This is a genomic window from Tardiphaga sp. 862_B3_N4_1, from assembly GCF_051811085.1.
Classification (GTDB): Bacteria; Pseudomonadota; Alphaproteobacteria; order Rhizobiales; family Xanthobacteraceae; genus Tardiphaga; species Tardiphaga robiniae.
In genome coordinates this window covers 628,504-739,802 of record NZ_JBPWQB010000002.1, presented here as the reverse complement: position 1 = coordinate 739,802, position 111,299 = coordinate 628,504, and the positions used below count along the sequence as shown (strand labels likewise).

Genomic DNA, 111,299 nt, shown 5'->3' with positions numbered 1-111,299 from the left:
TGCAGCCGTCGTGGTCGGCTTCACGCGTATCCGCGGCGGCCTATCCCAGGTCAATATTCTGGCTACGACTATCATGTCCGGGATTTCCGGCTCGTCGGTCGCGGATACGTCGGCGATTGGCTCGGTGATGATCCCGCAGATGGCGGCGAAGGGGTATCCACGGGTGTTCGCCACCAATGTGACCATCTCCGCCTCGGTCCAGGCGATCCTGGTGCCGCCGAGCCACAATGCGGTGATCTATTCGCTGGCGACCGGCGGCGTGGTCTCGATCACCAGCCTGTTCCTGGCAGGTATCGTGCCCGGGCTATTGCTTGGCTTTGCGATCATGTTGTTGTGTCTCTACTTTGCCTATCGCGATGGTCATCCGAAGGGCGAACCGGTGCCAGTGAAGCAGGCGCTGAAGATGCTGGGGGATGCCACCTGGGGAATCGTCACGCTGGTAATTGTGCTCGGTGGCATTCTCACAGGCGTGTTCACGCCGATCGAGGCTGGCGCTGTGGCGTGCGTCTGGGCCTTCTTCGTCACGATGTTTATCTATCGCGACTACAAATGGTCCGAGCTGCCGATGCTGACCTACCGGACGCTCCAGACGGTGGCGATGGTGTTGACGCTGGTCGCGACCGCGTCATGCTTCGGCTATGTCGCTGCGATGATGCGGATGCCGGCGCATATGACCGAGTTCTTCGTCGCCATCTCGTCGAACAAATACGTGCTATTGATGTGGCTCAATATCATGCTGCTGATCCTCGGCACGGCGCTCGATCTCGCGCCACTGCTGCTGATCTGCACGCCGATCCTGCTGCCGGTGGTGAAGAGTTTCGGGATCGACCCCGTGCATTTCGGCATCGTGATGCTGCTCAATCTCGGCATCGGCCTGTTGACGCCTCCGGTCGGTACCACGCTGTTCGTGGGCTGCGCCATCGGCAAGGTCTCGGTGGACGAGGTGATGCGCGGGATCTGGCCGTTTTACTGGGTGATGTTCGCGGTCTTGATGCTGGTGACTTACGTACCGTGGTTCTCGATGGCGCTGCCGCACGCGTTCGGCTTCAGGTGAGCTACTGGACCGGATCGACTGACAACTGCTTGTAGCGTTCCTTGCCGTTCAGCAAATGCCGGCGCATCGCATCGCGAGCCTTGCGCGGCGAACGGGCGCTGATCGCATTGACGATGACTTGATGCTCCTTCTCGATACTCTCGAGATAGCGCTTCTGCAATTCGACTTTGCCATCGAAGGTGCGGATGCTCTGGCGCGGGATGATAAGACCGCCAAGGAATTCCAGAAAACCGACAAAGCGCGCATTCTGCGTGGCGACAGCAATGGCGAAGTGGAAGTCAAAGTCCTCCTTCACCGCACGGTCGCCATTGGCGATGGCGCGGCTGAAGGTAGCCGCGGCCTTGGCAATGGCTCGGATCTGGGCAGCGGTGGCGCGCTCGCTGGCTATAGCCGCGGCCTCCATCTCGACGGCCGTGCGCAGTTCAAGAATTTCGATCACGCTGCCAAGCGAGCCCAGGCCGTCGGGGTCGATGGCATAAGGCTGCTGATCGGGCTCGCTGTTGACGAAGGCACCGGCGCCTTGCCGGGTGGTTACAAGACCCCGGGCGCGGAGTGCCGCAATCGCCTCGCGAACGACCGTGCGGCTGACGCCCATGGCCGCCATCATGGCCTGCTCGGTCGGTAGGCGCGCGCCTGCGGGCAAGCGGCCTTCGATGATCTGGGCAGCGATGCGCTCGACGACTTCCTCAGTACGGCGGCGCACGGGATTGAGCGGTCGCAGCAAAGGCGTGCCTGCGGCCCCATTGGTTGTCTTGCGCTTGGTGCGTGGCTTAGCTTGTCCGGTCATCGTACAACCGGGCTATCATCGCCGATGTCGCTGCGCAAGCTTGCGGCACGCGTCATTGCGCTGCACGCTCTTACATTGTTTCGAGTTCGGGCAGCTTGAGATCGCATTCGACCCAGGCGCCGTTAATGGTGAAGCGCTGGAACGGCGAGTCGGGCACCGGAGCCTGCAATGGGGCGAGGAACTGCGCGTCGGCGGGGCTGCGGAGGTGAAACTGGATATGGCTGGCGGAAAGGGCGTTGCGCGACAGCCAGATCATGCCGGAAAACAGCTCGATCAGCAGTTGTCCGTATTTATCGAGACCGGCACTTCCGAAGTCGTAGGTTGGCGACACGGTCATGAAACGGCAACGCAGCACGGGGCCTTCGAATTTGGGCATCAGAAGTTTGCTGACCTGACAGAAAGCCTGCGGAACGGTGCCGTCGTAGAGACCGTACAACCCACCCTTGCCGCCCTGCATGACAGGGTCCAAAGCCGCGAAAATACCCTGGGTGTAAGTGGAGAAGTCTTCCTCGGCTGCCTCGGCAGCCTTCCGCCACTGCGACTTCAGTGAAGCCCAGCTTCTGTCGGCGTCGGTGATCGGCACGAGCCGCATCTCGAGGTCCCCCCGCCGATTTACACACGGCCGGATGCAACCCTAGCTATATACCCTCAAGATTTTGATAACGCGGGAACTTGGCGCCAGCGGCGTTTGCGCTCCAGCGGACGTCTACAGAGCGCGTTCAGGCGCCAGCGGACTGTAATCCGGCTGCAGCTGCGGCCACGATCGACGCCACCACCTGCTTCCAGGTCTTCGACGACTGCGGGCGATGAGACGAGGCTTTGAAGCGCATGGTCCTTGTCCGGTTGGGCCGCACATATTGCTGCGCAGCCGAGCGTCCTCAGGGACGACACCCGGAAAATCGTGCCTTGCGCGGGGGAAGTCGATCCCCCGGCAAAAATAGCAATACCCGCGCTGCTCTCGTGCCGGACGGCGGTTGGCTTGTTCTCTGCTGGCAATGAACGGCAGTGAATTATTCTCGCTGCCTCAACCCATCGCGGGAGCTTGCTCCTGCACTGCCGCCGGTTCCTGGCAAACATCGACCCAGCTGGCCCCGGTCAGTTCGGCCATCCGTGCCGGGGAAATCCGCACCGAACTGTTGACCGAGCCCGCCGCCGGCCACACCTCGGCGAATTCCCTCAGCGACACGTCGCAGTAGACTTGTAATGGCGTTGCCAGGCCGAACGGGCAGACGCCGCCGACCGGATGGCCGGTGAGGGCAACGACCTCATCGGCCCCCAGCATGCGGGGCTTGCCGCCAAGTGCATCGCGTGCCTTCTTGTTGTCGAGCCGCGCTGTACCCTTGGTCACCACCAGCACCACCCGGTCGCCGACCCGCACCGACAGCGTCTTGGCGATTTGGCCGGGCTCGACGCCCAACGCCTCGGCGGCGAGAAGGACCGTGGCCGAGCTTTTGTCAGTGACGGTGACGAATAATTCGGGGGCGTTGGCGGTGAGAAAGGCGCGGACGGACTCAAGGCTCATGATGCGGTCTCGGTGACATACCGCCACGCCCTCTCACATGTCGCCGACAAAGTGAAGTCACATCCGTGCATTGGGGAACTGGGGCGGCGCTGCCGCGCCATTCCCTCACGCCGGTTTTGACCTTATACGGGCTCTTGTCCGGCTGACCGTGCCGGGCGATGTTCTGGAGCCTACCCCTCGATGCTGCCGGCCTATGTGATCCATGCCAAGTCGTTGCCCGAGCGCACGGAGCATATCCAGCGTGAGCTCGACCGTGCGGGCATCAAGTTCGAGTGGGTGCTGGATTTCGATGCCGACGAGATCACCTCCGATGTCGATCGGGCTTATTTCGCCGAAGGCGCCGATCTCACGCTGCGGCAGAAATCCTGCGCGCTGAAACATGTCGTCGCCATGCAGCGCATCCGCGAGCGCGGCCAGGATCTGGCGCTGATCTTCGAGGATGACGCATTGCTGGTGCCGGATTTCTGCGACCAGTTGAAGCGCGTGCTTGATGAAGCCGAAAAGTGGCCGCGGCCGCGCATTCTGCATCTTGGCGCCGCGACCAATTTTTACACCCCGGCGTCGGAGTTGCGCCCGGGCCAGATCGTCTATCCCGGCAATCGCGTGCGCAATATGGAAGCCTATGTCCTGGGCGCGCCCGAGGCTTCGGCACGACTTGACTGGATCGCGCGGCATCCGATGCACGAGCCTATCGACATCGCCTTCAACACCGGCGATCCTGCCATGGGCATCCCGTTCCTGTGGCCGGAACCGCCGCTGGCCGAGCAAGGCTCGCTCAACGGCGTGTTCAAGAGCTCGCTTGATCGCAAGGGGCATGCGCAATTGCAGCTGCGCATACAGTTTGCCGTGCAGAAGTTCAGGCGGCGTTATTTGAAGCGGTGGCTGAAGCTGAAGTAATTGGCGGCTTCCGGCCGGTCATTCCGGATAGAGTATTGCGTACCAACGCGCCGAGCAATCCCACTGCCAGACAGTACAGCATCCCCTGCGTCACCGCCGAGATGTGGCTGTTGAATAAAGAGCCAATCACGTTCTGCAACACGACGGCCTGGCCGAGGATGCTTGCATAATCGCGCGCGAGAAAAAGCCGTGCATGCGCGATCCACATGGCCCACAGCAGCAGCCCGCCGATCAGGCCGACCTGCAGCACCGTATGAAGCGTTTGATTGTGCGGATCGGGCGTGGCTTGGCCATAGGGCGACGGCTTCGTCGCCTCCATGTTCTGATACAGCGGCTTGATGCTCCCGGTGCCGTGACCGACGATGGGCGAGGCCTTCACGAAGCCGACTGCCTTGCTCCAGAAATCCATCCGCGATGCAGTCGAGACTGTTTCGCCGCCAGCGGTCTGGCCGCTATTGGCGTTGATGTCCGAGTTGATCTCTGCGATCCGGCGCTGCGCTTGTGGCGAGGTCAGCAATGCGATGCCGATCACGATCATGGCTGCGACCGCGACCATGGCGGAGCGTCGCCAGCCGCCGGCGTGGATGACGAATAAACCGAGTAATGCGGCGGCCATGATTGCGCCCGTCTTCGACACATAGATCAGGAAAATGTCGGCAAAGAACAGAAGCGCGAGCACGATCATCGCGATGGCGCGGCGGGTGTCCTGGACCCAGATGCGCATCGCGCCGATCGCCAGAGCGAAGGCACAAAGTGCGAAGCAGCCGGATTGAACCGCGTTGTCCTTGAAGGGCACGCCGGGCGCCTTGAACCAGCCCCACGGTCCCGTGGGCCACAGGAACGCAGCCCATGACAGGGCGAGAAGACAAATACAGGCGGCAAGAAAGCCATAAGCGATTTGTAACGCTTGTTTCGGCGTAAATGCCGTTGCCATCACCAATGGAATCAACAGCAGCTTGGCGTAGGGACCAACCCATCTGATCGCGCCGCTGAGCGGCTGCATCGACCAGAGTACGCCGACCAGGATCAGCGCGAACAGCGCGACCGGCAGATAGGCCGCCGGCCTCCGCAACGTGGCGATGAAACGATCGCGGTCGAGTGTCAGCAGCGCGAGCACTGCAAAGATCGACACCGCGATAGCCTGACCGCTGGTTGAGAACGGCAGCGAGAAGCCGGTGGCAATGGCAGCGATCTGCCGGGCATCCGCAAGTTTGCGCGGCAGATCGTTGTTCGTCATATGCCCAGGAGTTTCCGTGCGTTGTTCTTCAGGACCTTCGGACGCACCTCGTCGCGAATGTCGAGCTTGGCGAAATCGGCCATCCAGCGATCCGGCATGATCACCGGCCAGTCGGAGCCGAACAGCATCTTATCCTGCAGGATCGAATTGATGTAGCGCACCAGGATCGGCGGGAAGTATTTCGGCGACCAGCCGGACAGGTCGATATACACGTTGGGCTTGTGGGTCGCGACCGACAGCGCCTCTTCCTGCCAGGGGAAGGAGGGATGCGCCAGAATGATCTTCATGTCGGGAAAGTCGACCGCAACGTCGTCCATATACATCGGGTTGGAATATTTCAGCCGCATCCCCATGCCGCCTGGCATGCCGGAGCCGACGCCTGTCTGGCCGGTGTGGAACAGCGCGATAGCGCCGCCTTCCTGGATCGCCTCATAGAGCGGATAGGCCATGCGGTCGTTGGCGTAAAAGCCCTGCATGGTCGGGTGGAACTTGAAACCCTTTACACCGTATTCGGAGATCAGCTTGCGTGCCTCGCGCACGCCAAGCTTGCCCTTGTGCGGATCGATCGACGCGAACGGGATCAGCACGTCGGCGTTTTCTTTGGCGATCTCCAGCATCTCGTAGTTGTTGTAGCGGCGGAAGCCGGTCTCGCGCTCGGCGTCGACCGGGAAGATCACCGCGGCAATCTTCTTGTCGCGGTAATAGGCGGCTGTTTCCTGCACTGTCGGCGGATGCTTATGCGGCGACTTGAAATACTCGGCCATGCGGGCCTGGAAATCATCATAGCCGTCGTCGGCGTGGCAGCCGCATGGCTCTTCCGCATGTGTGTGGATGTCGATGGCGACAAGGTCGTCCGGATTGAGCAATTTCATGTCCCGCGTCTCCCGCACTTTCATCATTATCGTTGGCGGTTGCTCTAGCAAACCGGCCTGCTGAATGAAAGGCGCGGAACGCTGCCGACCTAGCCGGTGGAGAAGGACTGTGTCCGGATATCCTGCGCGGTGCGGCGGAGCGGGATCAGGTATTTCTCCTTTGCCGTCGCCTCGTCCATTGTGCCCGAAATGGCATTCACGCTGATCGCCGCGACGACCCGGCCGCCGTGGTCGCGGACGGGGACGGCGATGCCGCAGATGGCTGGATCGAGTTCACCATCGACCCAGCCATAGCCTTTGGCCTCGACGCGTTCGAGCTCGCGTTCCAGCAGCACGGGATCGGTGATGGTGCGTGGGGTGATATGTTTGAATTCGGTGGTGGCGAGATAGTGCGCGCGCTGGTCCGGCGGCAGGGCTGCGAGCAGGACCCGGCCGAGCGACACCACGTGGGCGGGCAGGCGGCTTCCGACGGCGAGATTGGCCGAGAGAATGCGCTGCGCCGGCAATCGCAGCGCATAGACGATCTCGGTCTCGTCCAGCACGGCCAGCGAGCAGGATTCGCCGATTTCGTTGCGCAGGTCTTCCAAAGCGCGTTGCGCATAGCCCCAGTAAGGCAGTGCATTGAGGTAGGAAAGGCCAAGCCCCAGCGCCCGCGGGCGTAGGCTGAAATAGCGGCCATCGGCTTCGCAATATTTCATCACGATCAGCGTCGCCAGCATCCGGCGCGCCGTCGCGCGGCTGAGGCCCGCGATCGCGGCGACTTCCGAGAGCGTGTGCCGACCTGGTGGGCGACCCAGCGCTTCGACGGCCGCAAAACCACGGGCGATCGCCCGAACGAAACCGTCACTGTCTTTAGCCATGCACCATCCTGCCGGTTCGGACTTGTCAGTCTCGGGAAACCGCGCCTATAGTTGTTCGTAAGGCGGCCATAAAGTTCGCCTGGTGAACGTTAGTGGAGAAGGCGCTATGGCGCAAGCGGAAGTTTTTGAAACCGATTTCTGGAAGGACGCGAACCTGCGCAAGGTCTGGGACGAGATCGTCCCGGGTGAGCCACGCAAGACGCTGCCTTATGTCCTGACGAGGGAGGCGATCCAGCTTTATTGCCGCTCGGTTGGCGAGAACCACCCATTGTATTTCGACGAGGCTTACGCGAAGGCGTCGCCCTATGGCGGTCTGATCGCGCCGCCATCGATCCACATTCTGCTGATGTTCTCCTGCACGCCGGCCGACGACTGGATGCGCACACCTGGGACCGTCAACGCTGGCCAGTCCTGGAGCTACAACGTCCCGGCACGGCCCGGAGATACCATCACCCTGCAGGCCCGCGCGCTCGACAAGTTCATCAAGCGCGAGCGGCTGTTCGTGGTCCACGACAACGTGTTCTTCAACCAGCGTGGCGACGTCATCTGTTCTGGCCGCGGCCAGACCATCCGCCCGATGTGAGCGTGGCAAGGAGATCAACCATGACAACCAGCTTTGACAAACTCTCCACCGGCGACACCATCGACGGTCCGAGCTTCGCAGTGTCGCGCGAGTCGATCCGGCTCTTCTGCGACGGATCACTCGACTATAATCCGCTGCATCTCGACGACAACTATATGAAGAACTCGTTCGGCAAGACCAATTTCGGCGGCATCATCATGCATGGCATGAATAATTTCGGGCTGATCACCCGCATGCTGACCGACTGGGCCTATCCCGCAGGTGCAATCCATCGCCGTCTCGAAACGCGATGGGTCAAGCCGGTGAAGCCCGGCGACACGATCCAGCCGGTTGGCATCATCAAGGCCAAGCAGACCACCGAGAAATCGCGCTGGGTGCTGATCGACGTGCTGGTGAAGAACCAGAACGACGAGAAGGTCGCTGTTGGCGAGGCGATGGTTGAATTTCCGCTGACAGCCTAGTGGCTCAATGCAACGGCGTGCGGCATAGTCCGCACGCCGGATAAAAACAGGCAAGGGATCGAAATGAAGAAGCTCACGAGGCTCGCCCTGTCGTGTCTGGCGATGACTTTTGTCATGTTGTCAGGCGCGCTGGCGCAGAATTTTCCAGTCAGTCAGATCAAGATCATCGTGCCGTTCCCGGCAGGTGGCACGACGGACATCCTCGCGCGGTTCGTCGCGCAATATCTAGGCGAGAAGCTCGGCGTCGCCACCATCGTCGAGAACCGGCCCGGTGCATCGGGCACGATCGGTTCGGAAGTTGTCGTGAAGTCGCCCGCCGATGGCAGCGTGTTGTTGGTCACGGCCACGCACCACGTGATCAATCCGAGTCTACGCAAGAGTCTGCCTTACGAGACACAGAAGGACTTCTCGCCGATCGCCCTGATCGCGACGGCGCCAAATGCGCTTGTTGTGACCAGGGACTTTCCGGCGAAGTCGGTCGCCGAGTTGATCGAGTTGGCGAAGAAGCAGCCCGGCAAGCTGTCCTTCGGATCGGCCGGCGTCGGCGGCGCCAATCATCTGTCGGGCGAATTGTTCAAGCAGATGGCTGGAATCAATATCGAACACATCCCTTACAAGGGCGCCGCGCCGGCGATGAACGACCTGATCGGCGGCCATATTCCGATCATGTTCGATACGTTGCCGACTGTTCTGCCTGCTGCCGAGGCGGGCAACATCCGTGTGCTCGCGGTCACCAGCCTGACCCGAGCGGCCTCGCTCCCCAATGCCCCCACCCTCGATGAGGCCGGCGTAAAGGGGTTCGAGGCGACCGCCTGGTTCGGCATGTATATGCCGCAGGCCAATGGCAGCCCGGCCTATACGAAGCTGGTCGCGGCCATGAAGGAGATCCTGGCGGCACCCGCGACCCGCGAGAAATTCGCCACCCAGGGTGTCGAGCCGGGCAAGCTGGCGGGAGCTGAATTCACGGCTTTCGTCGATTCGGAGATCAAGAAGTGGGGCGCAGTGGTGATAACCGCGAATGTCCCGCAAGAGTGATCCGCACGTGTTTGAAGGGTCCGGTGGCTGTTCCCGGACCCTCAAGCCACCAAAATACCTGCAAATATCGATCCGATGGTCGTCAGATGCCCGGATCGGATTGACAGTCTGGCGCCCGATGGCTTAGAAACCGCGGGTCCCGGGCGACTTGGTCGCCAGCGGGTTCAAGCTCATTTTCGCTGATTTCGGCCTGCTGCGCACGGCCTTTGACGTCAGTATCGCAAGCTATCAGGATTGACCGATGAAAGTCCGTAACTCGTTGAAATCGCTGCGTGGTCGTCACCGCGACAACCGCCTGGTCCGCCGCAAGGGCCGCGTCTACGTGATCAACAAGACCCAGCGCCGTTTCAAGGCTCGCCAGGGTTGAGTTGCTGAGCGGCCGGCATTTTGCCGGCTGGCCTCACGACATCACAGGTGTTTGACGCGCTGCTGCTTTGCAGCGCGTTTTTTCGTGTCTAGACTTGCAGCATGGCATTGAGAATCCCGGCCGCAGGTTTTGGAATTCTGCTGAGCGCGTTTCTGGGCGCAGCACCCGTCTATGCGCAGGTGCGAGATCCGCAGGTCGTGACCCCGGATGCGCCGAAGAAGATTCCCGAGCCACCCGCCAAACTGCCGAAGGTCAATGCCGACAAGACGCGCGGCCTTGATTTTCTGTTTGGTGCGCTGAAAGCGGCGCCGGACGAAGCCAGTGCCAAACACGTCGAAGGCCGGATCTGGGCCCTGTGGTCGCAGACCACGAGCGACACGACGGCGCTGCTGATGACCCGCGCCAAGACGGCGCTGGACGCCAAGCAGGTCGATCTGTCGCTGCAGTTGTTGAGCGCGGTGGTGAAGCTGCGCCCGGATTACGTCGAGGGCTGGAATCGGCGCGCGACGCTGTATTACCTGCAGAACGATTACACCCGGTCGCTGCAGGATATCGAGCAAGTGCTGATACGCGAACCCCGGCATTTCGGTGCTCTGGCAGGGCTCGGCATGATCATGCAGGAGCTGGGCGACGACAAGCGTGCGCTTGATGCGTTCCGCAAGGCGCTTGCGGTCAATCCGCATCTCGAAAAGGTGCCGGAGCTGGTCAAGACCCTGACCGAAAAGGTCGAAGGCCGCGATATCTGAGATTCCCTGAAAGTTGGGGCGCTTGCGGGACATCGCGGGAACATCGCCCTGCTTTGATGCATCCCTGCTGCCCGCGATGGAAAAACAAGACATCGTCGCCGGGGAATCAAACTTCTGACACAGGAAACGGGCGAAAAGGGCGTTTTCCGAGCCACAGGAAGGGACACCTTTTGGCGCCGAAGTCATTTCCGCTATTCGCTTTGCTATGTGTGTTGATGGCCGCACCGATGGCTGCTGTGACCGGCCCTGCGCTGGCGCAGAAAGCCGATGCGCCGCCGGCGCCTGCAGCTTCGACGCTGTCCCCCGATCAGGCCAAGGCTGCGCTCGACACATTGCAAGACGACGTCAAGCGCAAGGAAATGATCGATACGCTGCGCGCGATCGCCACGGCGACACCTGCATCGCCGGAGAAGAAACCGGCCATTCCGCTCGACGCCGACAGTCTTGGCGCGCAATTGCTCGTGACTATTTCCGATCAGCTCGGCGATATTACACGCGAGGTCTCGACAGCCGTGCAATCGGTCACGCGCTTTCCGGCGCTATGGTACTGGCTACAGCGCAGCGCGAACGATCCCGCCACCTATCATCTCCTGTTCGACATCGCCTGGAAGCTTGTTGTCGTATTCGGCGGTGCGCTGGCGGCGGAATGGCTCATGGTTTGGCTGCTGCGCAAGCCGCAGGCCGCGCTCGAGGCGCGCATTCCTTTCGTCGCCCGTGCGCCGTCCTCGCTCATCGAACGTGCCGATCCACCGTCGTCCACGGCCGACTTCACCGAGACGCCTGATCTCAACAAACGGCGGCGCAGCCTGACCCGGGCGTGGCAATCGCTGCTGCGGCTTCCCTATGTGGTCGGGCGTCTTCTCCTCGAATTGTTTCCGATTTTCGTCTTTACCGGCACAGTATCGCTGCTGCTCGGCACCCAGATCGGCGATGCCGGGATCACGCGCCTCGCGATCCTTGCGATCGTAAACAGCTATGTGGTGGCGCGCGCCATCATCTGCGCGATGCGCGCGTTGTTCGGGCCGCTCGCTCTGTTCAGGGTGAAGGAGGAGACCGCAGCCTATCTCGAAATCTGGACGCGTCGCATCGTCGGCGTCGGCGCCACCGGCATCGCAATCGCCAATGTCGCCCTGATGATGGGCCTCTATCGTTCGGCACATTTTGCGTTGATCAAGCTCGTGATGCTGGTCGTGCATCTGTTTGTTGTCGTCATCGTCCTGCAGTGCCGGAAGCCCGTTGCCGATGCGCTCCGCGCGCCGATCGGCGCTACGGGCTTCCTGAGCGCGATGCGCAATCGCCTCGCCAGTCTCTGGCATGTGCTGGCGATCGTCGTCGTGATGGCGGCTTGGACCATCTGGGCGCTCAATATCCAGAACGGTTATTCATTGCTGCTGCGATACATCGTCGGCACGGTCATTGTCGCGCTGGTGGCCCGGCTCGTCTCGATGATTGCGCTGAGCCTCATTGATCGCGGTTTCCGCATCAAACCGGAAATCTTGCAGCGCTTTCCGGGTCTTGAGACGCGTGCCAATCGTTATCTGCCACTGTTGCGCAAGGTCGTCGCAACGATCATCGCGGTGATCGGCCTCGTTGCCTTGCTGGAAGTGTGGGGCGTCAATGCCATTGTCTGGTTCTATGGCGGCCAGATCGGCAGTCGGGTCGTCTCGGCCGTCATCACCGTCGGCATCGCTGCCATTGTCGCTGCGGTTGTGTGGGAAGGTAGCAATGCGCTGATGGAGCGTCAGCTCGCGGCGCTGACGCGCGATGCTCATTTCGCCCGCGCGGCCCGTCTGCGCACGTTCCAGCCGATGCTGCGTACGACATTGCTCGGCGTAATCATCGCGGTGGTTGCGCTCACCGCGCTGAGCGAGATCGGTGTCAATGTTGCGCCGCTGCTCGCTGGTGCCGGCATCCTCGGTATCGCTATCGGCTTCGGTTCGCAGAAGCTGGTGCAGGACGTGATTACCGGCCTGTTTCTGCTGCTGGAAAGCACCGTGCAGGTTGGTGACAACGTTACGGTGTCGGGCCTGTCGGGTGTCGTGGAGAACGTCTCGATCCGTACCATTCGACTGCGTGCCGGCGATGGTTCGGTTCACATCATTCCCTTCAGCGCGGTGACCACCATCACCAATGCCAGCCGCGGTGCAGGCAACGCGGCCGTCAGCGTCAGCGTCGCTTACAAGGAAGATACCGACCGCGCCGGCCAGTTGCTGAAGGACATCGTCGAGCAGATGCGCAATGAGGCAGCTTTCAAGCCGCTGATCCGCAGCGATCTCGAATTGTGGGGCGTCGATAAGGTCGATGGTTCGATGGCGACGATCGTCGGGCAGATCCGGTGTACCGATTCCGGCCGCTGGGCGGTGCAGCGCGAATTCAATCGCCGCATGAAAATCCGCTTCCAGGAAGAAGGTATCGAGATCGCGTCACCCGGACAGACCGTCCTGATGCAGTTGCCGCCGCCGACCACTGAAGCTGCAGAGGACAATGACGCAGATAACCAGCAGAGCAAGTCAGCGCAGCGCCGCGCGGGCTAGTGATTGTCGCGACTTTTCGAGGATGCGGCAGCTCCGGATTAGCCAAAGTTGCGGCTACGTGGGGCGCAATGGCAGCCATATTCGCCATCCCGCCACGGCCTCTCTGGCAGATGGACGAACCGGAAGACAAGGACAATCCAGAATAGGTGCGTCTGTCGATCTAGTGCAGGACGTTATTGCCGGGCCGGATAGCACCGAACTGGGGTGAAGCGGCATAGAGTTGCTGCAATTCCGCTTCCAGTTGCTCGTTGACCATCAGCAAAGCCTTGAGCGCGCCGCGCAAGTCGCCATTGCAGGTAGAAATGATTTCGTCGATCACAGCATCGGTTGGGCGGGCCGTCATGGAACTATCTCCAGTTCAGATCATGGCGTCAGTCCGCCGCCTGATCGTGGCGATAACCGGGCGGGAACGAATGCGTTCCTGTGGATAGCGTGGACAGTTCTTGCTGGCCATTCGTCGCGGCCGCCGTGGCAAAGCCGCCAAACGCCCCCCATATCCACAACATTACTTCCCTCCACGGGCCTTTCCTCGGTGAGAAAATTTGTGATTGTCCTGCTCGCGCTTCTCGTCGTTCCCATTGTTGTGTCGGCAGCCAGATATTGGATGGGTGATCGCTCGGTAGATTGGCAGAGCGCGGATCGTTCAAGCGCCGGCCTGTTGCCACCGCCCGCCACGCATCCCGAGGCACTTGTGCGCGTCTTCGCGGCGCGGACCGTGCGCTGGCGCGGTATCTTTGCGGTCCATAGCTGGATCGTGTTCAAGGAACAGGGCGCGTCGCGTTATACTCGCTACGATTATACGGCGTGGGGCGAGCCGATCCGCCTGAATGGATTTGCCGCAGACGGCCGCTGGTTCGGCGACGTGCCGACCGCTATCGCCTCCGCCGACGGCGATGCCGCCACCGCCATGATCCCGAAAATCCAGGCGGCCATCGCGAGTTACTCCTGGCGCTCTTATGGCGACTATCGGGCTTGGCCGGGGCCGAACTCCAACACCTTCGTCGCGGCAGTTTTGGCCGCCGTGCCCGAATTGCAGGTGGCATTGCCGCCCACCGCCATCGGGAAGGATTTCCCCTATGCCGGCAATGCCTTTGGCTGGACACCTTCCGGCACCGGCGTGCGCGCCACATTGGGCGGCTATCTCGGTGTTACCGCAGGCTGGGTCGAAGGGGTCGAGCTCAATCTGCTGGGTGCCGTATTCGGCCTCGACATCCGCCGGCCCGCGATCAAACTGCCGGGCATTGGTCGTCTTGGCGTCAGTGCGTAAATGACGCGCGGCGCGAAACCCTCAGGGTACCGTCGCGTAGCTGAACCGTGCACAAAATTCCTCGGATATCGGCGATGATATCGGTCACTGTGGTGGCCGTGCTATGCGTGCTGGCCGTGGCCACGCAGGTCGGCGTGCTGGTATTCGAGCGTAAATATCGGCCAACGGGTGAGCTTGTCGACGTCACGGGTGGCCGTCTGCATGTGGTGCAGATCGGACCACGCGACGCATCAGGCCCGCCGATTGTCCTCATCCACGGTGCCACGTCGAGCATGGAGACCATGCGGCTGCCGCTCGGCAATATGCTGGCAGAAAAACACCGCGTTATCCTGATCGACCGTCCCGGCTTTGGCTGGAGCACGCGTGACGATTTGTCGAACTCTTCTCCGGCGATGCAGGCGAGGATGATCGATGAAGCGCTTGAAAAACTCGGCGTCGATCAGGCGATCGTTGTGGTGCATTCGCTTGCCGGCGCACTCGGCGCGCTGATGGCGCTGGACTATCCGCAGCGTTTCGCAGGACTGGTCATGCTGGCGGGTGTCACTCATCCCTGGCCCGGTGGCGTTGGCATCTATAACGAGGTCGTCACCACTCCGGCCATAGGCAAGCTGCTGGCCTATACGATCACGCTGCCGCTCGGCTATTTCTTGACGGACATGGCCGGACGCGCAGTGTTTGCGCCGCAGCCGATGCCGGAAGGCTATATCGCGCAGACCGCGACGCAACTTGTACTGCGGCCGCGCAACTTCCTTGCCAATGCCTGGGATCTAGTAACGTTGAAATCTGCCGTCATGGCGCAGGCATCGCGCTATGCCGATATCAAAGCTCCGACCGTCGTGATCGCAGGCTCTGCCGACACCATCGTATCGCCGGAGATTCATTCGCGTCATTTCGCGAAAACCGTGCCGGGCGCCAAACTAATCGTGCTGCCGAACGTTGGTCATATGGTGCAAAACGCTGCACCTGATCTTATCATGAGGGAGATCGAGGGCATGATCTCGGCCGCTGACACAAAACCGAAGGCCGCCTTGCGCTAACCTCCCGTTCGATCGACTTCAACCCAAATTGAGGAGAATTGCATGACCACGACTTTCGGTTCGGCCAAATGGCAGGGCGGCATCAAGGACGGCAAGGGATCGATTTCCACCAAGAGCGGCGCGCTCAGTGACTATCCGTATGGTTTCGCCAGCCGCTTCGAAGGCAAGCCTGGCTCCAATCCTGAAGAGCTGATCGGTGCGGCCCATGCCGCCTGTTTTACCATGGCGCTGTCGCTGATCCTTGGCGAAGCAGGGTTCAAAGCCGACAATATGGAAACCAAGGCGGATGTGACGCTGGAGAAGCAGGGTGACGGCTTCGCGATTACCAAAGTGCACCTCACGCTGTCGGCCTCTATTCCCGGCGCCGACAAGGCGAAGTTCGACGAACTCACCGCCATGGCAAAGGCCGGCTGCCCGGTGTCGAAGGTGCTGAACGCAGAAATCACGCTCGACGCGACACTGGTGTAGTTCTCAGGGTCTTGGCACCTGCCGCGCACTCCCTCGCCCCGCTCTTGCGGGGAGAGGTGGGGTGAGGGGCTCTTCGATCCGTGAGTGAAGTGCGTATGGTGGGCTTTGTGCGATGCCTCTCACCCGCCGCTAGACGCGGCGACCTCTCCCCGCAAAGCGCGGGGAGAGGTTAAGCAAGTGAACTACATATCCGCGTCGTTTGGCCCGACATAAGCGATGCGGACCATGTTGGTCGCACCTGGTGTGCCGAGTGGCACGCCAGCGACAATGATGACCCGCTGGCCGGCTTTGGCGAAGCCGTCTCGGAAGGCGATGCGTCCGGCGCGATCGACCATGTCGTCGAGGTCCTTCGCATCCTCCGCCACCACGCAGTGTACACCCCACACGACCGAGAGCTTGCGACCGGCGGCGAGGTTCGGCGTGATCGCTACCACCGGCGGCTTCGGCCGTTCACGGGCGACGCGGACGGCGGTGGATCCTGAGCTGGTCCAGCAAATGATCGCAGACAGATCCAACGTCTCTGCGATTTGTCGTGCGGCGTCCGCAATGGCGTCACCGACGGTCGGCTCGGGTTCGGGGCGCTGGGCCATCAGTACGGTGCGATAGGTCGGATCGCGCTCTACTTCCTCGCCGATGCGGTTCATCGTTGAGACGGCTTCGACCGGGAATTTGCCGGCGGCGGATTCGGCCGACAGCATGACGGCGTCCGCGCCTTCATAGATGGCCGTTGCCACGTCGGAGACTTCGGCGCGCGTCGGCACCGGACTCTGGATCATTGACTCCAGCATCTGCGTAGCGACGACGACGGGTTTGCCGGCGCGGCGCGCCATGCGCGTCATGCGCTTTTGTAGACTTGGTACCCGTTCCAGCGGCAGTTCGACGCCGAGATCACCGCGCGCGACCATCAGCGCATCGGACGCTTCCAGAATGGAATCGAGACGGTCGATCGCCTGCGGCTTCTCGATCTTCGACATGATGGATGCGCGGCCGCGCACCAGCCGCTTGGCTTCATGAACGTCCTCGGCGCGCTGCACGAAGGACAGGGCTATCCAGTCGATGCCGGTCTCGAGTGCGGCTTCCAGATCCAGGCGGTCCTTCGGCGTCATGGCCGACACCGGCAGGTCTGTATCGGGCAGGCTGACGCCCTTGCGGTCGGAGATGCGGCCGCCGACCACCACGCGCGTCACCGCGCGGTCGTTCGATGTCTCCTCGGCAATCAGCCGCAGCTTGCCGTCGTCGATCAGCAGCGCATGGCCCGGGCGAAGTGCAGCGAGAATTTCCGGATGTGGCAGGTGCACGCGGGTGGCGTCGCCGGGCGCGGGATCGGAATCCAGCACGAAGCCTTCGCCATTCTTGAGCTGCACACCGCCTTCGGCAAAGGCGCCGACACGCAGCTTCGGGCCCTGCAGATCGACCAGAATGCCGATCGGGCGCCCGTAGCTGCTCTCGACATTGCGGATGGTCTTCACCAGCTCGCGCATCTTGTCATGCGGCGTGTGGCTCATATTGATGCGGAACACGTCGGCACCAGCCTCGAACAGCTTGCGGATCATCGCGCTGTCGGAGGAGGCAGGGCCGAGCGTGGCCAGAATCTTGATGCGGCGTTGACGTCTCATTGTTTGCCTCCCGGCGGTACTGATGGCGGCAGGGTCGTTGACCCGCCCGGGGGCGCGCCACCTGGCGTGTTGGGCAGACCGGGGAAGCCCGCGCCGGGTGCGCCCGGAGGCGGTCCGGTCGGCCCCGGAATGCCCGGCAGCTTCGGCGGTTGTTCGTTGGTTTCGGTCAGTTGCACCGTCCAGGCACGCTGTTCGCCGGTATCGACCTCAAAAAAGCCGGTCCGGTCAAAGCCGCGCGCGAGGCAGTTTTCGGTGCCCTTGATAGTGAATTCCTTGTCGCGGGAGCACATGAAGGCCTGACCCGACCACTCACCACCCCGGTCGTAATCGAGTGCGTAGATATAATAATACCGCGCAACCAGGGTTCCGCGCAGCAAGGTCTCGCAGGCTCGCGACGAGACATTCCACCAGCCCTCGGTGGTCCAGCCTTCGGCATCCTTGTAGCCCAGCGCGATCCCGACCCGGCTCGAGGTGTTGTTGCACAGCCGGAAATCAGCCGCCGCGGGGCTCGCCCACAGGCACGACAGGGCCAGCGCCAGCACCGGCAACAGGCCGGCGAGGGGGACGCGTCGAAAGGGGCGGGAATGGGAATCTCTTGCGGTCATGCGGCGAAGCTATCTCAATTCGTTGACGATTTCGCTTGACCCGGCGGGCCTGTCAACGGTCGCGGAACCAATTCTGCCCCGCCAGGCGGTTTGCGTTGTGATATGGCAAAATCTGTGACAGCGCCCATGTTACACGAAGACGACAGGCCGGTATCGGGTGCAACAGCGAGACCATTCATGGCGATTGACGACAAGATCCAGACCGAACTCGAGGCCGCCGCCTTTCGCCGGCTGGTAGACCATTTGCGCGGTCGCACCGATGTGCAGAATATCGACCTGATGAATCTGGCCGGCTTCTGTCGGAACTGCCTGTCAAACTGGCTGAAGGACGCTGCCGACGCCAAGGGCGTGGCGATGACCAAGGATGAGAGCCGCGAAGCGATTTACGGCATGCCTTACGAGACCTGGAAATCGCTGCATCAGGCCGAGGCCAAACCCGAACAAATTGAGGCCATGAAGAAAGTGCACAGCGGGCACTGACGATTTCTTGTCTTTTTGAGGCATGAAATCAAAGCTGTGGGGGCGCTGTGGATGACCGCGAAGGCGCCTTGACGCAAGGCGCCGTGGTCTTGAGTGTCATTTCCTTAAGATTAATGCGCGCATAACGCTGCGCACTAAACCCACCCGATATCCGCTTAAAGCAACATCAGTTCACCAGGAGTTTTCGATGGCCACCTCTGCTGCGTCCGTGCTGGACGATCAGGCGACACATTCTTTCGCCAAGGATCAGCTCAAGGCTATCGTCGAGCGTATCGAGCGCCTTGAAGAAGAAAAGAAGACGATCTCCGACGACATCAAGGACGTCTATGGCGAAGCCAAGGGCAACGGCTACGACGTGAAGGCGCTGCGCACCATCATCCGCATGCGCAAGCAGGACGCCAACGAGCGTGCCGAGCAGGAGACAATCCTCGAGACCTATCTGCAGGCCTTGGGAATGCTGTAAGGCGCTTAGCGCGCCAATACTCAGCCAAACACTCAGGTGTCATACGCGGGCAAAAGCGCGAAGCGCGTCTTCGCGCTAGACGACCCGCGTATCCATCTATCCACAAAAAATCGATGGATGGCCGGGTCAAGCCCGGCCATGACACCATTATAGTCTGAGAAATTCGCGCGCTTAACGCAGCGATGCCGTGCGCATCACAAATGCTGTCGTCGCAAGCGAGGCTGTTGCCGAGCCGGTGAAGCGGTCGCAGACCAGACCGAGCTGCGGATCATCCGAGAAAGTCATCGCCACCACCGCCTGCGGCTTGACGAAGTGTGCGCGCAGGATGGTCATGTCGCCGTCGCCCATTACTGAGGCCGACATCGACGTGGTGGCGCTCGGCGCGAGGATCATCGCGCGCATCCAGACATGGTTGTCGGGAATGGCTGCTGCGGTCAGGCGGGTCGCTACGGTGACGGTGCTGTTCTGGCCCTGAGCGCCCTTCGCGACGACGGTCGTGATGTTGTTCACCGCCATCGGGTTCTTGGCCACGGAGGCCGGACGCATGCTACGTGGGATCGGCGCGCTGGCGGCAACGACATTGGCGCGATCGACCGGGGAGTTGGCCGGCGGCGCATAGGCCATCGCCTTGGCGAAGCTGGACTCGGTGGCGGCCGGCTGCGGATCTACCACATTGGCCAAGGCCTGCCGTGCGGTGATCGCGGCGACCTGCTGCGGCGTGGCCTGTTTCGGCGCCGGCATATCATCCCAGAAGCCGCGGGCATTGATAATATCGGCCGGCGTCTGCGGCCGGTTGTCGGTCTTGGCTGCGGGCGCCGGAATCGGTGCCTTCGGGCGCGGTACCGGAACGGTCTCGGTGTCAGCCGATGCGAGCTGATAGGTTGCCGCTGCGGCCGGCTTGGAGCGCGGCATCGGAACGGGGTCCGAAGACTTCGCCTCAGCCAGCTTCGTTTCGGCCTGCTTCGTGTCGACCGGTTTCGCAGGCATCGCGGCGGCCATCATGCCGACAGGCGACGGCTTGGCGGGCGCGATCGCGGCCGCTGCGCTCTCGTCTTCGTCGTCATTCGACTTGCCACCACGGAACAGCGAGGCGAACAGGCCCGGCTTGCTCTTGGCAAAAGCTGCACTGTCGCCATCGCCGCGCTTCTCGATCTCAGCCATTGCCAGCTGATAACCAGCCAATGGACGGCCGTCGGTCGGCAAATGCACGGTGCGGCCGTCGGGGAAGACGCGCGCCAGCTGGTCATGCGTCATACGCGGCCAGTGACGGATGCTGCCAGTGTCGAGATGCACGAAAGGCGAGCCGGAGGTCGGATAGAAGCCGACGCCGCCGCGCTGCAGGCGTAAACCGGCAAAGCGGATCTTTTCCAGCGCCACGCCGGGAATGAAGAAGTCCATCGCGTGGCCGAGCATATGCTGGCTGGCGCGAGCGACGCCGGACGAGCGGCGGCGGAGCATGGCGTTGGTGGTGGGAGAGCGATAGGCGGAGATAATCTGGATCGGCGCCTTGCCGTCGACATCGCGGTAGACCTCCCAGAGGATGTCGAACAGGCGACGATCCATGTTGGTCTGGTCCTGGCTGCGCCAGTCGCGCAAGAAATAGTTGATCTTCTTCATCCCGTCGTCGTCGTAGCGGCCATTGCGCTTGAACGTGACGGTGAGATCTTCGCCTGAATGGGTGTGGTGGAACGAGAGGGTGCGGGTTTCGTCGAGAGCGGTGGCGTTATGGACGGAGCTGGCGCCTGCGATCAGCAGGACTGAAGCGAGGCCGGCATAAAAGCCAGCGCGCGATGTCCGCAATCTCGTTTTGCGTGCGAAACCGCTCAGCACGTATGAACCCACCCAAGTCGACAACTCTCTCGCTACCCCATGCGGCGACAGAGAGTGAACGTACTCTTAAAACGGGAGGGTTAACCGAGATTTACAACCCATCCCCCCAAGCGGGCTTTTCAGCCAGCCATTAAACTTAACCCATTGAGTATGGCGAAAAATAGCCCGCTGCCGGGTTCCAGATGGACGATGGTTAATCTGGATAAAGGGCGAAACGTAAAAAAGGCTCCACCGGAAGGTGAAGCCCTTGATAAGTCTTTCGAATTTTGAGGACTGGCGTCGCGCTTAGCGGGTCACCGTCCGGCGTGGTTTCTGACCGGGTGCAACTGGCTGTGGTGCCGGGGCACCGCCGCCGAACAGGCGCTCGAAGAAGGACAGGCCGCCATTGCTGGCCATGCGCGAGCCGTTGTCGTTGAAGGCTACGCCTTGCGGGATATCTGCGCGTGGGCGCGAATAGCTCGGCTGGGCCCGAGCGACGACCTGCTCCAGATCCTTGTTCTTGCCGCCGCGGAGCAACTGCATCATCTGCGCGTCGCGTCCGTAGATATCCTTGCGCAGCTGCAGCTTGCCAGCGTCATCGACGAAGGCTGTCTGGTAAGTGATGTTCACCGGGATCGGCGTCGGGAATTTCAGGTCGATCTCGCTGCGGCCATACATGCCGCGAACCTTTTCCGGTGTGTAGTGCTCGTTCGGCATCGTGATGTTCAGCAGCGTCGCGGCGTATTGATCCGGATTCTGCACGCGCATGCAGCCGTGGCTGAAGGCGCGCTCGTCGCGGCCGAACAGGTTCTTGTCCGGTGTATCGTGCTGATAGACGAGGAACTTGTTCGGGAAGTTGAAGCGGATGCGGCCCAGCGCGTTGGCTTCACCGGGGGGCTGCGCAATGTGGATGCTGCCGTCGGAATTGCGCGTCAGCTTCAGGCCCATGCGGTCAAGCACCGTCGGGTCCTGCTGCAGAGCGGGCAGGTATTCGTTGTAGATGATCGACGGCGGCACGTTCCAGGTCGGGTTGACCGTGATGTACTTCATCGTCTCGGTCATCAGCGGCGTGGCGTGATTGCCCGGCTTGCCGACGACGACGCGTGTGGTCCAGACCTGCGCGCCGTTCTGCATCACTTTCAGCGTATAGTCCGGGATGTTCAGCATCACATAGGCATTGCCGACTGCGGACGCGCCGAGCTGGCGTGGCAGCCAGCGCCAACGCTCCATGTTGACCAGCACCGTATCGATGTGGCGATCACGCTTCGGCGAATTCATCGCGCGCACGGTAGCCTCGTCCAGCACGCCGGTGGCCTTCAGGTCATTGCTGGCCTGATACTTGCGAACGGCTTCGGCGACGGCAGCGTCATATTTGGTCTCGGCCGGATTCTCGACATTGAGGCGCGCGCGCAGCAACGGCACGCGCGAGTCGTCCATCACGGTCGGGTTGGGATTTTTCTTCGTGGCCTTGGCGAAACGCAGAGCCGGGCCCTCGCCGATCGGCTGTACTGGCGTTGCGGTTTCGCCGCGCAGTTCAGCGAGCTTCTTCTTCAGCTCCTGATAGCCCTTGTGCGGCGGGTTGTAGGCGTCGAGGGCTGCCGAAGCGTTCTTCGCGGTCAAGATATTGGCGAGCACTTCCGCCGGATCTGTCGGATGCTCCGGATACATGATGTCGCCAGTCACCTGCGACCAGTGCATGCGGCCGCTCTGTGCCTGGCGGGCATAGTCGAGCATGCTGGCGGTGAGCTTCAGCTCCGCCTCGGCGAGCGCATCGGGCGTATTCGCCGCGGTGAAATCCGGCACCGGATAGTCGGCGGCGTCGAGGCCGTCAGAAGCGGCGTCCTTGAGGCGCGCAATGACACCCTTGGCGGCAGGGGTCGTTGCGCCGCCCTGGGTCCAGATCGGTGCGAAGTCACGTGCGGTGTAGAACTTCTCGACCGCGGCGCGCTCGCCCTTACGGTCGAAATAGCGCGTGGACTTGGCGCCGAACATGTCGCGCAGCTTCTCGGCGACGGGCTGATCGCTGGACGCAACAGTGGTCGCGGGCTTGGCGATGTCCTTGGCGACATCCTTCGGCGGCTCGGCTGCGGGCGCGGGAGGTGCGACGGCAGTCGCGGCCGGCGGTGTCGCAGCGGCGGGCACGGTTACAGCCTCGCTCGGCTTCACATCCGCAGGCGCTTGCGCGGCCTCGGTTGCCTTTGGCGTATCGGTCGAGGTCGAGCCGATGGTCTTCTCGGACGTCTTGGTTGCATCGGGCACGGACGCGGTGGTCTCGGCCTTCGGCGCCTCGGCCTTGAAGTCGGCAGCGGTCGGCGGGGCTACGTTGGCGGGTTCCGGGCGCGGCACCGCCGCATCGATGGCGAGTTCGGAGACACTGTCGCGGGGCGCTGCGCTCTGGGCAGCAGCAGCTGCGCCAGCGGAAACCGTCAGGAATGTCGCGGCCACGGCCATCAGCACGCGGTCGAATCCCGAGCGGCCCTTGGAATAGTCTCGCATTCTCGCACCTCGTTAGGTGAGCTGTTCCGGCATGGAACAGTTCTAGTCTGACGTCATCAGCTTCGGTTGAAGCAGTCGCGCTGTTTTGCCTGCCCGCTCCGATTCAGAGCGCTTCCTGTGCAGACGATACACGCGCCCGGCACAAGCGCTAGCGCTTGTCGGACAAGTCACAACAAACTGACCTCAACCTCCCCGGTTTGCAACGCATACCGAGGTTTCACCGATGCTTTTGACTTTGTGTGTCACCAGACCGCAACGGTTCAAGTTCCATAGCGATCGCAACAACATGTTCAATCGCGTGGGAGGCGAGAAGTTCAGTTCGACGGTGCGGAATCCGCAATCGATGAATCTTTCTCCGCTGCCTCATCGAGCTTGCGGTAGAGTGTCGACCGGCCGATTTTGAGGCGCCGCGCGACTTCCGACATCTGACCGCGATAGTGCGCAATGGCAAAGCGGATGATCTCGGATTCGAGCTCTTCCAGTGCCCTTACCTCGTTCTCCGCTGTCAGCATGGACAGGCTTCCGGCGGCGAGCGATATCGGGGCTGCGTCGATGCCCGGTACCATGGTCGGCGCCATCGTGTGGAAGACGGGGTCTACAATCAGCGGCGCGACCGCCGATGCCACGATCGATGGAACGTACGCGGTCGTTTGCGGGAAGTCGGCCAGTCCGAGTTGATCGCCTTCGCTCATCACCACGGCGCGGTAGACGGCATTTTCCAGCTGCCGGATATTGCCCGGCCAGTCGAGCTGCGTGAGCATCGTCATGGCGTCGCCGGCGATGCTGGTAATCGGCCTGTTCTCCTCGGCGCAGAAACGCGCCAGGAAATGCCGCAGCAGGTACGGAATGTCCTCGCGGCGCGCCCGGAGCGGCGGCACCGTGAGCGGCAGCACATGCAGGCGATAGAACAGATCTTCGCGGAATTGCCCGGCTTTGACGAGATCGAGCAGCTTGCGGTTGGTAGCCGAAATGATGCGGACGTCGACCTTGACCGGCTTGCGCCCGCCCACGGCCTCGACCGAACCTTCCTGAAGCGCGCGCAGCAGCTTCACTTGCGCCGATAGCGGCAGCTCGCCGACTTCGTCGAGAAACAGCGTGCCGCCGTGCGCCTCGACAAACTTGCCAAGATGCCGGTCGGTAGCGCCGGTAAAGGCGCCCTTCTCGTGGCCGAACAGGATCGACTCCACGAGGTTGTCGGGAATGGCGCCGCAATTCACAGCTACGAACGGCTTGCTGCTGCGTTCGCCCGAGCCGTGGATGGCGCGCGCGATCAATTCCTTGCCGACGCCGGACTCGCCTTCGATCAGCACGGGGATCGTGGAGGTCGCCGCCTTGCGTGCGGTGCGCAGCACGGCATCCATGCCGGCATTGCGGGTGACGATGTCGGCAAAAGTGAGCTTGCCTTCGCGGCTGTGCCTGATGCGCTGCAATTCGCCTTTCAACGCACTGGTATTGAGCGCATTGCGCAGGCTCACCTGCAGACGTTCGACGCCGACAGGTTTGACGACGAAATCATGTGCGCCGGCACGCATGGCGGACACAACATTCTCGATACCGCCATGGGCAGTCTGGACGATGACCGGGATACTGAGGCCGCTATCGCGAATCTTGTCGAGCACGCCCATGCCGTCGAGGCCGGGCATCATCAGGTCGAGGACCAGAGCATCGATGGCGGCCGCTTCGGGATCAATCAGCCGGGCCATGGCAGCGTCGCCGCTATCGACCGTGATGGCCTCATAGCCGCAGCGCTGCACCATGTTTTCGAGGAGGCGGCGCTGGACGGCGTCGTCATCTGCGATGAGGATTCGTTCGGCCATGGCAACTCCAGAGCGGGTATGTCCCGATTTGAGCCACCATGGCGATCAAAGCCTTAATGCTTTCATAACACCGGGGCGAGGTAAGCCGTCGCATAGGGCCAGACTTCGCGGGCACCGCGATAGATCATGTCACCCGCCACATAGAGAATGATGGCGAGGCCGACATAGGCGATCCAGCGGTGCTTCTGCAGCAGCTTGGCGATGAAGGAGGCGGCGAGACCCATCAGCGCGATCGACAGCACGAGGCCGAAGATCAGGATGCTCGGGTGTTCACGCGCGGCACCGGCGACCGCGAGCACGTTGTCCAGCGACATCGACACATCGGCGACGGTGATCTGCCAGATCGCCTGGCCCAGCGTCTTGCGCGGGCCGTTGGCCGTGCCATCGGCATTGAGCTGGTTCTCGAGCGCGTCGAGATCGTGCTCATGCCCGGCGCGCAATTCGCGCCACATCTTCCAGCACACCCACAGCAAGAGGATGCCGCCGGCCAGAAGCAGACCGATGATCTGCAGCAGTTGGACGGTGATGCTGGCGAAGCCGATGCGCAGGATGGTGGCGGCGATGATGCCGATCAGGATGGCTTTGCCGCGCTGTTCCTTGGGAAGGCCGGCGGCCGCAAGGCCGATCACGATGGCGTTGTCGCCGGCGAGGACCAGGTCGATCATCACGACCTGGAAAAGTGCAGTCATAGCTTCAGCGGTGAAGAAGTCTGTCATGTGGGCCACTCCGTATGAACGTCCAGTCCGACATCACAGTTCGGGTGAACTGCCAGAGGGGCCCGGGCCAGGACGTGCTTGTTAAAAGTCGTGCTTTGCAAACATGCGGGTTTGATCCCGCGGTTGATCCGATCCGTTACTCGGGTTGATCCGAGAGGGTGACAAGCCGAACCATCTGGTCGGGCTCGATGAGAATGGTGATGCCGACGCCGATGAAGGTCAGGACGCCGGCGACATCGAACCAGGTCGCGCGCCGCGCGAAGTTCCGCGGAATCAGCGCGCCGCCGGCCATCAATGCTGCAAGTGCGAATAGCAGGGTGGCGACCATCGGCGCCAGCGCATCGAGCGAGACAAATGCGCGCAAGGCCAGTGCCGCGGTTAGCGCCAGCAAAAGGGTTGCGGCAAACAGCTCCTTGACCCGGTGAGGGGCAGGAGGCGCATAATTGCGGCCAATGCTGTTGCGATCCGTAAAGGCCATCGTTGTCCTGTCGGGTATCGTTTCATCCCGTCCGCAACGTTCTTGCAGCTCGATAGTCGTGCTACAGGAAGTCGTCAGATCTTTAATTCATACTGGATAGTTTCGTAATCATGAAACGTGGCGAAAATCAAGAAGATTTCGCTGGAGTGCAGCGCGGCAAAGCCTTGCCGGAAGCGCGGCAGTTGCGAAAACAGGCTGGGGATTGGCTAAAAGCGCGACGCGCGGAAGCCGGGTTGTCGCAGGTCGATCTCGCCGCAAAACTTGGTCTCAAATATTACACGTTCATCTCGCAGGTTGAGAACGGCTTCAGTCGGGTGCCCACCGAAACGATGGAAGCATGGGCCATTCAGCTCGGTCTGGAGCCGGCCGCCTTCGCAAAACATTTGCTGGTCTATTACGAGCCGGAATTGCACCGGCTGCTGTTTGGAGCACCCAAATGAACGTCATCGCATTTCAGCGCAAACCGCTGCAGGGCGCGTGGAGCGAGACCGAGCTCGCCACGCTTGCCGACACGATCAATCTCGGGCATCGCGGCCGCGAATGGGAGACTGGCATCACTGAGAACGGCGATGCGCAGCTCTATCTGCTGGGACCGCAGCCGGAGCAGGCCTGCGAATTGTGCGTATCGCGCGTGGATGGCCAGTACATTCTCGAAGACGGCACCGGGCGCCTGTTGTTCGAGCATCGCAGCCTGCCGCTGGTGGCGGCGCATGCCCGCACTGCGCTGCGCGGGACGCGATGGTGGCTTGTCGCACGGATTGTCATGGTGTGGTGTACGATTCGCCATATGCTTCATGACGAGATCGAACCCTTGATGACCGAGGGCGAAGAACTGCTTGTCCATTTCGCTCCGCAGCTCGCTGCTTTCGTGTGACGGCTGCATCCAACCGAAAGTATTCATGACGAAATCTGCGACTGCTCGGACTGCCAAGCCTTCTCGAAAGACCGCTTCTCGCAAAACTGTTTCGCGCAAATCCGCTCCGGCCAAAAAAGCGGTGAGCAAGCTGGCGCCGAAATCATCGGCCAAATCGCCGGGGGGCAAGCTGCCGGAATGGAATCTTGCGGATCTCTACGCGGCGATCGACGCGCCGGAGATTGCCGGGGATCTCGACAAGATCGACGCCGAATGCGCGGCATTCGAAGCTGATTACAAGGGCAAGCTCGCGGAAGAGACGGCTAAGCCCGGCGGTGGTGTGTGGCTCGCGGGCGCTGTTCGCCGTTATGAGGCGATCGACGATCTGGCCGGCCGGCTCGGCTCCTATGCCGGTCTCGTCCATGCCGGCGACAGCGTCGATCCTGCGATTTCGAAATTCTACGGCGACGTTTCCGAGCGCATCACCGCGGCGTCGGTGCATCTCCTCTTCTTCGGCCTCGAACTCAATCGTGTCGACGATGCCGTGATCGAGCAGGCGATGCAGACGCCCGAGCTTGGCCACTACCGGCCGTGGATCGAAGACAGCCGCAAGGACAAGCCCTATCAGCTCGAAGACCGCGTCGAGCAGCTGTTTCACGAGAAGTCTCAGACCGGTTATGGCGCCTTCAACCGCCTGTTTGATCAGACAATCGCGGGGCTTCGCTTCAAGCTCGGCGGCAAGGAGTTGGCGATCGAGCCAACGTTGACCATGCTGCAGGACCGCGCGCCGGCCAAGCGCAAGGCGGCCGGGCAAGCGCTGGCGAAAACCTTCAAGGCCAATGAGCGCACCTTTGCGCTGATCACCAACACGCTGGCCAAGGACAAGGAAATCTCCGACCGCTGGCGCGGTTTCCAGGATATTGCGGATTCCCGCCATCTCAACAATCGCGTCGAGCGCGAAGTGGTGGACGCACTAGTATCATCGGTGCGCGCGGCCTATCCGCGGCTGTCGCATCGCTACTATCAGTTGAAGGCGCGCTGGTTCGGCAAGAAGAAGCTCGCCCATTGGGACCGCAACGCGCCGCTGCCGTTTGCGCCGACCGGCACGATTCCATGGTCGGACGCACAGGACATGGTGCTGACCGCCTATGGCGCGTTTTCACCAGACATGGCCAATATCGCCAAGCGCTTCTTCACCGATCGCTGGATCGATGCGCCGGTGCGCCCGGGCAAGGCGCCCGGAGCGTTCTCGCATCCGACCACGCCGTCGGCGCATCCCTATGTGTTGATGAACTATCAGGGCAAGCCGCGCGACGTGATGACGCTCGCCCACGAACTCGGCCATGGCGTGCATCAGGTGCTCGCCGCCCGCAACGGTGCGCTGATGGCGCCGACACCGCTGACGCTGGCCGAAACTGCCAGCGTGTTCGGTGAAATGCTGACCTTCAAGCGGCTGCTGTCGCAGACCAAGAGCGCCAAGCAGCGTCAGGCGCTGCTGGCGGGAAAGGTCGAGGACATGATCAACACGGTGGTGCGGCAGATCGCGTTCTATTCATTCGAGCGCGCTGTTCACACCGAGCGTCGCCACGGCGAACTCACCGCGCAGCGGCTTGGCGAACTCTGGCTCAGCGTGCAGACTGAAAGCCTTGGGCCGGCGATCGAGATCAAACCGGGTTACGAGAACTTCTGGATGTACATCCCGCACTTCATCCATTCGCCGTTCTACGTCTACGCCTATGCCTTCGGGGATTGCCTCGTGAACTCGCTCTACGCGGTTTACGAGAACGCCCAGGAAGGGTTTGCGGATCGCTACCTCGCGATGCTCGCCGCTGGAGGCACCAAGCACTATTCCGAATTGCTCAAGCCCTTCGGCCTCGACGCCAGGGACCCGACCTTCTGGGACGGCGGCCTCTCGGTCATCGCCGGGATGATCGATGAGCTTGAAGCGATGGGGTAGGCGTACGTAAAACATTTGTTGTACGTACGCGAGCTTTCTGTTATACATTCCGTACAACAGGGAGTTGGACCTATGAATGGAGCTGCCCGGAATCCCGAATTCGAGGCAACGGCGCTTCAAATTCGTAAAATTGGTAATTCGGTGGGAGTGATTTTGCCGAAGGAATTGCTGGCGCGCCTCAATTTGAAGGAGGGCGACAAATTCTATCCGGTTGAACAGCCAGACGGAAGCTTGCGGCTGTCTCCCTTCAATCCGAAGCATGCGCGGACGATGGAAATCGCCCGCAAGGTGATGCACGAATACAGGGATACATTCGCCGCGCTGGCCAAATGAACGCGACATTCGAGCCATTGTGGCTTGATGTCGATGAAGTAATCGACATGCACGCGGAACAGCTTGCTATGTTTGGTGGTCCCGAAGGTGTTCGGGACCACGGCCTCCTTGAGTCGGCAGTGCTACGGCCGATCAATCAATGGCATTACGGCGAGACTGATATGGCGGCGCTTGCTGCAGCTTATGGATACGGTCTCGCCAAAAATCATGCGTTCGTTGATGGCAACAAACGCATCGCCTTTCATGCGATGATGGTGTTCTTGCGCATGAATGATATCTCGTTCGCCCCAGATCCCGGCCAAGCTACAGAGATCATCCTTGCCCTTGCTGCCGGCGAAGTCAGCGAGCAATCGCTCACGCGCTGGATTCGGGACAACTGGCCCGCCTAATGCACTGCGGTATGTAAAGATTGCCGTGGTATGCCAGCAACCGTTGCTCTCCATATCCAATTGCGCTAATTCCGTGGCAACATACGAAATACGAGGCGGGAGACCCTGATGTCCGATCACAGCGAAGTCGCTTACACCACGGCCGATGGCAACGACTATCCGGCGCATGAGCAGACCTATGAGGGCTTTCTCGTGCTGGTGAAGTGGGGCACCATCGGCGTCGTCGCCATCGTGGCCCTGATGGGCATCTTCCTTACCTGATCTATCGCCGATTGCGCCGCCCGACTCGGGTGGTGTCCTGTCCTATTTGCTCACGCGCGTGCCTTGCGCCGCCGGAGGCCCCATGAAGATTGCCGTTGCCAAGGAAATCGATCCGTCCGAACCGCGCGTGGCGATCTCGCCCGACACGGTGAAGAAGTTCAAGGCGCTCGGCGTCGATGTGGCGATTGAGCCTGGCGCCGGCATCAAGTCCGGCCTGCCGGATTCGGAATACACGGCCGTGGGCGCCACCATCAGCGCCGATGCGGTGAAGGATGCCGACATCGTCATCAAGGTGAAGCGTCCCGAGGTGTCCGAACTCGCCGGTTACAAGCGCGGTGCGCTAGTGATCGCGATCATGGACCCCTATGGCAACGACGCGGCGCTGAAGGCGATGGCCGATGCCGGCGTGTCGGCCTTCGCGATGGAGCTGATGCCGCGCATCACCCGCGCGCAGGTGATGGACGTGCTGTCGAGCCAGGCCAATCTCGCCGGCTACCGCGCCGTCATCGAGGCCGCCGAAAGCTTCGGCCGCGCTTTTCCGATGATGATGACAGCCGCCGGCACCATTCCGGCCGCCAAGGTATTCGTGATGGGCGTCGGCGTCGCCGGCCTGCAGGCGATCGCGACCGCGCGCCGCTTGGGCGCGGTGGTCACCGCGACAGACGTGCGCCCGGCCACCAAAGAGCAGGTCGAGAGCCTCGGCGCGAAATTCCTTGCGGTGGAAGACGACGAATTCAAGAACGCACAGACCGCCGGCGGCTACGCCAAGGAAATGTCCAAGGAATATCAGGCCAAGCAGGCCGCGCTCACTGCCGAGCATATCAAGAAGCAGGACATCATCATCACCACCGCTCTGATCCCGGGCCGGCCTGCGCCGCGTCTGGTCACCGCCGAGATGGTGGCGTCCATGAAGCCCGGTTCGGTGCTGGTCGATCTCGCCGTCGAACGCGGCGGCAATGTCGAAGGTGCCAAGCCCGGCGAAGTCGCTGACGTCAACGGCATCAAGATCGTTGGTTATACCAATGTCGCCGGCCGCGTCGCCGCCTCGGCGTCGAGCCTCTATGCGCGCAACCTGTTCTCGTTCATCGAAACGTTGGTCAACAAAGAGACCAAGGCGCTCGCGGTGAACTGGGACGACGAACTGGTCAAGGCAACGGCTTTGACCAAGGACGGCGCCGTCATTCATCCGAACTTCCTGCCGAAGACCGCTTAAGGAGCGCTGCCATGGATCATGCCTCGCTGGTCAGCCCGTTCGTCTTTCAGCTCTCGATCTTCGTGCTCGCCGTGTTCGTCGGCTATTTCGTGGTGTGGTCGGTGACCCCCGCGCTGCATACGCCGCTGATGTCGGTGACCAATGCGATCTCTTCGGTGATCGTGGTCGGCGCACTGCTCGCGGTCGGTGTCAACATGGTCGGCAGTGGCGGCGCCTTGGCGCGCGGCTTCGGCTTCGTCGCGCTGATCTTTGCATGCGTCAATATTTTCGGCGGCTTCCTGGTCACGCAGCGCATGCTTGCGATGTACCAGAAGAAAAAGAAGTAAGGGCAGCCCGATGAACGCCAATCTCGCCGCACTGCTCTATCTCGTCGCGGGCATCCTCTTCATCCTATCGCTGCGCGGGCTGTCCAGCCCGGCGTCCAGCCGCCAGGGCAATTTCCTCGGTATGGCCGGCATGGTCATCGCAGTGGGTACCACGCTGGCCGCGCATCCGCCGGCCGATGCGCTCGGCTGGGTCCTGGTGATCCTCGGTATCGCCATCGGTGGCGGCATCGGCGCGGTCATCGCCAAGCGCGTGCCGATGACCTCGATGCCCGAACTGGTCGCGGCCTTCCACTCGCTGGTCGGCATGGCCGCGGTGCTGGTTGCCGCCGGCGCGTTCTATGCGCCGGAAGCCTTCGGCATTCTCGATCCGGTGACCAAGAAGATCGTCGGCGCCAGCCTCGTCGAAATGTCGCTCGGCGTCGCCATCGGCGCGCTGACCTTCACCGGCTCGGTGATTGCGTTCGCCAAGCTCTCCGGCCGCATGAGCGGCTCGCCGATCATCCTGCCGGCGCGTCACATCATCAATATCGCGCTCGCCCTGGCGCTGGTGTTCTTCATCTTCGGTCTGGTCCGTTCGGGCAGTGCGGTCGACTTCTGGCTCATCACCGTCATTGCGCTGGTGCTCGGCGCGCTGCTGATCATCCCGATCGGCGGCGCTGACATGCCGGTCGTGATCTCGATGCTGAACTCCTATTCCGGCTGGGCAGCTGCCGGCATCGGTTTCACGCTGGGCAATTCGGCGCTGATCATCACCGGCGCGCTGGTCGGCTCGTCGGGCGCGATCCTGTCCTACATCATGTGCCACGCGATGAACCGTTCCTTCATCTCGGTCATCCTCGGCGGCTTCGGCGGCGAGACCGCGGCGGCCGGTGGTGGCTCGGGCGAACAGAAGCCGGCCAAGCTCGGCTCGGCGGACGACGCGGCCTTCATCATGAAGAACGCGCAGAAGGTCATCATCGTGCCCGGCTATGGCATGGCGGTGGCGCAGGCCCAGCATGCGCTGCGCGAAATGGCCGACACGCTGAAGAAGGAAGGCGTCGAGGTGAAATACGCCATTCATCCGGTGGCCGGCCGCATGCCCGGCCACATGAACGTGCTGCTGGCGGAAGCCAATGTGCCTTACGACGAGGTGTTCGAATTGGAGGACATCAATTCGGAATTCGCGCAGGCTGACATCGCCTTCGTGATCGGCGCCAACGACGTCACCAATCCGGCGGCGGAAGATGACAAGACCTCGCCGATCTACGGCATGCCGGTGCTGCAGGTCTGGAAGGCCGGCACCGTGATGTTCATCAAGCGCTCGCTGGCGTCCGGCTATGCCGGCATCGACAACCCGCTGTTCTATCGCGACAACACCATGATGCTGCTCGGCGACGCGAAGAAGGTGACGGAGAACATCGTCAAGGCGATGTAAGTCCCACCCTGATGACCTTCATCAAAACGCCCGGCTACAAGCCGGGCGTTTTTTGTTTGAAAGGTCAGCTCGCAGCGTCTTCCTTTGGCAAGCGATACAGCGCGCACAGCTTGTTGCCGTCGGGGTCGCGCAGATAGGCCAGATAAAGCTTCACGCCGCCTTCGCGGATGCCCGGCGGTTCTTCGCAGGTGGTGGCGCCATTGGCGATGCCGGCGGCGTGCCAGGCATCGGCTTCTTCCTGCGATTTGGCGAGAAAGCCGATGGTGCCGCCATTGGCAGCGCAAGCAGGCTCGCCATTGATCGGCTTCGACACCGAGAAAGTACCGGTCTTGGTCCGCCAGAAAACCCGGTGGCGATCGACGGCGCCGGGCGGGACGCCCAGCGTGCCGAGCAGCTTGTCATAAAACGACTTCGCGGCTTCGAGGTCGTTGGTGCCGATCATGACATGTGAAAACATCTCGCTTCCTCTCCCACTTTCTTGCAAACTCACCTTCAGGTGATACGCAACTATACGCATCATATGCAGTTTGGCGAGACGGCATGATCCCGCCGCGCAATCGGTTTTGTGGGTCTGCAATAGCGGCGTGTCGCTTGCTGCCGAACCCGTTTTCAATCAGGACACTTGCTTGATGTCAGCACATCCCATGCCCAGATCGTCCTGGATTTTCCCCACGTTGGCCGTTCTGCTTTTTATCGCGACGTCAATTCCTTCGCTCGGGATCGGATTCACTGAGACGACTGCTGGCATTGTGTTCGCGGTTGTTCTGCTGGTCATCCTGTTCGGCACGGTGTTCGCCGCCGTGCATCATGCCGAAGTCATCGCACACAAGATCGGCGAACCGTTCGGCACGCTGTTGCTGACACTGGCCGTGACTATCATCGAGGTGGCGCTGATCGCCTCCATCATGCTGGGTGACAAGGCCGTCCCGACGCTGGCGCGCGATACTGTCTTCGCGGTGGTGATGATCGTTTGCAACGGGTTGGTTGGCATCTGCATCCTTGTCGGAGGGTTGCGTTACCGAGAGCAGGATTTTCAGGTCACGGGCTCGAATATTTATCTCAGTGTGCTGATTGTGATGGCGACGATCACGCTGATCCTGCCGAATTACACCCTGACCACTCCGGGGCCGTTCTATTCGAACGCACAGCTCGCCTTCGTCAGCGTCGCCACCATCATGCTCTATGCGGTGTTTCTCTACACGCAGACCATCCGACATCAGGATTACTTCGTCGCAGACGGAAGTAGCGAAGGTGCCGCAGGCGGGCATGTTTCCAACCGTCTTCTGGCCGTCAGCGCCGTTTTGCTGCTGGTCTCGTTGTTGGCGGTGGTGCTGCTGGCGAAGAAATTCTCGCTGGTGGTGGATGCCGGCATTGAACGGATCGGCGCGCCGGAAGCCTTTGCCGGTATCCTCGTGGCGCTGCTGATCCTGCTGCCGGAAAGCGTCGCCGCCATTTCTGCCGCGCGTGGCAACGATCTGCAGAAGAGCATCAACCTCGCACTCGGTTCATCGCTCGCCACCATCGGACTGACGATACCTGCGGTTGCGGTGGCAGCCTATGCGTTAAACAAGGAACTGGTGCTCGGTCTCAGTGCGCAGAAGATGGTGCTGCTGGTGATGACCTTCGTGCTGAGCATGCTGACCTTTGGCACCGGACGCACAAACATCCTGTTCGGGCTGGTTCACTTGGTAGTGTTTGCGGTATTCATCTTCATGGTGTTTGTGCCGTGACCACTTTGGAGAATGAGACGATGCTCGCTGCCCAGTCCGACGTTCAGCAGGACACGCCCGAAGTTCGCGTCACCGAATGGCGACTCGCGCCTGGCGCGGCGACTGGTCACCACACCCATGGGATGGACTATGTGATCGTTCCGATCACCACGAGCGTGATGACCATCGTTGCGCCGGACGGCACCCGTTCGCAGGCGCCGATCACGACCGGCAAATCCTATTTCCGCAAAGCAGGCGTCGAGCATGACGTTCTGAATGAAACCGACAAGGAAATCGTGTTTCTCGAGGTCGAGGTTAAGAAAGCTTAACCTTGTCTGCCTCCAGCGGCTGCCGGTTCATCGTGCTTAGCCTGCTGAGGACGACCTGAAACAATTCAATGCGACGGATTGGAACTTTGCCTTCGATCCGTCGCGATTGATCCCTGAATCAGCCTCAAATTCCTAGCATGAAGCAGCTTGGGGAAGAGGCCGGTTCATGCTGCACAAGTATCTCTCGAAGTTCACCATCGATATCTTGCCGTCGATTCTGGCGACGATCGTGGGTGCCTATATCGTCAATCACTACATCATCCCGAAGGCGAGCCCGGATCGCCCCGCTGCGGCTGTCGCATCGACGTCTGCGGAGCCGAAGCCTGACACCAAGGCAGCGACAGCCAAGCCCGCCGAGAATTCTGCCGACCTCGCCAATCTGCCCGAATCGGCCCCGGCCAAGGCCGGCGATAAGCCAGTGGTCGAGAAGGCCAGCATCGAAAAGCCCGAGGCGGCCACGACACCCGAGCCGCGTCGCCATCAGCCGGCATTGCGCGAGAAGGCAGCGGCCAAACCCGCGCCGGCTCCGGCCGCGCCTGCGCCGGTCCTTGCCACCGTGGGCACTGCGCCAGCGGCGAATGCCAGCGCGGATGAACGCCGCGACGCCAACGATCTCGCCCGTGCTGCCATCGAGCGCCTGAACCGCAGCGAGCCGCGACCCCAGGAAGCTGCCCGTGCGCCTGAGACTCCGCGTGCACCGGAGGCGCCTCGGGTGCAGGAAGCCGCACGGACTGTTTCCCCTCCGTCGATGCAGCAGCTGCCACCGCCGATCGTGGTGGCGACGCCAAGCGTCGAGAAGCTCGATCCCATGCCCTCGCAGGCCGAACGCCCCGAAGTACGTCGCATTCGTCCGCCCGGTGACATCCCGACGCCGCAGCCGATGGATCTGCAGGCGGATGCTGCTGGCACACCGCGATCTGAGCGCACCAACGTGGCCGAAGATGTGCTGTCTGCGGCAAAGTCGGTGTTCAATTCGGTGATCCCGCGCCCGTTCGAGCGGTAAGGGAAACGGTGGATTTTCCGCGCGCCGCTCTCACGCATGCAGGGCGACGTCGTATTGGTATCAGCCTGACTCCTGCCAGCTTTAGCTAGCCCGCGCGTCCACCCGTGCGGGCGAGGCCGTTCCGCGCGGCATCGTCCTTCGGGCGCAGCGCGACCGCGCGGCTGTAGGAGTCTGCGGCCTTGGCCCTGTCGCCAAGCTTCTCATAGGTCGCGCCGCGGGTCAGCCAGACCTGCGCATTGCCCGGTGCCACCTGCGAAGCCTCGTCGAGATCCGCTGCGGCTTCCTGGTTTTTGCCGAGGGCGAGATAGCATTGCGCGCGGCCGAGCAGGGGATCGGCCTGCTGCGGCGTCAGGCCGTTGGCCGACGTAAAATCCGCGATGGCAAATTCATATTTCTTCTCGGACTGATAGAGCAGCCCGCGTTGGTAGAAGGTCTGCGCACTGTGCGGATCGAGGTCGAGTGCCTGATTGAAGGCCAGCAGCGCGTCATCGGGTTTGCCGGATTGTGCGAGCGCCTGCGCGCGTGCAGCGTGGATCTGTGCATCCTGCGGATTGGTCTTGCCGGCATTCGCGGGCGGCGGAGGCGCCAGAGCCGTCGTCTTCGGTTCGTCCTTGTCAGACCCTGGTGTTAGTGACGACAGGTTGAACGAGCATCCGGTGCCGCACAGACCCGTAACGATAAGGGCAATCGCGGTAAGACCGCGGGCGCCGAAGCGGGACGGGGACTTGCGGACGGGACATTCCATGCAGGGCCAATCTCACGCAGCGACCAATGACCTATTGGTAGCGCGACATCGGGCAAAATGCACCCGATCAAGACCAGCGCGCCAAAGAAGTAGTTCGCGCAAAAAGCAACTGCGCAAAAAAATAACGCGGGCTTTGGCCCGCGTTATCAAACTCGGTGGATGAAGTGCGCTTAGCGCGCCGGACGCGGAGCGCCCGCGCCGCCAGCGCCGGGACGGCCGCCACGATCGGCGCCAGGACCCGCGCCGAACACCGGCTTCGGCTTCATCGGCAGCAGGCCTTCGCGCTGCAGCTTCTTGCGAGCCAGCTTGCGTGCGCGACGCACAGCCTCAGCCTTCTCGCGAGCCTTCTTCTCAGAGGGCTTCTCGTAGTGACCGCGGAGCTTCATCTCGCGGAAAATACCCTCGCGCTGCATCTTCTTCTTCAGCGCCTTGAGAGCCTGATCGACGTTATTATCGCGAACGAGAACCTGCACGCGGCATCCTCTTTTCAATTGATCGGATTTGAATTTCGGTAAAGTGAAGGGCCGACAAAGGCCATGCCCTTAACCTCAAGGGCGCCGATGTACCAGATGAAATGGCGAATGTCCACCTTGCGGCGCCGTCATTTTAACCTTCTGGGCCGGGAAAATAACCTATTTTTTCCGAATTTTCCCGGGTGGGGATAGGGCAGGTTCCCTGTCTCGACAGGTATTGGAGCACGGACGCATAATTCCCGTGGCGACTCAGCCGGGACGCCGATTACGACCGGAGAGCATCATGAATGGGAAAAAATACGCGGCCGAGCTGATCGGCACCTTTTGGCTCACATTTGCAGGCTGCGGCAGTGCCGTAATCGCGGCAGCATTTCCGCAGGTCGGTATCGGTCTCGTCGGCGTCTCGCTGGCCTTCGGCCTCAGCGTCGTGACCATGGCCTATGCCATCGGCCACGTTTCGGGCTGCCATCTCAATCCTGCGGTCACCGTGGGCCTTGCGGCAGGTGGACGTTTTCCCGCCGGCCAGATTCTCCCTTATGTGATTGCGCAGGTCGTCGGTGCGGTTGCAGGTGTGGCCGTGTTGTATGTCATCGCCAGCGGCGCTGCCGGTTTCGACCTTGCCAAGGGCTTTGCGTCGAACGGCTACGGCGATCATTCGCCCGGCAAATACAGCATGGTCGCGGGCTTCATCATGGAAGTGGTGATGACCATGATGTTCCTGTTCATCATTATGGGGTCCACGCACGGCAAGGCCCCTGCGGGCTTCGCGCCGCTGGCAATCGGGCTTGCGCTGGTGATGATCCACCTCGTCAGCATTCCAGTCACCAACACGTCGGTGAATCCGGCGCGCAGCACTGGGCCGGCATTGTTTGTCGGCGGCTGGGCACTGCAGCAGTTGTGGCTGTTCTGGGTGGCACCGCTGGTTGGCGGTGTTCTCGGCGGCGCGATCTATCGCTGGCTGAGTGACGAGCCCACTGGTGTGGTGGAAGGCAAGGCGACCGCCTGACGAATGAGGCGGTGAAGCCGGCGCCGTTACGTCGCCGGCTTCACTTCAACCACGTGGCCCATCTTGCGGCCGGGCTTCGGCGCGCCCTTGCCATAGAGATGCACGGTGGCGCCGGGGACGGTAAGCCACTTGCCGTAGTCGAGAATGTCGTCGCCGATCAGGTTGATCATGGTGACCTGGCCGTGGCGGACGGGTTTGGCGAGCGGCCAGCCGGCGATGGCGCGGATGTGCTGTTCGAATTGCGACACCGAGGCGCCATCGAGCGTCCAGTGGCCGGAATTATGCACGCGCGGCGCAATTTCGTTCACGACAAGCGTCGCGCTGTCCTTACCGGGCACGACAAACAGTTCGACGGCAAAGACGCCGACATAGCCCAGCGCAGTGCCGATCTTCTCGGCGATCTCGCGTGCCTTCGCGGCAAGCGCGTCGGAGATGCGTGCGGGCGCATAGGAGAATTTCAGGATGTGATCGCGGTGCTCGTTCTCGGTGACGTCGAAACATTCGACTTGACCGTCGGCGCCGCGTGCAGCGATGACCGAGACCTCGCGTTCGAACGGCACGAAGGCTTCAAGGATCGCGGAATTGGTGCCGAGATCCTTCCAGACCTGATCGAGATCGTCACCCTCGCGGATGATTGCCTGGCCCTTGCCGTCATAACCGAAGCGACGTGTCTTGATGACAGCTGGCAGACCGATCTTCTTGACCGCGGCATGAAGCTCGCCAGCATTCGCAACACCTGCGTAACCGGCCGTGCCGATACCCAGTGACGTTACAAAATCCTTCTCGGCCAGACGATCCTGCGTGGTCTGCAGGATTGTCTGTGCGGGCAGAACCGGGCGCCGCGCGTCGAGGATCATCGCGGTGGCGGCCGGCACGTTCTCGAATTCGTAGGTGATGACGTCGCAATCGCTGGCGAACAGTTCGAGCGCCTCGACATCAGCATATTCAGCGCATGTCGCGTTCTGCACCACATCGAAAGCCGGCGAATCCGGATCCGGTGAAAAAACCTGACAGCGGAGGCCGAGGCGTGCTGCGGACATCGCCAACATACGACCGAGCTGGCCGCCACCGAGAATGCCGATCGTATCGCCCGGCTTGAGAACCTTCGTCACCACAGCGCTCACGCTGCACCTTCCGGCTTTTCAGCCACGGCATCGGTCTGCGCCTTGCGCCAGGCGGCGAGCTTTGTTGCCAGTGCCGTGTCGTGCAGCGCCAGCACGCTCGCCGCGAGCAGTGCCGCATTGATCGCGCCGGGTTTGCCGATGGCCAGCGTGCCGACGGGCACGCCGCCCGGCATCTGTACGATCGAATAAAGCGAGTCGACGCCGGACAGCGCCTTGGATTCCACGGGCACGCCGAATACCGGGAGTTCCGTCAGCGCCGCGGCCATGCCGGGCAAATGCGCAGCGCCGCCGGCACCGGCGATGATGATCTGGAAGCCCGCTGCCTTGGCGCCCTTGGCGAATGCGACCAGCCGGTCCGGCGTGCGGTGGGCCGAGACGATGCGCGCCTCATGGGATACGCCGAGCGCTGTCAGCGTTTCGGCGGCATGGCGCATGGTTTCCCAGTCCGACTGGCTTCCCATAATAATGGCGACGGGCGCGGTCATTCCGTATTTTCTTTCGCGAATCCAGAAAGATAGGCTGGAAATACAATGTCGTCCCCTTGCGTGGCAAGGAGCGTGGCAAACATGATCTCGTCTTGGTGAAGACTGGCAAGCCTTGTAACAAATCCCATGCAAAAGAAAACCCGAACGCCTGCTGCAAAGTCGGTCAAACCTTCCATGAAGCCGGCGTTGCGCGGTTCCAAGGCGTTGGTGTCGCTGCCAAAAAGCCGCGCGCCGGCGGCCGCGCTGACGATTCGGGCGGCTGGAAGCGCAACTCACACAGGCCGAGGCGAAGATTGCCGAATTGCGAGCTTCGGCGGAAACCGACTTCCTGCTCGACATTCTCAACCGCCGTGGCTTTGCCCGCGAGCTGACCCGCGCCGTGGCCTTCATCGCCCGCTATAGCGCGACGGGTGCACTGATTGTGCTCGATGCCGCGATCGACCAGCTCACTTTCGTCTTCCGCGACATCAACGTGTCGGCTGGCGCCTCTGCAGGCGTCGCACTGCTGGGTCCCGATGTCGATGGCGAAGCCGCGTTGGTTCAGGCCGACAGGGCGATGTACGTGCGCAAGACCGCGCGACGCGCGAAAGTGTAGTTAGCCATCGCCGGCGTTGGCGCCTTACAACGCGCTGAGGTCGCTTGGCACTTCGCCAAAGGCGCGGATCACCTGGGCGTCGCCGAACTCGCCGATCATCGGATCGCCGGTACGGCTGAAGGCCAATGCGCCGATTGAACCTGGCGCACGGGACAATAGTTCGGCGCGGCGGATGGCGCCGGATGCGCTCTGACATTCCTCGGCGGCACCGGCGGCGGGCGAACCAGAGTCGTCGTGCAGGAAGGGCAGTGCGACATAATAGGTGATATCGGCCATGGTGCCTTCACGAGTCGATTGATCTCGGCGTAAGTTTGTTCTTATTTTGTTCTTATTGTCAAGTTTCGGCAGCGTCTTGTTTGCGGTCGCCCCGTTCCGCTCCTGTGAGGCCGCAACGGCTGGCTTGCGCGGTGCGAGCGCCAGCGCCATCGCGATCAATTCGCGCAGCCTCAGCAGTTTTCACCGCGCCACGATGCGATGCTGGCCAGAATTAAGTTTGGCTGTCGTGCCTACGATGCCGCGCGAAAAGAGCGGCGGCCGTCGCGAAGCAAGGTTTTTACGACGGGCGAGTTCAACACCCAGCCTGCTGCATTCACCGCGAGTTAAAGAAAGCCGATCTATTGATCGTCACGCATCGGGTTGCAGTCATGGCCGCTCTTTAGCCGACGGCCAGAGCGTGACGCATTGTCTCAGGCGATAATATCCGGGGTGATCTGATCTTCGATGAAGGAGATGCGGTCTTTCAGCTGAAGCTTTCTCTTCTTCAACCGTTGCAGTCGCAAAAGATCGGGTGCCGGTGAATGTTGCAAGGCATCGATAGCGGCGTCGAGGTCGCGATGTTCTTGCTGCAATCGGGCGAGTTCTAACGGGAGTTCGCGATCTTCGTCGTCGTTCATGTTTCTAGCTGACTGGATTCGCAAGTCATTTGCGAGGAATTTCTAGGATGACTATCGCCGGTGCAGGCGCACCACGCAAGCCGTCCGGTTCCATGTTTTTGCTGCGCAATTAGGTCACGATTCGTTTCAGACGATACCCGAAGCTCAAAATACACTTTTCAATACCCATCGACAGATGTCCACTGTCATGTAGAATTCATCGTCCAACCGAACGTATCCTGAGGTTCAATCCTACCGAGGAGTTTTCGAATGGCACTACAGGCGCATCTCGTCGAACTGGAACGCAAGCACAAAGTTCTCGAAAGCGAATTGCACGAAGCGCTCGTGCACCTGTCTACCGACGATCTCCGCATCGTCGAACTCAAGCGTCGAAAACTGATGGTCAGGGACGAAATCCAGCGTCTCAAAAACGGGGCCAGCGAAACGGTGCACTGATCAACGGCTGCACTGATCAGCGAACGATAAATCACAGCATCGACATCGTCGTCTACGTCACTGCTTTCGCGTAGGTGCGATGACGTCTTCCCCTCATCCCGCGATAGGTTTGCGACGAAGCTCCAGTATTCGGTTGGCCTGGATCGCTTCGCCTGCAACCTTTCGCGTTCAATGTCCCGCCATCTCAGCCACGTAGTCCGCGATGGCCAGCGATGATGTCAGCCCCGGTGACTCGATGCCGAACAGGTTGATAAGGCCCGGCACGCCATGGGTCTGGGCACCCTGGATCATGAAATCCTGCACCGCGACTGCGGGCGGCACGATCTTCGGCCGCATTCCTGAATAGCTCGGCATTAATGCGCCGTCCGGCAGACTTGGCCAGTAGCGCCTGATAGCCGGATAGAACCTCTCTCCGCGTGCCGGATCGACCGTGTAGTCGATGTGATCCACCCACTCGACGTCAGGGCCGAAACGCGCCTGGCCGGCCAGATCGAGCGTCAGATGCACCCCGAGGCCGCCCGGTTCCGGCACGGGATAGATCAGCCGCGAGAACGGTGCTTTCGCATTGCAGCTGAAATAACAGCCTTTCGCCAGATAAGCGGGCGGTATCAGGTCGAGCGGCATGCCGTCGAGCATGCGGGCGATCGCGGTTGCGGACAGGCCTGCTGAATTGATCAGCATGTCGCAGGCTAGTGTCATCGGAGCCTCGCCGCCGACATCCAGTTCGAAACCGTCGGCGGTGACCCGGCCACGTTCCAGCGGCGCGAGGAATGCGAAGGCCGCGCCGGCGGCTTCCGCTTCACCGCGCAGCGACAACATGTAGCTGTGGCTATCGACGATTCCGGTGGAGGGGGACAACAGCGCGGCTTCGCAAGCCAATGCCGGCTCCAGCGCCCGTGCCTCTGTCCCGGATAATTGCTCGAGATCAGCGACGCCATTGGCTTCGGCATGCGCTTTGATCGACGCCAGTTTGGCGATCTCCTCCGGACGTGTGGCGACGATCAGTTTCCCGGAGTTGCGATGTGGGATGCCGCGATCGCGGCAATAATCATAGAGCGCCTGTTTTCCAGCGACGCAGAGCCGTGCCATCAGGCTTCCGGCCGGATAATAGATGCCGGCATGGATGACCTCGCTGTTGCGCGACGAGGTCACGGTACCGATCGCGTCCGCGGCCTCTAGCACGATGACCTCGCGTCCCGCTTCCGCCAGTCGCCGGGCGATCGCAAGACCCACGACGCCGGCGCCCACCACCACGCATTCAACCTTGTCCATGTCGCGTCCGATAGTTTGCTGCGCCGGTCAGCTGCGGTTCGACCTTGCGCATGTGGCGCATTAGTAAAACATTAAGCATCACAGCTAATTACCACCAAATTTCGCCGCATTCTGCAGGTGCGACGATACGCATTTACCTGATCCACATACCTGTAACCAAACACTCACGCTGCGAATACGCGGGTGTGTAATGACTGGCAAGATCGGGCGATCAGACAGCAAGGCGGCAGTGTCCGTCATCGCAGTCGCGTGCCTTCTCGGCAGCATTGCCGGAGCCCACGCAGAATCCCCGGCGGTTCATTATATCAGTGAACTCGACCCGCAAATGATCTGGCAGATCCTCATCGGTGGATTTGTCGCGCTGGCATTTCTCGCCGCCATTGTGCTGTGGGTCGCCTCGGCGCTGCGCAATGTGCGTCGCGAGCAGCATCGTCGCAATGCGTTTGTCGGTTCTGCCCTCAATCATCTCGGCCAAGGCATCGTGATGCTCGACGACCAGAAGCGGGTCGTGTTTTGCAACGATCGCTATCTTGAGATCTACGACCTGACGCGCGCCGACATCACCAAGGATATTACCGGTCCAGAATTGCGGGAGTTACGCCGCCAGCGTGGCAAGCTCGATCTGGCCACCCAGAGCTTCTACGAGCAGACTGTTTCCGCCGGCGAGTACATTGCCGAAATGCCCGGCGGGCAATCCGTTCACGTCAAGTTCAGCCGGCTTCCCAATGGCGGCGCCATTGGCATTCATGAGGACTGCACCGAGCAGCGTTTCCTGCAGCGCGAGCTTGCGACCACCAAGCAATTCCTCGAATCTGTCCTTGATCACGTCCCGATCTGCGTCGCGGCCAAGACCATTGACGATGGCCGCTATATCTTCGCCAACCGGGCTTTCGAGACCTTCTCTCGGCTCTCGCGCGATAAGATCGTTGGCAAGCGACCGGATCAGATATTCTCCGCACAGTCTGCGAAAGCGATTGCCGAAGCCGATGCCCTGGCAGTGGAAACGCGCAGTCAGTGTCGCAGCGAGTTCAATGTGGAGATTGGTTCAGACCTCCGCACGCTGGATAGCAATCGCGTGATTGCCTTTAACGAACGCAATGAGCCGGCATTTCTGATTGCGCTGTTCGAGGATGTGACCGACCGCAAGTCGCTGTCCAAGGAACTGGAGAACGCCAAGAAATTCCTTGAGACCGTGCTCGACAACATTCCTGTGTCGCTGATGGTGCAGCAGATCAGCACCGGTCGTTATCTGTTCGCCAACCGCGGCGCAGAGGTCATTTTGGGTCGGAAGCGCGAAGACGCTATCGGTCTGACGGTTCCCGAAATGCTTCGCCCGGAAGAAGCGAAGCTGATCGTCAGCCGGGATCAGGCCGCGATCAGGGGCCGAACACCGATTGCGGAAGAGCATCCGATCAGCACGCGCGACGGATTGCGGCTGTTCCTGACCCGGCGGGTCACCGTGCTCGACGAAGCAGGCGAGCCGCAATATCTGATCAAGACCCACGAAGATGTCACCGACCGCCGCCAGACCGAGGCGCGGATGGCGCATATGGCCTATCACGACGGCCTGACCGATCTGCCGAACCGCCCGGCCTTTTTGCAGGCCCTGTCGCAGATGATCGATGCCTGCGGCGAGACTTCCGAGGAATTCGCGGTGCTGTCGATCGATCTCGACGGCCTGAAGGAGGTCAACGATGTCTTCGGTCACGCCATCGGTGACAAGCTGCTGATCGAAGTGTCGCGTCGTGTCGATGCAGCCGTGGGCGGCGGAGTTGTGGCGCGGCTCGGCGGTGACGAGTTCGGCGTGATCATCGACGGCGCGCAGCCCGCGGCCGGGCTGTTGATCGCAGAGCGGATCTCCGCGGCCCTTGCGGAGGAATTCCCGATCGAGGGCAAATCGGTGCGTACAGGCGTCACCACGGGCATCTCGCTGTTCCCGCGCGACGGCCATGACCCGGCCGCGTTGCTGGCGAATTCCGGCGCGGCGCTGTTCCGTGCCAAGTCGCAGTCGCGCGGTTCGATCAGCATCTTCGAGCCGCAAATGGACCAGCAACTGCGCGATCGCCGCGTGCTGCATCAGGACCTCTCGGCCGCGATCCGCAATGGCGAATTGTCGCTGCACTACCAGCCCCAGGCTCGCGCTGGCCAGACCGTCGTCGATGCCGACATTACGGGCTTCGAGGCACTGGCGCGGTGGATTCATCCGACGCGCGGTTTCGTGCCGCCCGGAGACTTCATTCCGCTGGCCGAAGAAAGTGGCCTGATCGTCGAGATGGGCGAGTGGATCCTGCGCCAGGCCTGCCTTGAGGCTGCCTCGTGGCCGGTGCCGCTGCAGATCGCGGTCAATCTGTCGCCCGCGCAGTTCATGCATGGTGATCTCGTCGGCCTCGTGCATTCAATCCTGCTCGAAACCGGCCTGCAGCCCGGTCGCCTTGAGCTGGAAATCACCGAGGGTGTGCTGATCGAGGATTTCGATCGCGGCGTCGCATTGCTGCGGCGGTTGAAGGCGCTCGGCGTGCGCATCTCGATGGACGACTTCGGCTCCGGCTATTCGTCGCTGACCTATCTGCAGGCATTCCCGTTCGACAAGATCAAGATTGACCGCGCTTTCGTGATCAATCTGGGGCTCAATCCGCAGTCCGCTGCCATCGTGCGCGCGGTCATCGGGCTGGGCCATGGCCTCGACGTCGCGATCGTTGCGGAAGGCGTCGAGACCCACGAGCAACTCTGCTTCCTCGCCAGCGAAGGCTGCGACGGCGTACAAGGCTACTTCATCGGGCGTCCTGCCCCGATTGCGCAATATGCTGCGCTGGTCGGACGGATTGCCGCCGCTGCGCCCGCCGCGCGCATGGTCGGTTGAGCGACAGGCCGTTGCGAAGTGCTGATGCTGTTGAGCCCGCGGCGTTCCGCGGCTAGCTTGCGGTTATGACGAATCTCACTGCGACAGTCGCGGATCCGGCGGCCAGCGATGCGCCGGTCATCGCCTATCCCACGCCCTTGCTGCGGATCGACGGTGTCACCAAAAAATTCGGCGCGCATAGCGCAGTGGACAATCTCTCTTTGGACATCAAGGCCGGTGAATTCTTCGCGCTGCTCGGCCCGAGCGGTTGTGGCAAGACCACGTTACTGCGCATGCTGGCAGGTTTCGAAGCGCCGGACACGGGCAAGATCGAGTTGAACGGCGAGGATATCGCCGCGGTCTTGCCGCATCAGCGGCCCGTCAACATGATGTTCCAAAACTACGCGCTGTTTCCGCATCTCAACGTGCGCGACAATATCGGTTTCGGTCTCAAGAGCGCTAGCCTGACGCGTCTCGGCATCGATACGCGGGTTGCCGAAATGGTGGCGCTGGTCAAGCTCCAGGGACTGGAGAAACGCCGACCGGATCAATTATCGGGCGGCCAGAAACAACGCGTGGCGCTCGCCCGGGCGCTGGCGCGGCATCCGCAATTGTTGCTGCTCGATGAGCCGCTGGCAGCTCTCGACAAGAAACTGCGCGAGGAAACCCAGGTCGAATTGATGGCGCTGCAGCGCCAGCTCGGCACCACCTTCGTGATCGTCACCCACGATCAGGAGGAGGCGATGACCATGGCCGACCGTATCGGCGTCATGAATGACGGTCGCCTGCAACAGGTCGCGACACCGCGACAGCTTTATGAGGCGCCTGCATCGCGCTGGGTCGCGGAGTTCGTCGGCGACATCAACATCATCGAGGGCGGGATCACGCATCGTGACAGTCATCGCCTGACCATTGCAGGCCGCGATGTAGGAACCCTGTTTGCGATTGAGCCGCGACAGCCCGTCGGCGATGCGGTCATCTGTGTTGCGATCCGCCCGGAGAAGATCCGGTTGTCGCGTCGCGGGCCGGCGACGGACCTCGTCAATAGCGGCGCCATGAATAGCCTTGAGGGTGTCATTTCCGACGTCGGCTATCTCGGCGGTCGCTCGCTCTACAAAGTGAAGCTCGACCGCGGAGCCACATTGCGGGTCGCTCTCGCCAATACCGCGCGGCTCGATGTTGATGCCTATTCGATCGGCGAGCGCGTTGCGGCATGGTTCGCCCCCGATGATTGCGTGGTGCTGGTTCAATGAGCGCGCGTCGCATCTTCACGGCGCCGGCGCGGCTGGCTGCCATCCCGCCCTATGTCTGGATGGTGCTGTTCTTTCTGGTGCCGTTCGGTTTCGTGCTGAAGATCAGCCTGTCGCAGACGGCGATTGCGCAGCCGCCTTATCTGCCGGTGTTCAGTCTGTCCGAAGGAATCGCCGGGCTAAAGGCGTCGTTTATCGCGCTGTCGCTGGATAATTTCCGGCTGCTCGTTTCCGACAATCTCTATCTTGCGTCCTATCTGCGCAGTGTCCTCGTCGCCGTCGTGTCGACCCTGATCTTGCTCGCGGTCGGTTATCCCATCGCCTATGGCATGGCGCGTTTGCCGCGACGCTGGCAGGGCATTGCGATGATGCTGGTGATCGTGCCGTTCTGGACCTCGTTCCTGATCCGCATCTATGCCTGGATCAACATCCTGCAGCATGACGGCTTGCTCAATAAGGTCCTTCTTGCGCTGCACGTCGTATCGACGCCAATCGTGTGGCTCTCCACCGACAGTGCGATGTATCTCGGCATCGTCTATTCCTATCTGCCTTTCATGATCCTGCCGCTCTATGCCACGCTGGCGAAGCAGGACCCGTCGCTGATCGAGGCCGCCGCCGATCTCGGCGTCTCGCGCATCGACGCCTTCTGGCTGGTGACGGTTCCCTTGTCGCTGCGTGGCGTCGGCGCCGGTGCACTGCTCTGCTTCATTCCGATCATGGGCGAATTTGTCATTCCCGATCTGCTTGCCGGATCGAATTCGCTGATGATCGGCCAGACGCTGTGGCTCGAATTCTTCACCAACAAGGATTGGCCGGTCGCCTCTGCCACCGCCATCTTGTTGCTCGGGCTGCTGTTGATCCCGTTATTGGTCTATGACCGGCTGCAGCGCCGGCAGCTGGAGGCGCGCTGATGGCCGTGCATCCGCTCCGCCTGTCGCGCTTTAACGTCACGTCGCTGGTGCTTGGTCTGGCGTTTCTCTATCTGCCGATCGTCATTCTGGTCATCTATTCGTTCAACGCGTCTCGCCTCGTGACCGTGTGGGGCGGCTGGTCGACGCGCTGGTACACCGAATTTTTCAACGACCGCGCGATGCTGGACGCTGCCTGGATGAGTCTCCGTGTGGGTGTCGTGTCAGCAACACTGGCAACGCTGCTCGGCACTTTGGCCGCGATAGCGTTGACGCGTGGCGCGGGATTTCGCGGCCGGATGCTGATGTCCGGGATGCTCTATGCGCCGCTGGTGATGCCCGAAGTGATTACCGGCCTGTCGCTGCTGCTGCTGTTCGTGGCGCTGGATGCCGGGCGCGGCTTTGTCACGGTGACCATCGCCCACACCACACTGACCATGTGCTTCGTCGCTGTCGTGGTACAGTCGCGTCTCGCCGGGATCGATCGCAGCCTCGAGGAAGCGGCGATGGATCTCGGCCGCGATCCGCTCCGCGCATTTATAGCCGTCACGTTGCCGCTGATCTGGCCGGCCATTGCAGCGGGCTGGATGCTGGCCTTCACACTGTCGCTGGACGACCTCGTCATCGCTAGTTTTACGACCGGGCCGGGTTCGGCGACGCTACCGATCCGGATCTATTCGGAAGTGCGTCTCGGCGTGAAGCCGGAGATCAACGCGATCTGCACGCTGATCGTCGGTTTCATCGCCGTCGTTATCGTGCTGGCATCGCTAGTGTCGAAACTGTCGAGCGCCCGCGGCGAAAGCGCCGCGCCGTTGTAAGGCAAAAAGTTAGTTCGCCTTTGGTGCTGCATCCGCAGGTGCTGCCGCCGCAGGTGCATCGGCGGGCTTATCCGGCTCTGCTATCGGCGCCTGCTTCGGCACGCCCGTAAAGCGCTCGATCACCGAGCGTACAGCGTCGCGGGTCTTGCGATCCTTTACCGCATCCAGCAAAGGCGCCGCGCCCGGCGACCGGCGGATCAGGCTTTCCGGATCTGGGAAGATCAGCGGATCGTCCCACGGGCCTTGGATCACAAAAGGCAACTCGAAGCCGCCGGTGCCGTTGGTTGCCGGATTGAGACTGGCAATGCCCTTGAAATCATATTCACGCGCCGGCACCGACGCGGTACCGGTCAGCGTCAGTTTCGCAGCGGGACCATCGATCCGGATATCCTGTGCGGTGGCGATACCGTCGTTGAATTTCACGGACATGTTGAGCGTGTTGAACGGCGTCGAACCCGAGCGGAAATTGCCGGCGCCGGACAGCGGACGTCGCTCCAACCGCTTCAGCAACTGTTCGACGTTGAAGCCACTGATGGCGCCGTCATGACCGGTCAACGTCGCGGTGCCGTCGAGTGATTGTGCGAGGCCGAAAGGCGATGAGCCCGAGGCCTCCAGCATCATGCTGAGATTGCCGCGGCCGGTGAGCTTGTTGACGCCGAACAGATCGCTGGCACAGGCCTGCAGATCGACATCGCTGAACTGGAACTGGGCCTTCACATCGGCCACGGCATCGGAATGGGCAACATTGAACGAACCACGGACGATGCCGCCATACATCTGCGCTTCACCCACCGACAGCGCCAGTGTGCCGCCGCGCAGGTTGGCGCCGAGCGCGGTGCGGCCGAGCACTGAGGAGCCAACTGTGACCTTGGCGGCCGACAGGCGCATGTCGAGATCCGTGGTGGACAGCGCGTTCAGATCGAACAACTGCCGGTTCCAGTCACGGGCGCCGGAGGCCAGCAGCCGCACGGTAGACACATAGGGCGTGAAGTCGAGTGCGCCGGCAGCCAGGGTGGCCTGCAGCGTCTGACGGCCGGTGTTGCTGTAGGTCATGACGCCTTCGGCGCTGTTGCCGTCGAGCTCGACATTGACATTGGTCAGCGCGATCGACGGACCGACCAGGCTGGCGCGCGCCTTCAGGGCAAAGCGGCCGAAACCGCCGGAGCCGGGCGGTGCCTGACCGACCCAGCGCAGCGCATTGCGCAGCGACAGGCTGTCAGCAGTCAACGTGCCTTCCATGACCAGACTGGCCTTGTTGGCGACGGTGCCGTCGAATGCCAGCTTGATCGGCGCACCAGCGATGCGGGCCTTTACACCGGAGCGCTCGCCGGACAGTGCGGCAATGAAGTCGCTGACGCTGAGGCTGCCGTCGATGCGTTCGCCGCGCCAGTCGAACTGGCCGGTTGCAGCGAACGAGCGCGAGATCGATGGCCAGGCCAGTGACAGGTCGATGTCGCCGAGACGCTCGGTGTTGTGCGGGTCCTGATAGTGCAGCACGCCGTCCTGGATGCGGATCTCGGAGAAGGATAGTGGCTGTTCAGCGCCCGGCCTCATGGTGCGGGCGATGGACTCGATGAATGGAGTCCAGTTGCTTTCGCCGGAGGCCTCGCGGATCACGCGGATACGTGGCCGCAGCATCATCATGTCGGCGATCTCGAAACGCTGAAGCAGCAGCGGCAACAGCCGGAGATTGGCCGTCAGCACATCGACCGTCAAAGCGGGATCGATCGACCCGCCGCCTTTCAGGCCGACATCGTGAAACGAGACATAGCTGCCTGGAAAGACCGAGACATCCACCGCGCCGTTGACGACGAAATCCAGCCCGGTCACGGCGCGGATCTGGGCCTCCACGGCATGACGCAGCGTATCGCGGTTAAGCAACCACGACATGGCAAACAGCCCGATCACTGCAACACCCAGGAGCGCCGCAATCGGCATCCCCAGGCGTCTTATTCCTTGGGCACTCGTCAATGAACTATCCGGGTTGGTTGGTGGTCACACATAGCGGGGCGGCATCCACGTGCGCCCACGTCCAAGGTCCTCAATTTGAAGGGTTTTCTTGACGCTTTCAAGGCCATAGCGGGGGTGATGGGGTCGCAGTCCCCCGCGATTGACCTGTCGCGGAGTTTCCGCCTAATAATCCACGACATAGCCGCCCGCGCCCGCTGGGTTCTCAGCGCATTCCTGCATCAGGTCGATTCCCATGAACAAGGTCTACCCCGACGCCAAATCGGCACTCGATGGCATTCTCAAGGACGGCATGATGATCATGTCCGGCGGCTTCGGCCTCTGCGGCATTGCCGAGGACCTGTCGGACGCATTGCGCGATTCCGGGGTCAAGGACCTCACCGTGGTGTCCAATAACGCCGGCGTCGACGGCATCGGCCTGTCGCGCCTGCTGGAAACCCGCCAGATCAAGAAGATGATCTCGTCCTATGTCGGCGAGAACAAGCTGTTCGCCCAGCAGTATCTGGCCGGCGAACTGGAACTCGAATTCTCCCCGCAGGGCACGCTGGCCGAGCGTATCCGCGCCGGCGGCGCCGGCATTCCTGGCTTTTACACCAAGACCGGCGTCGGCACGCTGATCTCGGAAGGCAAGCCGACCATGGAATTCAATGGCGAGACCTACATGCTGGAGCGTGGTCTGTTCGCCGACATTGCCATCGTGCACGCCTGGAAGGGCGATACCGCCGGCAACCTCGTCTATCGCAAGACCGCCCGCAACTTTAACCCGATGATGGCGACCGCCGCCAAGATCACCATTGCCGAAGTCGAGCATCTGGTGCCGGCCGGCGAGATCGATCCGGATCACATTCACACCCCCGGCATTTTTGTGAAGCGCATTGTCGAGGTCGGTACCGGCAAGAAGCGGATCGAAAAAGTCACCTCGCGTCAGCGTCCCGCGTAACCGCCAAAAGCAAAAACAGGAGAGAACGATGGCTTGGACCCGTGATCAAATGGCAGCGCGCGCGGCTAAGGAACTGCGCGACGGATATTACGTCAATCTCGGCATTGGTATTCCGACGCTGGTGTCAAACTACATTCCCGAAGGCGTCGACGTTCAGCTGCAGAGCGAGAACGGCATGCTCGGCATGGGCCCTTTCCCCTATGAGGGCGACGAAGATCCGGACCTCATCAATGCCGGCAAGCAGACCGTCACCGAACTGCCGGAGACCAGCTATTTCTCGTCGGCGGATTCGTTCGGCATGGTCCGTGGCGGTCATATTGATTTGTCGATCCTCGGTGCCATGCAGGTCGCCCAGAATGGCGATCTCGCCAACTGGATGATCCCAGGCAAGATGGTGAAGGGCATGGGCGGCGCGATGGACCTCGTCGCCGGCGTCAAGCGCGTCGTCGTCGTGATGGAGCACTCGGCCAAGGACGGCGCCAAGCTGCTGAAGAGCTGCAATCTGCCGCTCACCGGCGAGCGCGTCGTCGACATGGTCGTCACCGATCTCGCAGTGTTCACCATCGACAAGCATGGCAATGACGGCATGGCCCTGATCGAACTCGCCGATGGCGTGACGCTCGATGAGGTGAAGGCCAATACCGAAGCTGAATTCCGGGTCGCGCTGACCAATACCTGAACGATTGCGTGCTCCGAACGTTGACATGATGCCCGGCCTCGTGCCGGGCATTCGTGTTAGTATCTGCCTTTTCATCTCTTTAGTTGAGCATGATCAATCGGAAAACCGGTTGCCACTTTTCCGGGTCATGCTCTAGGAAGCCGACATGCGCGCCAGTCTCGAAGACCGTTTCTTCCTGCTTCTGATCGTCGTGGTCACGTTGGCCTTCGGCTGGATCATGAGCTCGTTCTACAGCGCGATCCTGTGGGGCGTCGTCATCGCGATCATGTTCGCACCGATGCACCGGCGGCTGGAGCGCCGTATGCCGAAGCATCCAAATTCGGCAGCTCTGCTCACCGTAGGTCTGATCGTGTTGATCGTGATCCTGCCGCTGACACTCGTTGGCGCATCGCTGGCGCAGGAAGCGGCCGTCGTCGTCGGCAAGATGAAATCTGGCCAATTCAATCTCGGCACGTTTCTGCAGCAGATACTCGATGCCGTCCCACAATGGGCGAAGGGACTGCTGGATCGCTTCGGCGTCGCCAATCTCGGCGGCATGCAGGACAAGTTGACCGAGGGTCTCGTCAAAGGCAGTCAGTACTTCGCATCGCAGGCGCTGAACATCGGCCAGAGCACGTTCGACTTCATCATCAATCTCGGCATCATGCTCTATCTGCTGTTTTTCCTGTTCAAGGACGGCGAAGCGTTGTCGCAGCGTGTGAAGGATGCGATCCCGCTGCGGCCCGAGCTGCGTGACGATCTGATGGAGAAGTTCACGGTGGTGATCCGCGCCACGGTGAAGGGCGGCATTCTGGTGGCGCTGGCACAGGGCGCGCTCGGCGGGTTGATCTTCTGGATCCTTGGCATCAATGCCGCGTTGCTGTGGGCCGTGCTGATGGCGTTTCTGTCGCTGTTGCCTGCGGTGGGAGCTGGCCTCGTCTGGATGCCGGTCGCGCTTTATCTGCTTGCGACGGGCTCGGTCGTTCAGGGTGTCATCCTGATCGCCTATGGATTTCTCGTCATCGGTCTGGTCGACAACATCCTGCGCCCGATGCTGGTCGGCAAGGATACCAAGCTGCCGGACTATCTGGTGCTGATCGCGACGCTCGGGGGCATCGATGCGCTGGGCCTCAATGGCTTCGTCGTCGGTCCGGTAATCGCTGCAATGTTTGTTGCGGGCTGGGCGATTTTCGCGCAGTCGCGAAAGGAAGTTACAGGCGACGCCGCTTAATCAGCGTTGATACTCAGACCGGCCCCTGCGGGACATCCGCAAACCGCGTCAGCCAGACCACCGGACCGATGCTCGCAGCGACGATCAGCAGTGCGGCGAGTGCGCCCTCTTCGAAGCTGCCCCGACTGGCATATTGATAGATCGATGTCGCGAGCGTTTCGACATTGAGCGGTCGCAGTAACAGCGTTGCTGGCAATTCTTTCAGGCAATCCACGAAGACGACGATGACGGCGCCGAACAATGCTGGACGCAATAGTGGCAGTTGAATCATGCGCAGCGTGGTGATTGCCGGCGCGCCGGCGGCGCGGGCGCTGTCGTCGTAATCGACGGGGATGTGCTCGAAGCCGGCCTTGATGAAACCGGTCGGCACCGCCAGGAACCGGATCACGTAGGCGATCACCACGGCGGCGCCGGAGCCGACCATGACAAGCCCGGGCGAAGCGAGACTGAGCCATCCGGCGAGCTTGCTGAATCCATTGTCGATGAACAGCACCGGCGTCAGTAGACCCAGCGCCAGCACCGTTCCGGGCAGCGCATAGCCGGTCTGAGCGACGGCGACCGACAGGTTGGTCAGCCGCGAAGCACGCCAGCGCTGAGCGACGATCACCACAAGCCCGAGAAGCAGCGCAGCTCCTGTGGCAATTGCGGCCAGCGCAATGGTGTGGCCGGCATCGCGCCAAACCGTCGTTTCCATCGACAGCAGACCGCGACGCAGGCTTTCACGCAGTAGATAGAGCAAGGGCACGGCGAAGCCGAGCAGGGCAGGGAGGAGACAGGCGGTGAAAGCAAGCCATCCGCGTGCACCCGTCAAAGGCGTGCGCGGTGCCAGTCTCGGATTCTCCGAAGAGAATTCCACGCTGCCTTCGCGGCGGCCGAAGCGCTCGATGGTGATCAGTACCCCGACGATGGCGAGCATGAACAATGACAGCTGCGCGGCACCTGCAAGGCTGCCGCGATTGAGCCAGGTCGTGAAAACCGAGACGGTAAGCGTACGAATGCCCAGATATTCGCTGGCGCCGATGTCATTCAGCGTTTCCAGCGATACCAGTGCGAGGCCCACAGCGAGGGCGGGGCGCGCCATCGGTAGCGAGACCCGGCGGAACGTCGTCCAGCGATCGGCACCGAGTATCTTCGCGGCTTCAGCAAAATCGGCGCTGCGATGCTGGAACATCGCGCGGGCAGAGAGATAGACGTAGGGATACAACACGATGCCGATCACGAAGATGGCGCCGGGCAACGAACGCAGGCTCGGCAGCCACCCGATCGCGCCGGGCAACGACATTGCCGTTGCCAGCGCGCGATGGACGAGACCCAGTGGCTCGAACAGGTCCACATAGACGTAAGCGGCGAGATAGGTCGGAATCGCCAGCGGCAGCGGCAAGAGCCAGAGCATGAGCGTGCGGCCGGGGAAATCGTGCGCCGAGACCAGCCATGCGGTGCCGGCACCGACTGTGAGCGTAACGATACCGACGCCGATCAGGAGGGCTGCGGTGTCGCGCAGCGCTTGCGGTAATACATAGGCAATCAGATGCTGCCAAAGCTCAGGCTCCGGCTGCAGCGCGAGTAATGCGATGCTGATCACGGGCGCTGCCACGAGGAGTGCGGTGGCAACTGCGACGAGAATCGCGAGCGCTTCGGTGCGGGAAGGCCTCACGGGCGTGCATGCCCATGTGGGCACTCTCCGCATGTCATCCCCGCGAAGGCGGGGATCCATACCCCAAGGAGAAGTAAGTCAGAAATTGCCGTAGCCACAGCGCCCTACCGAGAGTTCGGTGCGTATGGGTCCCCGCCCCGTGTGCGCTGCAGGCACACAGGGCGGGGACAACATACTGATAGGCTGTGTATCATCGCAGCCTACGGAGCAATAGCCGGGCTCAATTATCAAACCCGACCTTGTCCACCAGCGTCGACGCGGCTTTGCGGTTGGCGGCAATCTTGGCGATGGGCATCGGATCGGCATTGAGCTTGCCGTAGCCCGCGATGGTCGGATTGATCGTGATGCCGGCGCGCACGGGATATTCGTAATTGGCGTCGGCATAGACCTGCTGGGCATGCTCGCCGGCGAGCCATTCGATCAGCTTCATGGCATTGGCCTTGTTCGGCGCATGTTTGGCAAGCAGCACGCCGGACAGGTTCACATGGGTGCCGCCGCCTTCGAAGGTCGGCAGGATCACCTTGGTGGCTTCCGCCCACGGCTTCTTGTCGGGATCGGCATTCATCATCAGCGCCCAGTAATAGGTGTTGCCGATACCGAGATCGCATTTGCCGGCTGCAACGTCCCGCGCGGTCTCGCGGTCGCCGCCCGAGGGCTTCTGCGCCAGATTGGCCTTGACGCCGCGCAGCCATTCTTCGGCCTTGGCCTCGCCGTGCTTGGCGACATAGGCGGCGAACAGGCCGTTATTGTAGATGTGCTGGCCGGAGCGAATGCAGATCTTGCCCTTCCACTTCGGATCGGCCAGTTCCTCATAGGTGATGGCGTCCTGCTTGACGCGATCCTTCGACGCATAGATCACGCGGGCGCGCATCGAGATGCCGGCCCAGTGGCCGTCGGGATCGCGATATTGCGCCGGCACGACCTTCTCGATCACCTCGGATTTCATCGGCTGCGTCACGCCCGCCTGCACGGCCTCGTCGATGCGGCCGATATCTACCGTCAGCAGCACGTCCGCCGGGCTGTTGGCGCCTTCGGCCTTCATGCGTTGCTCGAGGCCCGAACTCGCCGAGATCACATTGACCTTCACGCCGGTGTCCTTGGTGAAGGCCTCGAAGATCGGCTGCACGAGCTTGGTCTCGCGATAAGTATAGACATTGACCTCTTCGGCGGCCTGCAGCGCTGAAGCACCGAGGGCGGCGAAGACGACGGCGGTGGCGAGGGCGTGATGCTTGATCATGAAATGGCTCCGGCAAGGGGCGTATCTACAATGTCAGGTGGAGTAGCGCAGTGGGCGTTCGAATGTCAGTGACTGAACGTCGCGTGACAAAAGATTAGATTGATTCCAGATTCGAAAGTGGGCCGCAGATAAGCAACGGCTTACCTGCGGCCCACTGTCGAGAGCTCTTAGAAGTTCGCCGTCACCGAAGCCCGGAACGCACGCGGCGAGCCCGGCGTGATGTTGTTGGCCGCATCGGCGGTGGCGTAGTAGCTGGTATCGAACAGGTTCTCGATGTTCAGCTGGGCACGCCACGTCTTGTCGAGCCGGAAGTAGATTGCGGCATCGACGCGGGTGAAGGCTTTCAGCTTCACTGTATCATCCGACGTGGCGAAGAAGTCGTCGTAATGGATGATACCGAGGCCGGCACCCCACATCTCATTGAACTGATATTTGTTCCACATGGTGAAGGTATTGAACGGCACCAGGCCGACGCGGTTGCCCGCGACGATCGTGGCGGAGCTGGCATCGACGATGCGCGCGTCGGTGTAGGCGTAGCCGCCGGTGACCTGCCACTGATCGGTGACATAGCCGGTTAGGCTGAGCTCAGCACCCTTGGTGTTGGTCTTGCCAAGGGCGACAACCTGGCCGCCCACGATGAACCTCTGGTTCTCCCGGTCGAGGTCGTAGATTGCCGCGGAGGCCTGCAGCCGTGGGGTGATGTCCCACTTCACGCCGACTTCGTTATTGATGAACTTCTCCGGCACGGTGACGGCGAGCGATGGCGTCAGCGAGCTGAACTGGTCGCCGGCGCTTGGCAGATACGAAATGCTGTAGCTGCCATAGACCGAGACGTTGTCGACCGGCTTGATAATCACGCCGGCGCGTGGCGACACCAGGTTATCCACGCGGCTGTCTACGGTGCCGCCCGGATTGAGGTTCTGCGACGTGAGGTCGAAGCGATCGTAACGAACGCCGCCGATGAACTGCAGGTAACGGCTGACCTCGATTTGGTCCTGAATATAGACCGATGCGATGTCGAGCGTCGCATAGGAGTTGTTGTCGGAGGCGTTGTTGTGGATGAACGACCACGGGGCAAAGGTGGTCGGGCTGGACGCGGGAACGAGCAGGGTCGTGCCGCCGTTGATCTGGCCGGTGTTGCGGAGGCTGAAAGTGTTCTGCCGTCCGAACTCGGTACCGAAGACGATAGTGTGCAGCACGGGGCCGGTATTGGTCTTGTAGGTCCAGTCGGTTTGATTGAAGAGGTTTTCGCGCTGAGCAAGGTTGTTGTAAGCCGAGATTGACGCGATACCGCCCGGTGTGACGAACGTCCCCGTGGTCGGGAAGACGTTCTGGTAGAATTTGTCGTAATTGGCATAGCGCGACGAATTTTTGACCGAGAGACCGTTGTTGAAATCGTGGTCGATGACGGCGTTGGCAATGTGGACGTCCTGCTTCGAATAGCTCTGGTCCGGATTGCCGAAGAAGGTCGAAGCATTGGTTGCGAATGGTACAGTCGGGCGTGCATTCGTGGGCGCCGGTACGGTGCCCTGTGCCGGGATGCCGCGATCCGCGGTGCGGTCGTCATGCAGATATTCGTAGCTGAGCTTGACCTTGGTATCCTCGCCGCGGATCGTAACGGTCGGATTGATGCCATAGCGCTCGAGATGGCCGTAGTCGCGATAGGTTCCGGAATTCTCGTACATTGCGTTGATACGCGCTGCGACATTCTCGTTCACGGCGCCGCCAGTATCGATGGTGACGCGCTTGTTGTCGAACGATCCGCCCTGAACTGTCACTTCGCGGATCGAAACGCCATCGGCTTCCTTCTGCACGCGATTGATGACGCCGCCGCCGCCGCCGCGGCCGAAGATCATGGCATTCGGTCCCTTCAGGACCTCGATGCGCTGGGTGTTGTAGAGATCGCGGAAATACTGCACGTCGTCGCGGATTCCGTCGATAAAGAAGTCGGCATTGGTGCGCTGGCCGCGGATGACGACGTCATCGCGATTGCCTTCGCCCTGATGCGGCACGACGCCCGGCACATAGCGAACCGCTTCGCCGATGCTGCGGAAATCCTGATCCCGGATGAATTCCTTCGTCAGCACCGTGACGGATTGCGGCACGTTGAGGAGCGCGGTGTTGGTTTTGGTGCCGCTCGAAATATTGCGGGTGATGTAGCCGACCTGGCCGGACTGTGCGTCTTGGGGGTTGACGCTGAGCGGCTGGCGAACCGGCTGCGGCGCAACGGGGCGCGTCCGGGCGACGCGTCCGGATGCGGCGCGCTGCGGCTGGGCGCGGCGTACGCGCGGTGCGCTGGGAGCGTCGACTTGCACCGGCGGCAATGTCGATGCGCCGGAATTCGCATTCTGCGCAATCGCCGGCTCTGCGATGCAAAATCCAGCCGCGATGATGGCCGCCGCGCTCGTCGAAATCAGAAAAGCTTTGCGCGCCGCCGTGCCGCGCGCGCCGATAGAAGTCCTGGAAGTCATTACTACGCCCCTGAAATATTCTCCGCTCACGCAAACGCCGGCGGTCCTTGTGCTTCCTCGGAAACACTTGGACACATCTGCAATCCGGAGTATTAGGCGCGAATTAGATGGCGTTTAGAATAAATCGAACTTCGAGGGATATGCTCAGGGTGTGTGATCCATGCACCAATGGCCGTCGAGATAATTTGTAATCGTTCTAAACGAGGAGCGACGGCTAGCCTGCGCCAAACGATTGGTCACTGGACAAGCGCTGCGCGTAAGCGCCGCAGTCACCGACACTTGGGATAAGGGAATATCGGGATGCCTCCGATGTTGTCTGACTGACTGGCTTTCCGAATGTCCCGCAGGCACGAGATTGAATGATGCGCGTTCTACTGATCGAAGACGATGCCATGTTCGGCAAGGCGCTGGTGCGTGGCCTGAGCGAGAATGGCATGAGCGTCGACTGGGCGCGCAATGGCCGCGATGGCTTCGCCGCGATGGACCGGTCGGAATATGCGGTCGCACTGATCGATATCGGTCTTCCCAAGATGTCCGGCCTGGACGTGCTCAAGGCGAAAAGAAAAGCCGGCATGACCACGCCGGCCCTTATCATCACCGCGCGGGATGGTGTGTCCGATATGGTGGCGGGCCTCGATCTCGGCGCAGACGATTACATCGTCAAGCCGTTTGAATTGCCGGTACTGCTCGCGCGCATCCGCGCAGTCACGCGCCGCGCCAATGGCCGCGTGGTATCGCTCATGACGTCTGCGGAGATCACGCTGGATCCATCGACGCAGGTGGCGACATTCCGCGATATCAAGCATCTGCTGTCGGTGCGCGAATTTGCGGTACTGCAGGCCTTGATGGAACGGCCCGGGCAGATTCTGTCGCGTAGCCAGATCGAGAGCCGGATCTACGGCTGGGGCGAGGAAGTGCAGAGCAACGCGGTCGATGTGCTGATTCACGGGCTGCGCAAGAAATTTGACAAGGACATTGTCCGCAATGTCCGCGGTGCGGGCTGGATGGTCACCAAGGAGGGCGCATGACGTCGTTGCGAAAGACCGTGATGACTTACGTCACGGGACTGCTGATCTTGGTCGGCGTTGCTGCGGCCATCACGTCCTATTATTTCGTCAAATACGAGGTGAACAGCTTCCAGGATAACGCCCTTCATGAGGTTGCACTCACGGCGGGCATGGTGTTCCGGCACGATATCGAGCCGCGGATCGATGCCGAACTGGAAGACCAATTGGTGATCCAGATCTGGGATCAGTCGAAACAGCCCATTCATCGTTCAGGCCCTTCGGTCGATATCCCGTTTCAGTCGGAACTCGGCTATGCCGACGTGACCGCGGGCGGAGAGCGCTGGCGCGTGTTTCGTTCGCGTGATGCCACGCATGCGATCCAGGTTGCGCAGCGCTGGAGTGCGCGTGAGGAAGTTGCCGCCTATGCGGCCGCGGGCGCTGCGGTGCCGTTGATCGCGGCCATTCCGATCGCATGGCTGATGATCTGGTGGGCGGTCAAGCGCGTGCTCTCTGGCCTCGGGACGTTGTCGATGGATATCGGCCAGCGCAGCGCCGATGCGAAGGGCGCGCTCAGCCTGACAGGCGTTCCGGTCGAAGTCGCTCCGCTTGTGACAGCCATGAACTCGCTGATCGAGCGACATCAGACCGCGCTGGAGACCCAGCGTCGCTTCGTGTCTGACGCGGCACATGAATTGCGGACTCCGCTCGCGGCGCTTCAGATCCAGATCGATAATCTGCGGGCACGGGAGCTCAATGGGCCTGAGCGTGAAATAGCGCAGGATCTGCTCGACGGGATTCGAAGGGCCTCTTATTCGGTCAACCAGTTGATGACCATGGTTCGCGCCGATGCCGGCATCGAAAGCGAAGCCGAAGTCGTCGATGCGGAGGCCTTCGTGCGGCTGGTGGTGTCCGGTTTCGTGTCCATCGCCGAGGCAAAGGGCGTCTCACTCGCGATCGAGCCGGGGACGCGTGATGAATTGAATGTTCGTGCCGCCGATCTCCGGCTGATCGTCTCGAACCTGCTCGACAATGCGGTGCGCTACACGCGCGCCGGCGGCGCGGTCAGCATCAAGGCTGAGCGCCGAGGCACGGATCTCGTCATCGAGGTGATCGACAGCGGATGCGGAATACCGGAATCCGCCGTGCCGTATCTCTACGACCGCTTCTTCCGTGCGGCGCCGATGGATATCGATGGCACGGGGCTCGGACTGGCGATTGCCCGGACGGCGGCGGATCGTAACGGCTTCAGCCTCGATATCGCAAACCGCGACGATGCTCAGGGCGTCAGGGCTGCCGTCTCGATCCCACTCGGAGAAGTGCCGAACGAAGTCAGGCAGTTCGAAGCCGCGTAACCACGCTATGCGTCATCACCTGGAACGGCATCAGCGAGCGCACGCAATGTCTCGGGTTCGCGCAGCACGATGCGCTGCCGGCTGCTTTCGATCAGCCCGCGCTGTTCCCAGGTGCTGAGCGTGCGGCTCACGGTGAAGACCGTGGCGCCGGTCATTTCAGCGATATCCTGACGGCTCAACTGGAAATCGATCTCGATGCCTTGCGCGGTCTTGCGGCCTGATTGGTTCACCAGTCGCAGCAGGGCGTGAGCAACGCGCTGCTCGACCTGCTGGGTCGACATCTCGACCACGCGCGTATGAGCCTCCTGCAACCGGCTGCCGACGGTCTTGAGCGTATTGGCGGCAAGGGCGGGATAGTCAGCAACCAGCCGCGTCCAGATCGTGGTGGGCCACACCAGAACCACGCTGTCATCCACCGCCGTTGCGGTTGCCGGATAGGTTGCGAGCCCCATCGCCTGACCGATCCCAAAGATCTCGCCGGTCGCGACATAGCGCACGATCACCTGTTCGCCGGCGGGCGTCATCTTGGTCGCGCGGATATGGCCATGGAGCAGCAGATAGAACGAATGGACGTCCTCGCCCTGCTCGAAAATCACCTTGTTCTTCGGGACGCGGATCGAATGCGCCTCGCACAGGATCGCCTCGCAGGCTGCGGTGTCGAGACTCTCGAACAGCGGCAGATGCGCGACCATGGAGCTGTCGACTGCCGACATGCGTTCTCCGTCAAGTTCCCGTTCCGGCCACTTCTAGACCGTGATTGCGGGCGTCGATCAAGCGGAAGTTTGCGCTGGCGCAATGTCGAGGCCGGGCGGCAGGCCTAATTTGGCGCATCCGGCTGAAATGACCGGAGTTTACGGAGAAATACGATGCGCAAGGCTCTTATGCTTGCAACCGCCGCCGTCCTTTTCGCTCTGACAGGCGCCGCTGGCGCTGCGGAAGTCGAGGTCAAAATGCTCAACAAGGACGCCGACGGGACCGCAATGGTGTTCGAGCCCGCACTGGTCAATGTGCAGCCCGGCGATACCGTGAAATTCGTGTCGACTGACAAGGCGCACAGCGTTGAATCGGTCAAAGGCATGCTGCCCGCCGATGCGACGCCCTTCATTGGCAAGATGAGCCAGGACCTCGTGGTGATCTTCGACAAGCCCGGCGTCTACGGCGTGAAATGCGCGCCGCATTACGGCATGGGCATGGTGGGACTGGTGGTGGTCGGTACGCCAACCAACGCGGCCGAAGCCAAGGCGGTGACCCATCCCGGCAAGGCCAAGACAGCGTTCGCGGCGCTGTTCGAGAAAGTGGCTGCGAAGTACGCGCTCCAAACGGGAGAGTGACGATGACGCTTCTTCGTGTTCGTTCCATCGCCGATTGGCCGTTGCTCTCGGCCGGCTTCCGCCCCTTTTTCCTGCTCGGTGCGTGTTATGCCGGCTTGGGAATTCTGGTCTGGATGCCGGCCTTCCATGGCCGGCTGGCGCTGGCCACCGGTTTTGCGCCGCGCGACTGGCACATTCACGAGATGCTGTTCGGCTTCATGTCGGCCGTCGTCACCGGCTTTCTGTTCACGGCCATTCCGAACTGGACCGGCCGGTTGCCAATCCGCGGCTTGCCATTGCTCGGGCTGGTCGTCCTCTGGATCGCGGGACGGATTTGCCTGACGTTTTCGGCCTATACCGGCTGGCTCGTGGCGATGCTGGTCGATGTGAGTTTCCTGACGCTGGTCGCTGCCGCTACAACCCGCGAGATCGCGGCGGGCCGCAACTGGCGCAATCTGCCGGTGGTCGGCATCGTCGCCTTCCTGCTGCTCGGTAACATCGCCTTTCATGTCGAAGCTCATCTTGCTGGCGTCGCAGACGTCAGCATCCAGATCGGCGTCGCGGTCGTGGTGTTGCTGATCTCGCTGATCGGCGGGCGGATCATTCCGAGCTTCACCCGCAACTGGCTGGTGCGCGAGAATCCCGGTCGGCTTCCAGTGCCGTTCGCGCGTTTCGATATGGTTGTCATTGCCGTCAGCGCCGCTGCGCTGGTGCTGTGGATCGCGCGGCCCTTTGCCGAACTAACGGGAGTGGCTCTCGCGCTGGTCGGCTTGCTGCACATCATGCGTCTTGCGCGCTGGGCCGGCGATCGCACCTCGCGCGAGTGCCTGCTGCTGATCCTGCATATTGGTTACGCTTTCGTGCCGCTGGGTTTTCTGCTGAATGCCGCAGCGGCAGCAGGATGGGTCGCGCCCAGCGCCGGCCTGCATGCATGGATGGCAGGTGCGGCCGGCGTGATGACGCTGGCTGTCATGAGCCGCGCAACACTGGGGCATACTGGCCAGGCACTGCACGCCTCACGCACGACGCTGATGATCTATGCTGCCGTCATCGTAGCGGCACTGGCGCGGATTGGCGCCGTGATCGCGCCGGCTTACAGTCCGCCGCTGCTCCATGTTGCAGCATTGACGTGGGTCGCGGCCTTTATCGGCTTCGCCGTCTCATTCGGTCCGCTGCTGATCGGCTATCGCAAGCCACGCCGTTCCGACGCGGCGATGGCGCTCAGTCGCTAAATCGGTGAAGGCCGCTCAGGCTTTCATTGCTGCATTCGAAAATGCCACCTCGATCAGCGTGCCCGAGCTTGGCGCGGTCTTGATCTGGAAGCGCGCGTTGTTGGCTTCGACGAGGGCCTTGGTCAGCGACAGGCTGACACCCGAGCTCTCCGAAGAATCAGCCGGCGTTGAACTCCGGAACGGCTCCATCGCGGCAGCGAGTTCGTTGTCGTTGAGGCCGTGACCGGTGTCGCGGACGCGCAGCACGATCTCACCGAAGTCCGACAATGCGGTTGAGACGATCACCTGACCGCCGGCATTGGCGAGGTGGATCGAATTGCCGATCAGATTCAGCGTGATCTGCCGCAGCGCACGGGCGTCGGCAACGACCGTCGGCAGCAGATGCGCCAGCGAGGTACGGATGATGATGCGGCCGCGATTGGCCTGCGGCTGCATCACCGCGACGCATTGCTCCACCATCTCGTTGAGGTTCTGCGTGGTGAAAGCGAGGTCAATCTTGCCGGTCTCGATGCGTGACAGATCGAGCAGATCGTTGACGATCGCGATGACGCGTTCACCCGAGGCCCGAATGTCTTTCATGTATTCGACATAGCGCTCGTTGCCGAGTGGGCCGAAGCGCTGGTCGACCATCACTTCCGCAAAGCCGATGATGGCATTCAGCGGTGTCCGGACCTCGTGGCTGATCCGCGCCAGCACATCCGCCTTGGCGGTTGCCGCACGATCGGCCTGGCGGCGTGCATTCAGCAGTTCGGTTTCGGTCTTCTTCGTCTGCGTCAGGTCGCGGAACACGGCAAAGAAGTTCGGTCCATCCGTGCGCGTGCGGCCGATGGTCATCGACAGCGACACGAGGCCGCCGGCGCGCACCTGGCCCAGGGCCTCACGGCCATGATCCATCAGGCTGGCCACGCCGGAATCCTTGACGCTTGCGAGATAGTCCTGCACCACGCGGCGGCTTTCTGCTGCGAAGAGGTCGGTCAGATTCCGCTGCGTCAGTAATTCGCCGCTATAGCCGAACAGTGCCACGGCGCTGCGGTTGCAGGAATTGATATTGCCTTCGGCGTCGAACATGATGACGCCTTCGGCCGTGGTATCGAGGATCGTGGCCAGATCTTCGGCATCGATATGGCCGGCGGGCAAGGGCGCGTCCGCAACGGGCGCAGCGATCGTAACAGGGGTGGCGACAGGCTCTGCCTTGGACGGAGAGAAAATCAGCGCATGCGCCGGCTCGTTGTCCCATGAAATCGTGTACAGGCGCGCTTCGGCGGGCACCGTGTTGCCGGACTGGTCACCGCCTGAAATCGTGACGGCGGTGCCGTCATCCGAGGTGCTGGCCGCAGAAGAGACATCAGCTCCGACATAGAGCGCATCGAGGCCACCCGCTTCTTCCAGTGCGTTCAGGCTCGGATAGTTCATCCGGGCGAGGAAGGCGGGATTGGCGAACAGCAGGCGATCGAGGCGATAGATCAGGACGCCGACCGGCATCAGGTCGAGCAGCACCTTGTCGCGCATCATCTCGCCGCGCGGTGCAGCCGGTGGCGTTGTCAGCCAGGCAGCCTGTGACGCCGCCTCAGCTGGCTGAGACAAGGTCTGGGCAGGCGTCGGTGCATCGTCTGTCTCGCTGTCCGCTTCGGGTGTGTTCGTGCTCGTGATCAGTCCCGTTTCCGACTCAAGCCGCGCCGACAATTGCCGCGCAAGCTCATTGAAGGCGCTGTTCTCGACAGGCGTCAGTGCCGGCGATCTGGGATCGCCTGGTCGAAATGGCACGACGTTCTCGGGTGGTTGCACGGTGCTGTCCGGTGTGGTTGGCGGTGGTGTCTGTTCTGGTATCGGGTTGGTGGTGAGGGTAATCGGTTCATCGAGACTGTCGCCGACAGGGCCGGCCTGCGCGACATCGGCGGATAATGGTCGGGGCGGTGGATCGCCGATGTGATCATGTCGACGCTGCTCGGCGAGCCGCGTCATTCCATCGAGATCGCGGCAAACACCGAAACCGCGATAGCCGGTGAAATTGCGCTCGCGATCGAACAGCGGCAGGCCAGAGAGTTCGACAGGCAGACGGCCACCGCCATCCACCGGCCAGAGCAGCGTGATGCCACTCCAAGTCTGCTGCGTGGCCATCGCCTTGACGACGTGGCTATCGGGATCGAGGTTGAATTCGGCTGTCAGATCGTTCCACTTACGGCCAAAGCCTGCCGCTGTACGCGGGCCGATCAGGTGGACGAACTCGTCAGAGTTCAGTGTGAAGCGCTTCTCCGCATCGATCTGCCATACGAAACGGAGCGGCGTCGTGCGCGGCTCGATCTCTGGCAGCGCAACGGACGCAGGTTGGTCGGCAACGGCTTCGACGGCGGGCGACTGCGCATCAGTCTCAGTCGGTGCGTCGGCATGTGCGATGGTTTCGGCGATCACCTCTTCGAGATGTACGTCGCGATCGATCTCGGCTTTTTCCGGCTCGATCGGAGCGTCGATGTCGATGGTCTGTTTGTTGAGGTCTGCCGCTTCGATGGCCTCATCGAATTCGACAAACAGGTCGCTCGGCTCTGCAAGGGCGCTCTGTGGTTCAACACTGGCTTCGGGTTTTGTGGGAGCCTCGAGTTCTTCTTCGCTCGGCGCCGGATGCACAGCGCCCGGCGCGATCAGCGCCACGAGTCCGACATCGGCGCCGCTGCCTACGCGCTGCAGTACCATGCGGCCAAAACCGATAGGCGTTTCGATGCGGCCGTCCTTCAGCGCGCCGTCGCGCGCATGATCGAGGCCGGCATCGGAGAGATTGCGAAAACCAAGCAGCGCCCGAGCCATTTCGTTGGCGCCGACGAACAGGCCGTCGCGTGCAAAGGCGGCGATCGGGGTGTCGATTCCCTCGACGAGATTTTGCAGCCGTTCGACCAGCGGCATGCCGCGGCCACCGAGCGGCTCCGCTGCGACAACGAGAATGCCGCTGCCGCCATCGGGAAATTCAAGCTGCGAGCAGGCGCAGGTCATCAAGCTGCCCAGCGCCGCGCCGAAGCCGCGCAGGCGCTCCAGCCGCATTGCGCCACTGGCCGGCAACCGGGAGCCGAGCTGGGCTATCTGGCGGCGATGGGTATCGGCGGGTCCGAAAGTCCTGGCAAACAGGTCCGCTGCGTTACGGGCGCCGAACAGTCGCGCGCCGACCGGATTGGCCCACAGCACACGGGTGCCGTCGCGCGACCACAGCCAGACCGGTTGGTTGCTGGTGGCGTGTACGGCCAGCCGTGCATCGCCAACGCCCCGCAACTGAAAATCCGCATTGTTCATCGGCACTTCATGACTGACTCGTTGGGCGCCCGTCCGGTATCCGCGTCACAGATTGCGGGCCAAACGATGACATCCTTAATAATTCGTTAGTATCGCCCGCGCGGACGCGCAGGTCCACGTCCCCGGCCCATTCCAGCAGGCCAAAGCAGCAATAACGTTAATCCGCTCCGAGGGTTCGGCATTCTGCCGAACGGAGGGGCTGGGCCATGCGTTGGCAGTTGCAAAACAAAAACAAAGGTCCACGATGGGATCGGACGAGGACGGGACGCCGCGTCACATCGGCGATGCCAAGCTCGGCTAGATTGCAGTGGGCGACACGGGAGACGGGGCCGTGGACGGCTTCGTCAATGCAAAATGGAGCGGGACATGACCGACCAATTCGAAATTCCGAAGGAAATGCGCGCAATGGCCGAAGCCAGCTTCGACCAGGCCAAGCAGGCATTCGAGAAGTTTCTGGCCAGCGCCCAGAGCACGGCGTCGTCGATCGAAAATCGCGGTGAGACCGTGCGCGCCGGCGCCAAGGATGTCAGCACCAAGGCCATCGCCTATGCCGAGAAGAACGTCGCCGCGTCGCTGGATTATGCCCAGCAGTTGCTGCACGCCAAGGATCTCGGCGACGTCATGCGGCTCCACAGCGAATACGTGCAGTCGCAGATGAAGTCGCTGGCAGAGCAAGCTAGCGAAATGGGCCAGATCATGAGCCGCGCTGCTATGGACGCCGCCAAGCCCAAGAGCTGACCGACCCCTGCGCTCTCCGCCATGCAATCAGTGATTGATATTTAGCGAGTTCCATGACGTGGGCGCGCATTCGATCCGGGTCTCATGCGATTCTGCGGTGCAATATTCTGTTGCGCCGCACAATTCCGACATGATATTGCGGTAACCACAATGACGCATCGCTGATGGCGATGCCGCTCTGTTTCCCGCCAGCTGATGAAAGGCACCGGTGCCTTCCGCAGCCTCCACGGGTTTATTGATTTCACCCCCCACCACGAAGGATGCACGCTATGGCCGAATCGACCGATCCGTTCTCATCTTCCGTTATCCCGTTCCAGGTGCCGGAGCAGGTCCGCGCATTCGCCGAAAAGGGCGTCTCGCAGGCGCGCGAGGGTTATGCCAAGTTCAAGGACGCTGCCGAGACCCATAACAGCACGGTTGAAGCCGTGTTCGGCACGGCCACCAAGGGCGCTGCCGAATATTCGGCCAAGCTGCTCGACATTGCCAAGACCAACACCAATGCGGGTTTTGACTTCGCCCAGTCGCTGATCGGCGTGAAGTCGCCGTCGCAGGCGATGGAGCTGTGGACCGCTTTTGCGCGCAGCCAGGTTGAAACCTTCACCGGTCAGACCAAACAGCTGGCCGAACTCGGCCAGAAGATCGCCACCGAGACCGCCGAACCGATCAAGACCGGCGCTTCGAAGCTGTTCCAGCCGGCCGCCTGAGCCGATCGCACCGCCAAATAATCGAAAGCCCGGGCCGCAAGCCCGGGCTTTTGTTTGCGCCAAAAATCATCATCGCGGCCTTGCCAAAGTGATGCGTTGCACCTAGTTTCCCGCCTGTTCGGGACCCCCTGATTTTGGGGCCGGTCAGGATGCAGTTGTAGCTCAGTTGGTTAGAGCGCCTGTTTGTGGAGCAGGAGGTCGGTGGTTCGAGACCACCCAACTGTACCATACAAATCAATCATTTAGCCGATTCGAGCTTGGCCGTTGCTTTGGGCTGCGGCAATGTCTGACCGCTTGGGTCGGGCCGGTAATGCCGGCGCGCCGGTCAGATCATTCAGCGTGCCCACGATCTGGCTCGGGGCTGTAAGGTTTCCGCACAAACAGCCCGCCTTCGGGCAACTCGACGTCGTAAATGCCCGCGTGCTTCCGCCAGGCCGGTCGTGGAACTCGATTGCCATCGTTCCGTTGGCTTCCCAACGACAGGGAGGCAATCATGATCGACGCTGATATCAGCAATACCGCTATTGCGATGATGTGCGACATCGCGCGCGCCTCCGGGCTCGATCTCAATGCCGAAAAACGTGCCGTGCTTGACGGGCTGATTGCTCAAGGGCTTGTCGAGGTAATCGATCAAGCCAAGCCGGCAGCGGGGCCGAAATTTAGGATCACGTTGAAAGGGCAGCAGCTCCTTGATGAGCGCGGCGTTGGCGTCAATGAGGCCTGATGCGGTTTCTGCGTTGCTGTTACTTGCCTTTGCAGAGGACGTCGCTGACCCCGCCGAGAACCGCCTTGGTCCAGATCGCATAGCCGGCATCATTCAGATGAACGCCGTCGGTTGTGTATTTCGCCGGCATGGACGGGATGGTGACAAGGCTCGCGCCAGCATCGCCGGCGATGGTTGGCAGCAACGCGTTGTAGTTGTCGATCGCCTGATCGTTGATGCGCGCGCTATCGGATCTGCCGGCTTCAACAGGTGTCACAGTCGCGATGGCCATTCGTGGAGTCGTGGATTTCAGCGTCGCGAGCAAAGCGAGATAGTTGGTCCTGTATGAGTCCGCGTTCATAGGGACCGCAGCATCGTTGAGTCCGAGGGAGACGACGACCATGGCGGCCTGCTTCCCGCCAAGTGCTTTTGTCAGCATGGCATCGAGACCGCTCGATGTCGTCGATCCGTCGATTCCGGCATTGACGATGGGCCGACCGCATACGGCACGGGGGAAGGTTGCGCGTTTGACGATACTGTCGCCGAGGATGATGACGGGATCATCGACCTGTTTCAATGCTGCCCTGATCAGAAGTGGGCGCGGCGGCGTCGCGTCATTTCCTTTGGGCCATGCCGCCCAGCCGCACAACCCCACGAAGCCGATAATGCCAATACGGGTCCAGTTCATGATCGTGGACCGCCCGCGCAGGTTCGGAGTATCGCTTTTGTCTCACTGTTCATCCTGGACCGTCTCTCGCACGAGGTCGCGACGGGGCAACGGCGCCGCGATGTCCGGGAGAAACTACAGGGCCGGCGCGAAGGCAAGCCCGATCCCCGTCACGTCCACCTTGCCAAGCTGGCAATCGTCTCCGACACTCCCACGATAATGTGCAACCAGGGGGGGACTAATGTCGGTACGTCCAGGGATTTTGAGCGGGTCGCTTGCCATGTCACTCATGATCGGCGCGTCGTTCTTGGCGACGCCGTCGCAAGCCTATACCGACGATCAGCAACAGCTCTGCACCGGCGATGCCTTTCGGCTCTGCAGTGCAGCCATTCCTGATGTGGATCGCGTGACGGCCTGCATGATCCAGAAGCGGGCGCAATTGAGCCCGGGCTGCGCGCAATTCTTTCGGGCAACGCCGGCCAGCGTGCGCAAGCCCGCGGTCAAGTCGCGAAGGGCGAAAAAACCGACTCGCTCGAGCTGATCAGGCTTCGCTTTCATGTGAATGGACGTTTAGTCAGCATGCAGAACGGCGTGATCTCGCCGAGTCGCTGCACCGTGACGCCATCGATCGTGGCAAAAAAGTGAACCCGTGACAAACTGACACGTTGGGTATCACGACACGAAACAACATCTCCAGACCACGAGGAGCGTCATTTTGAGCAGCGAAACCAATATCGACTACAAGGCCGAACTCAATCGGCATTTGGCCTGGTTCGAAACCAAACTTCCGCCCCGACCGGCTCGATTTGTAGGTTGGTTGCGAAAGCCCTCATCGAAGCTCGTGCGATTCCCGCTTGGCATTTTGCTGATTATCGGCGGGATTTTCAGCATTCTACCTGTGCTCGGCCTCTGGATGTTGCCGCTCGGACTCATCCTCATCGCGCAGGATATTCCGCCGCTGGAAAAACCGGTGGCGCAGTTTCTCGGTTGGCTTGAGCGAAAGTGGATCGAACGTCAGCGCGCGAAGGGCATTGCTATCGAAGGCCCGGATTCAACTCGTTCCAACGGCGCTGATAGCAAGATTTGAGCGTCTGACTTGATACCAGAGTGCGACAAAGTGGCGACAAGCGTACTACACCTGACTCATTTCGGGCCTGTTGCGCCGCACTGTGTGACTCAAAAACCAACATTCCAAACAAATCAGGCACATATCCTTGAATTACGCGTAAATATGACTTTAACGAATCAGCAGACTGATTCATTTTCGCCTCCTGGGGTCAATCTGGAGGCCAACATATGAACGTCATAGTTTTCGCATCGCGTAAAGGCGGCTCGGGGAAGAGTACCCTGGCTGCACATCTTGCTGCTCAAGTTCATAAATCAACGAAGCCTTGCTTGCTCATCGACGCGGATCCGCAGGGTTCGTTGACGCTGTGGCACAAGCTGCGGGGAACAAATGAACCGCCGCTGAAGATCGCAAATCGCAGCGTGACCGAAATGGTTGCCGCCGCGAAGCGTGACGGTTTTGAATGGGTGTTCATCGACACGCCGCCTAATACATCGGCTGTGGTCGACGATGCCATCAAGAACGCAACCATGGTGATCATTCCTGCGCGTCCCGGCGTGTTCGACGTCGATGCGGTGCAGGCGACGATCCAGAGCTGCCGTTCGGCCCGCAAGCCCTATGCGGTTGTCATCAACGGTGCGCCGGCACGCCGTGACGATTCCGAAAGCCGTATCGTGACGATCGCCCGCGAAGCGCTCGCCAAGTTCAAGGCTCCGGTGTGGTCCGGTCAGATCACCAACCGTGCAGATCTCCTGCTCGCGCTTGGCAACGGCGAAGGCGCCCGCGAATATCAGGCAGAAGGTCGCGCAGCCAGCGAGATCGGGAAGCTGTGGGCGGCGATCGAACGTTCGATCAAGGCTATTCGCGGCAACGGATCGGCGACCGGCGCGATGCACAAGCAGGCGGCCTGATAGCCGTTCTGCTCTTTTGACCCCAGAAAAAGCGCGCGAGACTTTCGCGCGTTTTTTGTCGTTGGTATGACCGCGACGGTGGGGTGTTCACGCCTATGCTGAAATGGCGATATCTCCGGCGGGCGAGGTCACCCCTTGGGTGACTTCACGGAAGTTGTCTATGTCAGCCGGACGGCCGAGCAGATAGCCCTGCGCCTCGTCGCATTTCTCGTCGCGCAGGAATGCGAATTCCGCTTCGGTTTCCACGCCTTCGGCGAGCACCGGTAGCCCAAGCCCGCGGCCGAGGCCGAGGACGGCGCGCACGATTGCTGCTGCCTGGCTGTTGGTGTTCACCGACCTGATGAATGATCCGTCGATCTTGATCTTGTCGAAAGGGAATGCACGCAGGTTCGACAGCGACGAGTAGCCGGTGCCGAAATCATCCATGGCGATGTGAACGCCGAGTGCCTTGATCCGGCGAAGTGTCAACAGCGCGCGATCAAAGTCGCGGATCAGCGCAGTCTCGGTGATCTCCAGTTCGAGCCGATGCGGGGGCAGGCCGGTTTCCAGCAAGACCTCATGGACGGTTGCGACAAAGCTATCGTGGTGGATCTGAACCGCCGAGACATTGACCGCGATGGTCAACGGATGCTTCCACGTCGCTGCTTCACGGCATGCGGCGCGCAGCACCCATTCGCCGATGCCGAGAATGGCGCCGGTGTCTTCCGCAATCGGAATGAAGATGTCGGGGCGAATATTGCCGCGGACGGGATGGTTCCAGCGCAGCAGTGCCTCGAAGCCGATCACGCGGCCCGACTCCATGGTGCCCTGGGGCTGATAGACCACTTTCAGCTGATTGGCATCGATGGCGTTGCGCAGATCGTGTTCGAGCAGCCGGCGGTCGCGCACGGCTTCCCCCATTGCAGGTTCGAAGAAGCGCCAGGTCGCGCGGCCTTCGGATTTGGCGCGGTAGAGCGCGGTGTCGGCGCAAGCGAGCAGCGTGTCGCGATCACTGGAGTCGTCTGGGCAGAGTGCGATACCGACACTGGCGGTGACGCTGCCGAGTTCGAAGGTGGCATCCTTGCTCCGGAATGCTTCCAGTATCCTGTCGGCGAACTGACTCGCAGCTGCGGGCGAGGTCAGGTTCGGCAAGAGAATGGCGAACTCGTCGCCGCCAAGACGCGCCATCATCTCGCCTTCGCCAAGCAGGGCGGTGATGCGCGCCGTTACGCTCTTGAGGACCTTGTCGCCGGCGGCGTGGCCGAACAGGTCATTAACCTGTTTGAACTGATCGAGATCCAAAGCGAGTACGGCGAGCGGGCGGTCCTTGGATAGTGTCGCAATCTCCTGATCGATTCGATCATGGAACGTGCCGCGATTAGGCAGTCCGGTCAGGGAGTCGTAGTGGGCGAGATAGCGGATGTGCTGCTCGGCCTGCTTGCGTTCGCGGAGGTCGCGTACGGCGATGACCTGATGTGGCTTCCCCGCAAAGTCGATTCCACGCAGGATCAATTCAACCGGAATCGTCTGGCCGTCGCGCTGCCGCAGGCTCGCTTCCACCGATTTGTCAGGCTGGCTAATGATCTGCGTTCGCGTATCGCTATCGGAGAAGCAGTCTTGCAGACGCCCGCCAATCAGCAATTCAGCGGACGATCCCGCCAGCGCGGCGAAGGACGTGTTGACCGTGACGATCGTGTCGCCGTCGCACACCAGCAGGCCTTCGACGGCAGCATTGGCGAGTCCGCGCATGCGGTCGGCTTCGAGATCGGAGCGGCGGTGATCACGGATATCCAGCACGATGCCAGCCAGCGCCAGGCCAATGATGGCGAAGCTGATCAATGAGACGCCAAGTGCGAGCCATCCGGCGGGGATGGTCAGCGGCGAGACGGCGATGGTCGGATCCGGGGTGATCGTGACCGCGCTCATCGCCGTGAAATGGTGACTGCAGATCGCGAGCGTCAGCAGCAGCGCGCCGCTGATCTTCCAGCGCAGGGTGGTGCCATGCAACCCTACCGGAAGCGCGATCGCGCCGAGCACGGCTCCCAATACGATCGAGACGATGACGAGCGTCGTATCCCAGTTGATGCGCGCCTGAAGTTCGAAGGCGGCCATGCCGGTGTAATGCATCGCCGCGATGCCGCCCGCGACGACGGCGCCGCCGATCCAGAGGCCGGCACGAAAATTCGGGATCAACGATACGGCGAGGCCGGCGCCGGTCAGCAGCAGCGCGGCGATCAGCGAGACGACCGTAAGTACGATATTATAGCCGCTCGGCATCCCCGGCGAGAACGCCAGCATCGCTACGAAATGCGTGGCCCAGATGCCGAAGCCCGTGGAGATCGCGGATACCGCGAGCCAGACGAGGCGCATCTGGCCTGTGGCGCTTCGCGCATGACGGAGCAGGTTGATAGCAGCGAGGGACGCGATCGCGCAGATGATGGCCGCAAGTCCGACGAGCCTGAAATCATGGGCATTGGCGATGCAGTTATAGATCGTAAGCATGTACAGATACCGCGAGCGGGATTACCGCAATTGCGCGGGACGTTAGATATAAGTACGTAAAGACACGTAAATACCGGCGATCGGCGCTATTAGATCGCCCCGTGTGCTATCGCTGCGCATGCTTATCCAACCGTAAATTTTGCGGATATTCGCCGGCTCTTGATGACCTAAAGGTGTAGTCGCATTTCAGCGCCACCCTCGCCGGGCAAAAACCGTAATGACTGATCAACCGTCTTCCAACATCGTGCCCGCACGTCGCATTCGCGTCACCGGTCGACGCGGCTGACCACGTCCATCAACTCGGCAATCTTGCGGCGTTGATCGGCCTTGTCGCCTGACGAGATCGCGTGCTCAACGCAATGCGCGACATGATCTCGCAGGATCTCCTCTTCGACCCGCCGCAAGGCTGCGCGGGCCGCGGCGATCTGCGTAACCACATCGATGCAATAGCGGTCGGCCTCGACCATGCCGGCAAGGCCGCGAACCTGGCCCTCGATCCGTTTGAGGCGTTTTAAACAGGACGTCTTGATCTCGCTGCGCATGAGGTTCATATACCCCCATAGGGTATATGTTTCAAGAGGCGAGGTCGCGATGGCGGAGACAACTCACACGCATACGGGGCACGATGCCCACGCCGGTCACACGCATGGCGCATGCTGTTCGCATGGTCACCATCACGCCGAGGCTGCGCCGACCAAAGTGCTCGATCCGGTCTGCGGCATGACCGTCGATCCCGCGACCGCGAAGAACCGTCTGATCTATCAGGGCCATGAGTATTTCTTCTGCAGCGCGCGCTGTCGCGAGCGCTTCAACGCCGATCCCGAAAGTTTCCTGAAGCCGAAGGAGCCCGCCCCGCCCGCGCCGGCCGGCACCATCTATACCTGCCCGATGCACCCGGAAATTCGCCAGGAAGGGCCGGGCAGCTGTCCGATCTGCGGCATGGCGCTGGAGCCGGAGCAGGTCTCGCTCGACGACAAGCCCGATCCTGAACTGATCGACATGACTCGGCGCTTCTGGATCGCGCTGGCGCTGACATTGCCGGTGTTCGTGCTGGAGATGGGTGCGCATCTCGGCCTGATGCAGCTGGTATCGCAGACCACATCGAACTGGATCTCGTTGGTGCTGGCGACACCCGTGGTGCTGTGGGCCGGCGCGCCGTTCTTCGAACGCGGATGGCGCTCGGTGGTGACGCGCAATCTCAACATGTTCACGCTGATTGCCATGGGTACCGGTGTGGCCTGGATCTACAGCGTTGTGGCCACCTTCGCGCCCGGTCTGTTTCCCGACACGTTCCGTGACCATCACGGTGCAGTGGCGGTCTATTTCGAAGCCGCTGCTGTCATCACAGTGCTCGTTTTGCTCGGACAGGTGCTCGAGCTGCGTGCGCGCAATCAGACGTCAGGTGCGATCCGCGCGCTGCTCGGTCTTGCGCCGAAGACCGCGCGGCGCATCGGCAAGGACGGTGATGAGGACGTCGCGCTCGACGCCATCGCCATCGGCGATTTGTTGCGCGTAAGGCCGGGCGAGAAAATTCCGGTCGACGGTGTCGTCACCGAGGGGCGTTCGTCGGTGGATGAATCCATGGTCACCGGCGAGTCCATGCCGGTGAGCAAGGCCGAAGGCGCGCGCGTCATCGGTGGCACCGTCAACCAGAGCGGCGGCCTCGTGCTACGGGCCGACAAGATCGGCCGTGATACGATGTTGTCGCGCATCGTCGACATGGTCGCCAAGGCGCAGCGCTCGCGTGCACCGATCCAGCGTCTCGCGGATCGTGTCGCCGGCTGGTTCGTGCCGGCCGTGCTGGCCGCGGCGGTGATCGCATTCATCGCCTGGGCGACATTCGGGCCGGAGCCGCGGCTCTCGTTCGCGCTTGTTGCTGCGGTCACTGTGCTGATTATCGCGTGCCCCTGCGCGCTCGGTCTCGCAACGCCCATGTCGATCATGGTCGGCGTCGGCCGCGGCGCCCATGCCGGCATTCTGGTGCGTGACGCGCAGGCGCTGGAGCGCCTGGAAAGCATCGACACCATCGTGATCGACAAGACCGGCACGCTGACGGAAGGCAAGCCGCAATTGGTGAGCATCTCGCCGGCGGAAGGGTTCAACGAAAGTGAGATTCTGCAACTTGCTGCAAGTATCGAACGTTCCAGCGAGCATCCGTTGGCGCAAGCCATCGTCAATGAAGCAAAGCAACGCAATGTGGTGCTGAGCGATGCCAGTGACTTCGCCTCGCCGTCCGGCAAAGGCGCATCGGGTGTGGTCAATGGCAAGCGCGTTGCGCTCGGCAATGCGATGCTGATGGACGAATTGAAAGTGGACACGACGCGCTCCGACGGCGTCGCCGAACTGGCGCGGCAGAACGGTGCGACTGCCATCTTCGTGGCCATTGATGGCAGCGTCGCCGGCGTGATGGCGATTGCCGATCCCGTGAAGCCATCGGCGCAGGACGCGTTGAAGAAGCTGCGCGCCGACGGCCTGCGCATCGTCATGCTCACCGGCGACAATGCGACGACGGCTAAAGCCGTGGCAAAGACACTGGGTATCGATGAGGTCGAGGCGGGTGTGTTGCCGGAGCGCAAGAGTGACGTGGTCACACGTCTGCGCGGCGAAGGCCGCCGGGTCGCCATGGTTGGCGATGGCGTCAACGATGCACCTGCGCTGGCTGCTGCGGATGTCGGCATCGCCATGGGCACGGGGACCGATGTGGCGATCGAGAGTGCTGGCGTGACGTTGCTGACCGGCGATCTGATGGGGCTGGTGCGCGCGCGCGAACTATCAAAGGCTGTGATGAGCAATATCCGTCAGAATCTGATTTTCGCCTTCATCTACAATGCGGCCGGCGTGCCGATTGCGGCCGGTGTGCTGTATCCGATCTTCGGCATCCTGCTGTCGCCGATGCTCGGCGCTGCAGCGATGGCGCTGTCCTCGGTGAGCGTGATCGGGAATGCGCTCCGGCTGGCGAAAGTGAAGCTGGACTGACAGTTCGCGGGCGCAAAAAAAAGCCGGACTCAAACGAGTCCGGCTCTGAGGTATTGGCCTCGAGAGGCCGACACAATCACCTTCCAAGAGGGATTACTGAGACTTCGCACCACTGGAGGAGGGGGACAAATGCGCAGCGCAAAATCTCAGCGTCTGAGAAGTATGATCCCTGAAGGTGGCATGCAGCAACGCATCACTTGGCATGTCTGACATGCTGGGAAGCGTGGGCATATCTGCCCTGAAATATTGCGGGTTAGGACGGCCAGCGCTGTGCCTTGCTGACGATGAAGTCGCGGAACACCTGCACACGGGCGACCGTCTTCAACTCTTCGGGATAGACAAAATAAGTGTCGAGTTGAATCGAGTCCGACTCACTGAAGAGCTGAACCAGACGATCGTTTTCTTCGACCAGGTAATCCGGCAATGCTGCAATGCCCAAGCCCTGCTGGCAGGCGCGCATCAGGCCCAGAATATTGTTGACCTTGAAGTAGGGTTCGCGCGGGCCGGAGCCGTTGCGCCCGGCATCGATCAGCCAGCTGCGGTTTTGCAGGTGCGGGGACACCTGGGCGTCGCTGAGCATGATGATGCGGTGCCCGTCGAGTTCGTCGAGGGTGCGCGGGGTGCCGAAATGCTTGATATATTCCGGCGAGCAATAAGCGTGGAATCCCATGGCGAACAGCTTGCGCTGGATCAGGTCCGGCTGGGTCGGCTTGCGGGTGCGGATGGCCACATCGGCTTCGCGCATCGACAGGTCGAGTTCCTCGTCGGTGACGATCAGCGAAATGCGGATTTCCGGATAGAGCGCTGTGAACTCGCCAAGGCGCGGGATCAGCCAGTTGATGCCGACGCCCGGGGTTGTGGTGACCTTGAGGTCGCCGCTAGGCCGCTCGCGGCTGTCAGTCAGCTTTGCGCGGGCCGCCTGGAGCTGCATGAACACGTCATGGGCGGTGCGGAACAGCAGGTCGCCCTGTTCGGTGAGGATCAGGCCGCGGGCGTGGCGGTGGAACAGCGAGACCGCCAGCTCCTGCTCAAGCGCGCTCACCTGTCGTGAGACTGCCGATTGCGACAGGCCCAGTTGCTCGCCTGCATGCGTGAAGCTCCCCGCTTCCGCCGCCGCGTGAAACACCTTCAGCTTGTCCCAGTCCATATCTGTAAATCCGTCGCGGGTTCGTTTGATCATCATTCGGCCGCTGCGCGGTCATGAGCATGCGCGGCAAGATAGCGTTCGGCTTCGAGGGCGGCCATGCAGCCCATGCCGGCGGCGGTGACCGCCTGCCGATAGGTTTCATCCGCCACGTCGCCGGCGGCGAACACGCCGGGCATCGAGGTTGCGGTGGAATTCGGAGCCACTTCGACATAGCCCGAGGGCTTCAGCTTGATCTGGCCCTTGATGAGTTCGGTCGCGGGCGCGTGGCCGATGGCAATGAAGACGCCGTCGGCTGGCACCTGAGTGATGGCGCCGGTCTTGACGTTTTTCAGGCGCACATGGGTGACCTTGGCCGGGCCTTCGGTGCCGCAGATCTCGTCGAGCGCCGAGTCCCAGACCACCTTGATCTTCGGGTGCTTGAACAGTCGCTCCTGCAGGATGCGTTCGGCACGGAAATGGTCGCGGCGATGCACGATGGTGACCTGCGAGGCGAAATTGGTCAGGAACAAAGCTTCCTCGACGGCCGTGTTGCCGCCGCCGACCACGATCACTTCCTTGTTGCGATAGAAGAATCCGTCGCAGGTGGCACAGGCGGATACGCCGCCGCCCTGGAATTTCTCTTCCGACGGGATACCGAGCCAGCGCGCCTGCGCGCCGGTGGCCAGGATCACGGTTTCGGCGAGATAGACATCGCCGCTGTCGCAGGTCAGGCGGAACGGACGCTGGCTTAGATCCATGTCACTGACCAGATCGGTGACGATCTTGGTGCCGACATGATGCGCCTGCTTCTCCATCTGCTCCATCAGCCAGGGCCCCTGGACGACGTCGGCGAAGCCCGGATAGTTCTCGACATCCGTGGTGATGGTCAGCTGGCCGCCAGGCTGAATCCCCTGGATCAGGACGGGCTCGAGCATCGCGCGTGCGGCGTAGATAGCGGCAGTGTAGCCAGCCGGGCCTGAGCCGATGATGACGACTTTGGCATGGATGGGGGCGGCCATGGTCGAGTCCCTTTCTGAAGGGAAATTGGTCATTGCTGAGGCGAAATGTGCCGGCGAACACGTCGCTGCGGCGTCGAAAGTCTTGTCTGCTAGTGTAGAATATCTGGCGAGCCATGCAAGAATTGCAATTCGTCCCGGCAATTTTTCCCCCGGAGACGCTTAATTTCTGCGATGCACGCGCAATAAAATTGCGCAAGTTGCGGCTCCTGCGCTAAGAGCGTTCAAACGGTTTGTTTGAATACCAGCCAGGATCCGCGCCGCGTGCCGAAAAGCCTAGACGACATCGACCTCAAAATTCTCAGCGAAATCCAGGCCGACGGCCGAATCACCAATGTGGAACTCGCCAAGCGCGTTGGCATCTCGCCGCCGCCCTGCCTGCGCCGGGTCCGGACCCTGGAAGAGGCTGGCTATATCCAGGGCTACCGCGGGTTGCTGGATCCCCGATTGCTCGGTTTCGACGTTACCGTGTTTGCCTCGGTCCACCTGTCGAGTCAGGCCGATGCCGATCTCAAGGCGTTCGAGGATTTCGTCCGCAAGGAGCCTTTGGTGCGGGAGTGCTGGATGCTATCGGGCGAGATCGATTTCATCCTGAAATGCGTGGCGCCCGACATGGCGACCTTCCAGGATTTCGTCGGCCATCTCACGGCCGCACCGCATGTCCGCAACGTCCGCACGTCCTTGGTCTTGCAGAACTCGAAATACGCTGCCGCGGTGCCGCTTGAGCTGAGGGCCGCGGATTAGCAGCGAGTGTTAAAGCAAAGGGCGCCCACCTTGCGGTGAGCGCCCTTTTTTATTGCCGTGATGTCGAGCTTAGCTCTTCTTGCGCAGTATCGCGTCGAGGCTGATCGGGCCTCCGCCTGACGTCGCAAGATAGAGGCAGGAGAAGCAGAACAGGATGGCAGCGGTGCCGCCGTTCAGCAGCGGCAGGAAAACCGGATCCGCGCCTTTAAACATGTGGCCGAGGAAGTAAGCGAAGGCCATTTCACCGGCGAGGATGAACGCAACTGGGCGCGTGAACAGGCCGAGCAGCAGCAGCGCACCGCCGACGAGTTCAAGCGTTGCCGCGACCTGGATCAACGGCGGGATATTCGCGAAATAAGGCAGAACCGGAAATTTGAAGATCTTGGCGATGCCATACTGCAGCAGCAGCAGGCCGGTGATGAAGCGGAAAAGGCTTAGTGCAGCAGGCTGAAATTTAGCGAAGGCTTGGTCCATGTCATTAGTCCCCCTGTGATGACCATCGTTTCTAGCATTACTGCAATGCAAAATGCTGGTCACTCTCGTGTGAAAACACGTGAGCTGTGGAAGTATTCCAGAAGTTTTCGTGAGTAGCGATGGCTGGATACCGCCATCAGGGGATAATAAAAAAGCCGCGCATCATGCGCGGCTTTCTTGTTTTCGCGTTGAGCGCTGTCGATCAGCGCCACTCGACCTTGGTGATCTCATAGGCCTTGGCCCCGCCGGGAGCGACGACTTCGACCGATGCGCCTTTGCTCTTGCCGATCAGCGCACGCGCCAGTGGCGAGGTAATCGAGATGCGACCTTTCTTGGCATCAGCCTCGGGCTCGCCGACGATCTGCCAGACTGCCTTCTTCTCGGTGTCCTCATCGATCAGCGTCACGGTCGCGCCGAACTTGATGGTATCGCCGGACAGCTTCGAGATATCGATGATATCGGCGCGGGCGAGCTTGTCCTCGATATCGCTGATGCGGCCTTCATTATGCGACTGCTCTTCCTTGGCGGCGTGATACTCGGCATTTTCCGAGAGGTCGCCATGGGAGCGCGCTTCGGCGATCTGCTCGATGATCCGCGGACGGTGCACCGACTGACGTTCCTTCAGCTCGACCTCCAGCGCAGCGTAGCCACCTGCTGTCATCGGGACCTTCTCAACCATTCTCTTCGTCCTCTAACGTCATGCGGAACGCGGCGGCGCGCGCATGAAACCATTCGTTCTGCAAGATGTCGGCTTGGCTGCGCTTGCAGCCAGTTCAGACGCCGGCTTCGAGTGCCGAAACAAAACAAAAACGCGACCGGTGAGTTCCGGTCGTGCCTTGCCTAGCTGATCTCGTCGGACCTGCAGTCCGCCCGAATTCAGGCTTCGGAAAAGTAACTCTGCAATGTGCGGACCTCAAGGTCCCCGCCCAGATAGGCCCGGACGCCCTGTGCAGCCGCCACGGCACCCGAAAGAGTGGTGTAATACGGTACTTTATGCAAGAGGGCAGCCCGCCGCAGCGAGCGGCTGTCCGCCAGGGCCTGCGGCCCGTCGGTGGTGTTCAGAACCAGCTGAATCTCGCCATTGGTGATGGCATCGACGATGTGCGGCCGGCCTTCCAGCACCTTGTTGATCTTCTCGGCGGGGACGCCGTTGTCGACCAGGAAGCGCTGGGTCCCTGACGTCGCGAGCACCTTGAAGCCGTTCGACGAGAGCAGCTTCACGGCATCGAGAATGCGCGTCTTGTCGCTTTCGCGCACGGACACGAACACGGAGCCACTCCGCGGCACGCGGGTGCCGCCACCGAGCTGGCTCTTGGCGAAGGCGATTTCGAACGAGCGGTCGATGCCCATCACTTCGCCGGTGGAGCGCATCTCCGGGCCGAGCACCGTATCGACGCCGGGGAAGCGCGCGAACGGGAAGACCGATTCCTTGACGCCGACATGGTCGAGCTTGCGCTTCTTCAGACTGAAGTCGGCGAGCTTCTCGCCGGCCATGATACGCGCGGCGATCTTGGCCACCGGCATGCCCATCACCTTGGCAACGAAAGGCACGGTGCGCGACGCGCGCGGATTGACTTCGAGCACGTAGATGTCGCGATCCTTGACCGCGAACTGCACGTTCATCAGTCCGACCACGTCGAGGCCGAGCGCCATGTCGCGGGTCTGGCGTTCGAGTTCGGCGATCATGTCGTCGTCGAGCGAATGCGGCGGCAGCGAGCAGGCCGAGTCGCCGGAGTGAATGCCAGCTTCCTCGATATGCTCCATGATGCCGACGATGAAGGTATCCTTGCCATCGCACAGGCAGTCGACGTCGACTTCGATGGCATCCGACAGGTAGCGATCGAACAGCAGCGGATTGGTGCCGAGCACCGTATTGATCTGGCCGGTCTTGTCGTTCGGATAGCGCGCCTTGACGTCGCCGGGCACCAGCTCCGGCAGCGTGCCGAGCAGGTAATCGCCGAGCTGGCTTTCCTCGCGGATGATCTGCATCGCGCGGCCGCCGAGCACATAGGACGGACGCACCACCAGCGGCAGGCCGAGATCGGCTGCGACGAGGCGGGCCTGTTCGACCGAATAGGCGATGCCGTTCTTCGGCTGCTTGAGCTTGAGCTTGTCGAGGATGCGCTTGAAGCGATCGCGATCTTCGGCAAGATCGATGGCATCCGGCGAGGTACCGAGGATCGGCACGTCGGCGGCTTCCAGCGCGCGCGCGAGCTTCAGCGGGGTCTGGCCGCCGAACTGCACGATCACGCCATGCAGCGTGCCGTTCTGACGTTCGGTGTCGATGATCTCGAGCACATCTTCGGCAGTCAGCGGTTCGAAATACAGGCGATCCGCCGTGTCGTAGTCGGTCGACACGGTCTCCGGATTGCAGTTGACCATGATGGTTTCGTAGCCGGCGTCGGCCAGCGCGAAGCAGGCGTGACAGCAGCAATAGTCGAACTCGATGCCCTGGCCGATACGGTTCGGGCCGCCGCCAAGAATGATGACCTTGTTCTTGTCCGACGGCTGACTCTCGTCGGCGAAGCTGCCGGCGAAGGACGACTCATAGGTCGAATACATGTAAGCGGTCGGCGAGGCGAATTCGGCGGCGCAGGTGTCGATGCGCTTGAACACCGGGCGCACATCGAGCGAGCGGCGCAGTGCCTTGACGTCGGCCTCGGTCTTGCCGGCGAGCACGGCGAGGCGCGCGTCGGAGAAGCCCATGGCCTTCAGCGTCCGCATGCCGAAGGCGTTGGCGGGCAGGCCATTGGCCTTCACCTTGGCTTCCATTTCGACGATGCCGCGCATCTCGGCGAGGAACCACGGATCGATCTTGCAGGAGTTGAAGATCTCCTCGTCGGTCCAGCCCAGACGCATGGCCTGGCCAACCTGCAACAGACGGTCTGGCGTCGGTGTGCCCAGAGCAGCGCGGATGGCGTTCTTGTCGTCGCCGCGGCCGAGATCCTCGATCTCGATTTCGTCGAGACCGGTCAGGCCGGTTTCAAGTCCGCGCAGTGCCTTCTGCAAGCTTTCCTGGAATGTGCGGCCGATGGCCATCACTTCGCCGACCGACTTCATCGACGTGGTCAGCGTGCGCGATGCGCCCGGGAATTTCTCGAAGGCAAAGCGGGGAATCTTGGTGACGACATAGTCGATGGTCGGCTCGAACGACGCAGGGGTTGCGCCGCCAGTGATGTCGTTGGCGATTTCATCCAGCGTGTAACCAACGGCAAGCTTTGCCGCGACCTTGGCGATCGGGAAGCCGGTGGCCTTCGACGCCAGCGCCGACGAGCGCGACACGCGCGGATTCATTTCGATCACGACCATGCGGCCGTCGGCGGGATTGACGCCGAACTGCACGTTGGAGCCGCCGGTCTCGACGCCGATCTCGCGCAGCACCGCCAGCGAGGCGTCGCGCATGATCTGATATTCTTTATCGGTCAACGTCAGCGCCGGCGCGACGGTGATGGAGTCGCCGGTATGCACGCCCATCGGATCGAGATTCTCGATCGAGCAGATGATGATGCAGTTGTCCTTCTTGTCGCGGACGACTTCCATCTCGTACTCTTTCCAGCCGAGCACTGACTCTTCGATCAGCACTTCGTTGGTCGGAGACGCGTCGAGGCCGCGCTCGATGATGTCGAGGAATTCTTCGCGGTTATAGGCAATGCCGCCGCCGGTGCCGCCCATGGTGAAGGACGGGCGGATGATCGCGGGCAAACCAATTTCAGACAGCGCCATCAGCGCCTGGCCAAGCGCGTGCTCCTGATAACGCTTGCGGCGGTCACCTTCATGGAGCACCCACTGGCGTTCGTGTTCGGCCAGCGCGTCGCCCGTTAGCTTGGCCTTTTCGGCCTGGTGCTGCTCGCGATACTGTTTCTTCAGCGCGGATGCGTTGGCGAGCCGCGACTTCGGCGTCTCCAGCCCGATTTTCGTCATCGCCTCGCGGAACAGCTGGCGGTCTTCGGCCTTGTCGATCGCTTCGGCGGTCGCGCCGATCATCTCGACGTCGAACTTCTCCAGCGTGCCCTGCTGGCGCAGCGACAGCGCGCAGTTCAGCGCGGTCTGGCCGCCCATGGTCGGCAGCAGCGCAAAACCCTTGGAGCGGTCGCCGCGCTCCTTTTCGATGATCTTGGCGACGATCTCGGGTGTGATCGGCTCGATATAGGTCGCGTCCGCCAGTTCCGGGTCCGTCATGATCGTGGCCGGATTGGAATTGACCAGAACGATCCGGTAGCCCTCTTCCTTGAGCGTCTTGACGGCTTGCGTGCCCGAATAGTCGAACTCGCAGGCCTGGCCGATCACGATAGGACCGGCGCCGATGATCAGGATGGTGGATATGTCGGTGCGTTTTGGCATTTAAACTCGCGGTGGTGACAAATCGGCACAAAAAAAGGGCGCGCATACGCGCGTCCCTCGGGCCCGGGCGCCAAACCAGCCATTGACCCCTCAGGGAGCCATAGGCCGATCCTCGCGCGCGGCTGTCTTTAGACCACTATAACGGGGCGGGGAAGGCTTTTGAAGGTGCCATCAACCGGCAATTTGGGCCGGTTTCGGGCGCTTCAGAAGGTGTCCGGCGAGGACGAGCACGAGGGCTGCCGCCTCGGCGCAGCCGCCGATCCAGCCGAGGTGGTTGGAGCTCAATGTCGACAGCACCACGCCGCCCAACGCGCTGCCGCCGGCAAAGCCGATATACATGGCCGAGGCGTTCAGCGAGAGCGCGATGACCGAGGCTTCCGGCGTGATGCGCACGAGATGTGCGACCTGTCCGGGATAGAACATCCAGCCGGCAATGCCCTGGGAAAAAATGAAGACCAGAAACAGCACACCCGCAGTGGCGGGCGGTGCGAATGTCAGGGCCGCCGATTGCAGCGTCAGTGACAGCATCATGCCGATCAGGCCCAGCGTTGAGGTCCGGAGCGGTCCGATACGGTCGGACATCGCGCCGCCCAGGGTGTTTCCGATGGCCGCGGCGACGCCAAAGACCAGCAGCGCCAGGCTGATTCCGTTGGCGTCAAAGCCGAGCCGATGCAGCGGCACAGCCAGATAGGTGAATGAGGTAAAGCCCCCGAGGCCCCACATGCAGGTTACGGCAAGGGTTTTCAGCACTTCGGGATGGCGCGCGACGGCAAGCCTCTGACCGAGTGTGGCAGCAGTGCGTGGCAAACCGCGGGGCAGTCCCAGCAGCAGCCCGGCCAATGCGACGGCGCCGAGCGCTGCGACCATCACGAATGTCGACCGCCAGCCAAAATGACTGCCGACCCAGGTTCCGAGCGGCACGCCCAGAACCGTCGCCACCGTCAGGCCGGAGATCACCAGCGACGCGGCGCGGCCACGGCGTTCCGGTGCAGCGATCGCGATTGCGACGGCCATGGCGGTCGGCATGCACAGTCCCGCGCCCACAGCCATCAGCATGCGCGATAGCAGGAGAGTGCCGAATGTGGTCGCAACGGCCGCTAAAAGATTTCCGAGGATGAAGCAGACCAGCGCCAACGAAACGACGGTGCGGCGGTCAAAATTGCTGAACAGCACAGCCAGGATCGGCGAGCCGATGGCATAGGTGATGGCGTAAACGGTGACCAATTGTCCCGTAGCCGCCAACGTGACATTCAGGTCCGCTGCCATGATTGGAAGAAGGCCAGCAATCACAAATGCTTCGGTCCCAATCGCAAATGCCGCCAGGGCCAGCCAGAACACGCTCATCACTACATCCTTAGTTCAAGGTCTGTTGAACTATTGATGCGGCGGTGCAAAATGTCAAATGGTTCAAGAAATATTGAACATTGCGGCGGCCGGTTGGATTCAGTATTGAGGAGTCATGAGCCGCATTCTCCCGCATCCCACGCGCGAACAGATCGAATTGCCTGGCGTGATGGATTGCCTGAGCGATCCGATCCGGCTGGCGATCGTCTATAATCTGGCCAAACGCGAGAAAGAGGTCGGTGAATTGCGCTGTGGCGATTTTTACGGCCTCAGCGGCAAATCCAATCTCGCCTATCATTTTGCGAAACTGCGCGAGGCCGGCCTGATGGAAACGCGCGCGGTGGGGACGGCGCGTTTGATGAAACTGCGCCGCGAAGATCTCGAGAGCAGATTTCCGGGTTTGCTGGATGCGGTGCTCGCATCGGCCGAGCGCGATGCCGAGCGCCTGCAGCTTCCGGTGCTGGAATTCACCGAAACCTGACAGCGCCGACCCACTGGTAAATGTCTGAAAGGTTGGAGGCCCAGCCTGGACGTGAACCAGGATAAAGAGCGATGCATCGCCCCCGCGTAGACATTTCCGCCACCGGGCCGAGCACATGTTACCGATCACGGGGTGGCGATCCACCTCAAGTTTTGTAAACCGTCTGTTAACCTTAATCGTCCGTTTGCCCGAGCCGATGCCTCAGAATGCGTGATGGGCGACGAAGGTCATGCGCGAGGAATTGTGGCCGATATTGATCGGCGCCCGCGACGCCCGGAAACCGGCCGCGGTCAGCTTGGCCAGCATCTCCGCCTCGCTGTAGCGCTGCAGGCCAACCTTGGTGCGCAGCTGTCGGTAGTCAGAGAGGGCCGTGCGCACGAGTCCGACGAATGCATCCCACAGAAAGCCGTGTTCCCGGGCGAGCTTCAGCAGCGCCATGACATCGGTCGCCATGCCGACATCGGGCTGCAGGATGTCGCCGACCACCAGCTTGCCGCCAGGCGCCAGCAGCCGCTTGATGATTGCAAAGGCATCGTCGAGTTCGGGGCCTGTCATGTACTGAGCCACGGAATTCATGACAGCCAGGTCGATCGACTGCGCCGTCATGTTGCGCAACTCTTCCAGCGAACGGACCCGGATTTTGGTGTTGGGCGCGAAGCGGGCGACCAGTCGGCCGCGAACGCCAGGCGCGGGCTCTGCCAGGATCAGCTTGCTGCAGGCATTGGCCACTTTGGCGGCCGAGAGTGCTTCACCGCAGGCATAGTCGAGCACGACGGCATCCTGAGAGGCGATATAGCCAATGATATCGCGGGCGATGACCTCGAAATGCACGTCACGATGCAGCTTGCTCGCATAAATCGTATGCGTGGAATCGTAATAATCGATCCAATCTTCCATCGTCTGCCCGGCCCGATTGTTGTTCCCGTGTCGGGAACCCCTATATTTGTGATGCGTTGAAACGGTCTAGAGCGTTTTCAGGCGCGTGGGAAACCGCCTTTCCTTCAAGAACCGCAGTTTTCGGAAATTTGCAGTGCTTTCCGTCAAGACCACTCCGATTTTTCCTGAAATCTTCCGCCCTGACGACAACCCTCCAGCCATCAAATCATCCAACACGGGAAGGTAAGTAACGTGAGCACCAAGACATCGAAAATCGCTGCCGAAATGAATACCCCGACTGACCTCTCAGCCGACGCCGTGGAGAAGGTGGCCAAGGCGCTGAACGGGTTGCTCGCCGACGCTTTCGCGCTTTACCTGAAGACCAAGAATTTTCACTGGCATCTCAGCGGGCGCCATTTCCGCGACTATCACCTGATGCTCGACGAGCAGTCCGACCAGATTTTTGCGACGACAGACCCGTTGGCGGAACGCGTGCGCAAGATCGGCGGTCGCACGCTGCGCTCGATCGGCGAAGTCGCCAAGCTGCAGACCATCAAGGACAATGACGAGGCCTATGTGCCGCCGGTGGAGATGCTGCGCGAGCTGATGAACGACAACAAGAAGATGGCAGCGGCGATGCGCAAGGCCCACGAGGTCTGCGACGACGCCAAGGACATCGCCAGCGCCAGCCTGCTTGAAAACTACATCGACGACACCGAGCGCCGCACCTGGTTCCTGTTCGAGGCGTCGCAGCAGGAAGGCGGCAACGAGGCGTAAGCTTCGTTCCCGATTGAATATGTCAAAGCGCCCGCTTCACAGCGGGCGTTTTCATGTGGAGATGTTGCCGTTGTTCAGCACCAAGCGCTGGGCCGCGGTTATTCAGGCTGAATGCCGAGTTCCTGAATCGTCTTGCCCGTGGCGACAAGCTCGGCGTCGAAAAAGCGCTTTGCGCCCGCAGGCGTCACCACGTCACCGGAGGCGACGTCGAAGCCGAGTACAGGCGCGCGCTCCAGCACGTCCGGCGATTTCAGTGCCTGCGCAATCTCGGCACTGAGTTTGTCGACGATCTCGGCAGGTGTCCCGGTCGGGGCCATCATCATGAACCAGCCTTGCAGATCCGCGCCCTTCAGCGTCTCGGCAATTGCGGGCACATCCGGCAATGAATCGACGCGCTTGTTGCCGGCGATGGCGAGCGCGCGCAACGTGCCAGCCTTGATGAAGGATTCGGCGACCGATGCCGACTGGATCGTCACCTGGGTGCGTCCGGTCAGGCTGTCCTGGATCGCGTTGGTGATGGTGTTGTAGGGGACCAGGACGAAACTGGTGCCCGCCTGCTTGTTGATGGTTTGTGCGATCAGGCCGGAAATGTTGCGCGCGCCGTCGACCGCCATGCTCAGGGAGCCGGGAGCGGATTTTTCAAGCGCGATCAATTCCGCCAGCGTTTTGGCTTTTACTTCGGGATTGACGAGCAGGACGTGGTTGCTCCGCGCCACCATCGCCACCGGCACGAAATCCTTCACGGGGTCGTAGGGCAGTTTCTTGAACGTATAGGGATTGGTGACCAGCGCCGCCGACGTCGCGAACAGGAAGGTGTAGCCGTCGGGGGCGGCGCGCGCGACCGTCTGTGCGCCGACGAGGTTCGCGGCGCCCGGGCGGTTCTCAACGATGAACTGCTGTCCGAGCGCGCGGGAGAGTTTTTCGGCGACGATGCGGCACAGCACATCCGGGCTGTTGCCCGCCGCCTGCGGCACCACGATCGTCACCGGCTTTTGCGGCCATGATTGCGCGTGGGCGGGCAGCGAGAGGCAAAGAATGCCACCGGTCAACAAGATACGACGGGACAATGTGAGCATGAACTTCCTCCTGAAATGGTTGGCCTGCGATTTCTGATCGCTTGTTGAGGCGTGCTTTTTGAACGAGCGGGTCTTTGTCGTGCGAAGCAGCCCGCGGCGCTGGCGGTGCGGGCTGCCGCTTGCATCAGGCTTCGTCGGCCACGCCGTTGCGCAGCACACCTAGCCGATCGATCTCGACTTCGACGATATCGCCCGGCTTCAGCCAGAGCGGAGGCGTGCGCTTGGCGCCGACGCCGCCCGGCGTGCCGGTGGCGATCACGTCGCCCGGCTCAAGACGGGTGAAGGACGAGCAGTATTCGATCTGACGCGGGATATCGAAGATCATTTGATCGATGGTGGCGTCCTGCACGACCTGGCCATTGACGCGGGTCTGCAGCCGCAGCGGCGCCACGTCGCCGAGTTCGTCCGGCGTCATCATCCAGGGGCCGAAGCCGCCGGTCTCCGGAAAATTCTTGCCGGGCGTGAACTGATGGGTGTGACGCTGGAAATCGCGCACGCTGCCTTCATTGTAGCAGGCGTAACCGGCGATATGGCTCCACGCATCGGCCTGCGTGATGTGGCGGCCGGGCTTGCCGATAATGATGGCGAGTTCGCCTTCGAAGTCGAGGTGGGTCGAGACCTTCGGCCGGATGATATTGGTGAGATGACCGGCCTGACTGTTGGCGAAGCGGCCAAACACCGTGGGATTGTCGACCTCGGCGCGTCCGGTTTCCTTGCGGTGCATCTCGTAGTTCAGGCCGATGCAGAGAATCTTGTCCGGATTCGGAATCACCGGCAACCAGGTAATATCAGCCGTCGGGATACGTTTGGCCTTGTCCGCTGCATCACGCACCACGGACAGCGCGTCGGCTGCAATGACGGATTTGAGATCGGGATAGCGCGCTCCAAGAACCGCGCCGATGTCGAGTGCCTCGTCGCCCTCGATCACACCCCAGGTCTTGCTGGTGCCGATCTGAAAACTTGCCAATTTCATCGTGATGTCCTCGCTGTGGAAGCTGCGTGTCCGTGGGGAATGGTGGTGTGGCGACGCTGTGCGGCCGGCGTGATCATCGGAGCCGCTCAGCAAGATCGGTGAGCAGCGCGTCGAGTGCGCTGGTCTCGCTGGCGACGCCGAAGACGTAATGGTCGGGTCTGACGACGGCGGCATGACAGCCGTGGCGATCGAACCAGGCAGCGAGAACGCCATCTTCTTCAGTAAGTACGTCATCGGCGGAGGGGCCGATGCGAATTGGCCTGATGTCCAGCCGAGTCAGGATCGCTCGCAGATCGGGACTGAGCTCCAGTTCGTTGCGCATATCGAGCACAAGCCGCCATCCAGTGCCGGCGACGCTATCGAGACGGCGCCGTCCTTCTGCAGTCCTGATCCAGGGCTGTGGAAACAACGTGCCGTGTGCCGGGTGGAGGGGAAATGCCAGTAGTCCCGTCTGCAAGGGCGGCACGATTTCCTGACGGGTGATGGTGCGGGGGTGGCCGCCACCCTCCGCAAGAATGCGCTCGTCGCGTGCTGCTGCGGCGTCGGGATCGCGTTCGCAGATCACATGACCGATGGCCTTGATGCGGGAAGTGAGCTGGCGCACATGCTCGCCGCGCTCCTCGCCGTAGCTGTCGAGCAATTTTGCATTGGATTGTCCGCGGAGTACGCGGTCGAGCTTCCAGACCAGATTGCCGACATCGCGGATACCCTGGCACATGCCCTGGCCGATGAAGGGCGGCTGCTGATGTGCGGCATCGCCGGCGAGGAAGATGCGGCCGCGTCGCCATTCCTTCGCGACGAGCGCATGAAACCGGTAGCTCGCAGCACGCCACAGCGTGGCATCATCAGGCGTGATCCAGCGCGCAAGCAGTCGCCAGACTTGCGCGGCCGTTTCCATCTCGCGCAGATCTTCGCCGGGCAGCAGCATGATTTCGAAGCGACGATGATTGCCGGGGCCGATGATGAAGGTCGTGGGCCGCGACGGATCGCAGAATTGCGCCGCGGTCTGCGGCAGCTTGCTGAGGGAGGCGTCGTTGACCTGAAGATCGACGACAAGCCAGGGCTCATCGAAGACGAGATCTTCGAATGCGATGCCAAGCTGTTGCCGGGTGCCGCTCGATGCGCCGTCGCAAGCGATGACGTAGTCGGCGGTAACGTCGCGCGTCGCGCCGCGGTCGTTCCGCAAATGCAGCGTCACACGGTCGGTCGATTGCTCGAAGCCGAGCAGTTCGGTGCCCAGCTCGACTTCGACGCTATCATAGGCCGCGGCATGTTCGCGCAAGGCAGCTTCGACCGGCGGCTGCGTGAACACCATGCTGGGCGTGTAGCCGAGCGGATAGGGCTCCGCGACCATGTCGATCCGGCGGATCAGCTGCCCTTTGGCGCCGAAATGCTGGGAGGCGGGGAATGGAGCAACATAAGGCAGCACGCGCTCGGCAGCGCCGATATTGTCGAGCAGGCGCAGGATCTCGTGATCGATCGCGATCGCACGCGGCTTGTCATAGACCTCTAGCTGACGGTCGATGGCCAGTGTGCGGATGCCACGGTCGCCAAGAAGACTGGCCGCGATGGCGCCTGACGGCCCATGGCCGACCACGACGACCTGAAAATCATTTCGTGTCTGCTCGGATGAAAGCGTCACGCGGTACTCCCGTCGGCGTAGCCAACGGCGGTCTGTGCCGCCTTGACGTGATCGGCCTTGGGTGGGGCGATGCCCCAGTGATCGGTGCGGCCGGGTGGCCAGACCCATTCCGCCGGGCCGCGCACGACATAGCTGTCATCGACCTGCAAAACTTCGGCGGTGTATTCGATGACGATCCCGACCGGATCGATGAAATAGGCAAACACATTGTCGCCGGGGCCGTGACGGCCGACGCCCCAGGCAATGGGAAATCCGGCGTCGATCATGCGGCCCGAGCCGCGCATCACGGCTTCGAGATCCGGCATCAGGAAGGCGACGTGATTGAGCCCGTTCACGGCAGCGTCGGCGATGACGATGGCGTGGTGGTCGCTGTTGCAGCGAACGAAGGCCATGATCTTCGAGCGGTCGGTGAGACGAAAGCCGAGCGCCTGTTCGTAGAACGCGGCGAGATCATCGACACCTGTGCTGTTGATGTTGACATGCGCGAGACGCGTCGGCCGGTTGGCCGATGACGGAGCTTCGGCATGTTGCAGGTCGCCATGAACGAAGCGAAGCGCGCCGCCACCGGGCGCGCGAATGCTCATGATCGTTCCGCCATCGGGCCCCGGATTCGGAGCCGGGCCTGAGAGCAGCGTGGCCCCGTGTTTCACGGATGCTGCGGCGATCGTTTCGAATTCCGCATCCGAATGCAGCCGGAACGTGATGGCCCTCAGCGCAGGGCGATCGCCCTGCCGCAAGGCGACGACATGGTGGTCGCTGCCGCTGGCCCGCAAGTAAGTGACGCCTCCGTGGCGTGTCACGAGGTCGAGTCCCCACACAGATGTGTAGAACTGTTCGGATCGCTGCAAATCTGGCGTGTCGAGATCGACGCTGCGCAGGGCGGAGATCGGGAAATGGGTCATTGCGAAGCCTGCTCGTCAAGGTCGAGGAAACGTCTTGCATTGGCATGAAGGACGAGATTGCGCGTCGCCTCGTCGCCGATCGCTGATGCGGCGCGCGTTGCCGGCGTGCGATCGTGAAATGCGAACGGGTAGTCTGTGCCGAGCATGATCTGCGTCGCGCCGAACTTGGCGATCAGATGCAGCAGCGTCGGGTCGTCATAGACCAGCGCGTCGTAATAGAGCCGGCGTGCCTGCAAGATCGGCGATTCCTGGATGCTCTCCTGCAATACCGGGAAGACCTGATATCCCTCCTGAAGCCGCGGCAGCAGCGACGCGAGCGTGCCGCCGCCGTGGCTGAACGCCATGCGCAGGCGCGGGTGGCGCAGCAAGAGGTTTGAGGTGATGACGGATGCGGCAGCGAGGCCGACATCGGTCGGATAGGCCAGCACCTGCTGCAATTGTGCCGGGCCGACAAGGCGATCCATGCCGCAAGGCCGCAAGGCGTGGACGAACACCGCCATGTCGAGCTTCTCGACCTCGGCGAAGAATCCGTCGAAGTCGGGAGACCCGATCGGCTTGCCGTTGATGTTGCTGCCGATCTCGATGCCCGCAAAGCCGAGTTCGTGCTTCAGCCGATGCAGCTCGGCAATGGCGCGGTCGATGTCCTGCAGCGGTACCGCGCCGAGGGCGGCGAGGCGACCACCGGAATGCATGACCATCGCGGCCATCTGGTCGTTGATGTAGCGGAGGAGATCATTCGCCGCTGCGGGCTCCATCCAATAGGACAGCAGCTCCGGCATCGGCGAAATGGCCTGCACGCCGAGTCCCATCTCCGCCATATCCGCGACGCGCTTGGCGACATCCCAGCAGCGATCCGACACCGTGCGATAGACGCGGCCGGCCATCATCACATGCTTGTGGCAGGGGTTGGCATCCGCCATCGACGGCCAGTCGGCCGGCACCGCCGCGCCCAGGTAGGACGGGATGGAGGCGGGTACGACATGCGCGTGGACATCGATCCCGCAGCTGCATGGGGAGATGGCGCTCATAGGCACTGTGATCGGGCAATGCGCGGCTGGACGGCTGCGAAAACTGCCGATGCCTCAGGCGCTTGCGGAGCCTTGCCAAACATTGTCGCGCCTCCCGGCCAGTCATCTTTCAGGACCTTCGGCAAACTCATATCCTATATAAACTTGCTCAGACAACAAAAATTTATAGATTTTTCTGAAATCAGAAAAAGTGTATAGAAAATCAGACTGGCTGACAGATGATTCCGGGATTTAAGAGCGTGGACACAACATCACTGGAATTGGCTTCGCCGCCGCCGTCCTCGACCCAGGCCAGCACGGTCTATGACCGGCTGCGGGAGGACCTGCTGTCCGGACGGCTCGAGCCGAGCCGGAAACTCCAGATGCGTTTCCTGACTGAGCTGTATCAGACCGGTCAGACGCCGCTCCGCGAGGCGCTCAACCGGCTGACCGCCGATGGTCTGGTGGAGTGCCGCGAGCAGCGCGGATTCTATGTCGCGGATATCAGCCGAAGCGAACTGGCCGAACTGACCAAGACCCGGTGCTGGGTCGAGAGTCTGGCGCTGCGGGAATCCATGGCGGCCTCGACGCCGCAATGGGAGGAGCAGCTTCTGCTCGCGCAACATCGCCTCGGGCGAACCCCGCGCTCGCTCAATGCCGAACACTTCGAAGACAATCCGGAATGGGAACGGCTGCACCGCGTCTATCACCGCACCTTGATCGGGAATTGCGGTTCGCAGTCCCTGATCGCGTTCTGCGGACAACTCGCCGACCAGCTCTACCGCTATCGGCGTCTGTCGATCCGCAAGGCCTTCCCGTCACGCCATGTGACGGACGAGCATCAGGCGATCATGACTGCAGTTTTGAGCGGTGATGCGGACCGTGCCGTGGATCTGCTCACCGCGCATTACAGGCAGACCGCTGAAGTCATTCTCCAGGACAAGCAGATCTTTTCCGAACTGCATGAGGGCGAAGACGCGGCATCGTAGCGGGCACGGACGCAGGCCCAGCCAACACCTCTGCGGGACATGAAAAAGGCCTCGCGACGCATGCAAGGCCTTGGAAACATGTCTGCAAGATTTGTTAGGCAGAAAATTTGGTAGCGAGGAGTGGACTCGAACCACCGACCCCAGGATTATGATTCCCGTGCTCTAACCAACTGAGCTACCCCGCCACGGCATCCGAAGGGGACAAATTGTCCCCCGGCGAATGCGCGGCATATAAGAAGTCGAGGGACTCGATGTCAAGCAAAGTAGCGCCTGAAATCGGTGCCTGAATAGATGTTCCCGCAACCCGGTCGCCGATTTCGGGGCCGGGCCGCTATCGTCGCCCGATCAGGCACTTAGGACCGGCTTCAGCCGCCGTCGAAGGCCTTCTTCAGGGCGGCCAGATCGAGTTTGACCATGCCCATCATGGCCGTCATGGCACGCTTGGCGCCCTCGCCATTCTCGCTGGCAAGCATTTCAGTAAAGCCGTTCGGCACGATCTGCCAAGGCACGCCCCAGCGGTCGTTGATCCAGCCGCAGGCATTTGCCTTGCCGCCATTTGTCAAAATGGCGTCCCACACACGATCGACTTCGGCCTGGTCTTCGCAATGGATGGTGAAGGACACGGCCGTGCTGAATGTGGCGGGGCTGCCGCCATTGAGGCCAATGAAGCTTTGGCCGGCCAGCGTGAAGCCGACCACCAGCACGTTGCCTGCTTTGCCGCCGGGATAATCGATCGGGGCGCGCTGCACGCGATCGATGGAGGAATTGGGCACCAGCGAGCAGTAGAACCTGGCGGCTTCCTCGGCCTCGGTCTCGTACCAGATGCAGGGTGAGATCTTTGACATCGCTGCTATCCCTCTCTCGATCAGGCCTGAGCCATCGCAGATTGCGCGGCGGCCATGTCCATCCACATCACTTCCCAGATGTGACCGTCGGGGTCCTCGTAGCTGCGGCCATACATGAAGCCGAAATCCTGCGTGGGTGTTGGATCGGCGCTGCCGCCCGCACCCACGGCCTTCTTCACGAGACCATCGACTTCGTCGCGGCTGTCTGCGGAGACGCAGATCAGCACTTCGCTCGAGGTCTTCGCATCGACGATCTTCTTCGAGGTGAAGTGGCGATATTTGTCGTGCGTCAGCAGCATCGCGTGGATGGTGTCGGAGAACACCATGCAGGCGGCGGTGTCGTCGGAGAATTGCGGGTTTTTGGTTGCGCCGACCGCCTCATAGAAGGCGACCGCGCGGGGCAGGTCGGTGACGGGCAGGTTGACGAAGATCATTTTGCTCATCGGATGGCTCTCCTGTGGGTATACGCTCTGGGTGTTCTCTGTGGTGACTGTCGCGCATAGGACGCGTGGGCCCACCGCGATCCGACATCACCGACAAAATTTTCTCAGTTATTTTTGCAGGCGGAATTTCTTGTCCGCCGCGATCAATATGTCAGCCGGGCGATCTCCGCGTGCAGACGGAATGTCGCATGGCTCATCCTGATTGCGAATTGCGGCGGCGGTGAAATCATCGTTGATTGCCAAAGACGCAAGACGCGTTCGCAGCCTGGTTCGGAACATGTCCTTTTCCTGGGGTTGTTCCGGGCTAGACTGAACGACAATAAAAATACAGCCGGTCCGGGCATCACCCCCGGAATCGCAGAGGGAGAAACACATGTTGCAACGCAATCGCCTTGCTATGTCCGCTGCTGTCGCGCTCGCCGCGGCCGCCACCATGTTCGGCGGTGCAGCCCAGGCGCAGGACTATCCGACCAAGCCGATCACACTGATCGTGCCATGGCCCGCCGGTGGCTCCACCGACATCTCGATGCGCGCGATTGCGGACGCGGCGTCGAAACATCTCGGCCAGCCCATCGCCATCGACAACAAGGGCGGCGGCGGCGGCACGGTCGGCCCGGCCACCATGGCCGCCGCCGCGAAGCCGGATGGCTACACCATCTCGCAGATTCCGATCACCGTGTTCCGCCTGCCGCTGATGCAGGACGTGTCGTGGAATCCGGACAAGGATTTCTCCTACATCATCCATCTCACCGGCTACACCTTCGGCATCACCACGAATGCGGAGTCGCAGTTCAAGACCTGGAAGGACGTGGTCGATTTCGCCAAGGCCAATCCGGGTAAGGTGACCTATGCGACGCCGGGCACCGGCACTTCGCTGCATGTGGGCATGGAGCAGATCGCGGCACTGGCCGGCATCAAGCTGACGCAGGTGCCGTTCAAGGGCGGCGCTGAAACCAACGCTGCGGTACTCGGCAATCACACCATGCTGCAGGCGGATTCCACCGGCTGGCGGCCGCTGGTCGATGCCGGCAAGCTGCGTCTGTTGATGGTGTGGACCGACAAGCGGTCGCCGAATTTCCCGGATGCGCCAACGCTGAAGGAGAGCGGCTATCCGATGGTCTATGACTCGCCGTTCGGCATCGCCGGCCCGAAGGGCATGGATCCGAAGATCGTCGCCAAGCTGCATGACGCCTTCAAGAAGGCCATCGAGGATCCCGCTGTCATCGCGACGCTGGCGAAATACGACATGGTGCCGAACTACAAGAACACCGAGGACTACAAGAAATTCGTTGTCGAGGTCACCAATTCCGAGCGCAAGGTGATCGAGGGAATCGGGTTGGGCAAGAAGCCGAATTGATCGTCGAATAACGACGTCAGGCGCATGCGATGGGGTCCATCGCATGCGCCTTCATTTCATGTCGATGTCCCGGGACAGAAACGATGACTGATCAAACCCGCCCGCCATTCCGGCTCAACAATTCAGAACTCTGGACCGGCGTGCTCGGCATTGCGCTTGGCGTGTTCGTCATTCGCTCCGGCCTCAAGCTGAAGCTCGGCACCATCAACGATCCCGGCTCCGGCTTCATGCTGTTCTATATTGGCCTGCTGATGTGCGCTTTCGCGCTCACCATCGTTCTCGCTTCGGTAACGGAAGGCGGACCGACCTTTGGCTCGCGATGGGAAGGCGCAAGCTGGGGCAAGCCGGGCGCGATCATCGTCATCCTCTCGGCCTATGCTTTCGCGCTCGAACCGCTCGGCTTCCTGATCTCGACCATTCCGTTGATGCTGGTGTTGTTGCGCGTCATCGATCCCGTGCGTTGGACGCTGGCGATCCCACTCGCGGTGCTGGCGCCGCTCAGTGTGTGGTGGGTGCTGAAACGCGGCCTGCTGATCCAGTTGCCTTCGGGCATGTTTGAAATCGGCTGACGGGAAACACGGATCATGGATGTTCTCGTCAATGTCATGCACGGCTTCGGTGTCGCGCTGCAGCCCGTCAATATTCTCTACTGCTTCATCGGCGTCTTCATCGGCACCCTGGTCGGCGTGCTGCCGGGCATCGGGCCGATCTCGGCGATGTCGCTGCTGCTGCCGGTGACGCTGTCCGGCACGCCGGAGTCCGGCATCATCATGATGGCCGGCATCTATTACGGCTCGATGTATGGCGGTTCGACCACGTCGATCCTGGTCAACATTCCCGGCGAGGCGGCATCCGTCGTCACCTGTATCGACGGCCATCAGATGGCGAAGCAGGGCCGTGCCGGTCCGGCGCTCGGCATTTCCGCGCTCGGCTCCTTCATCGCCGGCACTTTTGCGCTGGTGATGCTGATGCTGGTGGCGCCGTCACTCGCCTCGGTCGCCATTGCGTTCGGTCCCGCCGAATATGCCAGCCTGATGGTGCTCGGCCTCGTGGTGCTGACCTTCCTGACACAAGGCTCGATGGCCAAGGCGCTGCTGATGGCCTGTATCGGCATCGTGCTTGGCCTCATCGGCCTCGACAGCATCACCGCGCAACCGCGGCTGACTTTCGGCCGGATCGAACTGATCGACGGCATCGGTCTCGTGCCCGTGGTGATGGGTCTGTTCGGGCTCGGCGAGGTGCTGCTCAACACCGAGCAGGTGATCAAGCGCGACATCATCAATGCCAAGATCACGCAGCTCCTGCCCAACAATGAAGACTGGAAGGCCAGCGCCGGCCCGATCGGGCGCGGCACGATTTTAGGCTTCTTCCTCGGAATCCTCCCCGGCGGCGGCGCTGTGGTCGCGTCCTTCGCGTCCTATGCGCTGGAGAAGCGGCTGTCGAAACATCCGGAGCGCTTCGGTCATGGCGCGATCGAAGGCGTTGCCGGACCTGAAGCGGCGAACAACGCGGCAGCAGGCGGTGCCTTCATTCCGCTGATGACCCTCGGCATCCCGCCGAACGTCGTCATGGCGCTGCTGCTCGGCGCTTTCGTCATTCACGGGTTGCAACCCGGCCCGCTGCTGATCACGCAGAACCCCGGACTGTTCTGGGGCATCGTTGCCAGCATGTATATCGGCAACCTCATGCTGCTGGTGCTGAACCTGCCGCTGATCGGCATGTGGGTGAAGCTGCTGAAGCTGCCTTACAATGTGCTGTTCCCGCTGATCATCCTGTTCACGATCATCGGCGTCTATTGCAGCAGCAACAATGTGTTCGACGTCTATGTCATGATCGGCTTCGGCGTGATCGGCTACTTCATGCGCAAGTTCGGTTACGAGCCCGCGCCTTTGGTGCTGGCCTTTGTGCTGGGTCCGCTGCTGGAGAACAATCTGCGGAAGTCATTGATCCTGTCGCAGGGCAATCTCATGACCTTCATCGAGCGCCCGATCTCGGCAGCGTGTCTTGCGCTGGCAGTGGTGCTTCTGATCGCGCCGCTGTTGCCTGCACTGCGTAAGAAGCGCCAGATGGTCGCGCTCGACGAGGGCGCGTAGCCGGGGAGCGTTCGCATGGACACCGAACTGGCCAGGACATTCCTTGCTGTTGTAAGCGCCGGGAATTTTGTGACTGCGGCGGAGAAGCTGCATGTCACACAGTCCACGGTCAGCGCGCGGATCCAGACGCTCGAGCAGTTGCTGCGCGTGACGCTGTTCGTCCGCAACAAGGCCGGTGCGACGCTGACGCCGGCAGGCCGCCAGTTTCAGAAGCACGCGTCCACGTTGGTGCGAACGGTGGAACATGCGCGGCAGGATGTCGGCATTGCGAAAGGCTTCAGCGGGACGCTGACCGTCGGCGGTCGCATTGGGCTGTGGGAGGAGCATCTGCTGCACTGGCTGCCGCTGATGCGCGCGAAACATCCGGATATCGCGATCCGCGCCGAGAGCGCTCTCGAAGCCGAATTGATGCAGGGCCTCGTCGAAGGCAGGATCGATATCGGCGTGATGTATACGCCGCAGAGCCGGCCTGGCCTCAAGGTCGAGCAGTTGTTCGATGAGCAGCTCATTCTGGTCTCGACCAGCACGCACAGCGCGCCGGAGCCGCAGTCGGGTTACGTCTATATCGACTGGGGCCCGGAATTCTACGCACGCCACATGGCGCTGTTTCCGGATTTCGCCGGGCCATCGCTCACCGCCAATATCGGCTGGCTCGGGCTGCAGCATGTGTTGGAGAATGGCGGCTCCGGATATTTCCCGCGCCGCATCGTTGCACCCCAGCTGAAGGCCGGGCGGCTGCATGCCGTCGCCGATGCGCCGGAATTTTCGATGCCAGCCTATGTCGTCTATCCCGGCGATCGCGACGATGCGATCATCGCCGAAGCGGTCGCACTCATGCATCGCCTCGCGCATGACGCGGCCAACAGAAAGCCCGCGCCTGCAGGGCAGGCGAGGGCGCCGAAACGTCCGGCAAGGCGGACGTGATGCGGGGAGCAGGCGCGGCTAGGTGCCGGACGGATATCCCGATGTCGCAACGATCGCCGCGATCTGATCGGCGCTGTGCCGGGAACGATTGGTAACTGTCAGGCGTGCGATGATCGCCGCAGCAAAGGCGAACAGCGCGAGAGCGACCGATACGTCGGGGTGGATGATCGTTTTCATGGTCGGCTCCTGCATCATCGAGGGGCGGCATCGCTCCTCGGGTTCCTTCGAGCCTAGGACTGCCATGAATTTTGACAAACGAATATTATTGACGCTTGCAATCGATATTATCGATTTGAAATCGACCCGAGCCGAATGACGCGGTGATCGACTTGCACGACGTCGCGCTGTTGCGCTTTCGGCACGCCGTTCAGGTCGCACTAGATGGTTGGTAGGGCTCCGGGCATCGACGTCAGCCCGCTGATCGAAGGAGATCGCTGCAAGAATGATATGACCACGCGCACACACAGCCGTCAGCGCTGCGCGCGATTTAAACTGCGTGCGGGAAACAGGATATCGCGATGTGTGATGAAGCAGAGCTGGCGGTCGACGTGATCGCAAGCGTGCGCGTTGCATTGAGACAAGGCAGCCGCGCCGAACGCATGCGATGGGATGCAATTGATTCAATGCGAGGACGAACAACGCGCGCTCGACAAATATCAGCCGCAGATTCGTCCGATTAAAGATTCACGCTCCGGCGAAATGAGTTGGGGGCTGCATCATGGCGTTTGTCGGACCTGAATTTCCCATCAATTCCACTACGGCCAATGATCAGGCGGGAGCAAGCCAAACGCTGTTGTCCGACGGACGTATTCTTGTCACGTGGACTGCGACGGACGCCAGCGGTCATCAGCCGCATACAATTCAGGGCCGCTACTTGTCGGCGGACGGTACGCCTCAAGGTCCCGATTTTCAGATCACGATCGATCGGAGCGGAGATCCGGGAGCGCCTTCGGTCACGGCGCTTTCCGACGGCCGCGCCTTTGTCGCATGGCAGTCCTATATCGCCGCCGACAATGTCACCGAAGTTCGCGGCACCCTCATCGATGCGGAGGGGCATTCCGTTGCGGATATGGTGGTCAATTCATCAACTGCGATTTCGCCGCAGATGCCTTCTGTCACGACGCTTGCCGATGGCCAGATCTTGCTGACCTACGTGTCCGCAGACGGCGGGGATCCGAAATATCTCGGCGATATCCGCGGGAGGATCCTCCACGACGACGGAACCGTCGCCGTCGACGACTTCACCGTGAATACGACCACCTGGGGTACGCAATATGATCCGAAAGTGACGGCGCTGCCCGACGGGCGGGCGTTCGTCACATGGAGGTCGTACGATCCCGACGAGGGGCGCTACAACGTCTCCGGCCAGTTCGTGAACCCCGATGGCAGCGCGAGTGCGCCAGACTTTCGCATCCTGGCGGGAGCCCAGTTCAATCAGAGCGACGCGTCCACCGCGGTTCTCGCGGATGGACGCATTCTCGTGGCCTGGACCGCGCAGGAACCGGATGGTGACAGCAACATTCATGCGCGCCTGCTGAACCCGGACGGATCCGTGGTTGTGTCCGATAATATCGTCAATGCGAATTTTGACGGCGGTCAGGATTCCCCGTCGATCGCCGCACTGCAGGATGGCCGCGCCGTCATCATCTGGCACGCCACGGATCCCGTCACCGGCGCCAGTGATCTCTACGGTCGCCTGCTGATTCCGGGCGCTTTTCCGATCGGCAACGATTTCCTCGTTAATTCGACAGGTGGCCTGGCGGAAACCGGACCGCATCTGCTGACATTGTCCGATGGGCGTATTCTCGCGACCTGGACCTCGTTCGAGCAGGGACCGGCTGCAGACGACATCCACGGCCGCATCATGTCGTTCAACACGATCACGAACGGTACGCCGGCTGCCGACACGATCTCCGGCACCGCGGATAACGATATCATTCACGGCGGCGATGGTCGCGACACGATTCATGGCGCGGCGGGAAATGACGTCCTGCATGGCGATGGCGGCAACGACTTTCTTTACGGCGATGCGGGCAATGATTTTCTGTTCGGCGGCGATGGTGACGACCGCATGTGGGGCGGTGACGGCAATGACATTTTCGTCGGCGGCAAGGGCGCCGATGCTTTCGCCGGCGCGTCCGGCATCGATACGGTGCGCTACGAGACATCGCCGTCTGGTGTTCACATCGATCTCACACTTGGCGCGGGCAGTGGGGGCGATGCCGCCGGTGACAGTTTCAGCTCGGTCGAGACGGTGATTGGCAGTCGATTCGACGACATGCTGATCGGCGACGGTGCCGCCAACACGTTGTCAGGCGGCAGCGGCAAGGATGTTCTGGACGGTCGCGACGGCAATGACGTGCTGGACGGCGGCGAAGGAAACGATGCGCTGACCGGCGGCGCCGGCAATGACATCCTGCACGGCGGTGCCGGTAACGATCAGCTTTGGGGCAATGCGGGTGACGATATCCTCGCCGGCGGCGCAGGTGCCGATATGCTTGCCGGCGGCGCCGGCAACGATACGGCGGACTACAGCACGTCGATTGCCCAGGTGAATATCAATCTGGCGACAGGTGTCATTCAATGGGGAGATGCCGAAGGTGACCGGCTCAGCTCGATCGAAAATCTGATCGGGAGCGGGACCATGGACCTGCTGACGGGTGACGCAGGCGACAATCGCATTTCCGGTGGCGGCGGGAACGATCTGATCGATGGTGGCGGCGGAAACGATAGTCTTGATGGCGGCACCGGCAACGATACGCTCACAGGCGGGCTCGGCGCCGACATCCTGACCGGTGGAGCTGGCGCGGACAGTTTTGTATTCAAAGCTGTGCAGGACAGTCTGCCCGGAGCTGCCGATCAGATCACCGACTTCTCGTCGATCGTCGCAGACACGGCCGACTGGATCGATCTGTCGGCAATCGATGCCAACAGCAAGGCCGCCGGCGATCAAGCGTTCGCCTTCGTCGGAAGCGCCGCTTTCACACATATCGCCGGCGAATTGCGCTTCGCCGATCATCTTCTTCAAGGCGATGTCGATGGCGATGGTGCGGCCGACTTCGCGGTTCAGGTGAACAGCGCTGTCTTGAAGGCAGGTGACTTCGTCTTGTGAGGTCCGCGATGTGAGTGTCGTCGCGCGGCCACCCGCGTCGCGGGCAGCTTTCGCGTTACGCTGCGGTCGACGTTCGCGACGTGACGCCCGGCATCAGCTGAAACGGTTGCTCGATCACGATGCTCGGGCAGCCCAGCGACGCCGCGACCTGGCTGGTCGAGGCGACCACGGCATGGTCGATCTGCGAGCCGGGAATCTGGGCCACGATCAGCTGCGCGATGCAGAGCTGTTTGGTGCCGCGCAGGTCGAGATCGACCCGGTAGGCAAATAGCGCATGGACGATATCGCGCCGGTCGCGGATCACGATCAGCCCGTTGTCGCCGCCGTCGGCATCGGTTCGCCGGCGCACGAAATCCAGCCATGTGTCCAGCGTAACGCTGGCATCGTGCAGATAGACGAGCGGATAGGCCGCGCGAGCGTCCGCCCAAGTCATTGGTTGCGCCTGATATTCCTCATTCATCGCCGGATTCCCGCATGGCCTGCGAAATTGGCGGGGATGGGCTGGTTCGGCATTGATATGGGTCAAAGCGTCCACGATTGATCCATGTCAAATGGTGTAGAGTGATTTTCAAGACCTGCCACATGTGACCAAACCAGAGATGGACAGTGCCATGACCTTCGCGGAACCAGCGGCCGAGACCTGTGCCGGAGAGCGCGACTGCAGGCATGGCCGCAGCACCAATGGCTGCGACGATTGCAAGGTGCGCCTGTTCAGCGTTTGCGGCGCATTGGAACCGGCGGAACTCGACGAGCTCGACCGTCTCAGCCAGGTCAAGAACTTCCCCGCCAAGGCCATGCTGTTCGATCAGGGCGCCTTGGCCGGCAGCGTGTTCAACGTGACCGAAGGCATCGTCCGGCTCTACAAGTCGCTGCCCGATGGCCGCCGTCAGATCGTCGGCTTCGCGCTGCCCGGTGACTTCCTCGGACTTGCGCTGATGGACCGCTACGGCGTCGCCGCCGAGGCCGTGACACCGGTGCGCGTCTGCCGTTTCTCCCGCGCCCAGTTTCTCAGCTATGTCGATGGCAAGCCGCATCTGCTGCGCCGGCTGCATGAATTTGCAGGCCATGAACTCTCGCTCGCGCAGGACCAGATGCTGCTGCTCGGCCGCCGCACGGCCGACGAGAAGGTGGCCGCCTTCCTGCTGAACCTGCAGGCGCGCTATGGCCGCATCGGCGCGATGTCGGTCAACGTGCCGCTTCCCATGAGCCGCCAGGACATCGCCGACTATCTCGGCCTGACCATCGAAACCGTCAGCCGCACTTTGACCAAGCTCGCCAAGGAAAAGACCGTGGTCGTGGTGCCCGATGGCGTGCGGCTGCTGTCCACCGACCGGCTGGATCAGCTCGCCGCGGCGTAATGCGGCGCTGCATTTTGATGCAGCTCAAGGAGAGCGTGTCCTGCCGCGCTCACACTCTTCTCCGTCACTCAAGGAGAAGAGATATGCCTTTCGACAGTATGCTGGTCGCCGCCGCCGTGGTCACGATGTTCGTCTGCTTCGCCCTGCCGCTGGCCTGGGTCTCGCGCCGGACCTTCGGGCAGGAGCCCTTCGGCGGCATGCCGGTGCCCCTCATAACCGGCTGATTTGTCCTCCAAAACATGCCATGAGTCCTGACCCCCGCGACGGTTGCGCCGCGTCTGGGCTCTTGGTGTGCGAAGGAGAACAAATGGCTGCTCATGTGAGTCCGCTGGCCGGCAAAACCATCGATCCGTCCCTGCTGGTCAACGTGCCTCGGCTGGTGACGGCCTATTTCGTCGGCAAGCCGGATCCCTCCATCCCCGCCCAGCGCGTCGCTTTCGGCACCTCCGGCCATCGCGGCTCCGCGCTCCACAATTCCTTCAACGAGGACCACATCCTCGCGGTCAGCCAGGCGATCTGCGATTACCGCAAGGGTGCCGGCATCGACGGCCCGCTCTTCATCGGCATCGACACCCATGCGCTGGCTGAACCAGCGCTGGTCAGCGCGCTGGAAGTCTTCGCCGCCAATGGCGTGCATGTGCGGATCGACCAGGACGACGGCTATACGCCGACGCCGGTGATCTCCCACGCTATCCTTACCTACAACAAGGGCCGCTCGTCCGGTCTGGCCGATGGCGTCGTGGTCACGCCGTCGCACAACCCGCCGGAAGACGGCGGCTTCAAATATAATCCGCCGAACGGTGGCCCGGCCGATACCGACATCACCGGTATCATGGAGAAAGCTGCCAACGGCTTCCTCGAGAACGACATGGCCGGCGTCAAGCGCATCCCGATAGCGCGTGCGCGCAAATCCGAATTCGTGAAGCGCTACGATTTCATCACGCCCTATGTGACCGACCTCGCCGATGTCGTCGACATGGAGGCGATCCGCGCATCAGGCGTCAAGATCGGCATCGATCCGCTCGGCGGCGCCGGTGTGCATTACTGGCAGCCGATCATCGAGCGATACAAGCTCGATGCGACCATCGTGAATACCGCGATCGATCCGACCTTTCGCTTCATGACGCTGGACTGGGACGGCAAGATCCGCATGGACTGTTCATCGCCCTATGCGATGGCCAAGCTCATCGGCATGCGCGACCGGTTCGATGTCGCTTTCGCCAACGACACCGATGCCGACCGTCATGGCATCGTCACCCGCACCGGCGGCTTGATGAATCCGAACCACTATCTCGCGGCGTCCATCGACTATCTGTTCGCGCACCGTCCGAACTGGCGCAAGGATGCGGCGGTGGGCAAGACCATCGTCTCCAGCGCCATCATCGATCGCGTGGTGAACAAGCTCGGCCGCCAACTGGTCGAGACGCCGGTCGGCTTCAAATGGTTCGTGAACGGTCTCGTCGATGGCTCGTTCGGCTTCGGCGGCGAGGAAAGCGCCGGCGCCTCGTTCCTGCGCAAGGGCGGCACGGTGTGGACCACCGACAAGGACGGACTTATTTTGGGCCTGCTCGCCGCCGAGATCACCGCGGTGACGAAAGAAAATCCGAGTCAGCGCTTCGAGAAGCTGACCGCCGAATTCGGCACGCCCTATTACGAGCGCATCGATGCCGCGGCGACGCCCGAGCAGAAGAACGTGCTGAAGAAGGTCACGCCGGAGCAGATCGGCATGACCGAGCTCGCCGGCGATGCCGTGACCAAGACCGAGAGCAAGGCGGCCGGCAACGACCAGTCCTTCGGTGGCATCAAGGTCTCGACCGCGAATGGCTGGTTCGCCGCGCGTCCGTCGGGCACGGAGGACGTTTACAAGATTTACGCCGAGAGCTTCCGCAGCGAGGATCACCTCAAGCAGATTCAGGGCGATGCGCAGGCGGCGATCTCGAAGGTGTTTGCGAAATAGCCTCACACGCAACCCCACACTCGTCGTTCCGGGGCGCGCGGCACGCGCGAACCCGGAACCTCATGGTGCTTGGCACGATCAGAGAGCCACAGGATGAGGTTCCGGGTTCGCTCGCAAGAGCGAGCGCCCCGGAACGACGAGTATGTTTCTCAATGCCCGCTCGTCCGCCACCGCAGCAGTCGCTGCTCGACCAGCGACATCGCCAGCGCGGTGACATAGCCGATCACGCCGAGCAGGATCACGCCGGCGAACAGATCCGCCGAACGAAACGCGCGCGCCGAGAGCAGCACCCAGTGGCCGAGGCCGTCGAGCCCCGCGAGGATTTCGCAGACCACCGCCAGGATCAGCGACACGGTCAGGCTCAGACGCATGCCGGAGATGATGTCGGGGCTCGCAGATGGCAGAGCTATCTTGAAGATCACCGCGAGGCGCGACATGTGCAGCGAGCGCGCGACCTCATAGAGACGCGGCTCTACTGCGCCGAAGCCGTGGACGGTCGCAAGCAGCATCGGCCAGATCGCGCCGAAAGCGATGACGAAGAGTGCCATGCCCTGGGTCAACCCGAACAGAGCGATGGCGACGGGAATGATCGCCGATACGGGCAGTGGCCGCAGGAACTCCAGCGACGGGGCGACATAGCTGCGCATCGCTTTCGATGAGCCGATCATGGCGCCGAGTGCGATGCCGACGACGGATGCGACCAGCCAGCCATAGAGCATGTGTTCGAGGGTGCCGATTGTCTTGTCCAGCAACGTGCCATTGCTGAAGCCGCGCATCAGCGCGGCCCATGCGCGATCGGGGCCGGGCAGGAACACCGGCGAGACCAGTTTCAGATTGGCGATCAGCTGCCACAGCGCGATCAGGCCTGCAGCAACAGCGAAGCTGGCAAGGCGCCAGAGGGTGAGTGTCCAGTTCATCGGACCTCTCCCGCCAGCGCTGCGGGACCAAACAGATGCTGCTGCGCTGCCAGCAATCCGGCATTGAGCGCATAGCCGATGAGGCCGATCCACAGCAGATAAGCGAGCATCAGATCCGGGCGCAATGCTTGCTGCGCAATCATGATTCCGGCACCGAGTCCGATGGGATTGATCGCGATTTCCACAGTGACGGCGACGATCAGAGCAATGCCGGCCGCCAGGCGAAAGGCGAGAAAGATGCGCGGCAGTGCCGCGGGAATGATGATCTTGCGGACGCGGTCGCCTGGCGACAGCCGCAGCGCGCGGGAGACTTCTATCAGTCGCGGCTCGATGCTGCGCACCGCAGCGCGGCTGAGGATCAGGATTGGCCACACACAGGCAAAGGCGACGATGACGATTTCCATGCGATAGCCGAAGCCGAGCGCGATCAGCGCGATCGGTAGCAGCGCGATGGAGGGGATCGGCCGCAGGGATTCGATGGTGACTTCCATCAGCCGATCCAGCGGCTGGAAGATACCGAGTGCAATTCCGAGGAGCAATCCGATGGCGCCGCCAACCACGAGGCCGGCAAAGGCCGAAGCCAATGTATCGCGTGTGGCTGACAGGATCGAGCCGTCGCCGAACGCCTGAAACAGCGCCAGCACCACGGCGCTTGGCGGCGCCAATGCATCGCTGTGGATATCGACAGAGCGCGCCCAGATTTCCAGCACGATGAGCAGGCTCATCGGAAGGATCGCCGCTTTCAGGCGCTCGGATCTCATGCTTCCGATGCCTTGATGAAGTCGAACAATTCGCGGCGCACGCGCAGGAATTCCGGGTTCTCGCGCGTGGTCAACTGATCGCGGGGGCGCGGCAGGTTGATCTTGAGATCGATGCCGATGCGGCCGGGATGCGGCAGCAGGCCGACCACGCGGTCGCCCAGATAAATGGCTTCTTCGAGATCGTGAGTAACGAAAATCACCGTGGCCTTGCTGGCATCGAGCAGTGACAGGACCTCGTCCTGCAGACCCTGCCGCGTCATGGCATCGAGCGCGCCGAACGGCTCGTCCATCAGCAGCGCTTTCGGTTCCTGCGCCAGACATCGCGCGATCTGCAACCGTTGCTGCATGCCGCCGGACATCTCCGCGGGATATTTCCAGGCGTGATGGGGCAGGCCGACTTTCTTCAGCAACTCGTCGATGCGGGCCGAGCGCTGGGCCTTGGGCATGCCGATGGTTTCCAGCGCCAGCGCGACATTTCCGGCGGCGGTGCGCCATGGCAGCAGTGCCTTGCCGTAATCCTGAAACACGATGGCGACATCGCGCCGCGGCGCACGCATGGGCTCGCCGTCGAAGCTGACGTGTCCGGATGTCGGTTGGTACAGGCCGGCGGCGAGGCGAAGCGCCGTGGTCTTGCCGCAGCCGGAGGCGCCGATGATGCAGAGGAACTCGCCGGGCTTCACGTCGAGGCTAACGTTTTCGATGATCGTCTTGCCGCCGAGATCCAGCGTGACATGGGAAAACGCGATCTGCGACTTTTCGGGTTGGGCCGACGGCATGTCTTTGCGAAGGGCAATGGATGTCATCGCGCTCAATCTCCCTGTCCGGGTGGATAGACGAAAGCGAGCGTCGAGTGCAGATGCGACGTCAGCATGGCCTGCGCAGGACCGGTTTCGCGCGCCAGCACGCGATCGGCCAGAAGCTGATGGGCGGCGACAAAGCGGCTGCCGCTGTCGAAGCCGCGCATCATCACCCTGCGGTAGCGATAGGCCTGATCGTAAAGCTCCGAATGCGCCGAGAGCAGGCGCTTCGAATTGCAGGCTGCCAGCAATGCGGTGTGAAACCCCTTATGGAGCTTGTCGAAATCCGGCGCGCCTTCGCGGAATTCATCGCCGGTCCGTTCGATATGCCTGCGCATCTGGTGAAGCGAACTGATGATGCCAGCCTCCCAGGCATCGTCGCCATGTTCGATGGCCAGCCGCAGCGCCTCCATCTCCACCACGCTACGCATCCGTGTGATGTCGGCCAGATCCTCCCGGCTGATGTCGGCGACGCGAAAACCGCGCTGGCCGATACCGATAATCAGGCCGCGTGAGATCAGGCGCGACAGTCCTTCGCGCATCGGCGTGGCGCCGATCTCGTAACGCTGCACCAGATCGACGATGCCAAGCCGCGTGCCCGGGGCGAGATTGCCGGCAATGATGTCATGCTGAAGCAGTGTCGCTGCACGCTCGCTCAGCGTATCCGAGCCGGATACGTCGATTGTACTGCTAAGGGGCTGGCCCGCCATTCAGTTTGCCCTATTTCAGAATCAGTTTGTTGAGATCGAGTTTGGTCTCCAGCATTTTCTGCGAGGACATGACGTCGATCCACCATGCCAGTTGCTCGGGCTTCAGTGCCGGCTCCGACTTGTTCGGCGGCGATGCCTTCACCAGTTCGATGGTCTGTTTGGTGAATTTGGCAATTGCGGCCGAGGTCTTGTCTTTGTCGCTGTTCACGATCGCCGCACCTTCGGCGATGGCAGCGCGAAATTTCCTGATGGTGTCGGGATTCTTCTCGGCCCATTCGCGCGACGCTGCGTAGAAGATGATCGGCTCTGTGCGCTCGAGCTCCGACGCGTAGCGCGCGCCGATGCTGCCGCTCCCGGCCGCCAGCATGCGCGATACCGTGGGCTCGGCGGTCAGCACGGCATCAACACCTCCGGACTTGATGATGTCCGGCATGGTCGGGAAGGTCACTTCGACGAAATTGACCTTCTTGGGATCGACACCCTTGTCGACCAGCCATTTAACGAACAGCACGTGAAGAAACGCACCGAGGCCCGGTGCGCCGACCTTCTTGCCGACGAAATCCTTCGGCTCCTTGATGGTGATGCCGTTACGCACGAAGGCGGTGATATTGGCGTTCGATGTCGGGCTCATCACCGTTGCGCCGGCAACCGCGACGAGGTCGAGGCCGCCGTCGGCAGCCTGCAGGAAGACGGTGGAGGTCGGGCCGCCGATCTGGATCGAGCCGGACAGAATGGCCGCCGGTATATTGGAGTTGATACCGATGGGGATCATCTCGGCATCGAGCCCGTGCTTCTTGAAGATGCCTTCATCGACCGCGACCATGGCCGAGGCGCAGTC

The 111,299-nt window shown here is 61.7% G+C and carries 111 protein-coding genes and 2 tRNA genes (2 of these 113 only partly in view); 59 read left to right on the top strand and 54 right to left on the bottom strand.

What is annotated here, in order from left to right:
- On the top strand, positions 1-1,054 hold the 3' portion of the coding sequence (locus AB8B02_RS20755) for a TRAP transporter large permease (protein WP_089265860.1). The gene continues 239 nt to the left of window position 1, outside the view; 1,054 of the gene's 1,293 nt are visible here — the last part of the coding sequence; its start codon lies off the left edge, out of view; the stop codon is at positions 1,052-1,054.
- Position 1,055: 1 nt separating this feature from the next.
- Here the strand turns inward: AB8B02_RS20755 and AB8B02_RS20750 are convergent, their stop codons facing one another.
- The 3 genes from AB8B02_RS20750 to AB8B02_RS20740 form a co-directional block, all read right to left on the bottom strand.
- Positions 1,056-1,841: a FadR/GntR family transcriptional regulator gene (locus AB8B02_RS20750; protein WP_089265861.1), complete on the bottom strand. Its 786-nt coding sequence runs from the start codon at positions 1,839-1,841 to the stop codon at positions 1,056-1,058.
- A gap of 70 nt (positions 1,842-1,911) precedes the next feature.
- On the bottom strand, positions 1,912-2,433 hold the full coding sequence (locus tag AB8B02_RS20745; RefSeq protein ID WP_175367806.1) for a hypothetical protein: 522 nt from the start codon (positions 2,431-2,433) through the stop codon (positions 1,912-1,914).
- Between the two features lie 432 nt (positions 2,434-2,865).
- Positions 2,866-3,363, bottom strand: a complete 498-nt coding sequence (locus tag AB8B02_RS20740) for a YbaK/EbsC family protein (RefSeq protein ID WP_439065041.1) — start codon at positions 3,361-3,363, stop codon at positions 2,866-2,868.
- Positions 3,364-3,543: 180 nt separating this feature from the next.
- Between AB8B02_RS20740 and AB8B02_RS20735 the strand changes: the two genes are divergently transcribed.
- Complete coding sequence (locus AB8B02_RS20735) at positions 3,544-4,260, top strand: glycosyltransferase family 25 protein (RefSeq protein WP_089265863.1); 717 nt, start codon at positions 3,544-3,546, stop codon at positions 4,258-4,260.
- Here the strand turns inward: AB8B02_RS20735 and AB8B02_RS20730 are convergent.
- From AB8B02_RS20730 to AB8B02_RS20720, 3 genes are all read right to left on the bottom strand, one after another.
- On the bottom strand, positions 4,220-5,497 hold the full coding sequence (locus tag AB8B02_RS20730; RefSeq protein ID WP_439065040.1) for an O-antigen ligase family protein: 1,278 nt from the start codon (positions 5,495-5,497) through the stop codon (positions 4,220-4,222). The two genes, AB8B02_RS20735 and AB8B02_RS20730, sit on opposite strands and share 41 nt — an antisense overlap.
- Positions 5,494-6,369, bottom strand: coding sequence for an amidohydrolase family protein (locus AB8B02_RS20725; protein ID WP_089265865.1), 876 nt, complete (start codon positions 6,367-6,369; stop codon positions 5,494-5,496). The genes AB8B02_RS20730 and AB8B02_RS20725 overlap by 4 nt, the downstream gene beginning before the upstream one ends.
- A gap of 89 nt (positions 6,370-6,458) precedes the next feature.
- Positions 6,459-7,229 carry an IclR family transcriptional regulator domain-containing protein gene (locus tag AB8B02_RS20720; RefSeq protein ID WP_089265866.1) on the bottom strand — a complete coding sequence of 257 codons (771 nt, stop codon included), beginning with the start codon at positions 7,227-7,229 and terminating at the stop codon, positions 6,459-6,461.
- A 106-nt stretch (positions 7,230-7,335) separates the two neighbouring features.
- Here AB8B02_RS20720 and AB8B02_RS20715 point away from each other — a divergent pair, with 106 nt between their 5' ends.
- The 6 genes from AB8B02_RS20715 to AB8B02_RS20690 all read left to right on the top strand — a co-directional run bounded on the left by AB8B02_RS20715 (position 7,336) and on the right by AB8B02_RS20690 (position 12,955).
- Positions 7,336-7,812 (top strand): MaoC family dehydratase, encoded by a 477-nt coding sequence (locus tag AB8B02_RS20715; RefSeq protein ID WP_089265867.1) that lies wholly within the window; start codon positions 7,336-7,338, stop codon positions 7,810-7,812.
- Positions 7,813-7,832: 20 nt separating this feature from the next.
- Positions 7,833-8,273, top strand: coding sequence for a MaoC family dehydratase (locus AB8B02_RS20710; RefSeq protein WP_068728848.1), 441 nt, complete (start codon positions 7,833-7,835; stop codon positions 8,271-8,273).
- 63 nt (positions 8,274-8,336) lie between these two features.
- Positions 8,337-9,308 (top strand): Bug family tripartite tricarboxylate transporter substrate binding protein, encoded by a 972-nt coding sequence (locus AB8B02_RS20705; RefSeq protein WP_439065039.1) that lies wholly within the window; start codon positions 8,337-8,339, stop codon positions 9,306-9,308.
- Between the two features lie 241 nt (positions 9,309-9,549).
- Positions 9,550-9,675 carry a type B 50S ribosomal protein L36 gene (gene ykgO / locus AB8B02_RS20700; RefSeq protein ID WP_055038661.1) on the top strand — a complete coding sequence of 42 codons (126 nt, stop codon included), beginning with the start codon at positions 9,550-9,552 and terminating at the stop codon, positions 9,673-9,675.
- Positions 9,676-9,776: 101 nt separating this feature from the next.
- Positions 9,777-10,421: a tetratricopeptide repeat protein gene (locus AB8B02_RS20695; RefSeq protein ID WP_116663200.1), complete on the top strand. Its 645-nt coding sequence runs from the start codon at positions 9,777-9,779 to the stop codon at positions 10,419-10,421.
- 215 nt (positions 10,422-10,636) lie between these two features.
- Positions 10,637-12,955: a mechanosensitive ion channel domain-containing protein gene (locus AB8B02_RS20690; protein WP_439065038.1), complete on the top strand. Its 2,319-nt coding sequence runs from the start codon at positions 10,637-10,639 to the stop codon at positions 12,953-12,955.
- A gap of 160 nt (positions 12,956-13,115) precedes the next feature.
- On the opposite strand, the gene AB8B02_RS20685 is transcribed toward AB8B02_RS20690, so the two are convergent.
- Positions 13,116-13,298, bottom strand: a complete 183-nt coding sequence (locus AB8B02_RS20685) for a hypothetical protein (RefSeq protein ID WP_068728843.1) — start codon at positions 13,296-13,298, stop codon at positions 13,116-13,118.
- 261 nt (positions 13,299-13,559) lie between these two features.
- Here AB8B02_RS20685 and AB8B02_RS20680 point away from each other — a divergent pair, with 261 nt between their 5' ends.
- The 3 genes from AB8B02_RS20680 (at position 13,560) to AB8B02_RS20670 (ending at position 15,727) form a co-directional block, all read left to right on the top strand.
- Positions 13,560-14,222 (top strand): DUF3750 domain-containing protein, encoded by a 663-nt coding sequence (locus tag AB8B02_RS20680; RefSeq protein WP_120288006.1) that lies wholly within the window; start codon positions 13,560-13,562, stop codon positions 14,220-14,222.
- A gap of 74 nt (positions 14,223-14,296) precedes the next feature.
- Positions 14,297-15,259 (top strand): alpha/beta fold hydrolase, encoded by a 963-nt coding sequence (locus AB8B02_RS20675; protein ID WP_439065037.1) that lies wholly within the window; start codon positions 14,297-14,299, stop codon positions 15,257-15,259.
- Between the two features lie 42 nt (positions 15,260-15,301).
- A complete protein-coding gene (locus AB8B02_RS20670; protein WP_175367812.1) occupies positions 15,302-15,727 on the top strand; it encodes an OsmC family protein in 426 nt (141 codons plus the stop codon).
- Between the two features lie 182 nt (positions 15,728-15,909).
- Here the strand turns inward: AB8B02_RS20670 and pyk are convergent, their stop codons facing one another.
- Both pyk and AB8B02_RS20660 read right to left on the bottom strand, forming a co-directional pair.
- A complete protein-coding gene (gene pyk / locus AB8B02_RS20665) occupies positions 15,910-17,343 on the bottom strand; it encodes a pyruvate kinase (RefSeq protein WP_439065036.1) in 1,434 nt (477 codons plus the stop codon).
- Complete coding sequence (locus AB8B02_RS20660) at positions 17,340-17,948, bottom strand: DUF1036 domain-containing protein (RefSeq protein WP_093757145.1); 609 nt, start codon at positions 17,946-17,948, stop codon at positions 17,340-17,342. The genes pyk and AB8B02_RS20660 overlap by 4 nt, the downstream gene beginning before the upstream one ends.
- A gap of 177 nt (positions 17,949-18,125) precedes the next feature.
- Between AB8B02_RS20660 and AB8B02_RS20655 the strand changes: the two genes are divergently transcribed.
- Both AB8B02_RS20655 and AB8B02_RS20650 read left to right on the top strand, forming a co-directional pair.
- Entirely contained in the window at positions 18,126-18,428 is a 303-nt protein-coding gene (locus AB8B02_RS20655; protein ID WP_089265876.1) for a DUF1244 domain-containing protein, read from the top strand.
- 187 nt (positions 18,429-18,615) lie between these two features.
- Entirely contained in the window at positions 18,616-18,891 is a 276-nt protein-coding gene (locus AB8B02_RS20650; protein ID WP_068728829.1) for a DUF2312 domain-containing protein, read from the top strand.
- 171 nt (positions 18,892-19,062) lie between these two features.
- Here AB8B02_RS20650 and AB8B02_RS20645 read toward each other — a convergent pair whose 3' ends face one another.
- The 5 genes from AB8B02_RS20645 to AB8B02_RS20625 form a co-directional block, all read right to left on the bottom strand.
- Entirely contained in the window at positions 19,063-20,721 is a 1,659-nt protein-coding gene (locus AB8B02_RS20645; protein ID WP_439065035.1) for a DUF882 domain-containing protein, read from the bottom strand.
- 285 nt (positions 20,722-21,006) lie between these two features.
- Positions 21,007-23,196, bottom strand: a complete 2,190-nt coding sequence (locus AB8B02_RS20640) for a L,D-transpeptidase family protein (protein ID WP_439065034.1) — start codon at positions 23,194-23,196, stop codon at positions 21,007-21,009.
- 314 nt (positions 23,197-23,510) lie between these two features.
- Positions 23,511-25,013 (bottom strand): sigma-54-dependent transcriptional regulator, encoded by a 1,503-nt coding sequence (locus AB8B02_RS20635; RefSeq protein ID WP_439065033.1) that lies wholly within the window; start codon positions 25,011-25,013, stop codon positions 23,511-23,513.
- Positions 25,014-25,075: 62 nt separating this feature from the next.
- Positions 25,076-25,729 carry a TerC family protein gene (locus AB8B02_RS20630; protein ID WP_231079233.1) on the bottom strand — a complete coding sequence of 218 codons (654 nt, stop codon included), beginning with the start codon at positions 25,727-25,729 and terminating at the stop codon, positions 25,076-25,078.
- 136 nt (positions 25,730-25,865) lie between these two features.
- The gene (locus AB8B02_RS20625; RefSeq protein ID WP_093757132.1) at positions 25,866-26,207 is read right to left on the bottom strand and encodes a hypothetical protein; all 342 of its coding nucleotides are present in this window, start codon (positions 26,205-26,207) and stop codon (positions 25,866-25,868) included.
- Positions 26,208-26,317: 110 nt separating this feature from the next.
- Between AB8B02_RS20625 and AB8B02_RS20620 the strand changes: the two genes are divergently transcribed.
- The 9 genes from AB8B02_RS20620 to AB8B02_RS20580 all read left to right on the top strand — a co-directional run bounded on the left by AB8B02_RS20620 (position 26,318) and on the right by AB8B02_RS20580 (position 32,953).
- On the top strand, positions 26,318-26,647 hold the full coding sequence (locus AB8B02_RS20620; protein ID WP_089265882.1) for a helix-turn-helix domain-containing protein: 330 nt from the start codon (positions 26,318-26,320) through the stop codon (positions 26,645-26,647).
- Positions 26,644-27,081, top strand: coding sequence for a hypothetical protein (locus AB8B02_RS20615; RefSeq protein WP_089265883.1), 438 nt, complete (start codon positions 26,644-26,646; stop codon positions 27,079-27,081). Before AB8B02_RS20620 ends, AB8B02_RS20615 begins: the two co-directional genes overlap by 4 nt.
- 25 nt (positions 27,082-27,106) lie before the next feature.
- A complete protein-coding gene (locus AB8B02_RS20610; RefSeq protein ID WP_439065032.1) occupies positions 27,107-29,017 on the top strand; it encodes a M3 family oligoendopeptidase in 1,911 nt (636 codons plus the stop codon).
- Between the two features lie 72 nt (positions 29,018-29,089).
- Positions 29,090-29,350, top strand: a complete 261-nt coding sequence (locus tag AB8B02_RS20605; protein WP_120287136.1) for an AbrB/MazE/SpoVT family DNA-binding domain-containing protein — start codon at positions 29,090-29,092, stop codon at positions 29,348-29,350.
- Positions 29,347-29,739, top strand: coding sequence for a type II toxin-antitoxin system death-on-curing family toxin (locus AB8B02_RS20600; RefSeq protein WP_175367820.1), 393 nt, complete (start codon positions 29,347-29,349; stop codon positions 29,737-29,739). The genes AB8B02_RS20605 and AB8B02_RS20600 overlap by 4 nt, the downstream gene beginning before the upstream one ends.
- A gap of 108 nt (positions 29,740-29,847) precedes the next feature.
- On the top strand, positions 29,848-30,000 hold the full coding sequence (locus AB8B02_RS20595) for an aa3-type cytochrome c oxidase subunit IV (protein ID WP_068728814.1): 153 nt from the start codon (positions 29,848-29,850) through the stop codon (positions 29,998-30,000).
- An 82-nt stretch (positions 30,001-30,082) separates the two neighbouring features.
- Positions 30,083-31,213, top strand: coding sequence for a Re/Si-specific NAD(P)(+) transhydrogenase subunit alpha (locus AB8B02_RS20590; protein WP_439065031.1), 1,131 nt, complete (start codon positions 30,083-30,085; stop codon positions 31,211-31,213).
- Between the two features lie 11 nt (positions 31,214-31,224).
- Positions 31,225-31,539 carry a proton-translocating transhydrogenase family protein gene (locus AB8B02_RS20585; protein WP_089265888.1) on the top strand — a complete coding sequence of 105 codons (315 nt, stop codon included), beginning with the start codon at positions 31,225-31,227 and terminating at the stop codon, positions 31,537-31,539.
- 10 nt (positions 31,540-31,549) lie between these two features.
- Positions 31,550-32,953 carry an NAD(P)(+) transhydrogenase (Re/Si-specific) subunit beta gene (locus tag AB8B02_RS20580; protein ID WP_439065030.1) on the top strand — a complete coding sequence of 468 codons (1,404 nt, stop codon included), beginning with the start codon at positions 31,550-31,552 and terminating at the stop codon, positions 32,951-32,953.
- A 64-nt stretch (positions 32,954-33,017) separates the two neighbouring features.
- Here AB8B02_RS20580 and AB8B02_RS20575 read toward each other — a convergent pair whose 3' ends face one another.
- Positions 33,018-33,410: a VOC family protein gene (locus tag AB8B02_RS20575; RefSeq protein WP_089265890.1), complete on the bottom strand. Its 393-nt coding sequence runs from the start codon at positions 33,408-33,410 to the stop codon at positions 33,018-33,020.
- A gap of 172 nt (positions 33,411-33,582) precedes the next feature.
- Here AB8B02_RS20575 and AB8B02_RS20570 point away from each other — a divergent pair, with 172 nt between their 5' ends.
- From AB8B02_RS20570 to AB8B02_RS20560, 3 genes are all read left to right on the top strand, one after another.
- Entirely contained in the window at positions 33,583-34,683 is a 1,101-nt protein-coding gene (locus tag AB8B02_RS20570) for a calcium:proton antiporter (protein WP_089266242.1), read from the top strand.
- A gap of 20 nt (positions 34,684-34,703) precedes the next feature.
- Positions 34,704-34,991 carry a cupin domain-containing protein gene (locus tag AB8B02_RS20565; RefSeq protein WP_068730343.1) on the top strand — a complete coding sequence of 96 codons (288 nt, stop codon included), beginning with the start codon at positions 34,704-34,706 and terminating at the stop codon, positions 34,989-34,991.
- 166 nt (positions 34,992-35,157) lie between these two features.
- Positions 35,158-35,994: a hypothetical protein gene (locus AB8B02_RS20560; RefSeq protein ID WP_231079238.1), complete on the top strand. Its 837-nt coding sequence runs from the start codon at positions 35,158-35,160 to the stop codon at positions 35,992-35,994.
- A gap of 85 nt (positions 35,995-36,079) precedes the next feature.
- Here the strand turns inward: AB8B02_RS20560 and AB8B02_RS20555 are convergent, their stop codons facing one another.
- The gene (locus AB8B02_RS20555) at positions 36,080-36,739 is read right to left on the bottom strand and encodes a tetratricopeptide repeat protein (RefSeq protein ID WP_175367821.1); all 660 of its coding nucleotides are present in this window, start codon (positions 36,737-36,739) and stop codon (positions 36,080-36,082) included.
- Positions 36,740-36,909: 170 nt separating this feature from the next.
- Positions 36,910-37,212, bottom strand: coding sequence for a 30S ribosomal protein S21 (rpsU, locus tag AB8B02_RS20550; protein WP_089265892.1), 303 nt, complete (start codon positions 37,210-37,212; stop codon positions 36,910-36,912).
- Between the two features lie 283 nt (positions 37,213-37,495).
- On the opposite strand from rpsU, the gene aqpZ reads away from it, so the two are divergent.
- Positions 37,496-38,218, top strand: coding sequence for an aquaporin Z (gene aqpZ / locus AB8B02_RS20545; RefSeq protein WP_439065029.1), 723 nt, complete (start codon positions 37,496-37,498; stop codon positions 38,216-38,218).
- 26 nt (positions 38,219-38,244) lie between these two features.
- Here aqpZ and AB8B02_RS20540 read toward each other — a convergent pair whose 3' ends face one another.
- The 3 genes from AB8B02_RS20540 to AB8B02_RS20530 are packed head-to-tail and all read right to left on the bottom strand — an operon-like array spanning position 38,245 to position 40,027.
- Positions 38,245-39,330: a 5-(carboxyamino)imidazole ribonucleotide synthase gene (locus AB8B02_RS20540; RefSeq protein WP_309943157.1), complete on the bottom strand. Its 1,086-nt coding sequence runs from the start codon at positions 39,328-39,330 to the stop codon at positions 38,245-38,247.
- Between the two features lie 8 nt (positions 39,331-39,338).
- A complete protein-coding gene (purE, locus tag AB8B02_RS20535) occupies positions 39,339-39,827 on the bottom strand; it encodes a 5-(carboxyamino)imidazole ribonucleotide mutase (RefSeq protein ID WP_068728790.1) in 489 nt (162 codons plus the stop codon).
- A complete protein-coding gene (locus tag AB8B02_RS20530; protein ID WP_439065028.1) occupies positions 39,824-40,027 on the bottom strand; it encodes a hypothetical protein in 204 nt (67 codons plus the stop codon). The genes purE and AB8B02_RS20530 overlap by 4 nt, the downstream gene beginning before the upstream one ends.
- A 101-nt stretch (positions 40,028-40,128) precedes the next feature.
- Between AB8B02_RS20530 and AB8B02_RS20525 the strand changes: the two genes are divergently transcribed.
- Positions 40,129-40,422 (top strand): hypothetical protein, encoded by a 294-nt coding sequence (locus AB8B02_RS20525; RefSeq protein ID WP_439065027.1) that lies wholly within the window; start codon positions 40,129-40,131, stop codon positions 40,420-40,422.
- A 24-nt stretch (positions 40,423-40,446) separates the two neighbouring features.
- Here the strand turns inward: AB8B02_RS20525 and AB8B02_RS20520 are convergent, their stop codons facing one another.
- Positions 40,447-40,698 (bottom strand): hypothetical protein, encoded by a 252-nt coding sequence (locus tag AB8B02_RS20520; protein ID WP_068728784.1) that lies wholly within the window; start codon positions 40,696-40,698, stop codon positions 40,447-40,449.
- 410 nt (positions 40,699-41,108) lie between these two features.
- Positions 41,109-41,315: a YdcH family protein gene (locus AB8B02_RS20515; protein WP_068728782.1), complete on the bottom strand. Its 207-nt coding sequence runs from the start codon at positions 41,313-41,315 to the stop codon at positions 41,109-41,111.
- A gap of 249 nt (positions 41,316-41,564) precedes the next feature.
- On the opposite strand from AB8B02_RS20515, the gene AB8B02_RS20510 reads away from it, so the two are divergent.
- Positions 41,565-41,750, top strand: coding sequence for a YdcH family protein (locus AB8B02_RS20510; RefSeq protein WP_068728781.1), 186 nt, complete (start codon positions 41,565-41,567; stop codon positions 41,748-41,750).
- Positions 41,751-41,918: 168 nt separating this feature from the next.
- Here the strand turns inward: AB8B02_RS20510 and AB8B02_RS20505 are convergent, their stop codons facing one another.
- Positions 41,919-43,022, bottom strand: coding sequence for an NAD(P)/FAD-dependent oxidoreductase (locus AB8B02_RS20505; RefSeq protein WP_439065026.1), 1,104 nt, complete (start codon positions 43,020-43,022; stop codon positions 41,919-41,921).
- 190 nt (positions 43,023-43,212) lie between these two features.
- Here AB8B02_RS20505 and AB8B02_RS20500 point away from each other — a divergent pair, with 190 nt between their 5' ends.
- The 4 genes from AB8B02_RS20500 to AB8B02_RS20485 all read left to right on the top strand — a co-directional run bounded on the left by AB8B02_RS20500 (position 43,213) and on the right by AB8B02_RS20485 (position 48,837).
- Positions 43,213-45,882, top strand: coding sequence for a sensor domain-containing protein (locus AB8B02_RS20500; protein ID WP_120287129.1), 2,670 nt, complete (start codon positions 43,213-43,215; stop codon positions 45,880-45,882).
- Between the two features lie 65 nt (positions 45,883-45,947).
- Positions 45,948-47,114, top strand: a complete 1,167-nt coding sequence (locus AB8B02_RS20495; RefSeq protein ID WP_439061947.1) for an ABC transporter ATP-binding protein — start codon at positions 45,948-45,950, stop codon at positions 47,112-47,114.
- Complete coding sequence (locus AB8B02_RS20490) at positions 47,111-48,022, top strand: ABC transporter permease (protein WP_439065025.1); 912 nt, start codon at positions 47,111-47,113, stop codon at positions 48,020-48,022. Before AB8B02_RS20495 ends, AB8B02_RS20490 begins: the two co-directional genes overlap by 4 nt.
- Positions 48,022-48,837 carry an ABC transporter permease gene (locus tag AB8B02_RS20485; RefSeq protein ID WP_175367826.1) on the top strand — a complete coding sequence of 272 codons (816 nt, stop codon included), beginning with the start codon at positions 48,022-48,024 and terminating at the stop codon, positions 48,835-48,837. Before AB8B02_RS20490 ends, AB8B02_RS20485 begins: the two co-directional genes overlap by 1 nt.
- A gap of 9 nt (positions 48,838-48,846) precedes the next feature.
- Here the strand turns inward: AB8B02_RS20485 and AB8B02_RS20480 are convergent, their stop codons facing one another.
- The gene (locus AB8B02_RS20480; RefSeq protein WP_184512007.1) at positions 48,847-50,775 is read right to left on the bottom strand and encodes an AsmA family protein; all 1,929 of its coding nucleotides are present in this window, start codon (positions 50,773-50,775) and stop codon (positions 48,847-48,849) included.
- Between the two features lie 265 nt (positions 50,776-51,040).
- Between AB8B02_RS20480 and AB8B02_RS20475 the strand changes: the two genes are divergently transcribed.
- The 3 genes from AB8B02_RS20475 (at position 51,041) to AB8B02_RS20465 (ending at position 53,634) form a co-directional block, all read left to right on the top strand.
- Positions 51,041-51,745: a CoA transferase subunit A gene (locus tag AB8B02_RS20475; protein WP_068728766.1), complete on the top strand. Its 705-nt coding sequence runs from the start codon at positions 51,041-51,043 to the stop codon at positions 51,743-51,745.
- Positions 51,746-51,773: 28 nt separating this feature from the next.
- The gene (locus AB8B02_RS20470; RefSeq protein WP_068728764.1) at positions 51,774-52,424 is read left to right on the top strand and encodes a 3-oxoacid CoA-transferase subunit B; all 651 of its coding nucleotides are present in this window, start codon (positions 51,774-51,776) and stop codon (positions 52,422-52,424) included.
- 145 nt (positions 52,425-52,569) lie between these two features.
- Positions 52,570-53,634, top strand: coding sequence for an AI-2E family transporter (locus AB8B02_RS20465; protein WP_439065024.1), 1,065 nt, complete (start codon positions 52,570-52,572; stop codon positions 53,632-53,634).
- 13 nt (positions 53,635-53,647) lie between these two features.
- Here the strand turns inward: AB8B02_RS20465 and AB8B02_RS20460 are convergent, their stop codons facing one another.
- From AB8B02_RS20460 to AB8B02_RS20450, 3 genes are all read right to left on the bottom strand, one after another.
- Positions 53,648-55,321: an ABC transporter permease gene (locus AB8B02_RS20460; RefSeq protein ID WP_374725605.1), complete on the bottom strand. Its 1,674-nt coding sequence runs from the start codon at positions 55,319-55,321 to the stop codon at positions 53,648-53,650.
- Positions 55,322-55,508: 187 nt separating this feature from the next.
- Positions 55,509-56,525 (bottom strand): Fe(3+) ABC transporter substrate-binding protein, encoded by a 1,017-nt coding sequence (locus AB8B02_RS20455; RefSeq protein WP_093757116.1) that lies wholly within the window; start codon positions 56,523-56,525, stop codon positions 55,509-55,511.
- Between the two features lie 167 nt (positions 56,526-56,692).
- Entirely contained in the window at positions 56,693-58,996 is a 2,304-nt protein-coding gene (locus AB8B02_RS20450; RefSeq protein ID WP_184512002.1) for a TonB-dependent receptor, read from the bottom strand.
- A gap of 362 nt (positions 58,997-59,358) precedes the next feature.
- On the opposite strand from AB8B02_RS20450, the gene AB8B02_RS20445 reads away from it, so the two are divergent.
- Together AB8B02_RS20445 and AB8B02_RS20440 are read left to right on the top strand one after the other, a co-directional pair.
- Positions 59,359-60,024, top strand: a complete 666-nt coding sequence (locus tag AB8B02_RS20445; RefSeq protein ID WP_089266246.1) for a response regulator transcription factor — start codon at positions 59,359-59,361, stop codon at positions 60,022-60,024.
- On the top strand, positions 60,021-61,355 hold the full coding sequence (locus tag AB8B02_RS20440; RefSeq protein WP_184512001.1) for an ATP-binding protein: 1,335 nt from the start codon (positions 60,021-60,023) through the stop codon (positions 61,353-61,355). Before AB8B02_RS20445 ends, AB8B02_RS20440 begins: the two co-directional genes overlap by 4 nt.
- Positions 61,356-61,360: 5 nt before the next feature.
- Here AB8B02_RS20440 and AB8B02_RS20435 read toward each other — a convergent pair whose 3' ends face one another.
- Entirely contained in the window at positions 61,361-62,068 is a 708-nt protein-coding gene (locus AB8B02_RS20435; RefSeq protein ID WP_439065023.1) for a Crp/Fnr family transcriptional regulator, read from the bottom strand.
- A gap of 153 nt (positions 62,069-62,221) precedes the next feature.
- Between AB8B02_RS20435 and AB8B02_RS20430 the strand changes: the two genes are divergently transcribed.
- A complete protein-coding gene (locus tag AB8B02_RS20430) occupies positions 62,222-62,686 on the top strand; it encodes a pseudoazurin (protein WP_439065022.1) in 465 nt (154 codons plus the stop codon).
- 2 nt (positions 62,687-62,688) lie between these two features.
- Entirely contained in the window at positions 62,689-63,897 is a 1,209-nt protein-coding gene (locus AB8B02_RS20425; protein ID WP_439065021.1) for an NnrS family protein, read from the top strand.
- Between the two features lie 15 nt (positions 63,898-63,912).
- On the opposite strand, the gene AB8B02_RS20420 is transcribed toward AB8B02_RS20425, so the two are convergent.
- Complete coding sequence (locus AB8B02_RS20420) at positions 63,913-67,173, bottom strand: PAS domain-containing protein (RefSeq protein WP_439065020.1); 3,261 nt, start codon at positions 67,171-67,173, stop codon at positions 63,913-63,915.
- A 366-nt stretch (positions 67,174-67,539) separates the two neighbouring features.
- On the opposite strand from AB8B02_RS20420, the gene AB8B02_RS20415 reads away from it, so the two are divergent.
- From AB8B02_RS20415 to AB8B02_RS20400, 4 genes are all read left to right on the top strand, one after another.
- Positions 67,540-67,911 (top strand): phasin, encoded by a 372-nt coding sequence (locus AB8B02_RS20415; protein WP_115033036.1) that lies wholly within the window; start codon positions 67,540-67,542, stop codon positions 67,909-67,911.
- A gap of 269 nt (positions 67,912-68,180) precedes the next feature.
- Entirely contained in the window at positions 68,181-68,615 is a 435-nt protein-coding gene (locus AB8B02_RS20410) for a phasin (protein WP_068728746.1), read from the top strand.
- 151 nt (positions 68,616-68,766) lie between these two features.
- A tRNA-His gene (locus tag AB8B02_RS20405) sits at positions 68,767-68,843 on the top strand.
- Between the two features lie 265 nt (positions 68,844-69,108).
- Positions 69,109-69,339 carry a hypothetical protein gene (locus AB8B02_RS20400; RefSeq protein ID WP_184511980.1) on the top strand — a complete coding sequence of 77 codons (231 nt, stop codon included), beginning with the start codon at positions 69,109-69,111 and terminating at the stop codon, positions 69,337-69,339.
- A 19-nt stretch (positions 69,340-69,358) separates the two neighbouring features.
- On the opposite strand, the gene AB8B02_RS20395 is transcribed toward AB8B02_RS20400, so the two are convergent.
- Positions 69,359-70,006: an SGNH/GDSL hydrolase family protein gene (locus AB8B02_RS20395; protein ID WP_439065019.1), complete on the bottom strand. Its 648-nt coding sequence runs from the start codon at positions 70,004-70,006 to the stop codon at positions 69,359-69,361.
- Between the two features lie 268 nt (positions 70,007-70,274).
- On the opposite strand from AB8B02_RS20395, the gene AB8B02_RS20390 reads away from it, so the two are divergent.
- From AB8B02_RS20390 to AB8B02_RS20380, 3 genes are all read left to right on the top strand, one after another.
- Complete coding sequence (locus AB8B02_RS20390; protein WP_439065018.1) at positions 70,275-70,526, top strand: hypothetical protein; 252 nt, start codon at positions 70,275-70,277, stop codon at positions 70,524-70,526.
- 174 nt (positions 70,527-70,700) lie between these two features.
- The gene (locus tag AB8B02_RS20385) at positions 70,701-71,072 is read left to right on the top strand and encodes a hypothetical protein (RefSeq protein WP_231079282.1); all 372 of its coding nucleotides are present in this window, start codon (positions 70,701-70,703) and stop codon (positions 71,070-71,072) included.
- Between the two features lie 209 nt (positions 71,073-71,281).
- The gene (locus AB8B02_RS20380) at positions 71,282-71,962 is read left to right on the top strand and encodes a ParA family protein (RefSeq protein ID WP_068728738.1); all 681 of its coding nucleotides are present in this window, start codon (positions 71,282-71,284) and stop codon (positions 71,960-71,962) included.
- A gap of 93 nt (positions 71,963-72,055) precedes the next feature.
- On the opposite strand, the gene AB8B02_RS20375 is transcribed toward AB8B02_RS20380, so the two are convergent.
- Both AB8B02_RS20375 and AB8B02_RS20370 read right to left on the bottom strand, forming a co-directional pair.
- Entirely contained in the window at positions 72,056-74,443 is a 2,388-nt protein-coding gene (locus AB8B02_RS20375; RefSeq protein ID WP_439065017.1) for a bifunctional diguanylate cyclase/phosphodiesterase, read from the bottom strand.
- A 266-nt stretch (positions 74,444-74,709) separates the two neighbouring features.
- On the bottom strand, positions 74,710-74,985 hold the full coding sequence (locus AB8B02_RS20370; RefSeq protein WP_089266249.1) for a metal-sensitive transcriptional regulator: 276 nt from the start codon (positions 74,983-74,985) through the stop codon (positions 74,710-74,712).
- Positions 74,986-75,034: 49 nt separating this feature from the next.
- On the opposite strand from AB8B02_RS20370, the gene AB8B02_RS20365 reads away from it, so the two are divergent.
- Positions 75,035-77,419 carry a heavy metal translocating P-type ATPase gene (locus AB8B02_RS20365; RefSeq protein WP_439065016.1) on the top strand — a complete coding sequence of 795 codons (2,385 nt, stop codon included), beginning with the start codon at positions 75,035-75,037 and terminating at the stop codon, positions 77,417-77,419.
- Between the two features lie 253 nt (positions 77,420-77,672).
- Here AB8B02_RS20365 and AB8B02_RS20360 read toward each other — a convergent pair whose 3' ends face one another.
- Positions 77,673-78,566: a LysR family transcriptional regulator gene (locus AB8B02_RS20360; protein ID WP_089266250.1), complete on the bottom strand. Its 894-nt coding sequence runs from the start codon at positions 78,564-78,566 to the stop codon at positions 77,673-77,675.
- Between the two features lie 32 nt (positions 78,567-78,598).
- Entirely contained in the window at positions 78,599-79,564 is a 966-nt protein-coding gene (gene trxB, locus AB8B02_RS20355; RefSeq protein ID WP_184511976.1) for a thioredoxin-disulfide reductase, read from the bottom strand.
- Positions 79,565-79,825: 261 nt separating this feature from the next.
- On the opposite strand from trxB, the gene AB8B02_RS20350 reads away from it, so the two are divergent.
- A complete protein-coding gene (locus tag AB8B02_RS20350; protein WP_068730339.1) occupies positions 79,826-80,305 on the top strand; it encodes an Lrp/AsnC family transcriptional regulator in 480 nt (159 codons plus the stop codon).
- A gap of 69 nt (positions 80,306-80,374) precedes the next feature.
- Here AB8B02_RS20350 and AB8B02_RS20345 read toward each other — a convergent pair whose 3' ends face one another.
- The 4 genes from AB8B02_RS20345 to AB8B02_RS20330 form a co-directional block, all read right to left on the bottom strand.
- Positions 80,375-80,779 (bottom strand): DoxX family protein, encoded by a 405-nt coding sequence (locus tag AB8B02_RS20345; protein WP_093757105.1) that lies wholly within the window; start codon positions 80,777-80,779, stop codon positions 80,375-80,377.
- Between the two features lie 202 nt (positions 80,780-80,981).
- Entirely contained in the window at positions 80,982-81,458 is a 477-nt protein-coding gene (greA, locus tag AB8B02_RS20340; RefSeq protein ID WP_068728727.1) for a transcription elongation factor GreA, read from the bottom strand.
- Between the two features lie 197 nt (positions 81,459-81,655).
- The gene (carB, locus tag AB8B02_RS20335) at positions 81,656-85,120 is read right to left on the bottom strand and encodes a carbamoyl-phosphate synthase large subunit (RefSeq protein WP_439065015.1); all 3,465 of its coding nucleotides are present in this window, start codon (positions 85,118-85,120) and stop codon (positions 81,656-81,658) included.
- A 171-nt stretch (positions 85,121-85,291) separates the two neighbouring features.
- The gene (locus AB8B02_RS20330) at positions 85,292-86,464 is read right to left on the bottom strand and encodes an MFS transporter (protein WP_439065014.1); all 1,173 of its coding nucleotides are present in this window, start codon (positions 86,462-86,464) and stop codon (positions 85,292-85,294) included.
- 115 nt (positions 86,465-86,579) lie between these two features.
- Here AB8B02_RS20330 and AB8B02_RS20325 point away from each other — a divergent pair, with 115 nt between their 5' ends.
- On the top strand, positions 86,580-86,945 hold the full coding sequence (locus AB8B02_RS20325; protein WP_120287109.1) for an ArsR/SmtB family transcription factor: 366 nt from the start codon (positions 86,580-86,582) through the stop codon (positions 86,943-86,945).
- Between the two features lie 201 nt (positions 86,946-87,146).
- Here the strand turns inward: AB8B02_RS20325 and AB8B02_RS20320 are convergent, their stop codons facing one another.
- Positions 87,147-87,842: a class I SAM-dependent methyltransferase gene (locus AB8B02_RS20320; protein ID WP_120287108.1), complete on the bottom strand. Its 696-nt coding sequence runs from the start codon at positions 87,840-87,842 to the stop codon at positions 87,147-87,149.
- 264 nt (positions 87,843-88,106) lie between these two features.
- On the opposite strand from AB8B02_RS20320, the gene AB8B02_RS20315 reads away from it, so the two are divergent.
- Positions 88,107-88,598, top strand: a complete 492-nt coding sequence (locus AB8B02_RS20315; RefSeq protein ID WP_089266251.1) for a Dps family protein — start codon at positions 88,107-88,109, stop codon at positions 88,596-88,598.
- Positions 88,599-88,696: 98 nt separating this feature from the next.
- Here the strand turns inward: AB8B02_RS20315 and AB8B02_RS20310 are convergent, their stop codons facing one another.
- The 5 genes from AB8B02_RS20310 to AB8B02_RS20290 form a co-directional block, all read right to left on the bottom strand.
- Positions 88,697-89,674 carry a Bug family tripartite tricarboxylate transporter substrate binding protein gene (locus AB8B02_RS20310; protein WP_439065013.1) on the bottom strand — a complete coding sequence of 326 codons (978 nt, stop codon included), beginning with the start codon at positions 89,672-89,674 and terminating at the stop codon, positions 88,697-88,699.
- A 124-nt stretch (positions 89,675-89,798) separates the two neighbouring features.
- Complete coding sequence (locus tag AB8B02_RS20305; protein WP_439065012.1) at positions 89,799-90,647, bottom strand: fumarylacetoacetate hydrolase family protein; 849 nt, start codon at positions 90,645-90,647, stop codon at positions 89,799-89,801.
- Positions 90,648-90,720: 73 nt separating this feature from the next.
- On the bottom strand, positions 90,721-92,289 hold the full coding sequence (mhpA, locus tag AB8B02_RS20300; protein ID WP_439065011.1) for a bifunctional 3-(3-hydroxy-phenyl)propionate/3-hydroxycinnamic acid hydroxylase MhpA: 1,569 nt from the start codon (positions 92,287-92,289) through the stop codon (positions 90,721-90,723).
- On the bottom strand, positions 92,286-93,191 hold the full coding sequence (locus AB8B02_RS20295; protein ID WP_439065010.1) for a VOC family protein: 906 nt from the start codon (positions 93,189-93,191) through the stop codon (positions 92,286-92,288). The genes mhpA and AB8B02_RS20295 overlap by 4 nt, the downstream gene beginning before the upstream one ends.
- The gene (locus tag AB8B02_RS20290; protein ID WP_439065009.1) at positions 93,188-94,219 is read right to left on the bottom strand and encodes an amidohydrolase family protein; all 1,032 of its coding nucleotides are present in this window, start codon (positions 94,217-94,219) and stop codon (positions 93,188-93,190) included. Before AB8B02_RS20290 ends, AB8B02_RS20295 begins: the two co-directional genes overlap by 4 nt.
- 239 nt (positions 94,220-94,458) lie before the next feature.
- Between AB8B02_RS20290 and AB8B02_RS20285 the strand changes: the two genes are divergently transcribed.
- Entirely contained in the window at positions 94,459-95,187 is a 729-nt protein-coding gene (locus AB8B02_RS20285; RefSeq protein ID WP_244628307.1) for a GntR family transcriptional regulator, read from the top strand.
- Between the two features lie 108 nt (positions 95,188-95,295).
- Here AB8B02_RS20285 and AB8B02_RS20280 read toward each other — a convergent pair.
- From AB8B02_RS20280 to AB8B02_RS20270, 3 genes are all read right to left on the bottom strand, one after another.
- A tRNA-Met gene (locus AB8B02_RS20280) sits at positions 95,296-95,372 on the bottom strand.
- 180 nt (positions 95,373-95,552) lie between these two features.
- Entirely contained in the window at positions 95,553-96,032 is a 480-nt protein-coding gene (locus tag AB8B02_RS20275) for a VOC family protein (protein ID WP_089265928.1), read from the bottom strand.
- A gap of 20 nt (positions 96,033-96,052) precedes the next feature.
- A complete protein-coding gene (locus AB8B02_RS20270; protein WP_439065008.1) occupies positions 96,053-96,475 on the bottom strand; it encodes a VOC family protein in 423 nt (140 codons plus the stop codon).
- A 397-nt stretch (positions 96,476-96,872) separates the two neighbouring features.
- Here AB8B02_RS20270 and AB8B02_RS20265 point away from each other — a divergent pair, with 397 nt between their 5' ends.
- The 4 genes from AB8B02_RS20265 to AB8B02_RS20250 all read left to right on the top strand — a co-directional run bounded on the left by AB8B02_RS20265 (position 96,873) and on the right by AB8B02_RS20250 (position 100,849).
- On the top strand, positions 96,873-97,832 hold the full coding sequence (locus AB8B02_RS20265; protein ID WP_439065907.1) for a tripartite tricarboxylate transporter substrate binding protein: 960 nt from the start codon (positions 96,873-96,875) through the stop codon (positions 97,830-97,832).
- An 83-nt stretch (positions 97,833-97,915) separates the two neighbouring features.
- Positions 97,916-98,401 (top strand): tripartite tricarboxylate transporter TctB family protein, encoded by a 486-nt coding sequence (locus tag AB8B02_RS20260; protein WP_439065007.1) that lies wholly within the window; start codon positions 97,916-97,918, stop codon positions 98,399-98,401.
- 15 nt (positions 98,402-98,416) lie between these two features.
- Positions 98,417-99,925, top strand: coding sequence for a tripartite tricarboxylate transporter permease (locus AB8B02_RS20255; RefSeq protein WP_439065006.1), 1,509 nt, complete (start codon positions 98,417-98,419; stop codon positions 99,923-99,925).
- A 15-nt stretch (positions 99,926-99,940) separates the two neighbouring features.
- Positions 99,941-100,849 (top strand): LysR family transcriptional regulator, encoded by a 909-nt coding sequence (locus AB8B02_RS20250; RefSeq protein WP_439065005.1) that lies wholly within the window; start codon positions 99,941-99,943, stop codon positions 100,847-100,849.
- Positions 100,850-100,867: 18 nt separating this feature from the next.
- Here the strand turns inward: AB8B02_RS20250 and AB8B02_RS20245 are convergent, their stop codons facing one another.
- Entirely contained in the window at positions 100,868-101,026 is a 159-nt protein-coding gene (locus tag AB8B02_RS20245; protein WP_439065004.1) for a hypothetical protein, read from the bottom strand.
- Between the two features lie 541 nt (positions 101,027-101,567).
- Here AB8B02_RS20245 and AB8B02_RS20240 point away from each other — a divergent pair.
- Positions 101,568-103,961 carry a calcium-binding protein gene (locus AB8B02_RS20240; protein ID WP_439065003.1) on the top strand — a complete coding sequence of 798 codons (2,394 nt, stop codon included), beginning with the start codon at positions 101,568-101,570 and terminating at the stop codon, positions 103,959-103,961.
- 55 nt (positions 103,962-104,016) lie between these two features.
- Here AB8B02_RS20240 and AB8B02_RS20235 read toward each other — a convergent pair whose 3' ends face one another.
- Positions 104,017-104,394, bottom strand: a complete 378-nt coding sequence (locus AB8B02_RS20235; protein ID WP_439065002.1) for a hypothetical protein — start codon at positions 104,392-104,394, stop codon at positions 104,017-104,019.
- Positions 104,395-104,572: 178 nt separating this feature from the next.
- On the opposite strand from AB8B02_RS20235, the gene AB8B02_RS20230 reads away from it, so the two are divergent.
- The 3 genes from AB8B02_RS20230 (at position 104,573) to pgm (ending at position 107,276) form a co-directional block, all read left to right on the top strand.
- Entirely contained in the window at positions 104,573-105,319 is a 747-nt protein-coding gene (locus AB8B02_RS20230; RefSeq protein WP_231079318.1) for a Crp/Fnr family transcriptional regulator, read from the top strand.
- Positions 105,320-105,402: 83 nt separating this feature from the next.
- Positions 105,403-105,543, top strand: a complete 141-nt coding sequence (locus AB8B02_RS20225) for a hypothetical protein (protein ID WP_231079320.1) — start codon at positions 105,403-105,405, stop codon at positions 105,541-105,543.
- Positions 105,544-105,626: 83 nt separating this feature from the next.
- Positions 105,627-107,276, top strand: a complete 1,650-nt coding sequence (gene pgm, locus AB8B02_RS20220) for a phosphoglucomutase (alpha-D-glucose-1,6-bisphosphate-dependent) (protein WP_439065001.1) — start codon at positions 105,627-105,629, stop codon at positions 107,274-107,276.
- A 149-nt stretch (positions 107,277-107,425) separates the two neighbouring features.
- Here pgm and AB8B02_RS20215 read toward each other — a convergent pair whose 3' ends face one another.
- The 5 genes in view from AB8B02_RS20215 to AB8B02_RS20195 are tightly spaced (at most 10 nt apart) and all read right to left on the bottom strand, a layout consistent with a single transcriptional unit that may run on beyond the window.
- A complete protein-coding gene (locus AB8B02_RS20215; protein ID WP_439065000.1) occupies positions 107,426-108,193 on the bottom strand; it encodes an ABC transporter permease in 768 nt (255 codons plus the stop codon).
- Entirely contained in the window at positions 108,190-108,954 is a 765-nt protein-coding gene (locus tag AB8B02_RS20210) for an ABC transporter permease (RefSeq protein ID WP_439064999.1), read from the bottom strand. The genes AB8B02_RS20215 and AB8B02_RS20210 overlap by 4 nt, the downstream gene beginning before the upstream one ends.
- The gene (locus AB8B02_RS20205; protein WP_439064998.1) at positions 108,951-109,757 is read right to left on the bottom strand and encodes an ABC transporter ATP-binding protein; all 807 of its coding nucleotides are present in this window, start codon (positions 109,755-109,757) and stop codon (positions 108,951-108,953) included. Before AB8B02_RS20205 ends, AB8B02_RS20210 begins: the two co-directional genes overlap by 4 nt.
- A 5-nt stretch (positions 109,758-109,762) precedes the next feature.
- The gene (locus tag AB8B02_RS20200; protein ID WP_439064997.1) at positions 109,763-110,461 is read right to left on the bottom strand and encodes a GntR family transcriptional regulator; all 699 of its coding nucleotides are present in this window, start codon (positions 110,459-110,461) and stop codon (positions 109,763-109,765) included.
- Positions 110,462-110,471: 10 nt separating this feature from the next.
- A protein-coding gene (locus tag AB8B02_RS20195) for an ABC transporter substrate-binding protein (RefSeq protein WP_439064996.1) crosses the window boundary here: on the bottom strand, positions 110,472-111,299 show its 3' portion. 99 nt of this gene lie beyond the right edge of the window; 828 of the gene's 927 nt are visible here — the last part of the coding sequence; its start codon lies beyond the right edge, outside the window; the stop codon is at positions 110,472-110,474.

Excerpts from the sequence above, each read along its gene's own strand:
- AB8B02_RS20750 (WP_089265861.1), bottom strand. The coding sequence starts at position 1,841 with ATGACCGGACAAGCTAAGCCACGCACCAAGCGCAAGACAACCAATGGG.
- AB8B02_RS20745 (WP_175367806.1), bottom strand. The coding sequence starts at position 2,433 with ATGCGGCTCGTGCCGATCACCGACGCCGACAGAAGCTGGGCTTCACTG.
- AB8B02_RS20740 (WP_439065041.1), bottom strand. The coding sequence starts at position 3,363 with ATGAGCCTTGAGTCCGTCCGCGCCTTTCTCACCGCCAACGCCCCCGAA.
- AB8B02_RS20735 (WP_089265863.1), top strand. The coding sequence starts at position 3,544 with ATGCTGCCGGCCTATGTGATCCATGCCAAGTCGTTGCCCGAGCGCACG.
- AB8B02_RS20730 (WP_439065040.1), bottom strand. The coding sequence starts at position 5,497 with ATGACGAACAACGATCTGCCGCGCAAACTTGCGGATGCCCGGCAGATC.
- AB8B02_RS20725 (WP_089265865.1), bottom strand. The coding sequence starts at position 6,369 with ATGAAATTGCTCAATCCGGACGACCTTGTCGCCATCGACATCCACACA.
- AB8B02_RS20720 (WP_089265866.1), bottom strand. The coding sequence starts at position 7,229 with ATGGCTAAAGACAGTGACGGTTTCGTTCGGGCGATCGCCCGTGGTTTT.
- AB8B02_RS20715 (WP_089265867.1), top strand. The coding sequence starts at position 7,336 with ATGGCGCAAGCGGAAGTTTTTGAAACCGATTTCTGGAAGGACGCGAAC.
- AB8B02_RS20710 (WP_068728848.1), top strand. The coding sequence starts at position 7,833 with ATGACAACCAGCTTTGACAAACTCTCCACCGGCGACACCATCGACGGT.
- AB8B02_RS20705 (WP_439065039.1), top strand. The coding sequence starts at position 8,337 with ATGAAGAAGCTCACGAGGCTCGCCCTGTCGTGTCTGGCGATGACTTTT.
- ykgO (WP_055038661.1), top strand. The coding sequence starts at position 9,550 with ATGAAAGTCCGTAACTCGTTGAAATCGCTGCGTGGTCGTCACCGCGAC.
- AB8B02_RS20695 (WP_116663200.1), top strand. The coding sequence starts at position 9,777 with ATGGCATTGAGAATCCCGGCCGCAGGTTTTGGAATTCTGCTGAGCGCG.
- AB8B02_RS20690 (WP_439065038.1), top strand. The coding sequence starts at position 10,637 with ATGGCCGCACCGATGGCTGCTGTGACCGGCCCTGCGCTGGCGCAGAAA.
- AB8B02_RS20685 (WP_068728843.1), bottom strand. The coding sequence starts at position 13,298 with ATGACGGCCCGCCCAACCGATGCTGTGATCGACGAAATCATTTCTACC.
- AB8B02_RS20680 (WP_120288006.1), top strand. The coding sequence starts at position 13,560 with ATGGGTGATCGCTCGGTAGATTGGCAGAGCGCGGATCGTTCAAGCGCC.
- AB8B02_RS20675 (WP_439065037.1), top strand. The coding sequence starts at position 14,297 with ATGATATCGGTCACTGTGGTGGCCGTGCTATGCGTGCTGGCCGTGGCC.
- AB8B02_RS20670 (WP_175367812.1), top strand. The coding sequence starts at position 15,302 with ATGACCACGACTTTCGGTTCGGCCAAATGGCAGGGCGGCATCAAGGAC.
- pyk (WP_439065036.1), bottom strand. The coding sequence starts at position 17,343 with ATGAGACGTCAACGCCGCATCAAGATTCTGGCCACGCTCGGCCCTGCC.
- AB8B02_RS20660 (WP_093757145.1), bottom strand. The coding sequence starts at position 17,948 with ATGACCGCAAGAGATTCCCATTCCCGCCCCTTTCGACGCGTCCCCCTC.
- AB8B02_RS20655 (WP_089265876.1), top strand. The coding sequence starts at position 18,126 with ATGGCGATTGACGACAAGATCCAGACCGAACTCGAGGCCGCCGCCTTT.
- AB8B02_RS20650 (WP_068728829.1), top strand. The coding sequence starts at position 18,616 with ATGGCCACCTCTGCTGCGTCCGTGCTGGACGATCAGGCGACACATTCT.
- AB8B02_RS20640 (WP_439065034.1), bottom strand. The coding sequence starts at position 23,196 with ATGCGAGACTATTCCAAGGGCCGCTCGGGATTCGACCGCGTGCTGATG.
- AB8B02_RS20635 (WP_439065033.1), bottom strand. The coding sequence starts at position 25,013 with ATGGCCGAACGAATCCTCATCGCAGATGACGACGCCGTCCAGCGCCGC.
- AB8B02_RS20630 (WP_231079233.1), bottom strand. The coding sequence starts at position 25,729 with ATGACAGACTTCTTCACCGCTGAAGCTATGACTGCACTTTTCCAGGTC.
- AB8B02_RS20625 (WP_093757132.1), bottom strand. The coding sequence starts at position 26,207 with ATGGCCTTTACGGATCGCAACAGCATTGGCCGCAATTATGCGCCTCCT.
- AB8B02_RS20620 (WP_089265882.1), top strand. The coding sequence starts at position 26,318 with ATGAAACGTGGCGAAAATCAAGAAGATTTCGCTGGAGTGCAGCGCGGC.
- AB8B02_RS20615 (WP_089265883.1), top strand. The coding sequence starts at position 26,644 with ATGAACGTCATCGCATTTCAGCGCAAACCGCTGCAGGGCGCGTGGAGC.
- AB8B02_RS20610 (WP_439065032.1), top strand. The coding sequence starts at position 27,107 with ATGACGAAATCTGCGACTGCTCGGACTGCCAAGCCTTCTCGAAAGACC.
- AB8B02_RS20605 (WP_120287136.1), top strand. The coding sequence starts at position 29,090 with ATGAATGGAGCTGCCCGGAATCCCGAATTCGAGGCAACGGCGCTTCAA.
- AB8B02_RS20600 (WP_175367820.1), top strand. The coding sequence starts at position 29,347 with ATGAACGCGACATTCGAGCCATTGTGGCTTGATGTCGATGAAGTAATC.
- AB8B02_RS20595 (WP_068728814.1), top strand. The coding sequence starts at position 29,848 with ATGTCCGATCACAGCGAAGTCGCTTACACCACGGCCGATGGCAACGAC.
- AB8B02_RS20590 (WP_439065031.1), top strand. The coding sequence starts at position 30,083 with ATGAAGATTGCCGTTGCCAAGGAAATCGATCCGTCCGAACCGCGCGTG.
- AB8B02_RS20585 (WP_089265888.1), top strand. The coding sequence starts at position 31,225 with ATGGATCATGCCTCGCTGGTCAGCCCGTTCGTCTTTCAGCTCTCGATC.
- AB8B02_RS20580 (WP_439065030.1), top strand. The coding sequence starts at position 31,550 with ATGAACGCCAATCTCGCCGCACTGCTCTATCTCGTCGCGGGCATCCTC.
- AB8B02_RS20575 (WP_089265890.1), bottom strand. The coding sequence starts at position 33,410 with ATGTTTTCACATGTCATGATCGGCACCAACGACCTCGAAGCCGCGAAG.
- AB8B02_RS20570 (WP_089266242.1), top strand. The coding sequence starts at position 33,583 with ATGTCAGCACATCCCATGCCCAGATCGTCCTGGATTTTCCCCACGTTG.
- AB8B02_RS20565 (WP_068730343.1), top strand. The coding sequence starts at position 34,704 with ATGCTCGCTGCCCAGTCCGACGTTCAGCAGGACACGCCCGAAGTTCGC.
- AB8B02_RS20560 (WP_231079238.1), top strand. The coding sequence starts at position 35,158 with ATGCTGCACAAGTATCTCTCGAAGTTCACCATCGATATCTTGCCGTCG.
- AB8B02_RS20555 (WP_175367821.1), bottom strand. The coding sequence starts at position 36,739 with ATGGAATGTCCCGTCCGCAAGTCCCCGTCCCGCTTCGGCGCCCGCGGT.
- aqpZ (WP_439065029.1), top strand. The coding sequence starts at position 37,496 with ATGAATGGGAAAAAATACGCGGCCGAGCTGATCGGCACCTTTTGGCTC.
- purE (WP_068728790.1), bottom strand. The coding sequence starts at position 39,827 with ATGACCGCGCCCGTCGCCATTATTATGGGAAGCCAGTCGGACTGGGAA.
- AB8B02_RS20520 (WP_068728784.1), bottom strand. The coding sequence starts at position 40,698 with ATGGCCGATATCACCTATTATGTCGCACTGCCCTTCCTGCACGACGAC.
- AB8B02_RS20515 (WP_068728782.1), bottom strand. The coding sequence starts at position 41,315 with ATGAACGACGACGAAGATCGCGAACTCCCGTTAGAACTCGCCCGATTG.
- AB8B02_RS20510 (WP_068728781.1), top strand. The coding sequence starts at position 41,565 with ATGGCACTACAGGCGCATCTCGTCGAACTGGAACGCAAGCACAAAGTT.
- AB8B02_RS20505 (WP_439065026.1), bottom strand. The coding sequence starts at position 43,022 with ATGGACAAGGTTGAATGCGTGGTGGTGGGCGCCGGCGTCGTGGGTCTT.
- AB8B02_RS20500 (WP_120287129.1), top strand. The coding sequence starts at position 43,213 with ATGACTGGCAAGATCGGGCGATCAGACAGCAAGGCGGCAGTGTCCGTC.
- AB8B02_RS20495 (WP_439061947.1), top strand. The coding sequence starts at position 45,948 with ATGACGAATCTCACTGCGACAGTCGCGGATCCGGCGGCCAGCGATGCG.
- AB8B02_RS20490 (WP_439065025.1), top strand. The coding sequence starts at position 47,111 with ATGAGCGCGCGTCGCATCTTCACGGCGCCGGCGCGGCTGGCTGCCATC.
- AB8B02_RS20485 (WP_175367826.1), top strand. The coding sequence starts at position 48,022 with ATGGCCGTGCATCCGCTCCGCCTGTCGCGCTTTAACGTCACGTCGCTG.
- AB8B02_RS20480 (WP_184512007.1), bottom strand. The coding sequence starts at position 50,775 with ATGCCGATTGCGGCGCTCCTGGGTGTTGCAGTGATCGGGCTGTTTGCC.
- AB8B02_RS20475 (WP_068728766.1), top strand. The coding sequence starts at position 51,041 with ATGAACAAGGTCTACCCCGACGCCAAATCGGCACTCGATGGCATTCTC.
- AB8B02_RS20470 (WP_068728764.1), top strand. The coding sequence starts at position 51,774 with ATGGCTTGGACCCGTGATCAAATGGCAGCGCGCGCGGCTAAGGAACTG.
- AB8B02_RS20465 (WP_439065024.1), top strand. The coding sequence starts at position 52,570 with ATGCGCGCCAGTCTCGAAGACCGTTTCTTCCTGCTTCTGATCGTCGTG.
- AB8B02_RS20460 (WP_374725605.1), bottom strand. The coding sequence starts at position 55,321 with ATGCGGAGAGTGCCCACATGGGCATGCACGCCCGTGAGGCCTTCCCGC.
- AB8B02_RS20455 (WP_093757116.1), bottom strand. The coding sequence starts at position 56,525 with ATGATCAAGCATCACGCCCTCGCCACCGCCGTCGTCTTCGCCGCCCTC.
- AB8B02_RS20450 (WP_184512002.1), bottom strand. The coding sequence starts at position 58,996 with ATGACTTCCAGGACTTCTATCGGCGCGCGCGGCACGGCGGCGCGCAAA.
- AB8B02_RS20445 (WP_089266246.1), top strand. The coding sequence starts at position 59,359 with ATGCGCGTTCTACTGATCGAAGACGATGCCATGTTCGGCAAGGCGCTG.
- AB8B02_RS20440 (WP_184512001.1), top strand. The coding sequence starts at position 60,021 with ATGACGTCGTTGCGAAAGACCGTGATGACTTACGTCACGGGACTGCTG.
- AB8B02_RS20435 (WP_439065023.1), bottom strand. The coding sequence starts at position 62,068 with ATGTCGGCAGTCGACAGCTCCATGGTCGCGCATCTGCCGCTGTTCGAG.
- AB8B02_RS20430 (WP_439065022.1), top strand. The coding sequence starts at position 62,222 with ATGCGCAAGGCTCTTATGCTTGCAACCGCCGCCGTCCTTTTCGCTCTG.
- AB8B02_RS20425 (WP_439065021.1), top strand. The coding sequence starts at position 62,689 with ATGACGCTTCTTCGTGTTCGTTCCATCGCCGATTGGCCGTTGCTCTCG.
- AB8B02_RS20420 (WP_439065020.1), bottom strand. The coding sequence starts at position 67,173 with ATGAACAATGCGGATTTTCAGTTGCGGGGCGTTGGCGATGCACGGCTG.
- AB8B02_RS20415 (WP_115033036.1), top strand. The coding sequence starts at position 67,540 with ATGACCGACCAATTCGAAATTCCGAAGGAAATGCGCGCAATGGCCGAA.
- AB8B02_RS20410 (WP_068728746.1), top strand. The coding sequence starts at position 68,181 with ATGGCCGAATCGACCGATCCGTTCTCATCTTCCGTTATCCCGTTCCAG.
- AB8B02_RS20400 (WP_184511980.1), top strand. The coding sequence starts at position 69,109 with ATGATCGACGCTGATATCAGCAATACCGCTATTGCGATGATGTGCGAC.
- AB8B02_RS20395 (WP_439065019.1), bottom strand. The coding sequence starts at position 70,006 with ATGAACTGGACCCGTATTGGCATTATCGGCTTCGTGGGGTTGTGCGGC.
- AB8B02_RS20390 (WP_439065018.1), top strand. The coding sequence starts at position 70,275 with ATGATCGGCGCGTCGTTCTTGGCGACGCCGTCGCAAGCCTATACCGAC.
- AB8B02_RS20380 (WP_068728738.1), top strand. The coding sequence starts at position 71,282 with ATGAACGTCATAGTTTTCGCATCGCGTAAAGGCGGCTCGGGGAAGAGT.
- AB8B02_RS20375 (WP_439065017.1), bottom strand. The coding sequence starts at position 74,443 with ATGCTTACGATCTATAACTGCATCGCCAATGCCCATGATTTCAGGCTC.
- AB8B02_RS20370 (WP_089266249.1), bottom strand. The coding sequence starts at position 74,985 with ATGCGCAGCGAGATCAAGACGTCCTGTTTAAAACGCCTCAAACGGATC.
- AB8B02_RS20365 (WP_439065016.1), top strand. The coding sequence starts at position 75,035 with ATGGCGGAGACAACTCACACGCATACGGGGCACGATGCCCACGCCGGT.
- AB8B02_RS20360 (WP_089266250.1), bottom strand. The coding sequence starts at position 78,566 with ATGGACTGGGACAAGCTGAAGGTGTTTCACGCGGCGGCGGAAGCGGGG.
- trxB (WP_184511976.1), bottom strand. The coding sequence starts at position 79,564 with ATGGCCGCCCCCATCCATGCCAAAGTCGTCATCATCGGCTCAGGCCCG.
- AB8B02_RS20345 (WP_093757105.1), bottom strand. The coding sequence starts at position 80,779 with ATGGACCAAGCCTTCGCTAAATTTCAGCCTGCTGCACTAAGCCTTTTC.
- greA (WP_068728727.1), bottom strand. The coding sequence starts at position 81,458 with ATGGTTGAGAAGGTCCCGATGACAGCAGGTGGCTACGCTGCGCTGGAG.
- carB (WP_439065015.1), bottom strand. The coding sequence starts at position 85,120 with ATGCCAAAACGCACCGACATATCCACCATCCTGATCATCGGCGCCGGT.
- AB8B02_RS20330 (WP_439065014.1), bottom strand. The coding sequence starts at position 86,464 with ATGAGCGTGTTCTGGCTGGCCCTGGCGGCATTTGCGATTGGGACCGAA.
- AB8B02_RS20325 (WP_120287109.1), top strand. The coding sequence starts at position 86,580 with ATGAGCCGCATTCTCCCGCATCCCACGCGCGAACAGATCGAATTGCCT.
- AB8B02_RS20320 (WP_120287108.1), bottom strand. The coding sequence starts at position 87,842 with ATGGAAGATTGGATCGATTATTACGATTCCACGCATACGATTTATGCG.
- AB8B02_RS20315 (WP_089266251.1), top strand. The coding sequence starts at position 88,107 with ATGAATACCCCGACTGACCTCTCAGCCGACGCCGTGGAGAAGGTGGCC.
- AB8B02_RS20310 (WP_439065013.1), bottom strand. The coding sequence starts at position 89,674 with ATGCTCACATTGTCCCGTCGTATCTTGTTGACCGGTGGCATTCTTTGC.
- AB8B02_RS20305 (WP_439065012.1), bottom strand. The coding sequence starts at position 90,647 with ATGAAATTGGCAAGTTTTCAGATCGGCACCAGCAAGACCTGGGGTGTG.
- AB8B02_RS20295 (WP_439065010.1), bottom strand. The coding sequence starts at position 93,191 with ATGACCCATTTCCCGATCTCCGCCCTGCGCAGCGTCGATCTCGACACG.
- AB8B02_RS20290 (WP_439065009.1), bottom strand. The coding sequence starts at position 94,219 with ATGAGCGCCATCTCCCCATGCAGCTGCGGGATCGATGTCCACGCGCAT.
- AB8B02_RS20275 (WP_089265928.1), bottom strand. The coding sequence starts at position 96,032 with ATGTCAAAGATCTCACCCTGCATCTGGTACGAGACCGAGGCCGAGGAA.
- AB8B02_RS20270 (WP_439065008.1), bottom strand. The coding sequence starts at position 96,475 with ATGAGCAAAATGATCTTCGTCAACCTGCCCGTCACCGACCTGCCCCGC.
- AB8B02_RS20265 (WP_439065907.1), top strand. The coding sequence starts at position 96,873 with ATGTCCGCTGCTGTCGCGCTCGCCGCGGCCGCCACCATGTTCGGCGGT.
- AB8B02_RS20260 (WP_439065007.1), top strand. The coding sequence starts at position 97,916 with ATGACTGATCAAACCCGCCCGCCATTCCGGCTCAACAATTCAGAACTC.
- AB8B02_RS20255 (WP_439065006.1), top strand. The coding sequence starts at position 98,417 with ATGGATGTTCTCGTCAATGTCATGCACGGCTTCGGTGTCGCGCTGCAG.
- AB8B02_RS20250 (WP_439065005.1), top strand. The coding sequence starts at position 99,941 with ATGGACACCGAACTGGCCAGGACATTCCTTGCTGTTGTAAGCGCCGGG.
- AB8B02_RS20245 (WP_439065004.1), bottom strand. The coding sequence starts at position 101,026 with ATGAAAACGATCATCCACCCCGACGTATCGGTCGCTCTCGCGCTGTTC.
- AB8B02_RS20240 (WP_439065003.1), top strand. The coding sequence starts at position 101,568 with ATGGCGTTTGTCGGACCTGAATTTCCCATCAATTCCACTACGGCCAAT.
- AB8B02_RS20235 (WP_439065002.1), bottom strand. The coding sequence starts at position 104,394 with ATGACTTGGGCGGACGCTCGCGCGGCCTATCCGCTCGTCTATCTGCAC.
- AB8B02_RS20230 (WP_231079318.1), top strand. The coding sequence starts at position 104,573 with ATGACCTTCGCGGAACCAGCGGCCGAGACCTGTGCCGGAGAGCGCGAC.
- AB8B02_RS20225 (WP_231079320.1), top strand. The coding sequence starts at position 105,403 with ATGCCTTTCGACAGTATGCTGGTCGCCGCCGCCGTGGTCACGATGTTC.
- pgm (WP_439065001.1), top strand. The coding sequence starts at position 105,627 with ATGGCTGCTCATGTGAGTCCGCTGGCCGGCAAAACCATCGATCCGTCC.
- AB8B02_RS20215 (WP_439065000.1), bottom strand. The coding sequence starts at position 108,193 with ATGAACTGGACACTCACCCTCTGGCGCCTTGCCAGCTTCGCTGTTGCT.
- AB8B02_RS20210 (WP_439064999.1), bottom strand. The coding sequence starts at position 108,954 with ATGAGATCCGAGCGCCTGAAAGCGGCGATCCTTCCGATGAGCCTGCTC.
- AB8B02_RS20205 (WP_439064998.1), bottom strand. The coding sequence starts at position 109,757 with ATGACATCCATTGCCCTTCGCAAAGACATGCCGTCGGCCCAACCCGAA.
- AB8B02_RS20200 (WP_439064997.1), bottom strand. The coding sequence starts at position 110,461 with ATGGCGGGCCAGCCCCTTAGCAGTACAATCGACGTATCCGGCTCGGAT.